Here is a 111596-nt window from a genome sequence, read left to right as displayed (position 1 = left end):
CCATGCGGCGCAGGGCCGCCCCGAGGCCGGCGGCGGTGGCGCTGGCCACCAGCCACGGACCCGGGGGCTCCACGGCGGCCGTGGCGGTCGTCGCCGAATCGAGCAGATCCCGGATGGCTTCCACGTCGAAGCCGAAGCCGGTGCCGGCCGCCTGGGCGGCGTCGCTGCAGAAGCGGCCCACCAGACCGTCGTAGCGGCCGCCGCTGGCGATCGCCACCGGGGCATCGCTGCCCTGGCAGACGAGCTTGAACACCAGCCCGTCGTAGAGATCGAAGTGGGGCTGGAAGGTGGGATCCAGCTGCACCCGCACCCCCAGGGCGCCGGCCGGCTCCTGGACGCTGGCCAGGGTGGCGGCGAGGGACTCCAGCAGCGGTACCGGACCGAGCCACTGCTCCAGCTGGTAGAGCACCCGCACCGGCTCACCCCGCAGGCCGATCAGGGCCATCAGCCGCTGGCGCTGGCTGTCGGGCAGGGAGAGGGCGGCGAGGGCAAGGGGATCGAAGTCGGTGAGGGCATGGCGGGCCGCGGAGCGCTGCTCCGCCGGCACCTGGCTCAGCAGGGCGCTCAGCAGGCCGTGGTGGCCCACCAGCAGGGTGGGGCGGTGCTCGGAGGCGAGCCCCAGGGTCGCCACGGCGGCCAGCAGCAGATGCAGCAGTTCCGTGTCGGCGGCAGGGGAGGGCTCGCCGAGCAGTTCCACCCCGCTCTGCAGCTGTTCGCTGATCCGCTGACCGCCGCCGTCGCCGATGAAGCTGCGGAAGGTGGTGCCGCTGGCCCAGAGCCGCAGGGGGCGGGGGCGGCCGAGCATGCGGGTGCTGGCGGCCCGGGCGATCGGAGCGGTGAGCTCCGGCCGCAGGCCGAGGGGCTCATCGGCCGCCAGCCGCACGAGCTCCCGTTCGGCGATGGCGCCGCCGGCCTCGAGGGTGTCGAGCCGCTCGATGGTGGGCGGTGCCACCTCCTGGTACCCCCAGAGGCGGTACACCGTGGCCAGCAGGTCGCAGAGTCGCCGGTTGCTGTCCACCTGACCCGGGTTGAGGTCCCGGGCGCCGGCGGCAGGTTGGAGGGCCATGGAGGGGAAGGCTCGGGCGGTGGGGTGGGGAGGGGCGGATCCTATGGAGCGTCGGCCGCGCCGCCGGCCGGGTCTCCGGCGGTGGCATCCAGCTCCGGGGCGCCGAAGCTGGCCCCGGTGAGGGGACGGCACTGGGCCAGTCCCTCGATCAGGGGCTGGCGCAGGGAGGGCGTGCAGGCGATCACTCGCCCGTCGGCCAGGTCGAGGGGACCGCCGTCATAGGCGCAGACCTGCCCGCCGGCCTCCTCCACCAGCACCACGCCGGCCACCAGGTCCCAGGGGGAGAGGCCCCGCTCCCAGTAGCCATCGACCCGGCCGGCGGCGACGAAGGCCAGATCGACCGCCGCCGCCCCCGCCCGGCGCACCCCGTGGCTGCGGTGGGTGAACCAGGCGAACTCGGCGTAGTTGTTGTCGAGGCGCCGCACCCGGTCGTACGAGAACCCGGTGGCGAGCAGGGAGTCGGCCAGGGCGCCGCAGTCACTGACGCTCAGCCGTCGGCCGTTGCACCAGGCCCCCCGACCCGGGGCGGCCCAGTAGTGCTCCTCCAGCACCGGCACCTCCAGGGCACCGAGCAGGGGCAGGCCCCGCCAGCTGAGCCCCACGGAGGTGCCGAAGAACGGGAAGCCGTGGGCGTAGTTGGTGGTGCCGTCGAGGGGGTCGACGCACCAGAGCAGATCCCCCTGGCCGGCGAGCTGGCCACTTTCCTCCGCCAGCACGGCCACGGTGGGGCTTCCGGCCGCCAGGACCGCCAGCACGGCCGCCTCGGCCGCCAGATCCGCCTCCGTGACCAGGTTGCCCGCCGTGCCCTTCTCCTTCACCTGCTCCAGCCGGCCGAAGTGGCGCCGGAGTTCACGGCCGCCTGCTTCTGCGGCCTCGCGGGCCACCTGCAGGAGCCGCTCCAGCTCGGGGGCATCAAGGCCGGACCCCTCCAGGGCCCGTTGGCAGAGGGAGCTCATTCGTCGTCCAGGGGCAGGCCGGGACGCACCAGACCACGGCCGAAGAAACGGCCGAACTGGCGGTCGTAGACCTCGTCCTCATCCTGGGTCTCCACCTCCAGGGGGCCGGTGGCCCGGGCCACGCATAGCAGGCCGTAGCCCTCCTCACGCAGCTGCTTGGAGAGGCCGAGGGCCTCCCGCTGGTCGATGCTTCCATCCAGGACCCGCACGGCGCAGGCGGTGCAGCAGCCGTTGCGGCAGCTGAAGGGCAGCGGCTCTCCCTGGGCCTCGAAGCTGCGCAGGATGTACTCCCCTTCCGGAACGTCGAGACGGATGACACGGTTGGCCTGTCGCCAGTGGACCGTGATCGGGTGGGTGCGGGTCATGGGGCGCTGGGGGGCGTGGTGCAGCCCCTGCTACATTGCCATCTGCCCCATTTCGCCGCTGGAGAGGTGGCCGAGTGGTCGAAGGCGCAGCACTGGAAATGCTGTATAGGGGCAACTCTATCGAGGGTTCGAATCCCTCCCTCTCCGTTTGCTGAAGCCGGTCCCCAGGACCGGCTTTTTTTTGCCCTTCGCTACAGGAGTCGACACAGGAAAATCCCGCCAGCCCTGGCAGCGAGCGGGATGTCTGGGTTGGTTTGCTGATGCCGCCTCCCCGCATCGGGGGTTCAGCCGAAGCGTCCGCTGACGTAGTCGAGGGTCGACTGCTGGCTGGGGGAGTTGAAGATGTTCTCGGTCTCGTTGAATTCCACCAGATAGCCCACCTTGCCGGTGCCACCTTCAACGGCCTCGGCATTGAAAAAGGCCGTCATGTCGGCGACACGCACCGCCTGCTGCATGTTGTGGGTGACGATCATGATCGTGTAGCTGCGCTTCAGTTCGTGCATCGTCTCCTCGATCTTGAGGGTCGAGATCGGATCGAGGGCCGAGCAGGGTTCGTCCATCAGGATCACCTCCGGTTCGGTGGCGATGGCCCGGGCGATGCAGAGGCGCTGCTGCTGGCCGCCGGAGAGGGAGAAACCGCTTTCCTTGAGCTTGTCCTTGCACTCGTCCCAGACGGCCGCCTTGCGCAGGGAACGCTCAACCAGTTCGTCCATGTCGCCCTTGTAGCCGTTGATCCGGGCACCAAAGGCGATGTTTTCGTAGATCGACTTGGGGAAGGGATTGGGTTTCTGGAAGACCATGCCGATGCGCCGTCTCACCTCCACCGGATCCACCCGCCTGTCGTAGAGATCGTGCTGATCGAAGATCACCCGGCCCTTGAGGCTGCAGCCTGGAATCAGGTCATTCATGCGGTTGAGGGCCCGCAGCACCGTGCTCTTGCCGCAGCCCGAGGGTCCGATGAAGGCGGTCACCTTGCCCTTGGGCAGATCCATGTAGACGTTCTTGACCGCCTCGAAGCTGCCGTAGGAGATGGTGACGTCCTGCAGGGACATGCAGACGTCGCTGGCCACGGTGGAGGAAGGGGAAGCAGTCATGTCAGGGATGGGGTGAGACGGAGCCGGAGGGGATGGGGAAGGAGAGGACGTCAGGTGCGCGACACCCGGCTGATCCAGCGGGCCAGCAGGTTGGCGCCGAGAATCATGATCACCAGCACGAAGGAGGCGGCCCAGGCCAGCTCGTTCTGGGCCTCATAGGGCATGATCGCGAAGTTGAAGATCAACACCGACATGGTGGCGATCGGATTGAACAGCCCCTCGGGCCAGAAGGGGGAGAACAGGGCGGTGAAGATCAGCGGAGCCGTTTCGCCGGCGGCCCTGGCGATCCCCAGCACCACCCCGGTGGCGATGGGGGTGAAGGCGGCCGGCAGGGTGATCCTGGTGATGGTCACGAAGCGGGAGGCGCCGACGCCGTAAGCCCCCCAGCGCAGTTCCTGAGGCACCAGCAGCAGGCCCTCGTAGGTGGTCTTGATCACGGTGGGAAGCATCAGCACCGAGAGGGCGATGCCGCCGGCCATGGCGCTGAAGCTCTGGTCGAAGAAGATCCGGGTGGCGACGATCAGGGAATAGATGAACACGCCGCAGATGATCGAGGGCACCCCGGCCAGCACGTCGTTGCCGAAGCGCACGAAGCGGGAGAACCAGCCATTCTGGGCGTACTCGGAGAGGTAGACACCGCCCCCCACCCCCACCGGAATGGCGATCAGGGAGGCGACCAGGGTCACCACGATGGTGCCCAGGATGGCGTTGCCGATGCCGCCGCCTTCAAGGCCGGGGGCCGGGGGCAGTTCCGTCAGCAGTTGAAGGCTGAGCAGCCGCCCCCCCTGGAACAACACGTAGATGATCACCAGGAACAGGGGAATCACCGCGACCACCGCGAAGAATCCGGCGATGGCGGTGGCGATCTGGTTGAAGCGGTTGCGCTTCAGGGACGGGTCGTAATGGAGGGTGAGCCGTTCCGTGAAGTGACGGGTCGTCGGCGGAGTCGAGACGGACATGGCCAGGGAACGTCGTGAACGCGGGTGGGTGGGATCGGAAGGGTTGCGGCTCAGTAGCGCAGGCTGAGGCGCCGCACGATCCACTGGGCCATCACGTTGACGACGAAAGTGAGGATCATCAGCACGACGGCCGCGTACATCAGGGCAGAGACCTGGATGCCATCCGCTTCGCCGAACTGGTTGGCCAGCATCGAGGAAATGGTGTTGCCCGGGGCCAGGAGCGAGACGCTGAAATTAAGGGAGTTGCCGATGATCATCGTCACCGCCATCGTCTCGCCCATGGCCCGGCCGAGGGAGAGCATCACACCGCCCATGATCGAGGAGACGGCGGCCGGCAGGATGACGTTGAAGATGGCGCCCCAGCGGGTGGTGCCCACCCCATAGGCCCCCTGGCGCAGCTCGATCGGCACCTGGTTGAGGGCATCACGGGAGATGGCGGTGATGATCGGCAGCACCATCACCACCAGGATCAGGATCGCCGGCGCCGTGCCGGGACCCTGGGGTGCGGTGGCGAAGAACGGTGTCCAGCCCAGGCTGGAGTGGAGAAAGCCAAGGAAGGGGCGGATCGCCGGCTCCATCACGAAGATGGCCCACAGACCGAGCACCACCGAGGGAATGGCGGCAAGCAGTTCCACCATCAGGCCGATCAGATCCCTGACGCCACGGGGGAGCAGGTCCTCGGTGATGAAAATCGCCGTTCCCAGACCGATGGGCACGGCGATGAGCAGGGAGAGGATCGAAGTGACGAGGGTGCCGTAGATGGCGATCAGGGCCCCGTAGTCCTCGTTGACGGGGTCCCAGGCGGAGGTGGTCAGGAACCTGAGGCCGAAGGTGGCCATGGCCTCCTTGGCGCCGCTGAACACCGTCACGAAGATCGCCACAAGGACGATCCCCACCGAGGCGGCCAGCACGAGGGTGAGCTGGCGGAAGCCGATGTCGACCAGCTTCTCCTGGGGTGGCCGCCGTCTGAGGGTGAACGCGTCGGTGGAGGGGGTGCTCCTCATGCAGCAATGATGCCGGTCGGCATGGACGTTGCACCTGATCTCAGCACGAGTTTCAGTCGGCCCGTTTAAGCTCGGTTTAACGGTCGACGGGCTCCGGTAGCGTTGGGCCGCCATCAGGACTTCCATGGGGCGCATCGTCGGCATCGATCTGGGCACCACCAATTCGGTGGTGGCCGTGCTCGAAGGCGGCAGGCCCCAAGTCATCGCCAATGCGGAAGGGGGGCGCACCACCCCTTCGGTGGTGGGGTTCAGCCGTGACCAGGAGCTGCTGGTGGGCCAGCTGGCCCGGCGCCAGTTGGTGCTCAATCCCCGCAACACCTTCGCCAACCTCAAGCGCTTCGTCGGCCGCAGCTGGGACGAACTCGACGAGGGCAGCCTGGGCGTGCCCTACAGCGTGCGCGCCAACGACCAAGGCAACGTCCGCGTGATCTGCCCGGCCACGGAGCGGGAGTACGCCCCCGAGGAGCTGGTGGCCTCGATCCTGCGCAAGCTGGTCGACGACGCCACCACCTACCTGGGCGAAGCGGTGGAGGCGGCCGTGATCACGGTGCCGGCCTACTTCAACGATGCCCAGCGCCAGGCCACCCGCGACGCCGGTCGCCTGGCGGGCATCACGGTGGAGCGGATCCTCAACGAACCCACCGCGGCGGCCCTGGCCTACGGCTTCGATCGCAGCACGGTCAAGCGGGTGCTGGTGTTCGACCTGGGCGGCGGCACCTTCGACGTCTCCGTGCTGCGCATCGCCAACGGCGTCTTCGACGTGATGGCCACCAGCGGCGACACCCAGCTGGGTGGCAATGACTGGGACCGCCGCATCGTCGACTGGGTGGCCGAGGCCTTCCTCGCCGAGCACGGCATCGACCTGCGCCGCGACCGCCAGGCCCTGCAGCGCCTCATCGAGGCCGCCGAGAAGGCCAAGCAGGAGCTCTCGGGCGTGCAGAGCACGCCGCTGTCGCTGCCCTTCATCGCCACCGGACCCGACGGCCCCCTCCACATCGAGACCACCCTGGAGCGGGGCACGTTCGAAGGCCTCTGTCCCGACCTGCTCGACCGGTTGCTGCGCCCGGTCCAGCGGGCCCTGCGGGATTCGGGCCTGAGTGCCGACGCCATCGACGATGTCGTGCTGGTGGGCGGCTCCACCCGCATGCCGATGGTGCAGGAGATGGTGCGCACCCTGATTCCGCGGGAGCCCTGCCAGTCGGTCAACCCCGACGAGGTGGTGGCGATCGGCGCGGCGGTGCAGGCCGGCATCCTCACCGGCGAGCTGCGCGACCTGATGCTCAACGACGTCACCCCCCTCTCCCTCGGGCTGGAGACGATCGGTGGGGTCATGAAGGTGCTGATTCCCCGCAACACCCCGATTCCGGTGCGCAAGTCGGATCTGTTCAGCACCTCGGAGGCCAATCAGTCGTCGGTGGAGATCCATGTGCTGCAGGGGGAGCGGCAGATGGCCGCCGACAACAAGTCCCTCGGCCGCTTCCGCCTCTCCGGCATCCCGCCGGCCCCCCGCGGCGTGCCCCAGGTGCAGGTGTCCTTCGACATCGATGCCAACGGCCTGCTGCAGGTGTCCGCCACCGACCGCACCACCGGGCGCCAGCAGAGCGTCTCGATCCAGGGGGGCTCGAACCTCAGCGAGGAGGAGATCAACAAGCTGCTGGAGGAGGCGGAGCGCAAGTCGGTGGAGGATCGCCGCAAGCGGGCCGTCATCGACCGCCGCAACCGCGCCCAGACCCTGGTGGCCCAGGCCGAGCGGCGGCTGCGGGATGCCGCCCTGGAGCTGGGCCCCGCCGGTGCCGACCGCCAGCAGCGCGCCGTGGAGCTGTCCCTGCGTGATGTGCAGGATGTGCTGGCCCAGGAGGACCCCGCCGACCTCGAGCTGGCCGTGAGCCAGCTGCAGGAGGCCCTCTTCGGCCTCAATCGCCGCCTGCTGGGGGAACGGCGGGCGGAGAGCGGCCCGCTCCAGGGTCTCAAGAACACCCTGGGGTCCCTCAAGGACGAACTCTTCTCCGACGACGACTGGGACGACTGGGGCGGATCGGGCCGCTCCGACCCCTGGTCGAGCCCGCCCCGGCCGCTGCAGCGGGATCCCTACCCCCTTGGCCGCTTCGCCGAGCGGGAGGCCGGCTACGACGACGACTCCCGCCGCTGGGACAACGGACGCTCCTGGGATCGTCAGGAGTCCTACGACCGTGAGGTCTCCGGCGAACGGCACCGCCCACGCCGCGGCGGCCGCTACGACCAGGACGATCCCTGGGCCGACGGCTGAGGGTCGTGAGCCAGTCCCCCACCTCGGACCCGGTGGCCAGCGCCGCCCGTGATCACTGGCAGGTGCTCGGCCTGGCTCCGGGCGCCGACGCCGCCGGCATCAAGCGGGCCTTCCGCCAGCAGGCCCGCCGCTGGCACCCGGACCTCAACGGCAACGACCCGGTGGCGGAGGCCCGCTTCAAGGAGGTCAACGAGGCCTACGCGGTGCTCTCCGATCCGGTCCGCCGCCGCGCCTGGGAGGCCGGTGAGGGTCAGGACAGCGCCGGGCTCGACAGCGACCCCTTCGCCTCGGGCTTTCCCCGCTTCGAGGACTACCTGGCGGAGCTGTTCGGCCAGGAGCGCCGCAGCCCTCGCGACTGGGAGGAGGAGCCCGTCGAGGAGGAGCCCGCCGCGGCCGGCGAGGTGGCAACGGCGCCGGCCTCACCGCCACCGGTGATGGCCGCCACCGACGAGGAAACCCTCGTGACCCTCACCCCGGAGCAGGCCCTCAGCGGACAGCGGCTGGAGCTGGAGCTGCGCGACGGCACGGTGGTGGAGGTCTGGACGCCGCCTCTGGCGGGCGATGGCTGGCGGCTGCGGCTGGCCGGGGTGGCGGCCGGCGGGGCCGACCACTTCCTGCAGCTGCGGGTGCGCACCGAGGAGGGCCTGCGCATCGACGGCCTGCGGGTGAACTATCAGCTCGATCTCCATCCCGCCGATGCCGCCCTCGGCTGCCAGGCGGTGGTGCCCACCCTGGAGGGTCCCGTGCGGCTGCGGGTGCCGCCCGGATCCTCCAGCGGCCGGCTGCTGCGGCTGCGGCAGCGGGGGCAGCGCCAGGGGGACCAGCGGGGCGACCAGCTGGTGGAGGTGAGGATCCTCGTTCCGGAGCGGCCGACGGAGGCGGAGGAGGCCCTGTTCCGGCGCCTGCGGGAGCTGGACCGGGAGCAGAACGGCCCCAGGGACGGGGACTGAACCGCCCATCGACCGCCAACGGATGAGACACTGGCCTGCGCCCCACCCCTGACGATGTGACAGACGGCGGTCTCCCACCCAACCCGGTGCATGTCCTGCTGTTCGATCCGGGCAGTGACCAGGAAGGCATCCACTCGCTCGAGCTCGGCGGCCGCACGGTGGTTCTGTTGTTCGAGAACCCCGACGACGCTGAGCGCTACGCCGGGCTGCTCGAGGCCCAGGACTTTCCGGTGCCCTGCGTTGAGGCCCTCAATCGCCAGGATCTGGAGGATTTCTGCGCCGAGGCGGGCTACGAGGCCCGCTTCGTCCCCGCCGGCTTCATGCCCGAGAGCGAGGAGGAGCGGCTGCTGCTCGCCCCGCCCGAACGCAACATGGAGGTGACGGGCTGGAAGGAGGAGCCGACGGCCGCCGAGGTGGAGGACCCCCATGGCCCCGCCGGCGATGCGGAGCTGGAGGCCTTCCGCCGTCGCCTCGAAGGTCTGCTTTGAGCGGCACCGGCGACGACAGGGGCCACCTGCTCACCGAGCGGCCTAACCCCGCCAGCGAGACCCTCGACCAACTGCCGACGGCGAGCCTGGTGGAGCTGTTCTGTGCCAACGACCTGCTGCCCCAGCAGGCGGTGGCCGCCGCCGCGCCGGCCCTGACGGCCGCCATCGACGCCATCGCGGCACGCCTGGCGCGGGGCGGGCGCCTCTTCTACCTGGGGGCGGGGACCTCGGGACGGCTGGGGGTGCTGGATGCGGCGGAGTGTCCGCCCACCTTCTGCAGTCCCCCGGAGCTGGTGCAGGGCGTGCTCGCGGGTGGCGCCGCGGCCCTGCTGCGCAGCTCCGAAGGGCTCGAGGACCTGCGGGAGGCGGGCCGCGACGACCTCATCCAGCGGGGCTTCGGCCCGGATGATGCCCTGGTGGGCATCGCCGCCGGCGGCACCACCCCCTACGTCCTGGGGGGACTGGCCCACGCCCAGGCGATCGGGGCCCTCACCGTGGCCATGGCCTGCGTGCCCGCCCAGCAGGTGCCGATGCCCTGCGACATCGACATCCGCCTGCTGACCGGGCCGGAACTGCTGACCGGCTCCACCCGGCTCAAGGCTGGCACCGCCACCAAGATGGCGCTCAACATCCTCTCCACCGGCGTGATGGTGCGCCTGGGCAAGGTCTTCGGTAACCGGATGGTGGATGTGGCCGTCACCAACAGCAAGCTGGAGGACCGGGCCCTGCGCATCCTTCGGGATCTGGCCGGCGTTCCCCGCGAGCAGGGACTGGGCCTGCTGGAGCAGGCCGGGGGGTCGGTGCGGCTGGCGCTGCTGATGGCCGCCTCCGGCCTCGAAGCCGGGGCGGCCCGTGCGGCCCTGGAGAGCCACGGCCCCGGCCTGCGCCAGTGCCTCGAAGCCCTCGAGGTCAGTCTGCCGCCGTCGTCGCCCCCTCTTCGCTGAACGGTCCCCAGTAGGGGGCGGTGAACAGCTCGGTGCGGCGCCGGGTGGCCGGCGGCACCTGGGCGGCCGGGGTCATCAGGGCATCGCGCAGGGCCTGGTGGGCCGGGCTGGGGGGCCGCAGGGCCTGCACCCGCTCGGCGGCGAGCCGCACGATCTGCTGGGCCAGGGCCGCATTGGCCCGGAGGTTGTCGATCACCAGCTCGACGGTGACGGCGTCATGCATCGCATGCCAGCAGTCGTAGTCGGTGACCATCGCCAGGGTGGCATAGGCCATCTCCGCCTCCCGGGCCAGCCGTGCCTCGGTGTGGTTGGTCATGCCGATCACCGTGCAGCCCCAGGAGCGGTAGAGCTCGGATTCCGCCCGGGTGGAGAAGGCCGGCCCCTCCATGCAGAGGTAGGTGCCGCCGCGGTGGAGCTGGCGCCCCTCCGGCATCAGGCTGTCGCTGACGTCGCCGAGGACCCGGGAGAGCACGGCGCAGTAGGGGTCCGCATTGCCGACGTGGGCCACCAGGCCCTCCCCGAAGAAGGTGAGCGGCCGCTGCATGGTGCGATCGATGAACTGATCGGGCACCACCATGTCGAGGGGCCGCACGTTCTCCTGGAGGGAACCCACGGCGGACACCGACAGGATCCAGCGCACGCCGAGGGAGCGCAGGGCCCAGAGGTTGGCCCGGTAGGGGACCTCGCTGGGGGTGAAGGTGTGGTGACGGCCGTGCCGGGCCAGGAACACCACCTCCAGATCGCCGATGCGGCCGATCCGCAGGCTGTCGGAGGGGGCTCCGTAGGGGGTGTCGACCGTCAGTTCGCGCACGTCCTCGAGGCCCTCCATGGCATAGAGGCCGCTGCCACCGAGCACCCCGAGGCGGGCCCGGGAAAGGTCGGACGTCGGCAGACCGCTGGCCTGGGTCGATGGGGAAGGGGGCTCGGTGGTGGCCATGGATGCGGGGTGCCCTGGACGGATACAGTCGAAGTTTGCCTCCTCGACCGTGCCCAAGGCCCTGATGGACACCGACGCCGGACTGATCACCATCGATCTGTTCGACGCCGATGCCCCCGGTACCGTCGCGAACTTCGTGAAGCTCTCGAAGGACGGCTTCTATGACGGCCTGGCCTTCCACCGGGTGATCAACGGCTTCATGGCCCAGGGAGGTTGTCCCAACAGCCGCGAGGGTGCCCGCGGCATGGCCGGCACCGGTGGCCCCGGCTACACGATTCCCTGCGAGATCAACGCCCAGAAGCACAAGGCCGGCAGCCTGTCGATGGCCCATGCGGGCCGCAACACCGGTGGCAGCCAGTTCTTCCTGTGCCATGGTCCCCAGCCCCACCTGGATGGCCAGCACACCGTGTTCGGCCACACCGAGAACATCGATGTGGTGCTGGCCCTGAAGAACGGCAGCCGGATCCGCAAGGTGACGATCGAGGACTGATCGAGGACCAGGCCGCGCCAGGCCTCACCGATGCTGCGCGACTGCGTCGGCTGGCCTGGCGATCACGTTTTCTGATCGATGCGATGGCGCTGCAGGCGTCCAGGCCCCTGAGTCCGCCCTTCCCACCCCAGGGATCGGGCGCGGCAGGGGCTGTGGACGATTCAGGGGCATGGCGCCCCGGTCCACGATGGCGTTCGGGACGGGGAGGATTGTCCGCTCCACGGGAGGGAGCACCGTCGACGCCGCCGGCGGTGGGTGATGAACGGCTGAATCAGTAACAACCAAGACAGATCAACCGATCTGCGGGGCTGCGACGCGGCCGGAGTCCAAGTCCATTGGACGGCTGTGGCATGGCGTTCATGGGCTTCGGACGCTCCCCTCGGCTCTCGTGGAGGATGGAAATGATGGCAGCTCGGGGGATAGATCCTGATTCGGCACATCTCCCTTTCCCTGATCACTACCCCGCTGCTGATAAGAGTCACGGCATGTTGAGCTCATGCAGATCTGCAGCACATAGGCTGACTCGTAACTATTAGGCACATCATCTTCCGGGGTCGAGGAATGACAACGGTGGTAGGAATGAAGAGCGGCCCGGCTGAGCATCTCTGCCTTGCCCTCCTGGGATTACAGGACATAAAGACCCTTCATCCTCACGACTCATGACCGCCACCAACATCACCCGCACTGTCGGGATCGACAAATCCTCCATTGAAGTCGGCACCAGCACAACGGTGACGGCGTCGGCGGATTCCACCACACCCGCCATTGATGACGTCGTTTCCGGCGACGCCAGTGCCACGGCGGCCACCACGGCCCAGGCCGCCATTCTCAACAGCCGCATCAAGATCGGCACCTCCGGCACACTGAATGCCGTCGAGGAGGGAACGGTGGGGGCCGCAGCCACCACCACCAGCGGCAATGCCACGGCCAGCGCCAGCAACAACGGCCCCACCGGCGGGATCATCAACACCTGGCACCATCCCAACCAGATCCAGGTGGGCACCAATGCCGTGGTGTCGTCCACCGCCACCAATGACGCCCTCGCGGTGGCCGAAGCGGTGGACGGAGCCTCCAGTGCCTCGGCCAATGCCGGCAAGGTGTTCGGCCTCAAGAACGTGGGACTCAATGCCGGCCAGGGCACGAGCCTGGCGGCCAGCGCCACCGGGACCAGCACCGCGGCGGCCGAATCGGTGGGACTGCCGCCGGGAACGGGAGCGTCCAACGCAACGGCCGGTGCCTACGACGCCAAGGTGGTGGGCATCTACGCCAGCGGTGCCAAAGGCGGCGAGGTGCCTCCCCCGACCGATGAGGACGCTGCGAGCGCGTCCAATGGCGGCGAGAAGAAGCCCCTGACGATCTCCTTCGGCAGCACCGGAACCGTCTCGGCCTTCGGCACGGGCGCCTTCGACGCCTCCGCCACCAGCGTGACCGGGGCGGCTGACGCCCAGAGCCGGGCCAAGCTCGTGGCCGGCATCGCCGTCGGCCGCGACCGGTTCTCCAACTCCAACGGCGCCAGCGAGAGCCAGAGCGCACCGGAGATGACGTCCCCGGGTGGTCTGGTGATGAGCTTCGGGGAGAACGGGGCGGTGGCCGCCCAGGGCTCCGTGGGCAACGGCGGTGTGGGTGCCAGAGCGACGGCTGAAACGGTGACCGGCCCGGCGGCCGCCACCGTGGGCATCAAGACCATCGGCGGCATCGTCGATGTCAACCGGCTGGGCAATCAGAGCCTCTCCAATGGCCCCGGCTCCAGCTCCATCCTCACCGTCGGCAAGGACGGTGACATCCAGGCCGCCGCCGTGGGCAACAGCGCCGCCTCCGCCAAGGCGGTGACCGCCCCTGCCAACGTCGACGTGTCGGCCACCACCAACCACAACAACGTGGTCGGCATCGCCATCGACAAACTGGCCATCGGCGAGAACGCCACCCGCCTGTTTGCCCAGGGCTTCAGCAAGCAGGCGGCCACGGCCCAGAGCACCACCTCCGGCGGTGATCCGATCGCCAGTGCCGCCAATGGCGACTTCGTCGCCGGCGTGCACGCCACCACGATCACCGTGGGCCGCAACGCCACCGACCCCGTGGCCGATGCCTCGCTCAACGCCAGCGCCACGGCCGGTGCCGTCACCACGACCTCCGGCAGCACCGCCCTGGCCGGCAACGGTTCCACGGTGGTGGGCTTCAACCAGAGCAGCCTCGCCATCGGCGAGAACGTGCTTGGAACCGGCGTCTTCAGGGCCACCGCCGCCTCCGATCTGGCTGCCGGCGCCACCGCCACCACCGGTGACACCACCGCCCGGGCCGGCGGCAGCGGCTCGAGTGTGATCGGCCTCAACGCCTCTCCGGTCACGATCGGCAAGGCCGGCAGTGTGGCGGGTTCCGCCAGCGGCACCGTGGGGGCCACCGCCGCCTCGGTGACCGGCGACGCCGTGGCGGAGGCCGCGCAGAAGGCGCGTGGGATCAAGGACAGCAAGATCGCCATCGGCACCGACGGCAACGCGACTGGCACCGCCGGCCTGACCGGTACGGCGTCGGCGACCACCACCACCGGTGACGCCGACGCCGCCACCGATCTGTCCGCCAAGGGGATCGACAACGACGTCACGATCGCCATCGGCAAGGCGGGCAACGTGACCGGCACCGCCACCGTCACCGACAGCCGCACCCTGGCCTCCGCGGTGACCGGCGCCACTGATGCCAGTTCCGACCTCAAGGCGATCGGCATCCACCTCGGCAACACCAAGGTCACGATCGGCACCATCGGCAACGCCACCGGCACCGCCACGGCGGCCGCCCCCAGCGTCCTGTCCACCACCACCACCGGTGATGCCAGCGTCGGGGTCGAGCAGACCGCCATCGGCATCAAGGGCAGCGGCTACGACGGCATGGGAGCCCTCAGCAGCTCGGGCGGCAGCGCGATCAGCGCAGGCCTGGCCGGCAACGTCATCGGCCGGGGCACCGGCAGCGCCCTCGGCACCGCCAACACCATCACGGGCGACGCCCTGGCCGGTACCGAGGCCTTCATCGCCGGCATCAAGAAGGTCGACCTCTCCGCCGACAACGTGACCGCGGAAGCGCAGGGGACCTACGGGACCAATGCGATGGCCGTCACCGGTGATGCCACCGCCAGTTCCGACGTGAAGGTGGCAGGTCTGCTGGGGAACTGGAACAACGCCAGCCTCAACGGCGATCTCAGGGCCACGGCGCGTCTGGTGAACGAGGTGATGGCCTCGACCACCACCGGGATGGCCACCGCCACCGCCAACAGCGATGTGGTGGGCATGAGCGGCTACCAGATCAACATCCTCCAGAGCGGCAACATCACCGCCTCGGCGGTGAGCGAGACCCTGGCCCAGGCCTCCACCGTGACCGTCTGACGTCGCTGCGGAGCGATCTCTCCTCCGGGGCCGGATCCACCGATCCGGCCCCTTCCCCTGACTCTCTTCCGGTCCCTGCGCCCCGTTGCCCCATGGCGATTCCACCCATCACCACTGCCCTGTCGCGGGCCCTGGCCCTGCGGCTCGACCAGGGCAGCACCTATCTCGGCGGCAGCCTCCAGCTCACCATCGCACCCAGTGCCCAGGCCAGCAACCGGGTGGTCCTGCCGGCGCCGGAGCCGGTCGGCTCCATCGCCACAGCCCTTGGCCTGGGCCTCGGCTCCAGCCGGTTCCTGGCCAGTCCCGCCGACGCCGCCTTCTTCGACAGCCCCGGTCTGTCGATCGTCACCGGGGGTGGCGCGATTGCGGGAACGGCGGCCGCCACGGCCACCACGGTCGGCCGCAACACCAATCTCGCCGATGCCACGGCCACCAACATCGGCCTGGCCAACCTCGACGTGGTCACCCGCGGCGGCGGCGCCCTGCGGATCGGCACCCCCGCCGACCCCCTGCGGGCGGCGGCCTCGGCCGCGACCCGGTCCCTTCTGCCCGCCGGGGGCCTTCCGTCACTCACGGCCCAGCTGTCTGCCCTCGCCACGGTGCGGGGGCTGGAGGGTGCCCCGTCCGCCGATTCCCCCGCAACGGGCGCCCTCCCCACCTTCTTCGGCCAGCCCAACGCCGCGGTGCTGGCCTCCGCCACCCTTGACGCCGATCCGGGGCCGACGACCAGCGCCGCCCGCGCCGTGGCCGATGCCAGGGGCATCGAGGGCTACCGGGTGATGGCCCTGCCGGCGGCGGCGCCGGGGTCCGCGGCCCAGATCAGCGGCATCGCGGCCGCCAGCCTCTCCCTGGCGGGCGCCCCACCCAGCGGGGCCCAGCCGGCCGAGCTCTCGGCGACGGCCATCGGCATCGATCACGCCGTCCTGCGGGGGCCTGTGACTGGAGCGGTGAGCGTTCAGGGATCGGGCCTGGCCCAGCTCGACACCGCCAGCACTCCGCCACCCGGATCCCTGCGGCTGAACAGCCTGCAGGGCATCGGTCTGCTGGCCGTCGATCTCCAGAGCAACGGCGGTGCGCCCATCACCAACGAGGGGGCCACCGTGGTGGGCATGGGGGGCTTCGCGTCGCCCGGAGGCAGCGGATGGCTGCCGGCCATGGACGCGGCGGGCATTGATCGCTCCACGATCCTCACCGGCTCCGGGAACGACGTGGTGATGGGCCGCATCCACACCGAGCAGAGCTCGGGGCTGGACGCCGACGGTGACGGCGTTCAAGAAGCCGATGTGTTTCTGGATGCCTCCGCCCTGATCGGCGGGCCCGGTGGCTTCGACGGGATCCGCGACAGCCGGATCAACACCGGACTGGGGGACGATGTGGTGGTCGGCGCCGCCAGCCGCAGCGGGATCGAGGCCGGCGGCGGCGACGACGCGATCCTCCTCGACCGTGCCCGCAGCTCCTCCCTCGATGGCGGCTTCGGTGACGACGCCATCGCGGTGATGGGCCTGGCGCTCGCCAACAGCCTCCAGGGCGGTTTCGGCAACGACAGCCTGACGGTCGCCGCCGGCGACGGCAACCGCCTGGACGGCGGCTTCGGCCAGGACCTCACGGTCGGCGGGACTGGCTCGAACACCTTCCTGCAGTCGAATGCGGGTTCGGCGCTCGATGCCTCCAGCAGCGACGCCTTCGCCCAGCGACTGGCGGATCCGGCGTTCTGGGGATCGCTGGGGAACCAGCAGAAGCAGGAGCTCTGGGAGCAGGGCGCCCTGGTGCAGGGCGGCCAGACGCTGGGACTCCTGGACACCATCAGCAACTTCGACGCTGCCCGGGGCGACGTCCTCGAACTCAGCAGCACCCTGGGCTCCCTCACCCAGTCCCTCTGGCAGAGCCAGGGGGCGATCTTCGGGATCCAGGGCGGCCAACTGGTGGTGCGTGACGGCCCCCAGAACAGCCAGATCGGCGTGGTGGTGGGAAGCCTGGCGGACATCCGCTCCCTCGGCATCGGCTCGCCCTCGCTGGCCTACGCCACCGACACCCGCCAGCTGCTGTTCGATGCCGACGGCGACTGGTCGAAGGGCAGCCGCAGCCTCGGCACCGTGACCATGGCCGATCCGGGCGCCCTCACCAAATCCAGCATCCAGTTCGGCGGCGGCGGCTGAACCGGGGCGATCGCGCCCGTTCCCATCCATCCCCGAGGGAGTGACCCATGCCTTCCGTTCCCCAGCTTCACCATGAGCTCGGCCGCGCCCTGGAGGCCATGGCCCGCCTCCCCCTCCACGATGTGCTTGAGCAGCGGGGGGTCCTGCGGGCCCTGGCCCGGGAGCTGGCGCTCGAAGGCCTCCGGCAGGAGGCCCGTTTCTCGTCGGATGAGGTGGGCGAGATGGGGGCGCAGCTGTGGGCGGGACTGCCCGGCGACGCCCCCAACGTCCCGGAGACCGACCTGGCGGGGGACTGGATCGGCAGCCTGCCCGAGGACGTGCGGGGGAGGGTCCGCCAGCGCTGGGACCATCTGCGCATCCAGAAGGTTCTGGAGGATCGCTACGGAGAGCGGGTGGAGGCCCACTACCTCGAGCGGCGGGCGGATCTCGAGCAGGTGGTGCTGCGCCTGATGCGCCTGCCCCAGCAGGGGCTCGCCGAGGAGCTCTACCTGCGCCTGATCGACGACGGGGCCAGCTTCGGCGCACTCGCCAGTCGCCATTCCCTCGGCGACGAGAGCGTCACCCGGGGGATCGTCGGTCCGATCGAGCTCTCCCAGCTGCACCCCACCCTGCGCGGTGTGCTGGCTTCCCTGGCCCCCGGTGACATGCACCCTCCCTTTGTGCTCGAGGCGTCGATCCTGCTGGTCCGGCTGGAGCACCGCCGGCCCGCCAGCCTGAGCGAGGCCCTGCGACACCGGCTGCTGGAGGAACTCCTGCAGCCGGATCTGGAGAGCTGGCTGGACAGCGCCCTGGCGGAGCTGCGCCGCACCCACGCGGCGGCCCCGCTCCCGCCGGCTCCCGTACCAGCCCTGGCGGGAGCCTGAGCCATGACCACCGCCCCAACCCTCGACGACCTGCTGCGCTGCTTTCCCTTCCTGGCCGACCAGCCGCCGGAGCTGCTCGGGCGCCTCTCCGCCGAGGCCGAGCTGCAGCGCTTCCAGCAGGGCCAGCCCATCTGCCGCGTCGACCACCCGCCGGCCCGGATCTTTCTCCTTCTGGAGGGCACGGCCCGCTCGGTGGTGTTTTCCCGTCGTCTGGCCCGGGGCGTCAGCACCCTGCAGCGGCTCCAGCCGGGAGCGGTGCTGGGTTGGACCCTGATCAGCTGCGGCCGCTGCTGGGAGACCCTGATCGCCTCCACCGATCTGGTGGTGGTCGCCCTGCCCCACGAATCACTGCAACGGGAACTGGAGCACCATCCGCTCCTGGCGGAACGGGTGCGGGGCGGCGTCAGCCCGTCCGAGCTGTTCGCTGTCCTCGATGCCCACCTGCTGGACTACCCGCGGGCCCTCTCCCAGGAGGTTGTGGCGGCCGCGAACCAGCTGGCCGATGGCACGGAGGTGCGCACCTGGAATCCGGCGCAGCCGGCCGCCTTCGTGGCTGAGACCGAACGGCTGTGGCTGGTGGCGGCGGGGCCGCTGCCCCTGGGCACGGCTGTGGTGGACACGGAGCCCTCCGAGGCGCAGGAGCCCCTCCGTCTCCTCGGCATCGACCGCCAGGCCCTGGCGGCGATCCTGGAACCGACGCCGCCGGAGCAGGCCGAAGTCACCGGTGATGGCTGGCGAGCCAGGCTCCTCGCCCGCTGGGAGCGGCAGCGCCCGGGCCTGGAGCCCGCCGCGATCACGGCCGCCGAGCCGATCGACCTGACGGCGCCGGCCCCCGGGCGCGTGTCGGATCCCCAGGGCCCCGAGGCCTTTCCCTGGGTGCGGGGCACCGGTCCCCTGGAGTCGCCGATCGCGGCCTTCCAGATGCTCAGCCAGCATCTCGACCTGCCCTTCCGGCGCGAGATGCTGCGCCGGGTGTTCGGCGACCAGGTGCAGCGGCACGGCGAGGCGTCCCTGCCGCTGGCGGGTGCGGTGGCCGAATCGATGGGGCTGCAGACCCAGCTGCTGGAGATTCAGGTGGGTGCTCTGCCGCGGCTGACACCACCGTTGATGATCCGCTGGGGCAACGGTCTGGCGGTGATCTGGCGCTGCACCGGCCGGTCGGTGCTGCTGGGCATTCCGGCCGTCGGCAACCAGGACCTCTCCCTGGCGGACTTCCGGGACCAGTGGGGCGAGGCCGGGGATGTGCTGACGCTGAGGGTCAACGATCTGACGCCGCGGCGCCGGTTCGGTTTCCGCTGGTTCCTGCCGGCCCTGCGGGAGCACCGCACCGTGCTCCTTGAGGTGCTGCTGGCCAGCTTCTTCGTGCAGCTCTTCGGCCTGGTGAACCCGCTGCTGATCCAGCAGGTGATCGACAAGGTGATCATCAACAACAGCCCCGGCGCCCTCGGCGTGCTCGGGGTGCTGCTGGTGGTCTTCGCCCTGTTCGAGGGGCTGCTGCTCTGCCTGCGCACTTTCCTGTTCGTGGACACCACGAACCGCATCGATCTGAGCCTGGGGACCCAGATCATCGATCACCTGCTGCGGCTGCCCCTCAGCTATTTCGATCGCCGACCGGTGGGGGAGGTGAGCAGCCGCATCAGCGAGCTAGAGAAGGTGCGCGGCTTCCTCACCGGCACCGCCCTGACCACCATCCTCGATGCCGTCTTCTCGGTGCTCTACATCGGGGTGATGCTGATCTACAGCTGGCAGCTCACCCTGCTGACCCTCGCCGTGGTGCCATTCCTGGTGCTGCTGGTGCTGGTGGTCTCACCGATCGTGCAGGTCCAGCTGCAGAGAAGGGCCGTCGCCCATGCCCGCACCCAGAGCCACCTGGTGGAGGTGCTCAGCAGCATGATGACGGTGAAGGCCCAGAACATCGAACTGCGCAGCCGCTGGAAGTGGCAGGATCTCTACACCGACTACGTGGCCGATGGGTTCGATAACACCCTGGTGGGCACCACGGCCAGTTCGATCAGTGGATTCCTCAACAAACTCTCCGGTCTGATCGTCATCTGGGCCGGCGCCGGCATGGTGCTGTCGGGTGCCCTCAGCCTGGGGGAACTGATCGCCTTCCGCATCATCGCCGGCTACGTCACCGGGCCCTTGCTGCGCATGACGTCGATCTGGCAGTCCGTGCAGGAAACCGCCCTCTCCCTGGAGCGGCTCAGCGACGTCATCGATCACCCCCAGGAGGCCCCCGAGGACAACGCCAGGCGCCTGGTCATGCCACCCATCCAGGGGGAGATCCGCTTCCGCAACATCTCCTTCCGCTACCAGCCCTCCTCCCCCCTGCTGCTGAAGGGCCTGAACCTGACCATTCCCCACGGCACCTTCGTGGCGATCGTCGGCGCCAGCGGATCGGGCAAGAGCACCCTCACCAAGCTGCTGGCACGGCTGTACACCCCCGAAGAGGGCGTGGTGCTCGTTGATGGGATCGACGTGGCCAAGGTGGAGCTCCATTCGCTGCGCCGCCAGCTCGGCATCGTCCCCCAGGACACGGTCCTGTTCGATGGCTCCGTGGAGGAGAACATCACCCTCACCAACCCCGACGCCAGCACCGAGGAGGTGATCGAGGCCGCCCGGATCGCCGCCGCCCACGACTTCATCATGGACCTGCCGGCCGGTTACTCCACGGAAGTGGGGGAGCGGGGCAGCAGCCTCTCGGGTGGCCAGCGCCAGCGGATCGCCATCGCCCGCACGATCCTGCAGAAGCCGCGGCTGCTGATCATGGACGAAGCCACCTCCGCCCTCGACTACCAGACCGAGCGCGTGGTGAGCGAAAACCTGATGCAGGCCCTGGCGGGCTGCACCGTGCTGTTCATCACCCATCGCCTCTCCTCGATCGTGAAGGCGGACATGATCGTCTGCATGGGGCAGGGGGCTGTCCTGGAGGTGGGCCGCCACGACGAACTGATGCAGGCCCGGGGTCCGTACTACGCCCTCTTCCGCCAGCAGGGGCGTTCCTCCCCGACCCAGTCCCCCGAAGCCGTTGCCCCTCCCGTCGTGGCCATGCCGCCACAGGCCACGGAGCCGGTCATCGCCGCAGGAGGAATGGCACCATGACCCCCTTCGCCGACGGCACCACCAGCACCAACGGCCACGGCCTGGCCGCCGCCAACGGCCATGGCAACGGGCACGGCCCCACCGCCACGATGGCGCCCGGGCAGGCCCCCCCCGCTGAGCCGGCGCCGCCTCCGGTGCGTCTCTCCCGCCAGCGCCGCCGCACCCATCTGCCCCGCTCCACCAGAGGCTGGAGCCGGGCGATCATCTGGAGCCTGATCGGCCTGACAGGTTTCGGCGTCGTCTACGGCGCCGTGGCCCGAATTGATTCCTCGATCAGCACCACCGGCAAGCTGCGTCCCGTCGGTGGCAGCCTCGACGTGCTGCCGCCGTTCACGGCACCGATCCGCCAGGTTCCGGTCCGGGAAGGCCAGTCGGTCAGGGCCGGCCAGCTCCTGGTGGCGTTCGACGCCCGGGAAGCCTGGCGCGAACGGCGCGACCTGCTGCTGCAGGCGGATCTCTGGCGCCGGCAGGTGAACCAGGCGGCGCAGCCGCTGGGCCTGCCGTCCCTGCCGGGCGGAAGCCGGGAGGAGCGGCAGGTGCTGGCCCTCGATCGCCGGGACATCGAGCTGCGCCGGCGGGTGGCCCTGCAGCGACTGCGCCGCAGCCAGGCTGGCGAACGGGAGCAGACCGATGTGCTGGCGGCGCTGCGGGCCCGCTTCGCCCTCAACGCCAACATCCGCGAGCGGATGGCCCAGCTCGCCCGCGAGGGGGCGATCTCCCACCTCGAACTCGAGCGCCAGGACGAACGCCAGCTGGATCTGCTCAGCACCATCCGCCGCACGGAACAGCAGCGCGCCGCCGCCGGCAGCGGCGTGGTCGAGAGCCTGACGAACCAGGAGCAGGTGGGCACGGACAACGCCCGCCGCCTCTGGGATCGCTACGACGAGGCCCGCCATCGGCTGCTGGAGACGTCGACCCGCCTGGGCCAGGTGGAGGAACGGCTGCGACTCGGCCGGGTGGTCGCGCCGCGCGCCGGCAGGGTCTTCGATCTTCAGGCCAGGTCGGGGGAGATCTCCAGCCCGGGCCGTCCCCTGCTCCGGCTGGTGCCCCAGGGCCCCCTGGAGGCGGAACTGGCGATCTCCAACCGGGACATCGCCTTCCTGCGGCCGGGGATGGCGGTTGATGTGCGGGTGACCTCCCTCCCCTTCACCGACTACGGCTCCCTCAAGGGGACCGTGGTGCGGGTGGGGGCGGATGCCCTTCCCCCCGACCCCCGCAGCGGCGAGGAAACCTTCCCCGTGCTGGTGCGCCTGGAGCAGAGGCCACTGGGACGGAACGGCCGCAGCTACCCCCTGCAGGCGGGCATGGCCGTCACGGGGCTGGTGCAGCTGGGCACCCGGCCGGTGCTGGCCCTGCTCAACGACCGGTTCGGCGGCGTCCTCGACGCCACCCGCACCATGCGCTGAGCCCCCTGCAGTGGCTCAGGCCGCCGCGGCGGCCCCCGGCACGGTGCCTGCGGTGGAACCGGCATCGGGTGAACGCAGGGCGGGGAGTTCGGCGATGGCGGTGACGCTTCTGTCGGACCCCAGCAGCACCAGCCGGCTGCCCAGGTCCCCGGTGGCGATCGCCAGCTGGTCCACTCCGGTGGGCCGGGTTCCCATGCCGCTGACCAGTTGCTCCAGGGGGGCGATCGGCAGCAGCCTGGGCTCGCCGATCCCCTCCAGACCCGCCGGCGTCAGGTCGACCGGAACCGGCTCCACCGCCCGATCGGCGAGTAGGCCGCCCAGACGCCAGGCGATGGCATCGGTCAGGCCGATGCCGCCACCAGGGCTCCACTCCAGATCCGCCAGCACCGGCAGGGCACGGTCGTTGCCCTGGGCCCGCATCCGGATGGCCTCCATCCCGGCCAGTACGAAGCGATCGCGTCCTGCGCCGCCGCTGACGACCAGCGGTGGCGCGCCCGCTCCGGCGCGATCCTCCAGGGCCCCCAGATCCAGCTCGAACCGGTCGTCGCCGGCCCCGGTCCGCAGCGTCTCGAAGCCGCTGATCCCCCCGAGGATGCCGCTGGCCTCGCCACGGCCAAGATCGACCACCACCCCCTCCAGCCAGGCGCCGTAGTCGAGCCCGTCGCGGCCATCGCCACCCTGCAGGATCCCGTCGAGCCTGCCGGTGGCCCCCACCGTCACCAGCGCATCCCCATCGCCGAGGAACAGGTTCTCCCAGCCGCTGAAGTCGAGCGAGCCGATCGTTCCGCTCCCGGGGGCCTCGAGGTGGACGGCCATCACCCCTTCCCCCCTGGCCACCCCCTCGTCCCCAGGGGCGTTCACCAGGCTGTCGAAGCCGCCGCCGCCGTCGAGGGAGCCGGCCAGCCGCGCCAGGGGAGCATCGATCCGGTCGTCCCCGCCCGCCGCCGCCAGCCTCAGCTGCGCCAGGGCCTCCCCCGCCAGATGGAGCGACAGGGTGTCGTCCCCCTCTCCGAGGCCGACGGCATTGCTGGAGTCCGCCGCAACCGTCAGTGTTGAGCCGGTCACGGGTCCGTCGAAGTCGAGCCGGTTGGTGCCAGGGCCCGCGGCGATGCGGGAGCCGGTCACGGCGCCCTCCACGCTCAGCCGGTCGTCCCCTTCCCCCAGGTCGACATCGGAATCCAGCAGGGCGACCCTCTCGGTGACGGCCTGCCAGGTCAGGTCGCGCCAGGGCTGATCGAGCCAGGTCCGGATGCTGACCACATCGTCGCCTCCGCCCACCTGCAGCCGGCTGTTCACCAACCCGAGGGCCCGGGCCCGCAGCTGCAGGGAAGCATCGGTTTCCGCCGGATCGGCGGCGGCCGGCAGGGTGATGCTCAGGCCCGGGCCACCACCCTGGGGATCCCGGAAGCCACTGGCGATCAGCACCCGGTCGTCCCCATCCCCCAGGAGGATGGCGCTGTCCTGCATGGCCTGGGCGAGCAGGTCGATGCCGATCTGACGCTTCACCGCGCTCACCGGGGAGTGGAGCTGGAACCGGGCCAGGCTGCTGAGTTCCAGCGTGCCCCCTCCGCCCGCGTCCTCGAGGCGGCTGTCCAGCATGCCGATCAGGGACTGGAGAACCTGCCCCCGGGCCAGGCCGCCGGCCACCAGAGCCAGATCGATGGCGTCCGAGACCCGCAGAAGGATGTCGTTGGCCTCTGGCCCCAGCTGAAGACTGGCCCGGTTCATGCCGGTGGTGTGGGTCGCCAGGCTCAGGTCGGCATCGTCGAGCACGGAAAGGGCCAGGAGTGTCAGCTCGCGATCGGACCCCACCTGCACCCGGGGGGTGCGGATGTCGCGCAGATCGATCACCGTGTCGCGGAGGGCCTCGAGGGTCTGGTGGTAGCGGCTCTCGGCCCCCCCTTCCACCGATCGGCTGACGATGCTGCCGTCGCTGCGGACGACGACCCGGAACGTCGGGATCTCCGGCGGCGCCACAGACCTCGCCATCACCGGCTGTTCCGGGCCGTCCCCGGTCACGTCACTGGTCGCGTCGCTGGACTCCAGGGCAACGCTCCGCTGCTGGCGCCGGGCGGCAGCGGGGGAGCCGGTCCAGGGCAGCCCGGAGCCTGCGGCGACCGGTGAGCGGAATCCCGACAGCGGCGCCTCCTGGGCCCAGGTGTTGGCCATGGCCGCCGCAGCCGCCTGGCCGGGCGGCGAGAGGCCACGTTCCCCTGCGCTCACCGGGCCAGAAGGATCGGCAGGGGCGAGCCCTCGATGGGCGCCACCGGATGCGGCCGAGCCGGGCTCCCACCCGGCCGGGGCTCCTGCGTCAGCACCAACGCCACCGGCCGTGCCCGCCGCTCGAGCGCTGCCCTGGCCGGCAGCGCCTGCCCCCGGCCCGTTCTCCGGCGACGGCCCTCCGCCAGCGGGCGCCGCCATCGCCCCGTCCTGCATCAGATAGAGGAACGTCAGCCACAGGGCCGTTCCGGTCAGTCCGGTCTCCAGGGAGAGCCGGCCGGGATCGCTGCGCAGACTCATCGCCCTGCGGAACTGCTGGATGGCCTGACCCATCGACTCCCCTTCTCGCCGAGCGCTGCCTCACCACTAGCCCGCTTTCGATCGGCGCCGGACGCGGTGGTGCAATGACGCTGTGAACCTGCGACCCGGCGTCACCGTCCTTAAGGACGCCCCCCCGCCGGCGCCTCAGGACCAGACGATGAAGGCCCCGGGGGTGAGGTTGAGCAGGGGGCAGGTGAGGGTCAGCCCTGCCTCCCCGCTGGCGCCCCCGTCCACCGGCCCGCCGCCATCCGTCGCCGACGGAACCAGGTCGGCCAGCTGGCGGCGCTCCGGCTCCAGGTCGATGCTCGGATGGCCCTTGCGGCGGGCATCGGGCGCCAGCAGCAGGTTGACGCCGGTGGTGCCCTGCCAGCGGGCCATCTCCATCAGCGGCCCGGCCAGGTCGGCGGCGGTGAGCTGGCGCGACTGGTGGGCCGCCAGCAGCAGGGCCAGTCCGGGACCGTCGAGCAGGGCGAGCAGGCGGGGATCCTCTTCGCGCTCCAGCAGCAGCCCCTTGCGCCGGGCCCAGTCCCGCAGCACCTCCAGACGGTTCGCCACCAGCAGGGGATCCTGGGGGCCTTGCCAGCCCAGCACCGCCGTCAGGCCATGGGATTCGGTCTCCATCAGGTGGCCCAGCTTGGTGCGTTTCACCCGCAGGTAGGCAGCGTTGTGGAGGCCGGGGTCCATCACCAGGGGCACCCGGTCGACCACCTCGAGCCCGTAGCCGCCCAGACCGGCGATCTTGCGGGGGTTGTTGGTGATCAGGCGCAGCCGGCGCACGCCCAGGTCGCTGAGGATCTGGGCCCCGACGCCGTAGTTGCGCAGGTCGGCGGCGAAGCCCAGGCGTTCGTTGGCCTCCACCGTGTCGAGGCCGCCGTCCTGGAGGCTGTAGGCCTTGAGCTTGTTGATCAGGCCGATGCCGCGCCCCTCCTGGCGCAGGTAGACCACCACCCCTTCCCCGGCCGACTCGATCATGCGCAGGGCCGCCTCCAGCTGCGGGCGGCAGTCGCAGCGGAGCGAGCCGAAGGCATCGCCGGTGAGGCATTCGGAGTGCACCCGCACCAGCACCGGGCCGGTGCCCCGTTCCGGGTACCCCTTGACGATGGCCACGTGCTCGCTGCCGTCGAGTTCGTTGCGGTAGCCGATCGCCCGGAACTGGCCGAAGCTGCTGGGCAGGGTGGCCTCCGCCTGGCGGGCCACGAACCGCTCGGTGTCGAGGCGGTAGCGGATCAGGTCGGCGATGCTGATCAGCCGCAGGCCGTGGTGGCGGGCGTAGTCGGCCAGCTGGGCCAGCCGCGCCATGGAGCCATCGGCGTTCTGGATCTCGCAGATCACACCGGCCGGATACAGACCTGCCAGGCGGGCCAGGTCGACGGCCGCCTCCGTGTGGCCCGCCCGCTGCAGCACCCCGCCCTGGCGGGCCCGCAGCGGAAAGATGTGGCCGGGCCGGCGCAGGTCTCCGGGCCGGGTGTCGGGATGGATCGCCACCTGGATCGTCCGGGCCCGGTCCTCCGCCGAGATGCCCGTGCTCACCCCCCGCTCCGGGCCCGCATCCACGCTCACGGTGAAGGCGGTCTGGTTGCTGTCGGTGTTGCGATCCACCATCAGCGGCAGATCCAGGGCATCGAGCCGCTCTCCCTCCATCGCCAGGCAGATCAGGCCCCGGGCATCGGTGGCCATGAAGTTGATCTGCTGGGGGGTGGCGAACTGGGCCGCGCAGATCAGGTCGCCCTCGTTCTCCCGGTTTTCGTCATCGACCACCACGATCGACTCGCCGTTGCGAATGGCCGCCAGGGCATCGGCGATGGCATCGAAGTGAATGCCCGTGGACTGGCGTGGGCCGGACAGGACGGTCAAGGGAGCGAGATGGATCGTGGAAAGGATCGAACCTCATTTATAGGGTGCCGGTACGATCCAGCGTTCTTCTGCGTTCCGCATGGCTGGCAAGCGCGTTGCGGTGATCGGTGCCAGTGGCTACGGGGGACTGCAGACCCTCAGGCTGCTGCAGGGCCACCCGGAGCTCACGGTGACCTTTCTGGGCGGGGAGCGCAGCACGGGCAGGCGCTGGAGCGAGCTGGTGCCGTTCCTGCCGCTGGAGGACGACCTGGTGGTGCGCTCACCGGATCCGGAGGCCATCGCCGCCGCCGCCGATCTGGCCGTCCTGAGCCTGCCGAACGGCCTGGCGGCCGGTCTGGTCCCCGAACTGCTGCAGCGCGGCGTGAAGGTGGTGGACCTCTCGGCCGACTACCGCTACCGCTCCCTGGCCCAGTGGGAGGAGGTCTATGCCGCTGAGGCCCGCCAGGCCGCCCGCCAGGATGACGATCTCTGCCGGGAGGCGGTGTACGGGCTGGTGGAGGTGGCGGAGGCGCGGATCCGTGAGGCCCGCCTGGTGGCGGCGCCCGGCTGTTTCCCCACCGCCAGCCTGCTGGCCCTGCTGCCCTTCCTCGAGCAGGGACTGATCGAGACCAGCGGCATCGTCATCGACGCCAAGACGGGCACCTCCGGCGGCGGCCGGGCCGCCAAGGAGAACCTGCTGCTGGCCGAGGCCGCCGAAGCCGTGGCGCCCTACGGCGTTGTTGGCCACCGCCACACCAGCGAGATCGAGCAGCTGGCGGGCCAGGCGGCGGGCCAGGCGATCCAGCTGCAGTTCACGCCCCACCTGATGCCGATGGTGCGGGGCCTGCTGGCGACGGTGTACGGGCGGCTGCGGGACCCCGGCCTGACGGCGGAGGACTGCACGACCCTGCTCAAGGCCTCCTACCGCCACAGCCCCACGGTGCAGGTCCTGCCGGTGGGGGTCTACCCCTCGACCAAGTGGGTGCGCAACACCAACCGCTGCCTGCTGTCGGTCCAGGTGGACCCGCGCACCGGCCAGCTGATCGTCATGAGCGCCATCGACAACCTGGTCAAGGGCCAGGCCGGCCAGGGGGTGCAGTGCCTCAACCTGCTCAGCGGCCTGGAGGCCGGAACCGGACTGCCGCTGCTGCCCTTCTACCCCTGAGCCAGGCGCCGGGCGGCGAGGCTGACGGCCAGGGGCAGGATCCGGTGCTCCTGGCGCTGGATGCGGGCGTGGAGCCGTTCGCGGTCGTCGTCCGCCAGCACCGGCACCGCCGCCTGCACCAGGATCGGCCCCGCATCCACCTGCTCGGTCACCAGGTGGGCGGTGCAGCCGGCCAGGGTGACCCCGGCCGCCAGGGCCTCCCCCACCCCGTCGGCGCCGCGGAAGCTGGGCAGAAGGGAGGGGTGGATGTTCACCAGCCGCTCCGGGAAGGCTCCGATCAGCACCGGGGTGACGATGCGCATCCAGCCCGCCATCACCACCAGATCGACCCGGTGCGCCTCGAACAGGCTGATCAGGGCCTGATCCAGGGCTTCTCGCGAGGGCTGCTGGCGGTGGTCGATCACCTCACAGGGGATGCCGAGCCGTTCAGCCCGCTCCCGCGCCCCGCAGTCCGCCCGGTTCACCGCCAGGACGACCACCTGGCCATGCAGCCGGCCGTCGCTGCAGGCCAGCGCCAGGGCCTCGAAGTTGCTGCCCGTGCCGGAGGCCATCACCGCCAGTCGCAAAGGGGCCTGGGTGGCCGGAGTCGGCTGTGGCAACGGCCACTGGAGAGACCCGCCGGGATCGCTATGGTCAGCGGAATCGGGCATTGCGTCCATGTCCCATCTCTCCATCCTGCCCACCGTTCTGCGGGATGCCGAGGTCCTGGCGGCCACCCTCGCCAGCCTTGAGCTCCCCTGGCGGTGGGGGGGAGAACTGGTCGGATTCGCCGGCGAGCGCCAGGCGGTGACCCTGCAGCTCCAGCTCAGGGATGGCCAGGGCCTGGGATGGGCCCACCAGGACGACGGCTCCCTTGCCCTGGTGGGCGATCTCCAGCGCATCAGCCGCAATACCGTCCTGCAGCGGCTGCTGGGCCGGATCACGCGGGCCTATGCCGCCCGGGCGGCCCTCCAGGAGGCCAGCCTGGCCCTCCCCACGGCGTCGATCGAGCTCCGTGTCTGACGACCCACCCCAACCCGACACGGCCGCCGGGCCGGTCGTCCAGCTCGACCTGCGTGAGCCCCACCGCCATCGGGTCCAGGTCACCCTCCATCTCACCCCCCGGTCTCTGCGGACGGAGCTTCAGCTGCCCGCCTGGACGCCGGGCTCCTACCTGATCCGGGACCACGTCCGCCACCTCGAGGCCCTGGAGGTGGATCAGGGGGAGGGCCACGTCATCCCCACACGGATGGCGGAGGCCCGCTGGTGTCTTTCCCTCACCAGCCTCGCCCCCCTCGTCGTCCGCTACCGCCTCCAGGCCACCGAGCTGAGCGTGCGCACCTGCCACCTCAACGCCGACCACGGCTTCCTGGCCCTGGCGGGTGTGGTACTGGAAGCCACGGGCGAACGCTGGAACCCCCACCGTCTGGAGCTGCGGCTGCCCGAGGGCTGGCAGGCCTTCGTTCCCCTGCCAACCGCCGGCGACGGGTCCTGGATCGCCGGCGACTACGACCGGCTGATCGACGCGCCCCTGGAGGCCGGCCCCCATCCCAGCCACCGGTTCAGCGTCGCCGGGGTGCCGCACCGCTGGGTCACCTGGGGGGGCGATCTGCCCGTCGAGGATCCCGCCTGGCTGGCCGATGTGGAACGGATCGCCCTGGCCTGCTGCCGCCTGATGGGGGAGGCCGCCCCCGCCAGCGACGATTACCTGTTCGTGCTGCACCTGCTCGAGGCGGGCTTCGGCGGGCTGGAGCACGACCACGCCAGCGTGCTCCAGTACGGCCGCCGGGCCCTGGCGGCTCCCGGTGGTCGCCGCAAGCTGCTGCAGCTGGTGGCCCACGAGTACCTGCACCAGTGGAACGTGCGGCGTCTGAAACCCGCCGAACTCACACCGCTCGACTACGGCCGGGCAACGATCGTGTCCGGTCTCTGGTTCGCCGAGGGGGTGACCTCCTACCTCGACCTGCTGCTGCCCCTGGCGGCCGGCGTGGGCACGGAGGCCGACCTGCTCGAGGACCTGGGGGCGGACCTGAGCCGCTACCTGCTCACCCCAGGCCGCCGGGTCCAGGGGCTGCGGCAGAGCGCCGAGGAGGCCTGGGTGAAGCTCTACCGCCAGGATGCCTCCTCGGCCGACAGCCAGATCAGCTACTACCTCAAGGGGGCCGTGGTGGCCCTTGTGCTCGACCTGCACCTGCGGCGCCATGGCTCCAGCCTGGGGGTGGTGCTGCGGGGGCTGTGGCGCAGCCATGGGGCCGCCGGGCGCGGCTACACCAACGGCGATCTGATCGACGCCTTCGCCGGCCAGGCCCCCGACCTGGCGGAGCTGCTGCCCCACTGGCTGGAGAGCACCGATGACCCCGACCTCGACGCCTACCTGGCCGATGTCGGGCTGGCCCTGCGGCCGAAGCAGGCCAACGAGAACTTCCTCGGCTGGCAGCTGGACGAGGCCGCGGGGGGCACCATGCGCCTGAAGCGGGTGCACCGTGACGGTCCGGCGGAGCGGGCCTGCCTGCAGGCGGGCGATGAGCTGCTGGCCCTCGATGACCTGCGCCTGCGCAGCCCGGAGGACCTGGCCCTGGCCCTCGCCATCCCCACGGCATCAGCAGCGTCGGAACGGCAGCTGCTCTTCTGCCGAGAGGGCCGGGTGCGCAGCACCGGCCTGCAGCCCGATCCCCCGGCCATCGCCAGCTGGCAGCTGGTGATCGATCCCGAACGCGACAGCGCGCACACCCGCGACAACCGGCAGCGCTGGCTGTCGCTGCAGCCATGACGTCGTCCCTGCGCCCCCTGGTGCTGGCGGTGGCCGGTGCGGGTGTGATCAGCCTGGGGGGACTGACCTGGCTGGGCCGTGACCTGTTCGGCGCCCCGGGCAACGCCGGTGGCCGTGCCTCCCTTCTCGATCTGCTGGAGGAAGTGCGCCAGTCCCCCCCCGATGGGGGGACGTCGCCGCCACCGCCGGAGCAGGTCCTGCCACCGCCCCAGGCCGCCTGGCGTGCTCCCCTGGGGGGGGCCTGCCAGGCCGACCCGGCCCTGCGCGCCCGTCTGGCGGGCCTGGCGGAGCGACTTCGCTACGACACCGTCCGGCTGCGTATCGACCCAAGCAACTACGGCGAGCGTTTCCGCCGGGATGCCTTCGGCCAGACGCTCGACACCACCCCCCAGGTCGTCGTGCTGCACGAGACCGTCTTCGGCATCAACTCCGCGATCAACACGTTCATGACGCCCCACCCGCGGGACGAGGACCAGGTGAGTTACCACACCCTGATCGGCCTCGACGGCCAGGTGGTGGAGGCGCTGGACCCGGCCAAACGGGCCTTCGGTGCCGGCAATTCCGCCTTCAACGGCCGCTGGGTGGTGACCAACCCGGAGCTGGCCGGTTCGATCAACAATTTCGCCCTGCACCTCAGCCTGGAGACGCCCCTCGACGGGGAGAACCAGGGGGGCAGCCACAGCGGTTACACGGCCGCCCAGTACGACGCCCTCGCGGTCGTCCTGGCCCGCTGGATGCGCCGCTACGGCATTCCCCCCAGCAACATCACCACCCACCAGCACGTGGATCTGGGCGGGGAGCGCATGGATCCGCGCAGCTTCGACTGGGGGGAACTTCAGGTGCGGCTGGCCGCCCTCGGGGTGCTCTGCTGATCGGGACGCGCTGGGCGCAGGCTCAGATCAGGGGGCCGGCTCAGATCAGCGGACTGGTGATCGGTTTGCGGGTGCCGTAGAGCAGGGCGTGCAGCTCCGGGTCCTGCATGTAGCGGAGCACCCGTCCGGGGTAGTCCAGCTTGCCGTTGTGGAGGTAGGCCAGGGTGGCGATGGCCTTGGCATCGGCGGGGGAGGTGCTGGCCATCAGCAGGGCGTTGTCGGAGAGCCCCAGGGCTTGCTTCAGGCGAACGAACTTGCCCACCAGCAGCCGCACGTTGCGGTCGGGATCGAGGAGCTCCATGCGCGCCTCGTCGATCTGCTCCGGGGAGGCATCGGCGGGCAGGAGCCCCTGTTTGACGAGCTCGCCGACGCTGAGCTGGGCGGGGCCGTGGGTGCTGAACAGGCCGCTGCGGGCCGCCAGGGGCAGGTCTTCACCGGGCTTGGCGTGCTGCAGTTCGTCGAAGAGCACGGCGGTGACCAGCATCGGATTGATGTGGTGGCGGCGGCTCTCGTTGAGGATCACGGGCCTGAGTTCCTCAAGCCGGCCGAGGGTGTGGCTGCGCAGGGGCTGGAGCTGGTCGATGCCCTCGGTGAACAGCTGGGCCAGCCTGGGCTGGGGGCCGTGGACGCCGAAGCGGCGGTTGAGCTCCCGCAGTTCCTCGGGACTGAAATCGACCGGATCGGGCCGCAGCCCTTCGCTGGTGGATGGACTGATCAGGGGGAAGGCCTTGTCGTCGCGCTCGCCATCGGTGAGCAGGAACGGGCTGCGGGATCGCACCTGGGGTTCCCGGCTCAGCGGGATCAGGGCCAGGCCGCCGGCCACCAGAAGCAGTCCCAGCTTCATAGCGTGGCCGTACAAGCCGCGTCGCAGTGCGTGGCTCCGCTGGCGAGCCTGGGGCGCGACCGCCGGCTGGTGGCCGGAGCGTCGTGGCTTAGTTCCGGCGAGGCGGGACAGCAAGCGGAATGGCGTTCTTTAGATCAATTGTAACGAACACGGCCGGATTCTTCCCGCTCCGGGGGCGCTCCGGTGGCCGGCCCCGTGGTGGAAAGCGCGCATCCGCCGATCCGCTTGCCGAACGTGGAGGCTGATGGATACGGTTCGGGGGCCCGTCACGGCGTCCCAGGAGCCATGTCCCCGCTGCCGCCGTTGAACGGCCAAGACTCCGCTGCCCTCTGGGAGCGATTCCGCCAGCTGCTCTGGCACGACCCTGATCTTGCCCTCTGGCTCGACGTCAGCCGGATGGCCCTGGAGGAGAAGGACCTGGAGGGCTTCGAAGCCCCCTTCGCCCGCGCCTTCGCCGCCATGGAGGCCCTCGAGGGCGGTGCCATCGCCAACGCCGACGAGGGACGGCAGGTGGGCCACTACTGGTTGCGGGCCCCGGAACTGGCCCCCGATCCGGCGGTGGCCGCCGCCATCGCCGCGGAGGTGGATCGGCTCGAAGCCTTCGGACACGAGGTGCTGGCTGGAACGGTCACGGCCCCCGGCGGACGGCCCTTCACCGACGTGCTCTGGATCGGCATCGGCGGTTCCGGCCTCGGCCCGCTGCTGATGCTCAGGGCCCTGGAGCGCCAGGGGGTGGGACTGCCGTTCCACTTCTTCGACAACGTCGACCCCGACGGCATGGCGCGCACCTTGGCCGCCCTGGCCGACCGTCTCACCACCACCCTGGTGATCGTGGTCAGCAAGTCGGGGGGCACCCCCGAACCCCACCTGGGCATGGTGCAGGCCCGGGCGCGGGTGCTGGCCGCCGGCGGCGACTGGAGCGCCCAGGCGGTGGCCATCACAATGGCGGGGAGCCACCTGGATCAGGAGGCCAAGGTGGCCGGCTGGCTGCGCCGTTTCGACATGTTCGACTGGGTGGGCGGACGCACCAGCATCACCAGTGCCGTCGGTCTGCTGCCCGCTGCCCTGATCGGCGCCGACCTGCGCGGCTTCCTGGACGGGGCCGCCGCCATGGACCGGCTGACCCGGGTGCCGGACCTGCGCACCAACCCCGCCGCCCTGCTGGCCGCCTCCTGGCACGTGGCCGGCGGCGGGCAGGGGCGTCGCGACATGGTGGTGCTCCCCTACCGGGACCGGCTGGAGGTGTTCAGCCGCTACCTGCAGCAGCTGGTGATGGAGTCGCTGGGCAAACGGCTCGACCGCGACGGCGTCGTGGTGCACCAGGGCCTGGCCGTCTACGGCAACAAGGGCTCCACCGACCAGCACGCCTACGTGCAACAGCTGCGGGACGGTCTCGACAACTTCTTCGTGACCTTCATCGAGGTGCTGGAGGACCCGGCGGAGATCCCCACGATCGACGGCGAGTGCCCCGCCGATTTCCTCGAGGGGTTCCTGCAGGGCACCCGGGCGGCACTGGCCGAACAGGCCCGCCAGAGCATCACCATCACCCTGCGGCGCTTCGATGCCAGAGCCCTCGGGGCCCTGATCGGCCTGTTTGAGCGGGCGGTGGGGCTCTACGGCGAACTGGTGAACGTCAACGCCTACCACCAGCCCGGGGTGGAAGCTGGCAAGAAGGCGGCCGCCGGCATCCTGGGTCTGCAGAGTCGGGTGGAGGCCCTGCTCGCCGATGGCCAGGCCCGCTCCCTGGCGGCCATCGGGGCGGAGCTGGAGCTGGAGGCGGTGGAGCCGGTGTTCTGGCTGCTGCGGCACCTCTGTGCCAACGACCGCGGCTATGGGGCGAAAGGCGACTGGGGGCAGCCCGACGGCCTGGTCTTCCAGCACACTTGAGGGGCCTTCCCCCTTAGCCATGGTCCGATCCCGCGCCGCGGTCGCCTGGGCCGCCGGTCAGCCCCTGGATGTCACCGAAATCGACGTGGAGGGCCCCCGGGCCGGTGAGGTGCTCCTGCGTGTCGTGGCCACCGGCGTGTGCCACACCGATGCCTTCACCCTCTCCGGCGCCGACCCCGAAGGGATCTTCCCGGCGGTGCTCGGCCACGAGGGCGGGGCGGTGGTGGTGGAGGTGGGCCCGGGCGTCACCTCGGTGACCGTTGGGGACCACGTGATTCCCCTCTACACGCCCGAGTGCCGCTCCTGCCGCTTCTGCCTCTCCGGCAAAACGAACCTCTGCCAGGCGATCCGCGGCACCCAGGGCAAGGGCCTGATGCCCGACGGCAGCAGCCGCTTCTCCCGGAACGGCGAACGGATCTTCCACTACATGGGCACCTCCACCTTCTCCGAGTACACGGTGGTGCCTGAGATCGCCGTGGCGAAGATCGCCCCTGAGGCGCCGCTCGAGAAGGTCTGTCTGCTGGGCTGCGGCGTCACCACCGGCATCGGCGCCGTGCTCAACACCGCCAAGGTGGAACCGGGCAGCAGCGTGGCCGTCTTCGGCCTCGGCGGCATCGGCCTGGCGGTGATCATCGGCGCGGTCATGGCCGGGGCGGAGCGGATCATCGGCATCGACACCAACCCCGACAAGTTCGCCATCGCCGGCCAGCTGGGAGCCACCGAGTGCCTGAACCCCAAGGCCTTCGACGCCCCGATTCAGGAGGTGGTGGTCGACCGCACCGACGGCGGCGTGGATTACTCGTTCGAATGCATCGGCAACGTCCAGGTGATGCGCGCCGCCCTGGAGTGCTGCCACAAGGGCTGGGGCGAATCCACGATCATCGGCGTGGCCGGGGCGGGCCAGGAGATCGCCACCCGGCCGTTCCAGCTCGTGACCGGACGGGTGTGGCGGGGCTCCGCCTTCGGCGGGGTGCGGGGACGCACCGAACTGCCCAGGTATGTGGAGCGATTCCAGCAGGGGGAGATCCCCCTCGACACCTTCATCACCCACACCATGGGGCTGGAGGACATCAACAGTGCCTTCGACCTGATGCACGCCGGCCAGAGCATCCGCTCGGTGATCCACTTCTGACCCCCCTGCGACCCCGGAGGTCGGCGTCCCCATGCTCGAGCTGCTCAGCGAGAACCGCAGTTTCGGCGGCCTGCACCGCCGCTACAGGCACCCGTCCTCCGAGCTGAACGGGCCGGCGAATCTGGCGGTGTACCTGCCGCCCCAGGCCCTCGCCGGTGAGCGGGTGCCGGCTCTCTACTGGCTCTCAGGGCTCACCTGCACCGACGAGAACGTGATGCAGAAGGGCGGGGCCCACCGGCTCGCCGCCGAGCTCGGCCTGGCCCTGGTGGCCCCGGACACCAGCCCCAGGGGAGCGGAGGTGCCCACCGACCCCGATGGCGGCTGGGATCTGGGGCAGGGGGCCGGCTTCTACGTCGATGCCACCGAGGCCCCCTGGGACCGCCATTACCGGATGCACGCCTATGTGGCCGAGGAGCTGCCCGATCTGCTGGAAGCGGAGCTGCCCCTGAGCCAGGCGCGCGGCATCAGCGGCCACTCCATGGGGGGCCACGGCGCCCTGGTGACGGCCCTGCGCCACCCGGGCCGCTACCGCTCCGTGTCCGCCTTCGCCCCGATCTGCCACCCTTGCGCCTGCCCCTGGGGCCAGAAGGCCTTCGGGGCCTATCTGGGGGCGGATCCAGCGGCCTGGGCCGCCTGGGATGCCACGCTCCTGCTCGCCTCAGCGGTGGAGCGGCTGCCCCTGCTGGTGGACCAGGGCACGGCCGACCCCTTCCTCGAGACCCAGCTGCGGCCCGCCGACCTGGCGGCGGCGGCGGAGGCGGCGGGCCACCCCCTGCGGCTCCGTTACCAGGAGGGCTACGACCACAGCTACTTCTTCATCGCCAGCTTCATCGACGACCACCTGCGCCACCACGCCGCGGCCCTCAGGGCACCAGGTTGACCAGCTTGCCGGGCACCACGATCACACGCCGGGGCGGCTGACCCTCAAGCCAGCGCTGGGCCACGTCGCTTTCCAGCGCCAGCTTCTCGAGGGTGGCCGCATCGGCGTCGGCGGGCACCTCCAGGCTGCCGCGCATCTTGCCCTTCACCTGGATCACCAGGGGGATGGTGTCGCGCACCAGTGCCGCCGGATCGACGGCGGGCCAGCGCTGGGCATGGACGCTCGCCCCGGCGCTGATGGGCTGCTCCTCCCCGTGGCCGCAGAGTTTCTGCCAGAGCTCCTCGGCCAGGTGGGGGGCGAACGGCGCCAGCAGGATCAGCAGGGTGGCCAGGGCCTCGGTGGCCACCGCCGGGCCGGCCGCCTCCAGATGGGCAGCCAGGGCGTTGCTGAGCTTCATCAGTTCGGAGACGGCGGTGTTGAGCTGGAGCTCTCCCTCGAGGTCTTCGCTGATGGCGGCGATGGCGGTGTGCACGGACCGGCGCAGCTCCCGTTCGCCGTCGCTGAGGGAAGCGGGATCCGGCGCCGGCTGGGGGGCGTCAGGGCCGCTCAGGCGCAGGCCCCGGCCGTGGGCCCCATCCACCAGGCGCCAGAGGCGCTGCAGGAAGCGGTACTGGCCTTCCACATCGGCGTCGTCCCACTCCAGATCCTTCTCCGGAGGCGCCTTGAACAGGATGAACATGCGGGCCGTGTCGGCCCCGTAGCGGTCGATCACCACCGCCGGATCCACGCCGTTGTGCTTCGACTTGGACATCTTTTCGTAGAACACCTCCAGCACCTCGCCGCTGATCGGATCGCGGGGGTCGCTGGGGTCGGCCACCTGGGCCGGGGCCACGTACTGCCCGCTCTGGGGGTTGCGGTAGGTGATGCCCTGCACCATGCCCTGGGTGAGCAGGCGGGCGAAGGGTTCCGAGAAGCCCAGCAGGCCCCGGTCCCGCAGCACCTTGGTGAAGAAGCGGGAATAGAGCAGGTGCAGGATGGCGTGCTCGATGCCGCCCACGTACTGGTCGACGGGCAACCAGCGGTCGACGGCATCGCGGCCAAACGGGCGCTGGTCGTTGTGGGGATCGCTGTAGCGCAGGTAGTACCAGGACGAACACATGAAGGTGTCCATGGTGTCGGTCTCCCGCTTGGCGGGCGCACCGCAGCTCGGGCAGGGCACGTTCACCCACGACGCCAACTTGGCCAGGGGGGTGCCCCCCTTGCCGCTCAGGGGGATGTCGCGGGGCAGTTCCACCGGCAGCTGGTCGTCGGGGACCGGCACCACACCGCAACTGTCGCAGTGGATCACGGGAATGGGGCAGCCCCAGTAGCGCTGGCGGGAGATCAGCCAGTCGCGCAGTCGGTACTGCACCCGTCCCTGGCCCCAACCCTGCTCCTCGGCCCAGGCGACGATGGCCGACTTGGCCTCGGTGGTGGTCAGGCCGTCGAAGGAACCGGAGCCGATCAGCACGCCGCCTTCGGTCCAGGCCTGGCCTTCGTAGGCGTGGGGGTCGGACCCTTCCGGGATCACCACCCGCCTGACGGGAAGTTCGTACTGCCGGGCGAAGGCGAAGTCGCGCTGGTCGTGGGCCGGAACCCCCATCACGGCACCGGTGCCGTAGTCGGCCAGGACGTAGTCGGCGATCCAGACGGGAATGCGTTCACCGCTGGCGGGGTTGCGGGCCCAGGCGCCGATCGGCACGCCCCGCTTGGGCCGGTCCTCTGCCGTCCGCTCCTGCTCGCTCTGGCGGCTGACCAGATCGCAGAAGGCGGTCACCGAGAGGCGGCAGTCGTCCGTGGTCAGCTCGGCCACCAGGGGGTGGTCCGGGGCCAGCACCACGTAGGTGGCCCCGTGGATGGTGTCGGGTCGGGTGGTGAAGACGGTGATGGCGGCACCGCTCTCCGTGGTGAAGGTCAGCTCGGCACCGAGGGAGCGGCCGATCCAGTTGGCCTGCATCGTGCGCACCCGCTCTGGCCAGCCCTCCAGGGATGGCAGATCGTCGAGCAGGGCATCGGCGTAGGCGGTGATCTTCAGAAACCACTGGCGCAGCCGGCGCTTCTCCACCTGGGCACCGGAGCGCCAGGAGCGACCTTCCGCATCCACCTGCTCATTGGCGAGCACCGTCTGGTCGATCGGGTCCCAGTTGACCGTCGCCTCCTTGCGGTAGGCAAGGCCGGCATCGAGGAACTGCAGGAACAGCCACTGGGTCCAGCGGTAGTAATCGGCGTGGCAGGTGGCCACTTCCCGGTCCCAGTCGATCGAGAGGCCGAGCCGTTTGAGCTGGTCCCGCATCTGGGCGATGTTGCGGTCGGTCCAGTCCCCCGGGTCGACGCCCCGCTCGATGGCGGCGTTCTCCGCCGGCAGTCCGAAGGCGTCCCAGCCCATGGGATGGAGCACCTGCCGTCCCCGCAGACGGGCCGCCCGGGCGATCACGTCGGTGATGACGTAATTGCGGACGTGGCCCATGTGGAGGCTCCCCGACGGGTAGGGGAACATCGAGAGGGCGTAGTAGGGCTCGCCGGCGCCGTCCTGCGGCTCGGGGGTGACGTGCAGTCCCAGCTGCTCCCACTGCAGTTGCCAGCGTTGCTCGATCGCTTCGGGCCGGTAGCGGGAAGAGTCAGTCACGGGCCACAGGGAATGGGGGTGATCGTGTCACAGCCCACGGAGAGGCTCAGCTGAGGGCCCGCAGCGAAGCCACGGCGGCCAGGCTGATCAGAAGCAGCGGCGTGCCGGGTTCGGTGCTCATCGCCAGGAAATGGCTGTCCTGCCAGCGGATGATGCCATCGAACTCCTTACCGGACAGCAGGACGACGTTCACAGGGGTGCGGATGCGGATCAGCTCCTGGACGTGCCGCACACTGGGCAGGGTCGTGTCGAGCCTGGGTCCCCGTTTTTCAAAGAAACTCTGCATAGGATCGACCCCAATCTCCAGGTCTCACGGAACGGTGCTTCAGGTGCTCCAATTCAGTAAATACCAGGGTCTTGGAAATGACTTCTTGCTGCTGGACGGCCGCAGCTTAGAGGATCCTGAGGGCCTCTTCGGCCTGACTCCCGACCGGGTGCAGCGGCTCTGCGACCGCCGCTTCGGGGTGGGTGGCGATGGCGTGATCCTCTCCCTGCCGCCGAGGGAGGGCGGTGAGCTGCGGATGCGGATCTTCAACGCCGATGGCACCGAGCCGGAGATGTGCGGCAACGGCATCCGCTGTCTGGCGCGCTTCCTGGCGGACAGCGACGGCGACGAGGCTCCCCGCAGCTGGGAGATCGAGACCCTCGCCGGTCGCATCGTGCCGGCCCTTGCTGAGGACGGTCGCATCCGCGTCGACATGGGCCCGCCGTTCCTGACCCCCGAGACCGTGCCCACCACCCTGGCGGTGGGGGAGCAGGGGCTGCCGGTGGGCGAGCTGGAGGTGCTGGGCCAGCGCCTGGCCGTGGCGGCCGCCGGCATGGGCAATCCCCATGCCGTCGTGCCCGTCGCCGACGTGGCGGCGATCGATCTGGAGGGCCTCGGTGCCGCCCTGGAGGTGCACGGGGCCTTCCCGGCCCGTACCAACGTGCACTTCGTCCAGGTGCTCGCCCCCGACCATCTGGTGATGCGGGTCTGGGAGAGGGGGGCGGGCCCCACCCTGGCCTGCGGCACCGGCGCCTGCGCCACCCTGGTGGCCTGCCATCGGCTCGGCCTGGCCGCCCGCCACGCCCGGCTCGACCTGCCCGGGGGCCCCCTGGAGATCCAATGGGACGAAGCCAGCGGCCACGTGTTCATGACCGGTCCGGCCGAGGCGGTGTTTGACGGGGTCGTGGCCCCGTCGCTGTTCGACGAGGACGAGGCGCTGCCTGCCGCCATGGCGGTGGCAGCGCCGTCCAGCGCCCCGGTGGAGAGCGGGAGCGCCCCCCTCGGTGACGCAGGCGGTGCCGCCATCGACTGCGCCACCGCCTGCGTCAACGGCTGCCTGCGTCCGGAGGCCTGCTCCAGCGCCGAAGCCCGGGCCCGCGTCACGGCCCTGCTGGAGGGGCGCTCCCTCGACGATCTGGTGGCCCTGGCCGGCGAATCCCTGGAATCCCGCACCCGGGGCCGCCTCTCCCGCGATGCCCCCGCCCCCTGAGACCTACCTCGACGCCTGCGCCACCGCCCCTCCGGCGGCGGCGGTCCTGGAGGCCATGGCCCGTGCCCACCGTGAGGCCTGGGCCAACCCCTCCAGCCTCCATGGCCACGGCCTGGCGGCGGCGGAGCGCCTGGAGCGTGACCGCCAGGCCTTCGGCGCCCGGCTCGGCTGCGGCGGCGATGAACTGGTGTTCGTTTCCGGGGGGAGCGAGGCGATCCACACCGCCCTGGTCGGCTCCGACGGGCCGCTGGAACCGGGTCGGGTGCTGCTCTCGGCGGTGGAGCACCCCGCCAGCTATGTCGCCGCCGCCGCCCTGGCGCGCCGTGGGTGGGAGGTGCAGCTCCTGCCGGTGGACCGGCGCGGCGTGGTCGATCTGGAGGACCTGCAGCGCCTGCTGACGCCCCCGACCCGGCTGGTGTCGGTCCTCTGGGGCCAGAGCGAGGTGGGAACGCTCCAGCCGATCGAGGCGATCGGTGCCCTCTGCCGCCAGGCCGGGGTGCGGTTCCACGTCGATGCGGTGCAGGTGGTGGGCCACCGCCCGGTCGATTTCAGCCGGCTGCCGGTGGACCTGCTGAGCTGCGCGGCCCACAAGCTGCAGGGCCCCCGCGGCGTGGGGGCCCTGCTGGTGCGGCGCGGGGTCCGGCTTGAGCCCCTGATCGGTGGGGCCCAGGAGGGGGGCCGTCGCGGCGGCACCGAGCCGGTGGCCCTGGTGGCCGGCTTCGCGGCGGCCCTCGAGTTGGCCGACCGGCGCCTGTCGGCCCACGGCGGCGCCGATCCCATGGCCTCGCTGCGCGATCCCCTCCTGGCCGACCTGCGTCGCCTGGAGGGCGTGCGCCTGAGCGGCCCAGAGCCGGACGACCCCGCCGGGCGCCTGCCGCACCACATCAGCCTGCTGGTGGACGGGCCCGAGGGCCGGCCCCTGGGCGGTCGGCGTCTGGTGCGGGAGCTGGCCCGCCAGGGTTATGCCGTCAGCAGCGGTTCGGCCTGTGCCAGTGCCGGTGCCGCTGCGGGCACGGCCGGCACCAGTGCCGTGCTGCTCGCCATGGGCTATGGCCCCGCCGAGGCGGCCAGCGGCCTGCGGATCAGCCTGGGCCCCTGGCTCACCGCCGCCGATCTGGCCGGCCTGCCGGCGGCCCTGGAGTTGGCCCGGCGCAGGGTGGCGGAAGCGCCTGGGTAGGGTCCGATCAGCCCTGCCGCCAGCCGATGCTGCCCGCCGACCTTCGCACCGCCGAAGCCGAAGCCCTCCAGGCCCTCCAGGCGGCCCTGGCGGCCGGATCGGGGGGACGCTGGACCGTGGAGTTCCGCTTCGAAGGACTGCGCCTGATGCCGGTGGTGCTGCGTCTGCTGGAGGGGCTGATCGCGGAGCGACCAGGGGTGCGGCTGCTGTTTCCGGATGCCGGTGCCACCGCTCTGGCCCGACGGGATGCTCCGGCCCTGGCCGAGCACATCGGCAGCTTTTCCGACCAGCGGCGGCGCCAGCAGGAGGAACCCTCCAGCGGCGTGCTGGTGCTGGTGGGGGCGAGCCAGGCCGAATACGAGCTGGTGGAGGCGGTGTGCGGCCGCCACAGCGACGCCGTGGTGCTCGTCAATCCCGCCCTGGAGGATGCCGCCGTGGGCATCGGCAGCGTGGCGCGCCAGCGTCGCCGGGGCTTCCTGGCCGGCTGGCGGGCCGCCTATGCCCTGCTGCCCAAGGCCGACCGCGCCCTGCGCTGCGCCTACCCCGGCGAATGGGAGCTCTACCGGCTCGACCCCGACGGCTTCCGGCTGGCGGGCAGTTTCGAGCAGAAGCCTGATACGGAGCAACAGGACCTGGCCCTCAGCGGCCGCGAGGAGGCCGGTCTGGGCAGCAACCTGCGGGCCCTGGGCCAGATGATCGAGGACCTGCAGAACTGAGACGCCGGTCCGGGAGGACCCCGACCGGGGCGGCTGGTGCATCCCGGAAAGGCTGCGTACACTTCGCGGGCTTTCCCATGCCCATGCCCAGCGAATCGCCCCGGTCCCGTTCCTTCAGCCTCGTCGACGTCGGCGCCGCCGTCGCCGCCCTGCTGGCGATCGGGGGCGTGATCTGGAGCCCCCGGCTCAGCGGGGCCGTGGCCCAGGCCACCGGCGCCCTCGAGCCCGTCACCGTGATGGTGGACGTGCGCGGTGCCCCTGCCGCTTCCCCCGTGCAACTGCTGCAGCAGGCCCGCGCCGAGGGCAAGGTGGCCATCGTGATCCGCAACCAGCCCCACGGCAGCGTGGCGGTCAAGGAGATCGTCCCCTTCGACCGGATCATCTCCACCCTCACCCCCGACGGGAAGGTGGTGAGCGCCCCCGATCCCAACCAGAAGACCTTCAGCACCTTCGATGGACGTTTCGTCCTGGAGGGCCAGGGGCGGCGCACCGCCGGTGGTGTCGTCTTCGGCAACCAGACCATCAAGATCGGCGCCCCGGTCGAGTTGGAAGGCACCAACTACCGCTTCAACGGCACCGTCACGGACCTGAAACTCGGAACCTCCTGACATGACTGCGTCCGCCCGCCCCGGCCACCGCCTCCCCTGCCCCGTCCAGCACCGCCTCCGCCGCCCCCTGAGGCTGGCGACCCTGCTGCTGGTCGTCGGCGGCACCTCCCCGGCGGGCCTGGCGGCCTGGGCCCAGACCAAGCCGGCCCTCCCCTCGGCACGCAGCCAGCGACCTTTACCAATGGCGGCCCTGCCGGTGGCTCCCCCCCCGGTGGGCATGCCGCGGCTGGCCACCGAAATCACCTGCCCCAGCCTGCAGCGCCAGGTCGCCCTGGTGCTGGGCGACGAGCGTTCCCGCTGGAGCGTCAGCGTCGCCGACGGCAGCGGCCGGCTTCTGGCCGACGTCAACGGGCGCCAGCCCCGGGTGCCGGCCTCCAACCAGAAGCTGGTCAGCAGCGCCTTCGCCCTCGATCGCCTCGGACCCGACTACCGGCTCACCACCCAGCTGTGGCGGCTTCAGGACGGCACCCTGCGGCTCACGGGGCAGGGGGATCCCGACCTGGCCCTGCCCCAGCTGCATCGTTTCGCCCAGCTGGCCATGGCCGCCGGGGCCAGCTCCCCGGTGGGAGGCGGTCTGGTCCGCCTGGAACTGGCGGAGGAAGCCTCCCAGAACTGGTGGCCCAGCGGCTGGCATGTGGCCGACCGGGCCTACGCCTACGGCGCCCCGATCACCCGCCTGGCGATCACCAGCAATGCCATCGACGATGCGGTCAGCAATCCCCCCTCCCGGCTCCAGACGCTGCTGCGTCGAGCCATGAACCAGGGCGGCGGCTCGCCCCTGCAGCTGACCCTGGTGTCCGCCCGCCAGCCCCTGCCCGGCGACGCCGTGCTGATCCACGAGGAGCCCTCCACCTCGATGCACGGCCTGATGAGCCTGGCCAACACCGAAAGCCACAACTTCACCGCCGAAGTGCTGCTGCGCCAGGCGGCCGGCACCTGGGACGTGGCCGAGGCCAGCCGCCTGAACACCCTCTGGCTGGTCGAACAGGGCCTGCCCATGGAGGGGGTCCGGGTGGCGGACGGCAGTGGCCTCGACCGCGCCAACCGGGTCACCAGCCGTTTCTTGGTGGCCCTGCTGCTGCGCATGGACCACCACCCCTACTCCCGGGACTACATCAGTTCCATGGCTATCGCCGGGCGCCGCGGCACCCTGCGCAACCTTTACAAGGGGACCAGCCTCGATGGCCGGTTCTTCGCCAAGACCGGCACCCTCACGGGGGTGCGCTCGATCAGCGGCGTTCTGCAGACGGCGGACGGGCCCCGTTACGTCAGTGCCGTGTCTGCCGGGGCGGGGGCTCCGAACACCACCATCGGCCGTGTCCTGCGGGAGGTGCAGGCCGTGGGGGCCTGCCCTTCGGCGATCTGAGGCGGCTGGCTTCGAGGCGAACGCCTCAGCTGGCCAGCCCCCGGCTGGCGGCACGGCGCAGACGGCCGGCGGCGCGGCGGGCCCGGTCGACGGCGGCGTTCTCCAAAGGAATGGGGGCTTCGGGGGGACGGCTGGCGGCCTGGGTCTCCTGGGACTGCAGCCGCACCAGCTCCCGCCGGCCGCCGAGCACCACCTGGCTGAGCTCCTTGAGACGCACCTCCAGTTCCCCGAGCACCTGCTCGGCGTAACGGTTGGCGCCCTCCTGGATGGCGGCCGATTCCTGACGGGTGCGGGCGATCAGGGCATCGCACTGCTGCTGGGTCTGCTGGCGGAACTGCAGGGCATCGGCGTGGAGACGCTCCGCCTCCGCCTGGCTTTCCCGCTGGACCCGCAGACCCTCCTGGCGGATGCCCTCCAGTTCCTGCAGGGCCTGGGCCCGGCTGCGTTCGTGCTGCTCGACCAGCTGGCGGTTGCGCTCCGCCGCCTCCTGCTCGAGCTGCTGGCGCCGCTGTTGGGCCTCCTGCTCGAGCTGCTGCCGGCGGCCGGCGAACTGCTGCTCGAACTGGGCCATGCGGGCCTGGTGCTCCTGTTCCGTCTGGGCCACCTGCTGGCGGGCCTGGAGCACCATCTGTTCGCACTGCTGGCGGGCCAGCTCCCGCTGTTCCGTCACCTGGCGCTCCGCCTCCTGGCGGATGGCGGCGGCGTTGATCAGCTGCTCCCGCTCGCGCCGCGCCTGGGTGACGATCTCCTCGGCCTGCACCCGGGCCTTCTCGATGAAGCCCTCCCGCTGCCGGATCAGGTCCTCCGCCTGGGAGATCTGCCCGGGCAGGGCCTCCCGCAGCGCGTCCATCATCTCGATGGCGTCCTGCTCGTTCACCAGACGGCCGCCGCTGAAGGGGATCCGGCTGCCGTCGAGAACGATGTCCTCCAGCTGATCCAGCTGATCGAGAACGGTGAAACGGACCTCAGCCATATCGGGTTCCGGGAGCTGCCTGTCGATTAAAGAGCCTCTCCAGGTCGATCGCCACTCCCGGCGGGACCATGTGACCCACGTCCCCGCCGAAGCGGGCCACCTCCTTCACCACCGAGCTGCTGAGAAAGCTGTGGTGGGCTGCGGTGGCCATGAACAGGGTCTCGACCCGGGGGGCCAGGGTCCGGTTGGTGTGTGCGATCTGCAACTCGAACTCGAAGTCGCTCATCGCCCGCAGGCCCCGCAGGATCACCTGGGCGCCGCAGGCCTGGGCGTAGGTCACGGTGAGGCCGTCGAAATGGCCCACCTCGATGCCGGCGATCCCCTCGGTGGCCAGGCGGATCTGCTCCAGCCGCCGCTCCAGGGGGAAGGCGGGCTGCTTGGAGGGGTTCATCAGCACCGCCACCACAACCCCGTCGAAGAGGCCGGCCGCCCGCTCGATCAGGTCGAGATGGCCCAGGGTGAGGGGATCGAAACTGCCGGGATAAAGGGCTCGCATCCGACCAGCCTATGGAGACGGGCCCCGGCGGGTTCCTTGGCCCGGGCGGGTTCCTAGAGTCCAGCGATCCCTGCCGCCCACCCCATGACCGACGTTGCCCTGGACGCGGCCGCCAAGAAGACCCTGCTGCGCAAGATCCCCCACGGTGTGTTCATCTGCGGGGTGGCCGAGGGTGACGAGGTCAACGGCTTCACCGCCAGCTGGGTCACCCAGGGCTCCTTTGAGCCTCCCCTGGTGGTGATGGCGGTGCGCGCCGACTCCACCAGCAACGGCATGATCCAGCGCAGCGGGCGCTTCTGCCTGAACGTGCTGGCGGCCGATCAGAAGGACCTGGCGGCGGTGTTCTTCAAGCCCCAGAAAGGCGTGGGGGGACGGTTCGATGCCGCCCCGTTCCACCTGGGGCCCCTCGGCCTGCCGGTGCTCGACGACGCCCTTGGAGCGGTGGAGTGCACGCTGGTGGGGCAGGTGGCCCACGGCGACCACACCGTCTTCGTGGGAGAGGTGAAGTCGGCCACCCTGCACCGCGACGCCGCCGCCCTGGAGCTGTCCGCCACGGGCTGGCAGTACGGCGGTTGAGGCCGGGCCATGGCTGAGCCGGTTGCGCCTCCGGGCGGCACTCCGGGCGGTGATGTCGTCGGGCCGCTGCTGCTCCAGCGCGAGCGGCTGTCGGCCCGGCTGCGGGAGCTGCCGGCGGAGCCGGGCTGTTACCTGATGCGGGATGCGAGCGACCGCATCCTCTACATCGGCAAGTCGAAGAGCCTGCGGGCCCGGGTGCGCAGCTACTTCCGCGACTCCCACGACATCAGCCCCCGCATCGCCCTGATGGTGCGCCAGGTCTGCGAGATCGAGTTCATCGTCACCGACAGCGAGGCGGAGGCGCTGGCGCTCGAGTCGAACCTGATCAAGAACCACCAGCCCCACTTCAACGTCCTGCTCAAGGACGACAAGAAGTACCCCTACCTCTGCATCACCTGGAGCGAGGCCTACCCGCGCATCTTCATCACCCGCCGCCGCCGGCTGCGCAGCCCCCTCGACCGCTTCTACGGGCCCTACGTGGACGTGGGCCTGCTGCGCCGCACCCTGGCCGTGGTCAAGCGGGTGTTTCCCCTGCGCCAGCGTCCCCAGCCCCTGTACCGCGACCGCACCTGCCTCAACTTCGACATTGGCCGCTGCCCGGGGGTCTGCCAGGAGAAGATCGGCTCCGACGACTACCACCGCATCCTGCGCAAGGTGGCGATGGTGTTCCAGGGCCGCAACGACGAGCTCCTGGATCTGCTGCGGCAGCAGATGGAGCGCTACGCCGAGCGGCTCGATTTCGAGGCCGCCGCCCGGGTCCGCGACCAGCTGCAGGGCCTCGACCTGCTCACCGCCGACCAGAAGATGAGCCTGGGGGACAGCTCCGTCAGCCGGGATGTGATCGCCCTGGCGGCCGATGATCGCGTGGCGGCCGTGCAGATCTTCCAGATGCGCGCCGGCAAGCTGGTGGGGCGGCTGGGCTACACCGCCGATGCGGCCATCGCCACCCCGGCCGAAGTGCTGCAGCGGGTGATCGAGGAGCACTACAGCCAGGTGGAGCCGGTGGAGATTCCGCCGGAGCTGCTGCTGCAGCACCCCCTGCCCGCCCAGGATCTGATCGGCGACTGGCTGGCGGAGCGTCGGGGACGCAAGGTGCGACTGGCCGTGCCCCAGCGGCGCCAGAAGGCGGATCTGATCGAGCTGGTCGAGCGCAACGCCGGTTTCGAGCTGGCCAGGGCCCAGCGGGGGGCGGAGCAGCAGCTGCTGGCCACCGAGGACCTGGCCCAGCTGCTGGAGCTGCCGGTGCCCCCCCGGCGGATCGAGGGCTACGACATCAGCCACATCCAGGGCAGCGATGCGGTGGCCTCCCAGGTGGTGTTCATCGACGGCCTGCCGGCCAAGCAGCACTACCGCAAATACCGGATCCAGAGCAGCAGCATCCGGGCCGGCCATTCCGACGACTTCATGGCCATGGCGGAGATCATGCGGCGGCGTTTCCGCCGCTGGTCCCAGGCGAAGGCGGAGGGGGCCGACCTGGCCGCCCTGCGCCGCGCCGGCGCCTCGGCCCTGCACACCGATGGCCTCAGCGACTGGCCGGACGTGGTGATGATCGACGGCGGCAAGGGCCAGCTGTCGGCGGTGATGGAGGCCTTGCGGGAGCTGGACCTGCACGAGGAACTGACGGTGTGTTCCCTGGCCAAGCAGCGGGAGGAGGTGTTCCTGCCCGGCGCCCGCGAGCCCCTCGACACCGAGGCCGACCAGCTGGGGGTGGTGCTGCTGCGGCGGCTGCGGGATGAGGCCCACCGCTTCGCCGTCAGCTTCCACCGCCAGCAGCGGGGTGAGCGGATGAAGCGCTCCCGCCTCAGCGACATCGCCGGTCTGGGTCCGAAGCGGGTCAAGGACCTGCTGGCCCACTTCCGCTCCATCGACGCGATCCAGCTGGCCAGCCCGGAGCAGATCGCCGCTGTCCCCGGCATGGGGCCGGCCCTGGCCCGCCAGGTGTGGGACCACTTCCACCCCCCCATGGACACGGCCGATGCTGGCGAGACCCACCACGGGGAACCCCTGGAGCTGGCGGGATGAGGCCAGCCGTGCGGGCCTGGGGTCTGGGGGGTTGGGCTGGCCTGCTGCTGGCCCTGCTGCTGCTGGCGTTTGTCCCGGCGCCGGTGGCGGCGGCTCCGGGGCTCTGCGTCGGTCCGGTCTGCGGCGACGAGATCAGCCGCAGCGCCAAGCACCACTGGCAGCTGAGGCTCCGGGTCAGCGACCAGGAGAGCCGGCGGGAGCGGATCGTGGTGGATTGCCGCGATGGCGGCATCAGCCCGCGGCAGGGCCCCGTGGACCGGGCCTACAGCGCCGCCGTGGCCCGCCGCTGCTGCCGCCTGGTGGGGGAAGGCTGAGCCCGGCCCACCCGATGGCGATGAATCGCAGCACGGCGACTAACTTGGCGGTCCGTCGCCCATCGCCCTCCCCCGGGCCCTGACATGACGCTGCCGCTGTCCCTGCCCCTGACCCTGGCTGTGACCTTGCCCCCCGAGGCCTACCTCTGGTTCAAGACCCTCCACATCGTCGGGGTGGTGGTGTGGTTCGCCGGCCTGTTCTACCTGGTGCGCCTGTTCATCTACCACCGGGAGGCCGCCGAGCTGGAGCCGCCCCTGCGCCAGGCTTTCGAGGAGCAGTACGGCCTGATGGAGCGGCGCCTGGCCAACATCATCACCACCCCCGGCATGGTGGTGGCCGTGGCGATGGCGGTGGGCCTGCTGCTGGTGGAGCCCCTCTGGCTGAAGCAGGCCTGGATGCACGCCAAGCTGGCCGTTGTGGTGGGCCTGCTCGTCTACCACCACCTCTGCTACCGGCTGATGGGCCAGCTGCAGCGCGGCGAATGCAACTGGAGCGGCCGCCAGCTGCGGGCTCTCAACGAACTGCCCACCCTGATGCTGGTGCTGGTGGTGATGCTGGTGGTCTTCAAGAACCAGTTCCCCACCGGTGCCGCCACCTGGTTCCTGGTGGCCCTGGTGGTGTTCATGGCCGGCTCGATCCAGTTCTATGCCCGCTGGCGGCGGCTGCGCGCCGAACGGCTGGCCCAGCAGGAGAGTGGCGGTGCTGCGGCCTGAGGCTCTCGCCCATCCCCTCACCCCGGTGTTGCGCCAGGTGCGGGCCGACAGCTGCCCGGAGCGGTTCAACTTCCACTGCCACACGATCTGCAGCGACGGCAGCCTCCACCCCGACGATCTGGCGGCCGAAGCGGTGGCCATCGGCCTGGAACACCTGGCCGTGACCGACCACCACGGCCTCGCCGCCCATGGCGCCATCAGCGCCGCCCTGGACGACCACCGCCGGCGGGGGGCAGCCACCCCGACCCTCTGGCGCGGGGTGGAGATCAGCTGTCTGCTGGAGGGCTGCCTGGTCCATGTGCTGGGGCTGGGCTTCGCCGCGGAGCACCCCTCCCTCCACCCCTACCTGCAGGGCACCTCGGTGGTGGGGCCGGCCCTGCGGGCCGAGGCGGTGGTGGCGGCGATCCGCGCGGCCGGGGGCCTGGTACTGCTGGCCCACCCCGCCCGCTACCGGCTGCCCCACCAGCGCCTGATCGCGGCAGCGGCGGATCTGGGCTTCGATGGCGCCGAGGTCTGGTACGACTACGCCATGCAGAGCCGCTGGCAGCCCACGCCGCTGGTGTGCGAGGCGATGGCCGCCGATCTGGAGCGCCGGGGCCTTCTGATGAGTTGTGGTACGGATACCCATGGGCTGGTGCTCCGCGGCCGCTAGGGTTTGCTGACACGTTTCTCCTTGCGTCGATGGGCCTGCTCGATCGTCTGTTCGGTTCCCGTGCCGCCTCGGTGACCAAGCCTGAGGCTGCCGCCAAGGCCAAACCCAAGGCCGAGACCTTCTTCCTCGATCCCGAGGCCTCCACCAGCCTGGGCGATGTCAAGTTCATGAAGCGGTCCAACACGATCCGCCACACCTTCCCCGGCAACGCCGACAGCCCGGGTGAGAAGGAGATGGTGGCGGAGGTCGCCTCGATGGAGGCCCGGGTCGAGAAGATGACCCCCGGTCTGGCCGGCATCCAGCCCACCGAGAAGGGCGCGGTCAACCTCACCGGCGGCATCCCCAAGCCCGTCAAGAAAACCTTTGCTCAGCAGATGAGCGCCGCCGAACTGGGGCAACGCATCAAGGGAGCGGCCGTGACCCCCACCAACCTGCCGGGAGGTCCGGCGGCCGCCAAGCAGCAGAAGGAGGCCGAAGCCCAGGCCCAGCCGGCCAGCTCCCAGCAGGCGGCCAAGCCCGGCACCACCGATCCCTTCCGCTCCATGGTGAGGGATCTGGAGCTCTGATCCCCGCGGCGCCGGGAGCCTGGTTCAGCGCTGCTCCACCAGGCTCTCGCTCTCCAGCACCAGCTGCCGCAGCCGCTCCAGCCGCTCCGGATCGGCCCCGTCCCAGAGGCCGCGGTGGTGCGCCTCCAGGAGCCGTTCGGCCATGTCCCGCAGGGCCCAGGGGTTGGCGCGCCCCAGAAACTCCCGCACGGCCCCGTCCTCCAGCCAGGCGGCGCTGATGGCGCCGTAGCCCCAGTCGGGGACCCGCCCGGTGCTGGCGTCGTAGGCGAACAGGTAATCGAGGCTGGCGGCCATCTCGAAGCCGCCCTTGTAGCCGTGTTCCTGCATGGCGGCGATCCAGCGGGGATTGAGCAGCCGGGAGCGCAGCACCTTGTCGAATTCCCGCTCGAGCCGGTGCAGCCGGGGCCGCTGGCTGCGGGAGTGGTCGCCGAACCAGAGGGCCGGGGCCCGTCCCTGGAGCTTTTCAGCGGCGGCGCTCAGGCCCCCCTGGAACTGGTAGTAGTCGTCGGAATCGAGCAGGTCGTGCTCCCGGTTGTCCTGGTTGTGCAGCACCACCTGCACCTGGGCCAGGCGCCGTTCCAGGCCGGCCCGATCCGCCGTGGCCTCGATGGCGCCACCACTGGCGGCATCGCCAGGATCACCGTCGTAGCGCCAGGCGCTCCAGTTGAGGAAGGCGTCGCCGAGGTCGCCGCGCTCCTCCCAGTGGCCACTGTCGATCAGGCCCTGCAGCCCGGCCCCGTAGGCGCCGGGCGCTGAGCCGTAGATGCGACCCCCATGGCCCTCCTGCCGGGCCGAGGCCGCCAGGGGGTTGTCTTCGGGGGCCTCTTCGAGGCCGGCCACCAGGCGGGTGGCCCGGTTGAACCAGCCCACCAGCTGGGGGAAGGCATCGCGGAACAGGCCGGAGATGCGCAGGGTGACGTCCACCCGCGGCCGGCCGAGCAGGCGCAGGGGGATCACCTCCACGTCCACCAGCCGGCGGGTGGGGCCATCCCAGACGGGCCGCACCCCCATCAGGGCCAGGGCCTGGCCGATGTCCTCGCCGCCGTTGCGCATGGTGGCGGTGCCCCACACCGAGAGGGCCAGGGTGCGCAGGTCGTCGCCCTCCTCCTGGAGATGGAGCTGCAGCAGCAGCTCGGCGCTGCGCCGCCCCAGGTCCCAGGCGGCCTCCGTCGGCAGGCCGCGCAGATCGACGCTGTAGAAGTTGCGCCCCGTCGGCAGCAGATCCGGCCGACCGCGGGTGGGCGCCCCCGAGGGCCCGGCGGCGATGCGGCCGCCGGCCAGGCCGGTGAGCAGGGCCTGGCGCTCGGCCTCGCCGCAGGCCAGCAGGGGCGGCAGCAGGGCACGGCGCAGGTGGCCAAGGGCGCGTTGGGTAGCCGCCCCCGCCCCCGGTCCCTCGGGCGTCTCCGGTGAAGCCGTCGGTGTTCCGGGGGCTCCACCCAGCACCTCCTCCACCAGGTCCAGGGCGAGGGCCTCCAGAAAGGCCACCCCGTCGCCGATGTGACGCAGCACGGGACCACTCGCCCTGAGGAGGCTGAGCCGCCCGTGGTCGCCGGCGGATAGGGGGGCCTCCTCGGGATCGGACCAGGGGTCCAGATCCAGCCCCAGATCGAGGGCGAGGGCCTGGGTGAGCCCGGGCACCCCCGCCTGGGGAGGGCGGGCCAGGCACAGCAGCAGCTCGGCCAGCTTGGCCGGCGCCGGCAGGGTGCCGAAGGTGTGCAGCCCAAGGCGGATCTGGGCCTCCTTCAGCTCACAGAGGTAGCCGTCAGCGGCTTCCAGCTGGCCGTCCAGATCCGGCAGGGCCGTGGCGGGCAGCTGGAGCTCCTCCAGCCGCTGGCCGAGGCGCTCCCGCAGCAGCGGGGCCCGGGCGCTGCCCAGCTGGCGCGCCTCCCAGTACTCATCCAGCAGGGCCTCAAGGCCCTGCAGATCCCCATGCAGCCCGGCCCGTCCCAGGGGCGGGGTCAGGTGGTCGAGGATCACGGCCTGGGCGCGGCGCTTGGCCTGGCTGCCCTCGCCCGGGTCGTTGACGATGAAGGGATAGAGATGGGGCAGGGGCCCCAGGGCCCATTCGGGGAAGCAGTCCTGCGACAGCCCCAGCCCCTTGCCCGGCAGCCATTCCAGGTTGCCGTGCTTGCCCACATGCACCACCACCTGGGCGCCGAAGCTCTGGCGCAGCCAGAGGTACTGGGCCAGGTAGGCGTGGGTGGGGGGCAGATCGGGACTGTGGTAACTGAGGCTGGGATCACGGTCGTAGCCGCGCTCCGGCTGGATGAGCACGAGCACCCGGCCGAAGCGCAGCCCGCGCACCGGGAACGCCCGGCCGGTGCTCCCATCCGCCAGAGCCACCGGTTCCAGTCCCGCGTCAGTGTCGGGCGGCCCCCAGACCGCCTCCAGCCGCTGGCGCCCCTCCAACGGCAGGGTGGCGTACCAGGCCCGGTAGGTGTCCAGGGGCAGGTGGTCGAGGGGCGGGCGATGGCCGCTTTCCGGGTCGTTGCTGCGGCCCTCCAGCAGCCGGTGGATGAGGGCATCGCCATCGGCCGGCAGAGCAGCCGACGCCCCCAGGTCGTAGCCGGCCTCCGCCAGCCAGCCGAGCATCAGGGCGGCACTGGCCGGGGTGTCGAGGCCGACGCCGTTGGCCAGGCGGCTGTTGCGGTTGGGGTAGTTGGCCAGCACCAGGGCCACCCGACGCCCGGCGGCCGGCGTGCGGCGCAGGTCGATCCAGGCGCCGGTGAGGCGGGCGACCCAGTCGAGGCGCTCCCGGTCGGGCACATAGCGGTGCAGGGCCGTGGCCAGGCTGTCGCTGGTGGCGCTCCATTCCTTGAAGGCCCCCACCCGGGTGGTGAGGCGTCCGTCCAGCTCCGGCAGGGCCACCTGGAGGCTGAGGTCCATCGGTGCTAGGCCGATGCTGCTGGCGCGCCAGGCTTCGCGGCTGCGGCCGCTGCAGAGCACCTGCAGCACCGGCACCCCCAACCGTTCCCACAGGGGCGCCCCCAGCCCCGCCTCCTCGAACGACACCGAGGCGAAGCCCGTGCCGCAGAGCACGGCCTCCGCCCCCTCCCGGGCCAGCAGATCGGCCACCCCCCGCTGCACGGCCCCATCGCGCAGGCTGCTCACCCACAGGGCCCGCGGCGCCAGCCCCCGGCCGCGCAGGGCCGCCAGCAGCGCCTCCATCAGGGCCAGATCCCCCGCCTGCCAGAGGGCCCGGTAGAGGATCACCCCCGCCCGGGAGCCGGGCTCGTCGCGCCAGTCATGGGGGAGGGGATCGGCGGCCGGTACGGGCCACGGCGGCTCGGGACGCTCCCCGGCCAGGAGGGCGGCCAGGGTCCGCAGCAGCAGGCGCAGGTTGGCCGGCCCCCCCTCCCGCAGGCAGGCCGCGCAGGCCGACGCCAGGGGCCCGTCGAGGTTGCCGAGGCAGGCCAGGGCCTGCTCCTCCTCGGCGGTGCCGGCCAGCACCAGCAGCTGGCGGCCTGCCGCGGCGCCGGCCCACTGGCGCAGGCACTCCAGCCCATAGCTCCAGTGGCCGCGTCCCCCCAGCAGCCGCACCACCACCAGCCTGGTGCTGGCGAGGCTGCTGGCCACGTAGTGGTCGATCACCGCCGGGTGCTGCAGGGCCGAGAGGTTGAGGGCCCGCAGCTCCCCGGGCAGCAGGTCCGGCTCGGCCTCGAGCAGCTGGGCCACCGCCAGCAGGTCCGTGTCGGCACTGCTGAGCAGCACCACCGGGGCCGGTGGCTGCTCCACGAAGAGGCCGCCGTCGTCCTCCGTCCTGTCCCCGGCGATGGACGCGAGTCGATGCATCACCCCATCCTGCCGAACGCGATGAGAAGATCGCATCGTCGCCACCGCCTTCCATGCACCAGTTCCTGCCCTATGCCTGGTTCGGCGGACAATGCGTCCCCTTTGCCGAGGCCACCCTCTCGGTGGCCACCCATGCGCTGCATTACGGCACGGGCGCCTTCGGCGGCATGCGAGCCCTCCCCAACCCCGCCGACAACAACGAGATCCTGCTGTTCCGTGCCGATCGCCATGCCCGTCGCCTCAGCCAGAGCGCCCGGCTGCTGCTGACGGAACTGCCGGAGGAGACGATCCATAACGCCATCCATGCCTTTCTGCAGGCCAACCGGCCCACCTGCCCGATCTACCTGCGGCCGTTCGTCTACACCAGCGATCTCGGCATCGCACCGCGGCTCCACAACATCCAGACCGATTTCCTCATCTACGGGATCGAGATGGGCGACTATCTCTCCCCCGAGGGTGTCAGCTGCCGGATCAGCAGCTGGTGCCGCCAGGAGGACCGCTCCCTGCCCCTGAGGGGCAAGATCAGCGGCGCCTACATCACCAGTTCGCTGGCCAAGACGGAAGCCGTCAAGAGCGGCTTCGATGAGGCCCTGCTGCTCAACAGCCGCGGCAAGGTGAGCGAGGCCAGCGGCATGAACCTGTTCATCGTCCGGGACGGCGTGCTGATCACCCCGGGGGTCGATCAGGACATCCTCGAAGGCATCACCCGGGCCAGCATCATGGAGCTGGCACGCTCGATGGACATCCCCGTGCTCGAGCGGGCCGTCGACAAGACCGAACTGATGATCGCCGACGAGGTGTTCCTCAGCGGCACCGCCGCCCGCGTCACCCCGGTGCGCCGGATCGAATCCACCGACCTCTCCAGCCACCGGCCCGTGATGGAGCGTCTGCGCGACCGCCTCACGGCGATCACGGAGGGCCGCGATCCCTCCTATGACCACTGGGTCACCCGCATCCGCATCGACGCCTGATGGTCGTCACCGCCGCCATCCACCACCCCACCGACCGCATCGGCTTCCTCGACTGGCTGCACGGTCCGACCCGGCCGGTGCTCGTCTTCGACGGCGCCACGGGCACCTCCCTGCAGGAGATGAACCTGACGGCGGAGGATTTCGGTGGTACGGCCCTGGAGGGCTGCAACGAGAACCTGGTCTTCACCCGGCCCGATGCGGTCCAGGCGGTGCACCGCCAGTTCCTGGAGGTGGGTTGCGACGTGATCGAGACGGACACCTTCGGGGCCGCCTCGATCGTGCTGGCCGAATACGGACTGGAGGACCAGGCCTTCGCCATCAACCGCCGGGCCGCCGAACTGGCCCGCGAGATGGCCGCCGCCTACAGCACCCCCGACAAGCCCCGGTTCGTGGCCGGCTCGATGGGGCCCACCACCAAGCTGCCCACCCTCGGCCACATCGACTTCGACACGATGAAGGCCTCGTTCCGGGAGCAGGCCGCCGGCCTGATCGCCGGGGACGTCGACCTGTTCATCGTCGAGACCTGCCAGGACGTGCTGCAGATCAAGGCGGCCCTGCAGGGCATCGAGGAGGCCTTCAGCGCCGCAGGAGAGCGGCGGCCCCTGATGGTCTCGGTGACCATGGAAACCACCGGCACCATGCTGGTCGGCTCCGACATCGCCGCCGTGGTGGCGATTCTGGAGCCCTTCCCGATCGACGTGCTCGGCCTCAACTGCGCCACCGGCCCGGAGCAGATGAAGGAGCACATCCGCTATCTGAGCCAGCACAGCCCCTTCGTTGTGAGCTGCATCCCCAACGCGGGGCTGCCGGAGAACATCGGCGGGGTGGCCCACTACCGGCTCACCCCCACCGAGATGCGGATGCAGCTGATGCACTTCGTCGAGGATCTGGGGGTCCAGGTGATCGGTGGCTGCTGCGGCACCACCCCCGCCCATATCGGCGCCCTGGCGGACCTCGCCGCCGGCCTGAAGCCCGCCCCCCGCGAGGTGCGGCAGCCCCGGCAGCGGCTGGAGCGGCCGCCGCTCCACTACGAGCCGGCGGTGGCGTCGATCTATGGCGTCACCCCCTACTTCCAGGACAACTCCTTCCTGATCATCGGCGAGCGGCTCAATGCCAGCGGCTCGAAGAAGGTGCGCGAGCTGCTCAACGCCGAGGACTGGGATGGCCTGGTGGCAGTGGCCCGGGGCCAGGTGAAGGAGAACGCCCACGTGCTCGATGTGAACGTCGACTACGTGGGGCGTGATGGGGTGAAGGACATGCACGATCTGGTGAGCCGCCTGGTCACCAACGTGAACCTGCCGCTGATGCTCGATTCCACCGAGTGGCAGAAGATGGAGGCCGGCCTCAAGGTGGCCGGAGGCAAGTGCATCCTCAATTCCACCAACTACGAGGACGGCGACGAGCGCTTCTTCAAGGTGCTCGAACTGGCCCGTGACTACGGCGCCGGCGTGGTGGTGGGCACGATCGACGAGGAGGGCATGGCTCGCACCGCCGAGCGCAAGTTCGCCATCGCCCAGCGGGCCTACCGGGATGCGCTCGAGTTCGGCCTGCCGGCCCACGAGATCTTCTACGACCCGCTCGCCCTGCCCATCTCCACCGGCATCGAGGAGGACCGGGCCAACGCGGCGGCCACGATCGAGGCCATCCGCCGCATCCGCCAGGATCTTCCGGGTGTCCATGTGGTGCTGGGGGTCAGCAACGTCAGCTTCGGGCTGTCCCCGGCCGCCCGCATCGTGCTCAACTCGGTGTTCCTGCACGACTGCTGCGCCGCCGGCATGGATGCGGCGATCGTCAGCCCGGCGAAGATTCTCCCCCTGGCGAAGATCAGCGAGGAGCATCAGCTGATCTGCCGCGATCTGATCCACGACCGGCGGCGGTTCGAGGACGGCATCTGTGTCCACGATCCCCTCACCCTGCTGACCACCGAGTTTGAGGGCGTCAGCGCCAAGGAGGCCCGGGCCTCAGGGCCTTCGCTGGCCGATCTGCCCCTGGAGGAGCGGCTCAAGCAGCACATCATCGACGGGGAGCGCATCGGCCTGGAGGCTGCCCTGCAGGAGGCCCTGGCGGAGCATCCACCGCTGAAGATCATCAACACCTTCCTGCTGGATGGCATGAAGGTGGTGGGCGAACTGTTCGGCTCGGGCCAGATGCAGCTGCCCTTCGTGCTGCAGAGCGCCGAAACCATGAAGGCGGCCGTCGCCTTTCTCGAGCCTCACATGGAGCGCAAGGAAGGTGAATCCAGCAGCAAGGGCAAGTTCCTGATCGCCACCGTCAAGGGCGACGTTCACGATATCGGCAAGAACCTGGTGGACATCATCCTCACCAACAATGGCTATGAGGTGGTGAATCTGGGGATCAAGCAGAGCGTCGACGCGATTGTCGAGGCCCAGCGCCAGCACGGCGCCGACTGCATCGCCATGAGCGGCCTGCTGGTGAAATCCACCGCCTTCATGAAGGACAACCTCGAAACGTTCAATGAGGTCGGCATCTCCGTTCCCGTCATCCTCGGCGGGGCGGCGCTGACGCCGCGGTTCGTCAACGGCGACTGCCGAGCGGCCTACCGGGGCCAGGTGATCTACGGCCGGGACGCCTTCGCCGACCTGCGCTTCATGGACGCCCTGATGGACGCCAAGGCGGCCGGCCGCTGGGACGACCTCCAGGGTTTCCTCGACGGCGCTCCCGAGGGCCTGGGGCTGGGCGAGAACGCAGCTTCCGCGACGCCCGCCGATTCGGGCGAGGCGCCCGCCGAGCCTGGGGAGACTCCGGCACCGGTCGAGCCTGTGGTGGCGGGCAGCGACGAGCGCTCCGCGGCGGTGCCGGCCGAGCCGGCCATCGCGCCCCCGTTCTGGGGCACCCGGGTGCTCACCGAGGCGGAGATCGACCTCGACGAGGTGTTCGCCTACCTGGATCGCAACGCCCTCTTCGCCGGCCAGTGGCAGCTGCGCAAGACCCAGCAGCAGAGCCGGGAGGACTACGAGGCCATGCTCGCCGAGACGGCGGAGCCGGTGCTGCAGGAATGGCTCGGACGCTGCCGCCAGGAGGGTCTGCTCACCCCCCGGGTGGCCTATGGCTACTTCCCCTGCGGCCGCGCCGGCAACTCCCTGGTGGTGTTCGATCCCGGAGCGATGGCCGATGGGGCAGCGCCCGCCAGCGGCGGCGGCGAGCTGGGGCGCTTCGCCCTGCCGCGCCAGCGCAGCGGCAACCGCTACTGCATCGCCGACTTCTACCGCGACCTGGAAGCGGGCCCGGACGGCGCCCTGCGGCCGAGCGACGTGCTGCCCATGCAGGCGGTCACCATGGGCGAGGGGGCCACCAGGTTCGCCCAGGAGCTCTTCCGGGCCGACCGCTACAGCGACTACCTCTATTTCCATGGCCTGGCGGTCCAGATGGCCGAGGCCCTGGCCGAATGGACCCACGCCCGCATCCGCCGGGAGATGGGGTTCGCCGCCGGCGAGCCGGCCGCCCTGCGGGACGTGCTGGCCCAGCGCTACCGGGGCAGCCGCTACTCCTTCGGCTACCCCGCCTGCCCCAATGTGGCTGACTCCCGCCAGCAGCTCGCCTGGCTGGGCACCGACCGCATCGGCCTGACGATGGACGAGAGCGACCAGCTGGAGCCGGAGCAGAGCACCACCGCCCTGGTGGCCCTGCACAGCCAGGCCAGGTATTTCAGCGCCTGAGGCCGGCCCCTGGCCATGGCAGGCTTTGCTCACCCTTCGCATCCCTGGCCATGGCCATCGCAGGACCCGGCGGCGTTGATGACGCCATCGCCGCGGGCGTGGATCTGGACGGCTCCCCGATCCCGGCCGCCATGCTTGCCCTCTACGGCGAAGTGATGGAACTGGAGAGCCGCCGGGCCCGCAGCGGGGTGAAGAAGTCGATGCGCAACCGCATCGTCCGCACCGGAGCCAAGCATCTCGATCGGCTCACCCTCGACCAGCGCCTGCGGGAAGCCGGCTGGGAGGGCCTCAAGGACAAGGAGATCGCCTTCTTCTACGGCTGAGCCCTCCCGACGGACCCAGCGCCGGAGGGGCTCAGCTGCAGAGCTCCTCCAGGCTGTCGATCACGTCCTGCTGGAAGGCATCGAGAGCGTCGGAGTCGCTCAGGTCGATCCCCTCACCGGCGGCGTTCTGGGTGAGCTCCTGGAAGTGGAAGGCACCCTCGCCATGGGCCAGAAACTCCATGGCGGAGGGCTCACCGCTTTCCTTGTAGGCGTCGCAGAGGGCCAGGAAGGCCGCATCCTCGGTGAAATCCCAGCTCATGAAGGGGGTCGTGCTGAAAGACCTTTAACCCCTCTCCCCCGGAATTCGTCAACCTCCTGGGGGCAAATTGTGCCAGTCCTCCGTCAGACTCTCCCCGTTCCTGCACCGCCCCGGCCTTGGTCGCCTCCCCCCTGCAGCCCCCTGCCGAAAGCCGCAATGTGCTGGGAGAACCACTGCAGGAGTGCGGGTGTGCGCCGCTCACCGGTTGGTTCAGGGATGGCTACTGCCATGCCGATCCCGGTGATTTCGGCCGTCACACGGTCTGCTGCGTGGTGAACGAGTCGTTTCTGAGCTACAGCCGCGCCCAGGGCAACGACCTGTCGACACCGATGCCCGCCTACAACTTCCCCGGCCTGCGCCCCGGCGACCACTGGTGCGTCTGCGCCGCCCGCTGGCTGGAGGCCTATGAGGACGGCATGGCCCCGCCGGTGCGGCTGGAGAGCTCCGCCTTCTCCACCCTCGAGGTGATCCCCCTGGAGGTCCTGCGCAGCCACGCCGCCTGAGCGGCGCCCTGCATCCCTCGCCTCACCAGGGCACCGGCGAGCCGTCCCAGGCGAGGAAGGCACCGCTGCCGCCGGCCGTCTGGCCCTCCAGCACATCGAGCAGGTGAGAGGCGGCCCGCTCCGGGCTGAACAGGGCCGTGGGAGGCACGGAGCGGCCGAAGGGGGCCGAGAGCGGGGTGGCGGTGGTGCCGGGATGGAGCAGGGTCACGCAGGCCAAAGGGAGCCGGCGCTGCCATTCGATCGCCAGGGTGCGCAACAGCTGGTTCTGGGCCGCCTTGGCCGCCCGATAGGCGTACCAGCCGCCGAGGCGGTTGTCGCCGATGCTGCCCACCCGGGCCGAAAGGCTGGCGAAATGCACCGGGAGGTCCCTTGGCAGGGCGGCTTCGATCGCCTGGGCCAGCAACAGGGGGCCGAAGGCGTTGACGGCGAAGCTGCGCTCCAGGGCCTGGCGGTTCACCTGGGAGAGGCGCTTCTCCGGCTGCATGGGGCCGTCGTGCAGCAGCCCGGCGGTGTTGATGACGACCCGGAGGGGCGCGAGCTCACCGGCGGCACGGGCAGCCAGCGCGGCCAGGCTCGGGTCATCGGCGAGATCGAGCGGGATCTCCGCCCCACGGCGGCCGGCGGTGCGGATCCGCAGCCCGGGCGCCCGCCGGGCCAGCTCGGCCGCCAGCGCCAGGCCGATGCCCCCCGGGCCCACGATCAGGGCCTGACCTTCCCAGTCCTGCCAGTAGGGGTTGGTGGGGGTCGGCATGGCGGACACGGGGATGGCGCATGATGGCGGTTCCTTCCGGGGAACCGCCCCGCGCGTCAGTCCATGAGTCTGCGCATCACCGTGCTGGGTCGGGGTGCCTGGGGCGGCACGTTGCTGCGGCTCTGGGAGCGCCAGGGTCACCATCTGAGCAGCTGGTCGCGCCGGGATGGGTCAGACCCGGCGGCCGTGTTGCAGGACTGCGACCTGGTGGTGGTGGCCGTGTCGATGGTGGGGGTCGCCCCCCTGGGCCTGGGCCTACAGGGGCGCTGGCCGGAGGGCCTGCCGCTGCTGAGCTGCAGCAAGGGCATCGATCTGGACAGCCTCTGCACGGCCAGTCAGCTCTGGCGGCGCCACCTGCCGGCGGTGCCGCTGGCGGTGCTGAGCGGCCCGAATCTGGCGGAGGAACTCGACCGGGGCCTGCCGGCGGCCAGTGTGCTCAGCAGCGACGACCCCGGGCTGGCCCGCCGGCTGCAGGAACAGCTGCGGACCCCACACCTGCGGCTGTACACGAATGCCGACCCCATCGGCACCGAGGCGGCAGGGGCCCTCAAGAATGTCATCGCCCTGGCGGCCGGCATCAGTGACGGCCTGGGCCTGGGGGCGAACGCCAAGGCCTCGCTGCTGTGCCGGGGCCTGGCGGAGATCGCCGTCGTGCTCCAGGCCCTCGGCGGCCAGTCGACCACCCTCTACGGCCTGGCCGGCCTGGGGGACCTGCTGGCCACGGCCAACAGCAGCCTCAGCCGCAACTACCGCTTCGGCAGCCTGCTGGCCGAGGGCTGTGACGAAGCCACCGCCCTCGGCCGGATCGGCGCCACCGTGGAGGGGCCCCGCACCGCCCGCGCCACCCTGGCCCTGGCCGAAAGGGAGGGCTGGCAACTGCCCATCTGCGGCCAGGTGGTGCGCCTGCTGGCGGGCGAGCTGGAGGCCCGCCAGGCCGTCCAGGAGCTGATGCAGCGCGACCTGCGGGCCGAAGCGGCGCCCTGAGCCGAGACGACTGTCCCGGTGTGGCGGCACGGTGCAATGGGGCGACCGTCCTGCGCCGGGCGGCGACGGAGCCGGATTCTCCGGCATGATCCTCTCAATCCTTTGTGAATCCTTGCCGTGAGCCGGCACGTCAAGGCCGCCATCGCCGCCCTCCGGGCCACGGGCCGGCGCCTGCTCCACGGTTGCCGCCGCCATCCGATCCTTCTCACCGCCCCCTTGGCCGTCGTGGCGGTGGGGGCCGGTTTCGCCGCCCAGGAGCTGATCCCGGCGGGGGCCTCCCGCTCGGATCCCGATCTCCTCGAAGCCCTGATCGCCCAGCCCCGGGAGGTCTCCCAGCAGGCCGCGGACCCCAGCGAAGCCCCCGACAAGGATCTGCTGGCGGCGGCCTCCCTGCAGGCCCAGCGCACCAGCCTCAGCCATCCCGACCCGGCGCTGGTGGAACCGGAGGCCGGGGCGGAGGTCCCCCTCGAGATCCGGGTGGCCCTGCTGGGCGCCTCCCCCTCCCCCCGGCTCGGCGCCAGCGGCTACTGGCGACTGGTGGACCGGGACGGACGCCCCGTTCAGGAGGGCGGCCCCGCTGACGCGCCTGACCTGGCGGCGGCCATGGCCGGACGGGCCGAGGTCTGGATGGAGACGGGGTCCGACCATGTCCTGCAGGTGGACGGGCGCCCCTACGAAGGCCGCCTGAGGGTGCTGCGCGGATCCCAGGGCCTCCAGGTCGTGAACCACGTCTCCCTGGAGCGCTACATCAGCTCGGTGGTGGGTGCCGAAATGCCTAGCAGCTGGAACATGGAGGCCCTCAAGGCCCAGGCCGTGGCGGCCCGGTCCTACGCCATGGCCCACATGGCCCGTCCGGCCAGTGCCCACTGGCACCTGGGCGACACCACCCGCTGGCAGGCCTACCGGGGCCTGGGCAGCGTCACCGCCCGCACCCGCCAGGCCACCGCCAGCACCTCCGGGGTGATCCTCAGCTACCAGGGGGGCATCGTTGAAAGCCTCTATGCAGCCACCACCCGCATCACCCAGGAGGCCCACGGTCACCTGGGGGCCAGCATGAGCCAGCACGGCGCCCAGGATCTGGCGGAGCAGGGCCTGCGGTACAACGAGATCCTCGGGCGCTACTACCGGGGCGCCTCCCTGGCCCGACTGCAGGCCGGTGCGAGCTGAGCGCCATTGGCAACGGGCCCGTGAGGTCTCGGAGCTGGCCCGCCGCCAGGGAGCCCTGGTGCCCCTCGACACGCGCATCCTGCCGGACCCCGGCATGGAGCCTTTCGTTCTCCGCGAGCTGCTGTCCTGCACGCCCCGGCACCTGCGCCAGGGAGGGCCCCGGCCCAATCCCTTCCTGCCCTGGGACAGGCCCCTGCAGGTGGACCTGCTCGAGCCAGCCCACGTGCTGCTGCTGAACAAATACCCGGTGCAGGAGGCCCACCTGCTGGTGATCACCCGTGACTGGCGCCCCCAGGGCGGCTGGATCGAGACCTCCGACTGGCAGGCAGTGGCGCAGGTGGGCCAGGACACCGGCGGCCTGTGGTTCTTCAACAGCGGCGCCCGCTCCGGCGCCAGCCAGCCCCATCGCCATCTGCAGCTGCTGCCACGCCGGCCCGGCGAGCCCAGCTGCCCCCTGGCGCCGCTGTTCCTGGAGCAGCTGGAGACGGGGGAGCACGCCTGGAGCTGGGCCTACCGCCTCAGCCGGCGCAGCGATCCGCTGGGTGGGTCCGATCTCGAGGGCCTGTACCACGCCCATGCCCGTGACCTGGAGCTGGGGGAACCGGGCCGCGACGGCGAGCCCCTGCACCCCTACAACCTGCTGTTCGACGACGACTGGTTCCTCACCGTGCGCCGGGTGCGGGAGCACGGGGCCGGATTCAGCGTCAACGCCCTGGGCTTCGCAGGCTTCCTGCTGATCACCAAGGGCTCCGACAGGGGCTGGCTGGAACGCCACGGTCCCTGGGCCCTGCTGAAGCACGTGGCGGCCCCCCGGGCCTGAGGCTTCGCATCCGGGGGCCGGGTCCTGGATCGGGAAACTTCCGTGGTTCCACGGTTGTGCGTTCCGGTCCTCCTGGCCCTCTCTGGAAAAAGAGCGCACCGCCAGCCGTCAATGGCGCCGCGGCACGCCCTGCTTCCACGACATCGCCGACGCCCCAGGCCCCACGACCATGGCCCCTTCCCCCTCCAGCCGCCAGACCCTTCCCTCCAGCGCCGCACGCCGCAACCGGCGCGTGGAGCAGTACCGGGCCGTGGTCCGCCCCCTGGCGCTGCACTACGCCCGCTGCAGCCGTGAATCCTTCGAGGATCTGCTCCAGGTGGGCCTGATGGGCCTGATCCGGGCCGCCGAGCTCTACACGGAGGATCGCCGAACCCCGTTCGAGGCCTTCGCCCGGCCCCACATCCGCGGAGCGATCCTCCATTACCTGCGGGATGCCGCCCCGATCGTGCGGCTGCCGCGCCGACAGGCGGAGCTTCAGGAGCGCTTCAACCGCCTCAGCCGTCACCCCGCCCTCCTGGAGGATCCCGGCCGGGCGATCACCCAGCTGAGCCGGACCCTGGGCGTCACCCCGACGGAATGGCGCCGGCTGGAGGTGCAGCGGCTGCTGGCCAGGCCCGCCAACCTCGACGATCCGGCACTGGTCGAGGCCGTGGCCGCCAGCACCGCCAGTGAGTCGTGCCGCCAGGAGGAGCCGGGTCCTTCGGTGGCCATGCTGCTGGCCCTGCTGGAGCCCCGCCAGCAACTGGTGGTGCGCCAGGTGGTTCTGGCGGGCTGGAGCTACCGGCGCCTCGGGCGCCAGATGGAGGTCAGCCCGATGACGGTGAAACGCCTGCTGCACAAAGGCCTGGAGCAGCTGCGACTGGAGCTGGATGCCCGCGGGCTCAGCCCTGCGGATCGGCCTGATCGCGGTGCATCTGCTGTTCCAGGGTGCTGATGGCGGCGTTCATCGCGGCCAGCTGCCGCTCGATGCCATCGCGCCAGAAGCTGAGCAGGCGCAGCTTGCGTTCCTGATACCGCCGCAGGGCGCTGGCTCCGGACTCCGACCCGGAGCAGTACCCGAAGGGAGGAATCATGACAAAATCTGCAGAGTGGGTCCGTTCTAGCGAGCCCGTCGTTCCATCCGGGGCTGCCCAGGTCCACGCACCCCCTAACGGTTGGGACGGTCGCATCCCGCCTTACCGTCCTCTGGCCACCCACACCACCAGCCTGTCGCAATTTGAGATCAGTCCCCTCCATTGGTCCCATCGGTGTCTGGCTGACGCTGGGTCTGGGCCTGGTGCTGGCACAGCCCGCCCACGCCTACGTGGCCCTGATGGCCGGTCAGAAAGCCCGGCCCCTGAACGGCACCTTCAACAGCGTGCCGGTGCTGCACTCCAACCAGCCGGAGGAGGTGGAGGGGCCGGGGATCCTGATCAACACGGCGCCCGGCTACGCCTATGCCGCCGAGACGGGCCAGGCCCTGCGCAATGCCGAGTACACCTTCAACGGGGAATTCGGCATGCACCTGCACCACAAGTACTTCCCACCCAACCGGCGCTCCATCGCCCCCGGCAGCCGCCGCGCGGAGCTCACCCTGGCGGCGGTCCTGATCAATCCGGGTGTGCGCCCTGTCCACATCCGCTTCTCCAAGGGGGCGGTGCGCAACAGCTTCGAGGCCCCCTACCTGGCCAACAACCTGATGGGGGTCAAGCCGCTCGGTCCCCGGCCCTGGAACACCGGCCCCGGGGACGCCACCGCGGTGCAGATGCTCCGCGGCCGGCTGGACAGCCGCCTGACCGACGAGATCACGATTCCGGCCCGCAGCCGCATCGTGCTCTTCCAGACCCAGCTGCCGGCCCTGGGGATCGCCAACGCCCTGCTGCGCGGCCGCAGTGACGGCCCCTTCCAGATCGCCGTGGTGGCCGCCAAGGCGGAGGACTCCTACAGCCAGGTGCTGGCGGTGCTGGATGAGGGCCGCCTGGCCCCGGGGAGGGTCTATCTGAGTCGCATCAACGACATCCACAACCGGCGGATCTTCTCCCGGGTGGGCGGCGTGGCCCTTGGCGATGCGTACCAGGCCTCGATCACCCACGATCTCGACGCCAAAGGGCCGCTGCACGTGCCCTTCACCAGCACCGACCGGCACCATTTCGGCACCCGGGACGTGCAGGTCAACGCCCTAGCCACCCGCATGGTCGATTCGTCCCTCGACAACGTCGGCACCTACGGGGTGCGCTTCGACATCGACCTGAACCTCAAGGGCAACGGCCCCTACGAGCTGGTGATGAGCCACCCCACCCTGATCGGCGGCCAGCCCTTCACGGCCTTCCGGGGCTCCATCCAGATCCAGACCCCCGCCGGCCTGCGGGAGGTGCATGTGGGGCTGCGCTCGGGGCAGAGCCTGTCCCTGGGCCAGATCGATCTCACCCCAGGGGTCGTGAACCCCGTGCGGGTCAGCCTCGTCTACCCGGCCGATGCCACCCCTGGCCACCTGCTGAGCGTGGTGAGCGCCAGCCAGCTGGCCATGGTCCAGGAGCGGGAACGGCAGCTGGAACTGGCCCGGGCCGGTGCCACCGTCCGGCCGGCCCCGCCGCCCGTCGCCCCTCCGGCGCTCACCGTCCTGCCGCCGGCCGCCACCATCACCCCGACGCCGACGGTGGGCGGCACCGGTCCCCTGGTGCCGCCGTCCCAGATGCTCCGTCCGGCGCCGGCCCCCGGTTGGCTGACGCCGCCACCGCCGCTGCCCTCAACCAACCGGGGCGTCCTGGCCCCGTCCCCCATGATCACGCCGATGCGCAGCCGCTCCGGCACCGCCGCGGGCGGCGGATCGCTGGTCGATCGCTACCGGGAGGCCGTGGAGGCCCAGCAACAGTTCCTGCGGGACCAGCGGGGACCCTGACCAGCCGTCCGATGCCAGCGAACCCAGCACCGACGGAGGGCTGCCGTGGCTGAGAAATCGAACGACGCCCGACAGCGGATCAGCCTCGACCTCACCCGGGAGCTGGTGGCCCACCTGGATCACCTGCGGCGGGAGTGGGGCATCCGCAGCCGGGGCGATGTGCTCGAGCGTCTGCTCGACGATCTGTTCGGCTCCGGTGAGGAGGGGGACGGTGAGGCTGACGGCGATGGCCTTGGTGTTGGCGATGCCGGTGGGGGCCTTGGTCAGGCGCCGGAGGGCCGGTCAACCCAGCGTCACGACGATGACGAGCGGGACCTGGAGGAGCAGGGGGCCCTGGTGCTGGTGGGCCGGGGGGCGATGGACACCCTGCAGGCGGAATTCGAGTGGGAAGCGCCGGCAGAGCATGCCCCGCGGCCCCAGCCTGCTGGCGGGGGCATCGATCTGCCCGGGTTCGTGCGTCGCCGCTCCGATGTCCTCAAGCGCAGCCTGCGGCCCACGGCACGGCAGAGCGCCGGCCCCCTGCCCCTGACCCCCCTGCCGCCCCTCGGCGGGGAGGTGGTGCAGCAGGCGATGGAGGAGGCCGGCAACCACTGGCGCACCCTCTATGGGTCGCCGGCCAACGAAGCGGTGCTGGAGGCGGCCATGCTCTGGCTGGCCCAGGACATCTGGCCCCAGTCGGACCAGAGTGATGGGCGGACGTTCACCTGGTCAGGCGCCTGCCAGGTGATGCAGCAGTTCGTTCCCGGCTGGAGCGATGGCCCGCCGACGTTCGAACGGGTGATGGTCACCGCCGGTGTGCTGGAAGACCCCTTCAGTGGTTCGACCCTGAGCCTGCGGATCCCGACCCTGATCCGGCGCTTCGTGCACCGCTTCCGCCGCCGCCGCCGCGGCACGTCCTTCCAGACGCTGGAGCACACCATGACCCTGCACGGCGCCCTGCGGCTGCTGCAGTTGCCCACCGATCCCGGCCAGCGCCTGACCCTTGCCCAGATCCGCGAGGCCTACCGGGACATGGCCCAGAGCCACCATCCTGACGCCGGCGGGTCGGTTGAGGCGATGCGACGCCTCAACGAGGCCTATCAACTGCTCAAGGAGCTCTATCGGCAGGGCGCTGCGAGCGACCGCTGATCTCACCGCGCGCACCGATCAGGGGCGTCGTGAGTTGCCCAGGCATCTCGGATGAGACAAGGACCTAGTCTAATACTGAGTCCTAGAAAGGAAGCATGGGATGGAGGGCTCCCATCCCCATGACGCTTGCATCTCAGCCAACCCAGATAAGACCAGCTGCGTGTCTCGGCACTGGACTTGTACGCTATCCGCAAGACCGTGATTTTTCGTCGATTTCATTTGTGGCGACCGACCTCCTTCACCTTGTGACCTCTGCCGACAGTCGACGACCGATGGATCGCAGGCGCAGTGGCTGTCCAGGGGTGCCTGCCCAGGCCGATGGCCATGTCCATGGTTTGGACAGCGCCTGAATAGCCTTGGAACTACTGGGATCCGAATCCTGGCGTATCTGTCTTTGACACAGATACGCAAACTGAACCGATGGCCCGAAGCGACCGATCCCGCGGAAACCGCTCGAAGACCCCCAGATGGAGAGCCATCTTCAAAGGCTGGTCCATCCACACCCACAGACCCTGCAGCATGCTCATCAGAAGTCTCAGCTGAGTGTTGTCATAGGACTGGTCATGGGTCCCATGTGCGACAACTGAGGAGCTTCCGCTGGATCCGCCTCCCACGCGCCATGGCGGTCCCATCTCTGGCCAGGCCATCGCCTTGCCGACCAGGCATGCCGTGCAGCACCTGGACCACGAACCGCCAAACCATGAACCAGCCAGCACCGCCGTCCTGGCGTCGCAACTGGCTGGCTCGGGTCTCAGTCCAGGACAAGGGGCGAGTCCCGCATGAGAACTATGATTCACCCCTGCCGCTGCCCAGGTGATCGTCCGCGCCACCGGCGGGCATCGCTCCCATCGCAGAAGGCCATACAAAAAACCCCGTCACGTTCGTGACGGGGAGGAAGGCTCGAGTGCTTACGGAAATTGATTGATCGTCTCACCTCAGACCCACTGTCAGACCAGTGATTGGACCAGAGTGAGACGATCGGGCCGCTCAGGTGGAGGTCTGGAGTCCCTGGATCAGGTAATCGAAGTAGGGGCCGGCCAGAGTGGCTTCATCAGCACCCAGCAGCACCAGGGCCGCCTCCTTGAGGGTGCGCATCGCCTCCACCATGCCGGGGAGGGGAACGCCCAGGCTGTTGTACATCTCGCGGGCACCCACCACGCCGATCTGCTGAATCAGCTCGGTGCTGCCGGCCAGGATTCCGTAGGTGACCAGCCGCAGGTACCAGCTGTAATCACGCAGGCACTGGGCCCGTTGCTTCTGGCCGAAAGCATTGCCTCCGGGGGCCACGTAGTCCGGCTTGCGCAGGAAGAGCTGTTTGGACGCTTCGGCGATGATCTTTTTCTCGTTGTCCGTCAGCACCCTGACGACACTCAGCCGGCGGGCTCCACCGCTGAGGAACTCCACCATCGTGCGCAGCTCGCCGCCGGTGGGGTAGCGGAGCTGATCATCGGCCTGGAGGATCAGATCGCGAACGACGCTCATAGCAGCGACCACAGTCCGGCGAATCCTATCGAGCCCGAAGCCTCCTCCAGGGCTCCTGGCGCAAGGTGTAACGCCCCTTTGCACGACCCCCGATAGGGTCGCTGCAGTGCTGCGGAATCCAGATGGCCTCGGTGGGCGACAGGCTCGAGCTGGAGATCACCGACCTGGGCCATGACGGGCAGGGGGTGGGGCGCCACGACGGGCTGGTGGTGTTCGTCAGCGGCGCCCTGCCCGGCGACACCGTGCAGGTGCGCCTGCAGGCGGTGGCGCGGCGCCATCTGGTGGGTCAGCTGCTGCGGGTGCTGACGCCCTCTGGCGACCGCCGCCGGCCCCCCTGCATCCTCGCTGACAACTGCGGTGGCTGCAGCCTCCAGCCCCTGGCGGACGGGGCCCAGGCCGCCTGGAAGCAGCGCAGCCTCGAGCAGACCCTGCAGCGCATCGGCGGCCTGAGCGCCCCTGTGCGGCCGCTGCTGGTGGCCGATCCGACCCTCGGCTACCGCAACCGCGCCCTGATTCCGCTGGAGCGCCGGGCCGATGGCCGCCTGCGCGCCGGCTACTACCGCCGGGGCTCGCACCAGATCGTCAACATGGCCCGCTGCCCGGTGCTCGACCCGCGCATCGACGCCCTGATCGCCCCCCTCAAGGCCGACATCGAAGCCAGCGACTGGCCGATCGATCGCCACGGCAACGACCCCGAGGCCTTGGAGGGTCCCGGTCTGCGCCACCTGGGCCTGCGGGTGGGGGCGGCCACCGGGGAGCTGCTCATCACCCTGATCAGCAGCCATGACGACCTGCCCGGCCTTGAGGCCCTGGCCGACGCCTGGTGCGAACGCTGGCCCGAACTGGTGGGTGTCTGCCTCAACCTGCAGCCCCTGCCCACCAATCGCCTGATGGGCGACGAGACCCGGGTGATCCGCGGCCGGGAGTGGATCCATGAAAGCTTCGCCGGCCTGCGCTTCCGCATCGCCGCCGACACCTTCTTCCAGGTCAATACCGGCCAGGCCGAACGGCTGGTTCCCTATCTGATCGAAGCTCTCGGCCCGGCTCCCGCCGGCGGCTGCCTGCTCGATGCCTACTGCGGCATCGGCACCTACAGCCTGCCCCTGGCCGCCGCCGGCTGGCAGGTCACCGGCCTGGAGCTGCACCCCGGTGCCGTGACCATGGCCCGGCTGAATACCTCCGCCAACGGCCTGGAGGATCGGGCGAGCTTCGAGCAGGCCGACGTGCCCCAGGTGCTGGAGGAGCGCCTCCAGGGCCAGCAGGCCCTGGTGCTGGATCCGCCCCGCAAGGGGCTGAACCCGTTCGCCACCGCCGCGATCCTGGCGGCACGACCGGAGCGCATCGCCTACGTGAGCTGTGATCCGGCGGCCCTGGCCCGCGACCTGGCCCAGCTGTGCGGCTCAGGGGTCTACCGGCTGAACTGGGTGCAGCCGGTGGACTTCTTCCCCAACACCAGCCACGTCGAGGCCCTGGCGGCCCTGGAAAGGGTCTAGCGGCGCTGTTCGGCGCCGAAGCGGCGCTCGAGGGCCTCGCGCACCCGCCCATGGGCCGCCTCCACCTCCTCGTCGGTGAGGGTGCGGGCGCTGTCGCGGTAGCGCAGGCGGAAGGCCTGGCTGCAGCGGCCGGCCTCCACCTGGGCACCTTCGTAGCGGTCGATCAGCTCGGCCTGCTCCAGCAGCGGCTTGCCCGCCTTGCGGATCGCCGCCAGCAGGTCGGCGGCCGTGGTGTCAGCGGGAACGACAAGGGCCAGATCGCGCTCCGAGGCCGGCACGGTGGGGTAGGCGCGGAAGCTGGGCTGCCAGCGGTTGCGGCGGGTGCCGGCGCTGAGCAGGGGCTCCAGTTCGAGCTGGAACACATAGGTGGCGGCCGGCAGGTCGAGGGCGTCGGCCTCGGCCGGGTGGAGCTGGCCGAACCAGCCGGCGGGCTTGCCTTCCACCAGCAGCTGGGCGGCGCGGCCGGGGTGCAGCAGCGGGGCGTCGGTCAGGGGACGGTCCTCCAGGGGCAGGCGCAGGGGCTCCAGACCGGCCTGCAGCACGCCGCGGGCCTGGAAGTAGTCCGGGGGGGCGGGCTTGCCGGAGCTGCGCCAGCGTTCGGCGCGCCGCTCGCCGGCGATCACCCCCACCAGCAGGGTGCGTTCCCCATGGCGCGCCTCACCGCTGGCCCCACCACCCGGGAACACCCGGCCGATCTCGAAGCCCCAGAAGCCCCCCAGGGAGGCCTGCAGGTTGCGGCGGGCGGCCTGGAGCAGCTCCTGGTGCAGGTTGTCGCGCAGGTGGCCGTAGTCGGCCAGGAGCGGATTGGCCAGGGGCACCCGGTCCGGGGCCGCCGCCACCAGCGACAGGGAGACGATCTCCTGGAGGCCGGCGGCGCAGAGGCTGCGGCGCAGGCGGCGTTCCAGCTGCTGGGCCGGCTCCAGGCCGCCGGGGATCAGGGGATCGGGCAGATGGGCGGCGAAGTGGTCGTAGCCCACCAGCCGGGCCACCTCCTCGATCAGGTCGACTTCACGCTTGAGGTCCATGGCGCGCTCGGGCGGCACCCGCACCTGCCAGCCCTCCTCGTCCTCCTCGAGGACGCAGCCGAGGGCCTCCAGGGTGGCGGTGATGCGTTCATCGTCCAGGTCCTGGGCCTCGCCCTCCACCAGCACCGGACCCAGCAGGTTGTGGAGGGCGTCGCGGCGCAGGGGCAGGGGCGGCTGGGGAGACGGGGTCCGCTGGTGCAGCCAGCGGCCCTCCACGCTGGCTCCGGCCAGTTCCTGCAGCAGGGCCACGGCCCGGTCGGCGGCGGCCAGGGTGATCTCCCGCGGCACCCCCTTCTCGAAGCGGCTGCTGGCCTCGGTGCGCAGCCCGACGCTGCGGGCGGAGCGGCGCACCGCCTGGGGGGCGAAGACGGCCGCCTCGAGCCAGATGGCGGTGGTGGCTTCGGTGACGGCCTCGGCGAGACCCCCCATCACCCCGGCCAGGGCAATGGGGTGGTCGGCGCAGGTGACCACCAGGGCCTCCTCGCTCAAGGTGCGCTCCTGGCCGTCGAGGGCCACGAAGGCTTCCCCGGGGCGGCCCTGCCGCAGGCCGATGCTGGCCGGCTCGGGGGTGCCGCCCGTGAGCACCCCCAGACGATCCCGGTCGAAGGCATGCAGGGGCTGGCCCGTCTCCAGCATCACCAGGTTGGTGATGTCCACCACGTTGTTGATGGGGCGCACACCGGCCCGCTCCAGGCGCTGGCGCAGCCAGTCCGGGGAGGGACCGACTTTCAGGCCGTCGAGGGCGGTGAGGCTGAACAGCCCCCCCGCCTCGATGGCCTCGCGGTCGGCCGCCGCGGCGGCCAGGGTCTGGGCGGCCACCACGGGCGCCGCCGCGGGGAAGGTGGTGCTGCCGCCGCTGAGGGCCGCCACCTCGCGGGCGATGCCGCGCATCGACAGGCCATCGGGGCGGTTGGCGGTGATCGCCAGTTCCAGCACCTGATCATCCAGGCCCAGCAGCGGACCCACGGCCGTCCCCAGGGGGGGCACGCTCTCCAGCAGACGGTCGAGTTCGGCGATGCCGTCACTGCCGTCGTCGAGGCCGAGTTCCCGCAGGGAGCAGATCATGCCGCTGCTGGCCACCCCACGCAGTTCGGCCGGCTTGATCGTCACCCCCACCGCCGGCAGGGTGCTGCCCACCAGGGCCACGGGCACGTGCAGGCCCTGGCGCACATTCGGGGCGCCGCAGACGATCTGGAGGGGCTCGCCAGCCCCCACATCCACCTTGCAGACACTGAGCTTGTCGGCATTGGGATGGGGATCGCGCTGCACCACATGGCCCACCACCACCCCGGCCGCCCGGGCCGCCAGATCCTCGATGGCCTCCACCTCGAAACCGGCGATCGACAGGCGCTCCGCCAGGTACTCAGGCACGAGAGCGGCCGGTTCCACGCTGACCAGCTCCCGGAGCCATTGGAGCGAAACCAGCATCGGAGGGTTGCACAGCAGCCGCCCACATTAGGAAGCGATCAGGGCCCTCCCCATCGGGAGGTAAGGTGCAGGATCGTCTCTCTGCAACGCATCCGCGGCGCAACGTCCTTCCATGGCCAAGAACAAGGGCGTCCGGCTGGTGATCACCCTCGAGTGCACCGAATGCCGGTCCAACCCCGCCAAGCGGTCCCCTGGCGTGTCCCGTTACACGACCCAGAAGAACCGCCGCAACACCACCGAACGGATCGAACTCAAGAAGTTCTGCCCCCACTGCAACGCCTCCACCGTCCACAAGGAGATCAAGTGAGGCTGGATTCCCTGCGGAATCCCATCCCCTGATCGTCCCGCGGCCCCTGCAGCGGCAGTTTTCTCCTTTCGTTCCCCCACTCCGTTCCCATGTCCAGTTCCTTCTTCAAGAAGCGCCTGTCGCCGATCAAGCCCGGTGATCCGATCGACTACAAGGACGTCGATCTGCTCAAGAAGTTCATCACCGAGCGCGGCAAGATCCTGCCCCGCCGCCTCACCGGCCTGACGGCCAAGCAGCAGCGCGATCTCACCAATGCCGTCAAGCGGGCCCGGATCGTGGCCCTGCTGCCCTTCGTGAATCCCGAAGGCTGAGTTGCCTTCCGCCTCGCGTCGGTTCACGGCGGGTGACCTGGTCGGCCTCCACGACGACAGCCGCAGCCTGCTGGCGGTGGTCGTGGCCGAGAAAGGCACCCGCCTCGATCTCAGGGTGGGCTTTGAGGCCAAGGCCGTCCAGAGGGGGGTCCGGCAGCTCGATCTGCTGGCCGCCCTCCCCGGCGATCAATCCCCACCCTCACGCCTGTCCCAGCCCCCCTGGGGTCTGAGTCCGGAGGCGTTGCAGCAGGCCGCCCCCAGCCCCAGGGAGCTGGGTGCCGCTTGGCTGTTGCTGCTGGATGACCCGGCGTCCCTCGAGCTGGGGGACTTCGTTGACCTGATCGGCGACGGCGGCAATCCCATCCAGCGGGCCGCCTGCTGGCTGTGGCTGCAGGGCCCCCAGACCCTGTTCCGCTGGCGCCAGCAGCAGGTGGAGCCCCGGCCGCTGGTGGATGTGCGCCGGCTGCGGCGGGACGCCCGCCGCCAGCAGCTGGCCGAGCAGCGCCGGCGCCAGTGGCAGGACGCCCTGCGCCAGCGCCGCCCGATCGATCCCCAGCAGCTCGATCCCGAACAGCGCCAGCACCTGGTCCTGCTGCGGGAGTGGGCCAGCGGCGACACCAGCCGTCCCCTGCCCGACGACCTGCACCGCGCCCTGCAGGGAGCCCACTGCGCCATGGAGTCGGCGCCGATCCGGCACCTGCTGGTGGACCTGGGCCAGTGGGAGAGGCACCACCTGCCCTCGCTGGAGAACACCACCTGGCAGGCGGGCTTCAGCGAGGAGCTCGAGGCTGAGGCCCGCCAACTGGTGGAGCTGGCCGCCACGGAGCTTCCCGGTGACGAACAGCGCCGCGACCTCAGCGGGCTGCACACCGTCACGATCGACGATGCGGACACCCGCGACATCGACGACGGCCTCTCCCTGGAGCAGGGGCCCGATGGGAAACCGCGGCTGTGGATCCACATCGCCGACCCTGGCCGGCTGGTGGCAGCGGGCAGCCCCCTCGACACCGAGGCCCGGCGCCGGGCCAGCAGCCTCTACCTGGCCCGGGGGCCACTGCCGATGTTCCCCGAGGTGCTCAGCACCGGCCCGATGAGCCTGCGCATGGGTCAGCGCTGCCCGGCCCTGAGCCTGTGGGTGGAGCTGGCCGATGACGGCGCCGTGGCCGCCCATGGGCTGGAGTCCAGCTGGGTGCGGCCCGCCTACCGCCTGAGTTATGCCGATGCCGATGAGCTGATCGAGCTGGCCCCGCCCCAGGAGCGCTATCTCGAAGAGATTCATGCCTTGATGGAGCGGCGGCGGCGCTGGCGGCTGGCCCGGGGGGCCCTCGATCTGGACCAGCCCGAGGGTCGGATCCGCTGCGACGAGCTGGGGGCCCAGCTGGAGATCACTGAGCCGTCCCCGTCGCGCACCCTGGTGGCCGAGGCCATGATCCTGGCCGGAGCCGTGATCGCCCAACACGGCCAGGAGCAGGGTCTGGCCCTGCCCTATCGCAGCCAGCTGACGGCGGAGTTGCCGCCTGAGGCGGAACTGGCGAGCCTGCCGGCGGGTCCGGTGCGCCATGCCGCCATCAAGCGCTGCCTCAGCCGGGGCCATCTCGGCACCACTCCGGCCCCCCACTTTTCCCTGGGCCTGCCCTGCTACGTGCAGGCCACCTCACCGATCCGCCGTTACAACGACCTGCTGGTGCAACGCCAGCTGCTGGCCCATCAGCAGGGGCAGCCGGTGCTGGAGGAGGCGGAGCTGGGGGCGCTGCTGGCGGAGCTGGAGGGGGCCATCCGCCAGGGACTGCAGATCGCCCGGGAGGACCAACGCCACTGGCAGCAGGTGTGGTTCGAGGCCCAGGAGCAGCACCAGTGGCCGGGGCTGTTTCTGCGCTGGCTGCGGCCCCAGGACCGGCTCGGCCTGGTGCACCTGCCCGATCTGGCCATGGATCTGGCCGCCGAGTGCCATGGCGACCCCGGTCCCGGCGACGCCCTGCTGGTGCGGCTGCAGCAGGTGGATTCCCTGCGGGACCTGCTGCGCTTCACGGCCGCGGGCTGACCCCGGCGGCCTCAGGGGCTGAGGTTGTACTTGCCCATCGCCTGCTGCTTGCAGATGGTTTCGGCCTGGGCAATGGAGGCTCGGGCGTTGACCTGCTGGGCGACGCAGGTGCACGTGTCCTTCGCCAGGCCGGCCGGCACCGGCTTGCCCGCCTTGGTGAAATCGGCATTCACCGCCAGGGTGCAGTAATGGATGATCAGCTGGTCGCGCATGTTGTTGAGGCCCTGGGCCCGGGCCGGCAGGGCGGCCAGCAGCAGCGCCGAACCCGCCACCGAGAGCAGCACGGGCAGGGGCCGGAGGGCGGATCCTGGGTTGGTGGAAACCATGGGGCAACGGCGCTGATCAGCCCATCCTGACCGAACTCAGGCCGGCTGGCCCAGGCGCTGCAGGCGGCGTCGCCGCCAGAGCAGGAGCACCACCACCCCCACGCAGGCCAGGCCCACCGCCGCCGGGAACAGGGCCGTGGTCAGCGTCAGCCGCTCTAGGGAGAGCAGCACCAGCAGGTTGCGCAGCACGAACAGGCTGAAAAAGCCGATCCGTTCCTGCTCCGGGTGGCTCCAGGCGCGCCGCAGGGTGGGGCCGAAGCCCAGCAGATCCACCAAAGTGAGCACCACCACGGCCCCGAGCGGGTCGGCGGTGAGGAACCAGAAGGGCAGGGCCGAGGCGGCGCCGGCCAGAAACAGCCAATCGCTTGTCGTGATCGCCCGATCGGCGCCATGGGTGAAGGCCAGCCAGGCGATGGAGAAGGTGATCAGGGCCGACACGCCGGTGGGCCAGGCCCCGACCCCGCCGCCGGCGGCCCAGGTGGCCAGGAACACCAGCAGCGTGGTGACCCCCCAGATCAGCCAGGAGAACACATGGGGGCGGGTGCGGCCGGCCCGTATTGAGACGATGTAAGGGAGGAAGGCCGCGAAGGTGAGGGCGATGGCGGCGCCACTGAACAGCAGCTTCACGTCACGAGCCTTGACACCCGCAGCCAGGGGCCCCAGGGGTTGGCACAGCCGATCAGGGCCACAGGGGTGGGGCGATCGAGGCTAAGGAGCCAGTGGTGCAGGGCCGGCTCCAGGGTGATCACCGGCCAGGCCCCCGCCTCGCCGTGGAGCACGTAGCCGCCCTGGCCGTCGGGCACCAGCTCCCCGCGCCAGAGGCGCTCTCCCGGCTCCGGCGGCGGCGCCCAGCCCGACAGTGCCGCCAGCTCCGCCGCCTCCAGTTGGCCGTGGCGATCCAGACGCTCCGGGGCCTCCAGCACCTCCCGCTGCCGCTCGCGCCAGCGGGAGTGGTGCCAGGGGGTATCCCACAGCGGCACCACACCGGCCGGAGCCAGCGGATCGCCGATCAGGGCCTCCTGCAGACGCCGCACCGGCAGGGCGGCCGGCTCCACTCCATCGAGCACACACAGGGCCGCCGCCAGCCCGGCGGCCTGGCCGATGTTGAGCACCAGGGGCTGGAGCCGGGTGGCTCCGTTGGCCATGTGGCTGACGCCGAAACCCTTGTCGGCCGCCAGCAAGTTGGTCACCCCCTCACTCACCAGGGCGCCGTAGGGGATGGTGAACGGGGTGCCGCTCCAGCGGCCGCCCCAGCGGCAGCTCTTGGGGGCCAGGGGCCAGTCGCCGCCGGGGTAGTGGTGGTCGTTGGCGTAGTTGCCCACGGCGATGCAGGTCAAGGCCCCATCGGCGGCGCGGCTGAGGGGGGCGATGCAGGCACCCTCCCCCTGGGGCAGCAGGTGTTGCTCCAGCACCAGCTCCCGGGCCACCAGCCGGCGGCCCTCCCGCCAGTAGGGCATCAGGGCCAGGGATCCGGCGCCGCTGAGCCGCCCGGCCCTGGCCTCCTCGGGTGTAGGAAACACCGCTGCGGGGCCCAGCCAGCCGCCGCTGGCCTGGCACAGGGCTGCGGCGAAGGCCTCGCTGTGGTCGCGCATCGCTGCGAGCAGCTCCCCTTCGACCGCAGCGACGTCGGCGGCGGCACCTCCGGCGAAGCATTCCGGAAAAGCCCGCTCCAGACCTTGGTGCCAGTCGTTGCCATGCAGGGGCCAGTTCAGCATCACCAGGCCCCCGGGCAGGCGGCCGTAGGTGAGGGTGCGCTCCAGGCCGAAGGACTCGGTGGCCGCCGCGAAGGGCTCCGGCAGGGGAGGGGGGCTGCGGCGCCAGGCCTCCCTATCGGGGGCCACCGGTCCCCCCCTCTCGTCCAGCTGGCCCAGGCACACCCAGGTGGGCGACTGCACCGGCTGCCGCTGGAAGAAGGGGTCGTTCCCGAGGCGCTCGGCCGTGGGGGCGCTGGGTTCCTGCCAGAGCTCCCTGGCCTCCCAGCCGAAGCGGAAGGGGGCGCCGGCCAGGGGATAGAGCTCGCCCCGGTCGCTGCCATCGATCACCACCGTGGGCCGCAGGCGCCGCTGGATGCCCCTGTGCTGCACCGTCACGGCGCCGATGCGGTCGCCGTCGCGCTCCACCGCCTCCAGCCGCACGCCGGACCACCACTCCAGCCGTTCCTCGGCCGCCACCCAGCGGCGCAGGATCCGCTCGGCACTGGCGGGGCGGTAGCCGAAGCAGCTCACCCAGTTCTGATCCAGACCCTCCGGCTCGATCCATTGCAGGGCCCGCAGCAGGGCCCCCCACAGGCCGCTCTGCCAGGGGCTCAGCTCGTTGCCGTCGGGGGCGCACACCCCGGCCGCGCTCACCATGCCGCCCAGCCACGGCCCGGGCGTGAGCAGCAGGGTGTCGGCGCCGGAGCGGGCGGCCTGCAGCGCCGCGGCGACACCACCGCTGCCGCCGCCCCACACGAGCACGTCCGCCCTGCGATCGAATCCCGTGCGCATCGGGGAGAAGGGGCCGGGGTCAGGGGGCCAGCATCCCATCCCAAGGCCATGGGTAGGATCCGGGCCCCGGGCCTGGGCCCTAGGGCGTCACGGGGGCCGTCACGGGACACCCACCTGCCGCCGGCGGACCCGGCCGACGTCGCCTGCCGATGACCTATACCCTCACCACCCCCCTCTATTACGTCAACGACCGCGCCCACCTGGGCAGCACCTACACCACCCTCGCCTGCGACAGCATTGCCCGCTTCCGACGGCTGCAGGGGGAGCGGGTCACCTTCATCACCGGCTGCGACGAGCACGGCCTGAAGATCCAGCGCTCGGCCGAAGCGGCCGGCCTCACCCCCCAGGCCCACTGCGACGCCATCAGCGGCGAGTACCGCGACCTGTGGCGCCGCTGGGGCATCAGCAACGACCGCTTCATCCGCACCACCGACCCGCGCCACCGGGCGGTCGTGGAGCAGTTCTTCGCCCGGGTCGAGGCCAGCGGCGATGTGGTGGAAGGTCGCCAGCAGGGTTGGTACTGCGTCGCCTGCGAGGAGTTCAAGGAGGAATCGCCGGCAGCCACCGAGCCCCACTGCCCGATCCACCTGCGCCCCCTGGAGTGGCGCGACGAGCTCAACCTCTTCTTCCGCCTCTCCCGCTACCAGGAGCAGATCGAGCAGCTGGTGGCCAGTGACGGCTTCATCGCGCCGCGCTCCCGGCGCCGGGAGGTGGAGAACTTCGTCGCCGGTGGCCTGCGGGACTTCTCCATCTCCCGGCTCGATCTGCCCTGGGGCATTCCGGTTCCCGGCTACGAGGGCCATACCTTCTATGTGTGGTTCGACGCCCTGCTGGGCTACCTCTCGGCCCTGCTGGAGCCTGACGATCCCGCCGACCTGACCCTGCTTGCCGAGCGCGGCTGGCCGGCCCAGCTGCACGTGATCGGCAAGGACATCCTGCGTTTTCACGCCGTCTACTGGCCGGCGATGCTTCTGTCGGCGGGGCTGCCCCTGCCGGAGAAGGTCTTCGGCCACGGCTTCCTCACCCGGGAGGGCCAGAAGATGGGCAAGTCCCTGGGCAACGTGCTCGATCCCGACGTCCTGCTGGAGCGCTGCGGCACCGATGCGGTCCGCTGGTACCTGCTGCGGGACATCCCCTTCGGCGATGACGGCGATTTCCAGCAGCAGCGCTTCAGCGATCTGGTCAACAACGACCTGGCCAACACGATCGGCAACCTGCTCAACCGCACCTCCTCGATGGCGCGCCGCTGGTTCGACGGTGGCGTGCCACCGGCCGGAGCCGCCGCCAGCGCCGACCATCCCCTGGCCGTGCGCTGCCTCGCCTGCGCCCAGACCGTCGACGGGGCCCTCGAGGCACTGGATTTCCGCACGGCGGCCGCCGCGATCCTGGAGCTGGCCGAGGCGGCCAACGGCTTCCTGAACGATCGCGCCCCCTGGAAGGCGATCAAGGCCGAGGAGGGCTTCGACGGTGTGGCCGAAGACCTTTATGCCGTGCTGGAGACGAGCCGCTGGGTGGCCGTGCTGCTGGCCCCGCTGCTGCCGGATCTCTCCGGGCGCATGCTCGGGCAGCTGGCCCAGCCGGTGCTGCTGGCCGACAACGGCTGGACGGCGGCCCGACACTGGGGGAAGCTGGCCAGTGGTCTGGCCCTGCCCGAACCGACGCCGGTGATGCACCGACTGGAACTGGATTCCCCCCTTTGACGCTTTCCCTCCCCGCGCGACCCTGGCGCCTGTCGGCCCTGCTGGTGCTGCTGCTCGCCGGCTGCGGCCGCGGCGACGTCGCCCGCGAGACGGCGCCCACCCCCTTCGTGTTCCGTTCCCTGGATCTGCGCCAGCAGGACGTGTTCGGACGCCCCAACTGGGAACTCACCAGCCCCGAGGCCCGCTACGACCTGCGTCGCCGGGTGGCCCGGGCCCTCCAGCCCCGCGGCGTGATCTACAGCGACGGCAAGCCGGCCTACCGGGTGGAGGCCTCCACCGGCACCGTGATCAACGACGGGGCCGTGATCCTGCTGGAGGGGCGGATCCGGCTGCAGCGCCTCGGGAAGGAGCCGGTGATGATCCAGGGCTCCCGGGTGCGCTGGCTTCCCTCCCGCAACCTGATGGAGATCGACCGCCATCCGGAAGGGTTCGACCCCCATACCCGGCTCTCCGCCGAGCGGGCCACCTTCCGCCTGGATAAGGACACCCTGGAGCTGCAGGGCAAGCCCCAGCTGCAGCGCTGGGCCCAGGCGTTCGATCCCTTCCGGGCCAACCCCGTCGGCGACCCCCAGATCCTGGTGACGGTGACCTCGGTGCTCTGGCAACCGGGCAGCGGTGCCCTCACCGCCCGCGGGCCGGTGCTGGGGGAACGGCGGCCGCCGGGCTCGGCCTCCACCCGCCCGCTCCAGACCCTCACCGCCACCTCCCTGGTCGGCAACACCCAGACCCAGCTGTTCAACCTTGGGCCGCCGGTGCTGTTCAGCGACCCGGCGGTGGCCGGCGGCGCCAGCGCCCGGGGCAAGGCCCTGCAGGTGGACGCCGGCCAGCATCTGGTGCGGATCCCCTCGGGCTGCTTCCTCCAGCAGGACGGTGCCAGCCTCGAAGCTCAGAGCTGCTCCTGGAACTGGCAGACCCAGGCGGTCACCGCCGATGGCTCGGTGCTGCTGCAGCGGCCGGCCAGCCGCCAGCTCACCCGCGGCAGCGTGCTGCGGGGCCAGCTGGGAAACAAGGGGACCGTGGTGGTGACCAACCCGGGAGGCCGGGTGTTCAGCCAGTTCCAGGTGCCGCCGTCGACGACACCTCCCCGGCCGGTGGCGCCGCGCCCGAAACCCGAGCCAATTCGCCTGTGAGCCTGCGGGCCCAGCCCTCGACCCACACCAGATCGCTGCGGCTGAAGCAGCGGGGCGACCAGCCGCCCAGCACCAGCACCCCCTCGGTGCCGAGGGGCTGGACCACCACCGCCGGCAGGCCCGAGGGCAGGCTGCTGAACTCATCCCGGCCCGGGTAGAGCTTCAGGTCCACCAGGGAAATGGCCTTGCCGCTGGCCATGCTGCGGGCGCAGATCGCCCCGGGCAGGAAGTCGCCGCTGCCCAGCACGCCCCGCTCCAGCAGGGTGTGCCCGCGCCAGTGGAGCAGCACCACCGCCGCCGGCGTCGCCGTCAGCAGCATCGTGCTGCCCCAGCCCAGCTCCTCGGCCAGAGCAGCCTCCAGATCCGGCGCCAAGCGCAGCCCCTGGCGGCCCTCCAGCGCCACCCGCTCCGGTGCCACGGGCTCCACCCGCTGCCAGAGCAGGGCCACCAGCAGCAGCAGCACCGCCAGGATGCTGGCCAGCACCGAGGCCCGCTCCAGGGGCGGCTCCAGGCTCGGGGCCGTCATCTGATTGAGCACGGCCAGGGCCAGGCCCGTGGCGCCGCAGGCCAGGACGACGCGGGCGGGGGCGGACATCGTCATCGTGGCGTCCGGCTCCGAAGCTGCCTTCAGGATGCCGGAACGGAGCCGCAACGGCAGACTGGTGGCGTCTTGCACGATGGCCTTGGCTTCAGTGACGCCTTTGGTGGCGGCAGTCCACCCCGGCCCCACCCGCCGCTCCGGGCTGCTCCGCTCCCTGCTCTCCCTGGTGCTGGCCATCGGCCTGGTGCTGGCGGCTCCGGTCGCGGCCGCCCGGGCCCTGTCGGCGTCGGATCTGCCCGCCCGTCCACCGGCCGAGCACGTGCTCGACGGCGCCGACGTGCTCAGCCGGGCGGGCAAGGCCGAGATCGAGCGCCAGTTGCAGGCCTTCAGCGCCGAACGGGTCGATGCCCGCCTGATCACCCTGACCCGGCTCGACTACGGCCTTGACCTCAACACCCTCGCCGGACAGCTGCTGGAGCGCTGGACGGCCGATCCCCCGGCCGGCAGCAGTCCCGATCCCTTGCTGCTGCTGCTGATCGATACCCAGACCCGGGCCACGGCGATTGCGGCCCAGCCCCCCCTCGACCGCCAGCTGCCCAGCGAGCTGCTGAAGAGCACCGCGGCCACCACGATGGCCCAGCCGCTCCGCAGCGGCGACCGCTACCGACAGTCGGCCGTCGACGCCCTGCAACGCCTTGCCACCGTTCTCCAGGGCGGGGAAGATTCCGGCGAACCTGTCATCGAGGAGACGGCCGCCGTCGTCAGCAACATCCCCACCCGGGAGGAGACCTCCAGCAGCAATGCCTTCACCTGGGTGATCGTCCTGCTGGTGGTGGGCACCGTGGTGCCGATGCTCACCTGGTGGGTCTTCTCCCGCTGATCCCCCCGCTACCCGCCTCCCCATGGGACTGACGAACTGGATGGGTACCTTCGGGCGGGCCCGCTCCCTCGACCTGAGTTCCGATCTTGAACGCGGCTATGAAGCCGCCCTGCTCATCCAGAGCATCGAGATGGAGCACTACAACGACCGGCCGGTGCGTCCCGAACTGGAGCTGAGCATCCCGCGGGCGATGCAGTCCCAGGTGCTGCGCCGCTTCCGGGCGGCCCTGCAGGTCTGCCGCCAGTCCAGGGGCGTGCTGGCCCCGTACCGGCAGGAGCTCTCCGGCCAGGAACTGCGCCAGTACCAGCTGATCGACACGGTCACCGCCCGATATGCCGTGGCCCGGGAGGAGCTGCCGGCCCTGAGCCGCACCCCGGAGATGCTGCCCCGCAGCCTGGTGAGCGTGGTCGACCAGGTGCGCCGCCAGCTCGACCCGGAGGCAGAGGCCAGCGTGGTGGCGGGCTTCCGCCGCCGCCGCGATTCCACCCTGGTGTCGCTGCGGATCCTGCTGCTGCTGGTGCTGGTGCCGGTGCTGGTGCAGCAGGTGAGCCGCACCTACGTGGTGTCGCCCCTGGTGGATCGCTTCGCCCCCGACAACGCCTTCCTCGCCTACCCGAAACCCCACCTGGAGGAGCGGGCCGTCGAGAAGCTGCGGGTGTACCAGGCGGAGATCGAATTCGACGCTCTGCTGGCGGGCAAGGCCCTGCCCAGCCGCGAGGACCTCCAGACGGAGCTGGCCAAGCGGGCCCAGGAGCTGAAGGAGGAGGCCGACCAGGAGAGCACCCATGCCATCAAGAACGTCCTGGCCGATGTCTGCGGTTTCATCGGCTTCGTGGCGGTGGCCATCGCCGGACGGCGCGACATCCAGGTGCTGCGGGGCTTCATCGACGAAATGGTGTATGGCCTGAGCGACAGCGCCAAGGCCTTCGCCATCATCCTGTTCACGGACATCTTCGTGGGATTCCACAGTCCGGAGGGCTGGACGGTGCTGCTCGATGGTGTCGCCCACCATCTGGGATTACCGGCCCAGGAGAATTTCGTGATGCTCTTCATCGCCACCTTCCCGGTGGTCCTGGCCACGATCTTCAAGTACTGGATCTTCCGTTACCTCAACCGCGTCTCGCCGTCCTCGGTGGCCACCCTGCGCAACATGAATGGTGGCGGCTGAGCCCCCGACCGGGGTCCAGCGCCATCCGCGCCTCACGCTGGTCAGTGGACCTTCGCGGGGCGGCAAGAGCCGCTGGGCCGAGCATCTGGCCGGCGCCAGCGGCCTGGCGGTGATCTACCTGGCCACCGGGCCCTCCCTGCCCGACGACGACGCCTGGCAGGAGCGGCTGCGGCGCCACCGCCTCCGGCGTCCCCCTGAATGGGGCTGCCGCGAGGTGGGCGGTGAGCTGGCCGCCGAGCTGGAACGTCTGCAGGTCGGGCAGCTGGGGCTGGTGGATTCGCTCGGAACCTGGGTGGCCGCCCACCTGGAGCTGGAGGCGCCGGACTGGCGGCTCCGCTGCGACGAGCTGCTCGGGGCCATCGGCGCCTGCCCGGCGCCCCTGGTACTGGTCTGCGAGGAGACCGGCTGGGGGGTGGTGCCGGCCACGGCGGCCGGATCCCGCTTCCGCGACCGGCTCGGGGGGATGCAGCAGACCCTCCAGGCCCACAGCGAGGCGGCCTGGCTCGTCCTGCAGGGGCGTGCCATCGACCTGCTGGCCCTGAGCCAGCCCGTGCCTCCCGGCTCCTGAGGACCGCCCCGGATGCCCCGCGTCGTTCTCTACCAGCCCCAGATCCCGCCGAACACCGGCAACGTGGCCCGCACCTGCGCCGCCACCGGCTGCGAACTGCATCTGATCGAACCCCTGGGCTTCACGATCAGCGACCGCCATCTGCGCAGGGCCGGCCTGGATTACTGGCCCTGGGTGTCGCTGCACCGCCACGGCGACCTGGAGCGCTTCCAGGCGGAGCGACGGCGGCGGGGTGGCCGTCTGGTGGCCCTCAGCAGCCAGTCGGAGGCGTCCTACACCGATTTCCGCTTCCATCCCGACGACTGGCTGCTGTTCGGACGGGAGACGGACGGATTACCGAACGACCTGCAGGCGTCGGCCGAAGCGCGGCTCACCATCCCGATGGCCTGCCGGGCCCGGGACGGCCAGGGGGGCGTCCGCAGCCTGAATCTCTCGGTGTCCGTTGGCATCGTGCTGTTCGAGGCCCTGCGCCAGATCGGGCCGGCCGCAGGCAGCGACTCCTGAGACCCAAGGGGGACCGTCCCGATGTCCCGACCGAGTTGTGCCTGAGGAACCTTGCCGCCTGTGGTTCATAGCGCTACTCTCTGCCGGACCCGCAGATGTTGGATTCTCTGCTGGGTTTTGTCCGCTGGATGTGAAATGCATGAAGCCTTTCCGCTTGATTCTTCCCTTTCTGCTCTCCACACCGGCCGTCGTGCCGCTCGTGGCCGTTCTCGCTGATGATTCCACCAGCACGGTGTCCACCGAGACCCTGCTGGCCTCCCTGCCTTCCGCCACCGACCGGCTCTGGGTCAAGGTGCGCCGTCCGGTGTCCATCGAGGAGCTCTCCACCGCCCTCGACCTCGATGAGAGCCGCCTGGCCCGCCTCAATGACGTCGATGAAGACCACCGCTTCGGCAACGGCGACTGGCTGGTGGTGCCGTCCCGGGGCAAGGAGCGCATCGGCCGCATCGCCTCCCTTGACGCCTCTGCCCAGCGCCAGAGCCCCCCTGTCTCCACCCCTCCGCCCGTCGAACGGGATGGCGTCGTCCGCTTCGGCGACACGGTGCTCAAGCTGGCCCAGCGCTACGGCCTGAGCGTGGCCGAACTGGTGCGCCTCAATCCGGGCCTGGAAACCGCCCGCCTGGTGGTGGGCAGCCAGGTGCGACTGGCCCAGTCGGCACCGGGCCGTTCCCGCATGCTGCTGGGCCTGAAGCCCTCCGTGAGCGGCGGCATCAGCTGGCCCGAGCTCCCCGAGTTCGGCGACCCCCAGCCCCCCTTCGAGGGTGGCACCACAGCCCCTTCCACCAGCTGGATCTGGCCCACCCGCGGGGTGTTCACCTCCGGGTTCGGCTGGCGCTGGGGCCGGATGCACAAGGGCATCGATGTGGCCAACAACGTCGGCACCCCGATCATGGCCGCCAGGGAGGGCCAGGTCGTCTTCGCCGGCTGGCATGACGGCGGCTACGGCTTCCTGGTGGAGATCGCCCACCCCGACGGCAGCCGCAGCCTCTACGCCCACAACAGCCGCCTGCTGGTGGCCAGGGGCGAGACGGTGACCCAGGGTCAGGTGATCAGCCAGATGGGCAGTACCGGCCGCAGCACCGGTCCCCACCTGCACTTCGAGATCCACCCCCCCGGCCGCGGCGCGGTCAACCCCCTGCAGATGCTCCCCCCCCGGGCTTGACCCGGCAGGGGGCCGAGCAGGCCATCGTCTAAAGTCAGATGGATTGGCTCGGTAGCTCAGCTGGTTAGAGCGTGGGATTCATAACCCCAAGGTCGGGAGTTCAAGTCTCCCCCGAGCCACTTTTCCCTGGGTCATTTGTCCCTGAATCCTTGTAACCGGGGTGGAGACATTCCCCCCTGGTTACAACAATCTTGACGCCCTCTCGAAGCTGCGGGTTCAGCGCATCTCGATGGCGTTGAGCCGTTCACGGAAGCTGCGGGCATTGGCCGCCTCCTGGCTTTCCACACTCTCGACCCGGGCCGGCAGCGGAGCGATCACGGGCAGGGCAGGCGCGGCGGTGACGACGACGGGCTGGGAGCTCTGGACCGAGCGGCGGCTGCGGCCGTAACCCCCGGACTGGGAACGGTTCTGCAGGGCACGGGTGAGGCTCTTGCTGCGGTTGGCGGCGCCCACGGTTTCCCCATCCTTGGGGCGGATCAGGGGATTGCCCTTGAGTTCGGAACGCAGCTGATTGATGAGCCGGAAGTGGCCGGTGGTGTTGTATTTCCGCAGAACGGTTGGATCCCAACCCATGGCAGAGGCATCGCTACTTTGGACATCATCGTAGGGCCAGGCCCACCATGACCAGCAGCGACAGGCTCGTGGGCCTCGAAGCCCCTGACTTTCGCGCCACCGCCGTGGTGGATCAGGAGTTCAGAGAGGTGTCGCTGCGCGACTATCGCGGCAGGGATGTGGTGCTGTTCTTCTATCCCCTCAATTTCACCTTCGTCTGTCCCACGGAGATCACGGCCTTCAGTGATCGCCACGGGGAATTCGCCCGCCTCGGCGCCGCCATCCTGGCCGTGTCTATCGACAGTCCCTATAGCCATCTGGCCTGGGTACAGACCGAACGAAAGAGCGGGGGGCTCGGGGATGTGGCCTACCCCCTGGTGTCGGATCTCAACAAGGAGATCGCCAGGGCCTACCACGTGCTGGACGAGGAGGCCGGCACGGCCCTGCGGGGACTGTTCCTGATCGACCCCGATGGGGTGATCCGCCACAGCACCGTCAACGATGTGGCCGTCGGCCGCAGTGTGGACGAAACCCTGCGGGTGCTGCAGGCGTTCCAGCACGTGCGGAACCAGCCGGGCCAGGTCTGTCCCGCTGACTGGACGCCCGGGGCCCGCACCCTGACCCCCGATCCCCGTGGCAGTCGCGACTACTTCGCAGCCCTGGACTGAGACCTCAGCCCAGCAGCGATTGCAGCAGGCGCCGGCCGTCGAGGCCGCCGGTGACCGGATCACAGGCCCGCTCCGGATGGGGCATCAGGCCGAGCACATTGCCGGCGGGATTGGTCAGGCCGGCCACGTCGCCCCGTGATCCGTTCGGATTGGCGACGTAGCGCAGCACCACACAGCCCTGATCCTCGAGGCGCTCCAGCTCCTGGGGCTCCACCTGATAGCGCCCTTCCCCGTGGGCGATCGGCAGGCTGATGCGCTCGCCGGCGCCGTAGGCGCCCAGCCACCGGCAGGCCCCGGGCTGCACCTCCAGGGGGCTGCTCTGGCAGAGGAAGTGCAGATCCCGGTTGCGGGTGAGGGCTCCGGGTAGCAGGCCCATCTCCGTGAGCACCTGGAAGCCGTTGCAGATGCCGAGCACGGGCCCGCCGCGCTCGGCGAAGCTGCGCACCTCCTCCAGCACGGGGGCAAAGCGGGAGATGGCGCCGCAGCGCAGGTAGTCGCCGTAGCTGAAGCCCCCCGGCAGCACGACGGCCTCGAGGCCGGACAGGTCGCGCTCCTCATGCCAGAGGAAGCGCACGGGAATGCCCAGGCAGCCCTCCAGGGCCCAGGCCACGTCCCGGTCGCAGTTGGAGCCGGGAAACACAACGATGCCGACGGTCATCGGTCCGCCCCTCAACCCGCTTCGGCCAGATCCAGCGACCAGTCCTCGATCACCGGATTGGCGAGCAGGCGGTCGCTGAGCAGCTCAAGCCGGGCCTGGGCGGTGGCCCGGTCCGGCGCCTCCAGGTCCAGCTCGATCGCCTTGCCGATCCGCAGGCGCTTCACGCCCTCCACCCCGAGCCGGGCGGCGGCGGCCCGGGTGGCCTCCCCGGCGGGGTCCAGCACGGAGGGGCGCAGGGAAACCTGAACGCGGGCGTTGAAGAGCGGCACCGGGGGCACGGACGTTTGTTAAATCTTGGCAGCACGCCCCACCACCCCCCCGGCGCAGCACCAGCCTGGAGTTGATGCTCCGCACCGCTGGTCGTGGTGCCCTCCCTGCGACGGTTTCTGCTGGATCCGCTGGGGCCCGGATTGCTGGCCTGGCTGGCGGGCCTGGCCCTGGCCTGCACGGCCCTGCAGGCCCACTCCCTGCCGGGGCTGGTGTCGCTGCAGTGCCGCGTTGCCGATGGTCCCTGGCAGGAGTGCCAGATGCAGGTCGAGGAGCTCGGCCTCCACTGGTTCCTGCTGGTGGGGGGCCAGAGGATCGAGTTCCGCCATGACGGTCGTGGCCGGGTGACGATGCTTAAACCCTCCGGCAGCTGGCAGCCGGTGAACAGCCGCTGGGTGGAGAACACCGATCTCTGCTGGGACGGGATCTGCGCCCGGGGTGACATCCCCCTCGACTGACGCTGGCCTGGTGCCTCAGAGGCGATCGAGGGCGTCGCGCAGGGGGCCTGCGGCGCCGGCGGTGGCCAGCACCACCAGCTCCAGGCCGTCGGGGCCATCGCCCTCGGCGGGGGCGGCGGCTGGGGCCATCCCCGCCCGCTCCTCGTACCAGCAGTCGAGGCGTCGTCCGACCCCCTGGATCTGCAGCGGCAGGCGCTTGCCGTCCTGACGCAGCCGCCCCTTGAGCCGCACGACGGGATGGTCGATCAGCAGTTGCTGCAGCTGGGCCTCCAGGGCGGCTCGCCCCCATTGGCCGGCCCGTCGCAGGACAATCGACTCCATCGCCACGTGGGCATGGTCGTGGTGGTCGTGATCGTGATCGTGGTGATCGTGGTCGTCATGGTCATGGTCATGGTCATGGTCGTGGTCGTGATCACGGCCGGGACCATCCAGCACCAGGGAGGGATCGAGACGGCCCCGGGCCATGGGCAGCACCACGGTGCCGGGGCGCAGGTCGGCGCGCAGCGCCTCGCTCACCCGGGCCAGGGCCTCCGGCTCCAGCCGGTCGGCCCGGCTCACCAGCACCAGGTCGGCCGCACCGAGCTGGTCGGCGAACAGGTCCTCGATGGCGCTGATGTGGTCGAGGCTGGGGTCGGCCCGGCGCTGGGCCTCCACCGCCTCGGCGTCCCCCACCACGTGGCCGGCGGCCATCGCCTCGCCATCCACCACCGTGACCACCCCGTGCACCCTGGTGCGGCTGCGGATCTCCGGCCAGCCGAAGGCGGCCACCAGGGGCTCGGGCAGGGCCAGGCCGCTGGTTTCCACCACGATGCCGTCGAGCCGGTCGGCCCGCTCCAGCAGCCGCTGCATCGTGGGCAGGAACTCATCCTGGACGGTGCAGCAGAGACAGCCATTGGCCAGCTCCACCAGCCGGTCGTCCAGCTCCTCCTCGGGGCAGAAGCCGCAGGATGCGATCAGATCGCCGTCGATGCCCACCTCACCGAACTCGTTGACCAGGACGGCCAGCCGCAGTCCGCTCTCCAGGAGCAGGTGGCGCAGCAGGGTGGTCTTGCCGGCCCCCAGAAATCCGGTCACCACCGTGACCGGCAGCCGTCGGGTGCTGGTGGCGGTCATCGGGGAGAGGGCAGGGGGAACCGAAACCTAGGGGAGGCCCAGCCGGCGGGGGTCAGCGGCAGCCCAGGCTCTCCCTGGTGTCGACACCGGTGAGGGGATGGCTGCCGGCGGCACGGGCGCAGAGGGCCTTCTGCTCCGGCAGGTCGAGCACCGCGTCGCTGAAGTCGGCCCCGTCGATGCGGGCATCCCGGAAGCGGCTCTGCATCAGCATGGCGTTGCGGAACTGGGCACCGCGCAGGTCGGCCCCGTCGAAGCGGGTGGCGAAGGCCACCACGTCCTCCAGGTCGGCGCCGCGCAGGTCGGCCTGGCGCAGGTCGGTGGAGTTGAACACGGCCCCGCGCAGGTCGGCGTCGCGCAGATCGAAGCCCTCCATCGAGGCCTTGAGGAACTCCTGCTGCTGCAGGTTGCGGCCCCGCAGGTCGGGGTCGAGGTCCTGGAAGGAGCGCTGGGCGCGCAGCTCGGGGGCGGTGATCGCCTGGGCCGGGGCCACCGGCAGCACGGTCCAGACGAGCAGCAGGCCCAGCACCGTCCCCAGCACGCCCCCCAGGACGGACCCCAGCAGGTCGGCCAGCGGGGCCCTGGACCGCCGGACGATCACGGGGGAGGGAAGGGAGCTGGGGACCATGCCACACCGGTACGCTGCCGGATCAAGCTAGGCAGACGCAGCCCGTCATGAGCATGTCCCTGCGGGTGGTGGTCCCCCCCCATCCCCTGATCGGCCACTGGCTCACCCTGCTGCGCGACGGGGCCACCCCCTCGCCCCTGTTCGCCACCGCCATGGCGGAGCTGGGCCGCTGGCTCACCTATGAGGCCCTGCGCGACTGGCTGCCCCATCGGCCGGTGTCGATCACCACGCCCCTGGGCCACTGCGACGGCCAGGTGGTCGATCCGGAGGTGCCCCTGCTGGTGATCCCGGTGCTGCGGGGGGGCCTGGGGCTCTGGCAGGGGGCCCAGTCCGTGCTGCCGTCGGCCCAGCTGGCCCATGTTGGCATCGAGCCCTGCGGGCCCGATCACAAGCCCCACTGGTTCCTCGACGACCTGCCGGCCACCATCGATCCCCGCAGCGGCGTGCTGGTGTTCCTGCCCGTCCTCGCCAGCGGCTCGATCCTGCTGGCCCTGCTCGACCGTCTGGCGGGCCTGGGCGTGGAGGGCCAGCGGCTGCGGGTGATCACCACCCTGGCCGCGAGCCCCGGGCTGAAGGTTGTCGGCGACCACCACAGCCAGCTCACCATCTACTGCGCCGGCATCGACCCCGAGGTGGACAGCCGCCACCGCGTCGTCCCGGGTTTCGGCGAGGTGAGCGAGCGGCTGTATGGAATCGCCGCCGCCACTGCCTAGGCTGGGCCCCTCAGGTCCCGATACCCCTTCCTTTGCAGGTTCATGGCTGATTCCCGGCAGCAATCGTCCGCCAGCGGCAGTCTGGTTCTGCTGGCCGGGGCCGCCGGGGCGGTGATGGGCGCCGCCGGATTGGCGGTCTGGCTGCTGCGCCGGGCCGATCGTCACCGGCTCTCCCAGCGCCAGCTGCGGATGCTGCGCGTCTCCCGCCTCAGCGAAGCCTTCGAGGAGCCGCCGGTGAGCAGCGACCAGCTGCACGACCGCGTCCAGAAACTCAACCAGGCGATCGACGAGGTGCGCCGCCAGCTCGAGCAGCTGCAGCCCCAGGCCTGAGGGCGCAGGCCCCTCGGTAAGTTCCTCCAGACCCGTTCCTCCCCGGCCATGCTGCGCTCCGACGCCATCACCAAGGGCCTCCAACGCTCCCCCAACCGGGCCATGCTGCGGGCCGTCGGTTTCGGCGACGGAGACTTCGGCAAGCCGATCATCGGCATCGCCAACGGCTACAGCACGATCACCCCCTGCAACATCGGCCTCAACGATCTGGCCCGGCGGGCCGAGCAGGCCGCCCATGGGGCCGGAGCCATGCCCCAGATGTTCGGCACCATCACCGTCAGCGACGGCATCTCGATGGGGACCGAGGGGATGAAGTACTCCCTGGTGTCCCGGGAGGTGATCGCCGATTCGATCGAAACCGCCTGCAACGCCCAGAGCATGGATGGCCTGCTGGCCATCGGCGGCTGCGACAAGAACATGCCCGGCGCCATGCTCGCCATGGCCCGCATGAACATCCCGGCGATCTTCGTCTACGGGGGCACGATCAAGCCGGGCAAACTCGGTCCCTGTGATCTCACCGTGGTGAGTGCCTTCGAGGCGGTGGGGCAGCTCTCCGGTGGCCGGATCGACGAGGCGGAGCTGCTGGCGATCGAGAAGAACGCCTGCCCCGGCGCCGGCAGCTGCGGCGGCATGTTCACCGCCAACACGATGAGTTCGGCCTTCGAGGCCTTCGGGCTGAGCCTGCCCTACAGCTCCACCATGGCGGCGGAGGACCCGGAGAAGGCCGAGAGTGCCGCCCGCTCGGCCGAGGTGCTGGTGCAGGCGATCGCGGCCGGCATCCGCCCCCGGGACCTGCTGACCCGGGAAGCCTTCGAGAACGCCATCGCCGTGATCATGGCGGTGGGCGGCTCCACCAACTCGGTGCTGCACCTGCTGGCGATCGCCCGCACTGCGGGCGTGCCGCTGACGATCGACGACTTCGAGACGATCCGCCAGAAGGTGCCCGTGATCTGCGACCTCAAGCCCAGCGGCCGCTACGTGACCGTGGACCTGCACCGGGCCGGCGGCATCCCCCAGGTGATGAAGCTGCTGCTCGACGGCGGCCTGCTGCACGGCGACTGCCGCACGATCGAGGGGCGCACCCTTAAGGAGGTGCTCGCCGACGTGCCCTCCGAACCTCCGGCCGGTCAGGACGTGATCCGGCCCCTTTCGAAGCCCCTCTACGCCCAGGGCCACCTGGCGATCCTGCGGGGCAACCTGGCCGAGGATGGCAGCGTGGCCAAGATCAGTGGCGTCAAGAACCCGGTGATGACCGGCCCGGCCCGGGTGTTCGAGAGTGAGGAGGACGCCCTGGCCGCCATCCTCGCCAAGCGCATCAGCGCCGGCGATGTGGTGGTGATCCGGTACGAGGGTCCGGTGGGCGGCCCCGGCATGCGCGAGATGCTCGCCCCCACCGCCGCGATCATCGGTGAGGGTCTGGGGGATTCGGTGGCCCTGATCACCGACGGCCGCTTCTCCGGCGGCACCTACGGCATGGTGGTGGGCCACGTGGCCCCGGAAGCCGCCGTGGGCGGCACCATCGCCCTGGTGCAGGAGGGCGACAGCATCACGGTGGATGCGAAGCAGCGGCTGATCCAGCTCAACGTGGCCGAGGAGGAGCTGGCCCGGCGCCGCAGCGCCTGGACGAAGCCCGCCCCCCGCTACCGCACCGGGGTGCTCGGCAAGTACGCCCGGCTGGTGAGCAGCAGCAGCCTGGGGGCCGTCACCGACCTGTACCCGGACTGAAGCGCGGGCCTTCAGCCCGATTTCAGAAACGTGCAGTTTGCGCAGGGCGATGCAGGCCTGCACTGACGGCGCAGGCCCCCTGCTGCTGACCGCAGCAGGGTGAATCGCCGGCCAGCACTGGCATCTGGTCCACGGAGGGGCTCCGGCTCTTCATGAAGCATCTGGCCACCGATCACAAAATCGGGCCTAGAGCATAGGAAGTCACCCCCTGGACCCATGCGAAGCCACTCCGAACCCGGTCCCTTCCTGCGGCCGGTGCGCGTCACGATCACCGTCCCCTACAACGCCTACCAGGCCCTGGTGGAGCGCAGCAACGTCCAGGGGCGCTCCCTCTCCAACCTGGCCGCCTACCTGCTGGAGTCGGCCCTGCAGGGCGGGCAGGCAGGCGAGCACAACCCGGGCCGCATGGAGTCGGCGGATGGGTTCCGACGCCGGGCGTGAACGCGGCGGGAGTCCCGGCTACTCCGGCCGGGACTCCCGCAGCAGCTGGGACGGCTTGACGTGGAACCGCTGCTGGAAATCCACGCTGAACAGTCCCAGGGAGCGATAGCCGCACTCGCGGGCGATGCTCCCCACCGAGTCGTTCAGATTCGGCCGCTCCAGCCGTTGCCGGGCACGGTCAAGACGCTGCATCTTGATCCACTTGGTGGCGGTGCAGCCCATGCGCTCGGCGAAGGCATACTGCAGGGCCCTGCGGGAGTAATGGCTCCTTGATTCCAGGTCGGTGAGGGTGGGCGGCTCCCCCAGATTCTGCTTGATGTAATCGATCAGTTCGTCAAAGGAATCGCGGCCCTGCCGCTGCCGGTGCAGGAGCCGATCCAGGGTCTTGTCCTGGCGGATCTCCGGCAGCAGCATCGCCACGATCAGCCGATAGATCTGGTCGTCAAACTGCAGCCGATCGAGCAGACCCCGGCCATACCCTGAGAGCTGCCCCGCCATGGCGATGGTCTGCTGTAGGGCCATAAGCAGGGAAGGGGCGACAGGATTCCGGGGCGGGCTCCAGCCGTGGGCCTGGCAGACATTCTCCTCCCAGCCTTTCGGTTTCTGCTGATAGCCCCCCATTGCCATCGCCGTCTCCAGAAGTCGATCCCGCGTCAGGGAAAAAGCCACCGCGGATGACAGGGTGCTCTCCATCGTGCAGGCCGCATTGGCCATCAGCACACACCCTCCCCTGGCACAGGGCCAGGTGGTGGAGCCCTGTCGCAGCCGCTGTTCTCCGCCGTAGCCCAGCACGACAATGTGCTCCTGGCGTTCGGAAAAGGCCATGCGCATCGGCCTCGCCGTCCAGGCCGTCGCCACGAGGCTGCCGAGGTGGAGATTGGCGCCGTAACACCACCAGGAGGCCTCCGTTTCCAGCGGAATGATGTCCACCAGCGGCAGGGCCTCCTGCAACATCGCGGTGCAGGAATGGGAGGTGCAGGAATGGAGAGCCTCACCCAGCTGATGCTGAAGCAGCAGGGGGTTGGAGAAATGGGCAACTTCAGGGTGCCATTGGCTGGGGAAGCAAGGCTCGCTGCACATACGAACTCCCACCTCCTCACTTTCACCATTCGTTCAGGGTATCACACAATGAGCATGAATTCCTTAGAGCCAGTCACCTGTGCGCTGATCGAGACGTCGTGCTTACAAGCCTCAACATCTGCCACGACAGAAGTGTGCTGTTGATTGCAGTTCATGATGATTCCCTGCAGTGATCAGAACGGATGCAATCCCATGCGAGTACCGCATGCGGCTGGACCCCATCACGGTCATCGAAGCGGGCATGCGATGTGGTCCGGCATCACCGTCAGGCCTCACAGTTATGGATCGCCTCAGCGGCGGATCGTTCCTTCACACCATGAAGGTCAGGACGGCTGTGGCGGTTTACATTGAGTGCACACGTTCATGGTGCCGATGTCAAAGGAAGAATCCAGTGACGCGGAGTCTTCCCCGGCGCCATCCACGTCCCCCGGTTCACAGGCCGGCATGCATCTGGTGGCCATCGGGGCCTCGGCCGGCGGCCTGGAGGCCCTGCAGACCCTTCTGGGCAACCTTGCCCCCGGCGGCAGCGTGGCCTATGTGGTGGCCCAGCACCTCTCGCCCGACCACGGCAGCCTGATGGTCGAGCTGCTGGCGCGGGTCACGGCGCTGCAGGTGGTCGAGGCGGTCGACGGGGCCGCGTTGCTGCCGGACACGGTCAGCGTCTGCCCCCCCAACCACGACATCAGTGTGGAAGGGAAACGGTTAAGGCTGGTGGCGCCCGAACCCCGCTTCGGCCCCAGCCCCAGCGTCGACCGGCTGTTCGATTCGGTCGCCGAGCACTGGAACGGCCATGGGGCCGCCGTGGTGCTCTCGGGCACCGGCTCCGACGGGGCCCGCGGCCTGCGGGCCGTGCGGGCCGCCGGTGGGCTCACGATCGCCCAGACGCCCGAGAGCGCCCGGTTCGCCGCCATGCCCACCGCCGCCGTTGCCCTGGGTGGGGCCGACCTCGTCCTCGAGCCGGCCGCCATCGCCCATCACCTCACCGGGCTGATGGGCTCGGCCGGCGACTGGGTGGAGCTGAACACTCCCGACCTCAGGGGCCTCAACGTCTCCAGTGCCCTGGAGCTGCTGCTGCACAACAGCGGCATCGACTTCAGCCAGTACAAGGCGTCCACCCTGCAGCGTCAGCTGGCGCGACGCATGGCGATCCGCCAGATGGAGAGCATGGAGGAGTACCTGCGGCTGCTGGCGGCGGACAGCAGGGAGGTCTCGGCCCTGGTCCACAACCTGCTGGTCACCGTGACCTCCTTCTTCCGCGACCCGGAGTCGTTCGCGGTCCTCGGCGAGCTCCTGAAGGACTATGTGGCCCAGCGCACCCGCAAGGACCGCCTGCGGGTGTGGGTGCCGGGCTGCGCCACCGGCGAGGAGGTCTATTCCATCGGCATGCTGTTCAGCGAGGCGCTCGGCCACCCCCAGGACCTGACCCATCACCTCAAGATCTTCGGCACCGATCTCGACGAGGACAGCCTGGCCGTGGCGCGCCGGGCCACCTATCCCGCCGCCTCCAGCCTGGCCATCCCGGAGTCGCTGCGGGAACGCTTCGTGGTGCCGTTCAACGGCGAGGTCCAGATCTGTGAGGCCCTGCGCAACTGCGTGGTCTTCGCCCGTCACAACGTGGCCGTCGACCCGCCCTTCCCGCGTCTGGACCTGATCTCCAGCCGCAACACCCTCATCTACTTCACCCAGCCCCTGCAGGACCGGGTACTGACGCAGTTCCGCTTCGGCCTGCTGCCCTCGGGTCTGCTGTTCCTCGGCCGCACGGAGTCGCTGGGCCACAGGACCGAGGGCTTCGATGTGGCCAACGCCGAGCACCGCATCTTCCATCGCACCTCGGAACACCAGTTCAGCCGCTACACCCCGGCCATCCAGCCCTCCCAGCGCCAACCGACCCTGTTCAGCCCGGTCGGGAGGATCTCGATCCTGCGGGAGACCGTGGTCGAGGAGCATGTCGCCACCCTCGAAGCGCTGGTCCGCTCCACCTGCGCCCCCTGCGTGATCCTCGATGAGAACCACGGACTGGTGGAGGTGATCGGCGATGTCAGTCCCTTCTGCCGGCTCACCGAGGGCCGGATCTCCACCGCCGCCACCACCTTCCTGCTGCCGGAACTGCAGGCCGAGGCCCGCGCCCTGCTGCTGATCGTGCGGACCGACCGCCAGCCGGTCCGCAGCCGGCTGCTGCACCTGCCGGACTTCGCCATCAACCTGCGGCTGGAGGTCCGGCCCCTCCAGGTCAACGAGCGGGTGCTGACCCTGCTCAGCTTCCTGCGGGAACCCCCCGACGGCGCCGATCAGGCCTCCACAGATATTCCGCTGATCCGCGACCAGGACTTCGACCAGCAGATCGCCCGGCTGGAGAAGGAGCTGCTCACCAGCCACGACACCCTGCGTCGTTCCCTCTCGGATCTGGAGGAGGCCAACGAGGAGCTGGAGGCTTCGGCCGAGGAACTGCAGGCTTCCTCGGAGGAGCTGCAATCCTCCAACGAAGAACTGGAATCCTCCAACGAGGAGCTGCAGGCCACCAACGAGGAACTGGCGACCCTCAACCAGGAGCTGCGGGCCAGAAGCTCCGACCTGCAGCTGCTCAGCACCGACCTGGAGAACATCCAGAACTCCCTCAACCAGGGCATGGTCATCGTCGACCGGGAGCTGTGCATCACCCGGTTCACCCCCCTGGCGGTGCGCGTCTTCGCCCTGGTGGAGGATGACATCGGACGGCCCCTGCTGGGCATTCCCACCACGGTGCCCCTGCCGGGACTGCGGTCGGCCCTGGCGGAGGTGGTCGGCGGTGCTCCCCGGCGCAACATCGAAGCGGTCAACGAGGACATCGCCTACCTGGCCCAGGTGCTGCCCTACCAGGAACGGGAGGGGCAGCGGCTCGGAGCGATCGTCACCCTCACCGACGTGTCGGAACTGCTGGCCCTGCGACGGGCCGCTGAGGACTCGCTCGATTCCTTCTCCAGCCTCACCGATGCCCTGGAAGAGGCGGTGTGGAAGCGGGACGCCGACCTCCACCGGCTGCTCTATGCCAGCCAGCGCATCCTGCCCCTGACGGGTTGGAGCCCGGCCGAGCTGTTCGCCCGTCCGGAGCTGCTCGACGACGCCATCCTTCCGGAGGACCGGGATCGGGTCTGGGCCAGCCGTGACCCGGCCCAGGGGGGCTGGTCGGTGCAGTACCGGATCATCCGCCGCGATGGCGAGCAGCGCTGGGTGACGGAGAACGCCAAGGTGCTCACCGAGGAGATGGATCGCTATGTGGTCGGCACCCTCTCCGACATCACCCAGCAGCGCCAGGCCCAGGAACATAGCCGCGACCTCTCGGTCCTGTTCGAGACCCTGATCCGCAGTCCCAGCTTCTCGGTGGCGGTGTTCGACGGCAACCAGCGGGTGGTGATGGTCAACGCCAGCCTGTGCCGCCGGATCGGCTTCGAGCGCGACACCCTGGTGGGGTCGCCCGCCTCCCTGTTCTGCCAGCTGCCGGAGGAGGCGACGACCCCCGTGGTCAGCGATGCGCCCGCCGATGGGCCGCTGTTCGTGAGTGACTCCTTTTCCCTCCGCCATCGGGATGGCCGCACCCTGGAGGCCAGGGTCGAGCTCTGGCCGCTGCCCTCGACGATGGGGACCGGCTCGCTGCTGATGGTGCTGCCCTCGCCTCAGCCCTGATCCGGTCGCAGCAGGGCCCGCAGGCGGCGGGCCAGGGCCTCCAGCGGCCCCCCCTGGGGCGGACAGCTGCAGCGCACCCCTGTGGCCCCATCCATCCAGACCGGATGGCTGCCCTGCCACAGCAGGGGGTGGTCCTCCCCCTGGCGCCAGGCCAGGGTGAGGTTGAGATCCTCACCGCTGCGGTAGATCTCCAGCTCCAGATCCTCCGCCGGCACCCGCTCGCCCTCGGGTGTGCGGGCCTCCAGCCGCAGGCAGAGATCCAGGCTGTCCCCGTGCCCGGCCCCCACCACCGCATGGCGCAGGGGCTTGCGGCAGAGATCGGCCGCCGCCGCCACCAGCTGGCAGAGGTCGGTGTTGGCGCTGCCGATGGAGGACTCAGGCGACGGCATCGATCGCCATCACCTCCAGGCTGAGCGGACCGGCCCGGAAGCCCGGGTTGGCGGAGCCATCGTCGCCGAACTTCGAATGCAGGATCTGCAGCCGGGTGATCCGCTCGGCGTCGAAGCGCAGGGGCAGGCCGAGGGGCAGGGCCTCGATCGGCTTGGCCCGGATCGAGGCCCGCAGCTGGGCGAAGGGGATCCGCACCCGGCAGGGGCCATCGGGATCGGTGGCGAAGTTCGCCACCCAGCGCACGCCGCCGGGGATCATCTCGGTGAGACCCGCCACCCCATCGGCGCAGGCCACCGCCAGCTTGTAGTGACGGCCGTCGCCGTGGAGCTCCAGCTCGAAGGCGGCCTGCTCCGAGAGATCCAGGGGAGGGGAAAAGATGGGCGAGCGGCAGCTGACGAAACCACCGCCCTGTTCCACCACCTCCGCCTCCAGCCGCAGCCCGCGGCTGCTGACCGTGCACAGCCCCGAACTGCGCCCCCCCATGACGGTGTCGTTGAGGGCATGCCAACCACTGAAGCCATCGCCGCGGATCACCTGCATGGGAGCCCTCAGGCGCCGGGGAGGTCGGCGGCGGCGGCGGCATCGGCCAGGATCACCACCACGCCGGCCGGCCGCACCAGCCGGGCGGGGGTGCGCTCGGCGGGCTCACTCGGGTCGAGCAGCCGGGCGAGCGCCTGGCGTTTGCCGGCGCCGCTGACCAGGAAGATCACCCGGCGGGCGGCCGAGAGAGCCGGCGCCGTGAGGGTGATGCGGGGCAGGCCCTTGCCCTCGCCGATGGTGACCGGGCGATCGCTGACGCCGGGGGCCGCCGTGCCGGGGAACAGGGAGGCGGTGTGGCCGTCGTCGCCCAGGCCCAGCAGCAGCACATCGAAGCGGGGCAGGGCGCCGGGGCAGAGCACAGCCAGCTCCGTCGCGTAGGCCTCGGCGCTCGCCTGCGGGGTGGGGCGGTCGGTGGGCACCGGGTGGAAGCGGGCGTGGCTGGCCGGCGGGTGGGCCAGCAGGGTTTCCCTCAGCATGCGGGCATTGCTGGAGGGGTCGTCGGCCGGCACCCAGCGCTCATCCCCCAGCAGCACATCGACCCGCTCCCAGGGCAGGTGTTCCTCGGCCAGCCGGGCGTAGGCCGCCCGGGGGGTCTCCCCCCCGGCCAGGGCGATCTGGGCCCGGTCCCGCTCCGCCAGGGCCAGATCGATGCCGGTGGCGATCTGCTCCGCCGCCTGGCGGGCCAGATCTTCCGGGCTGGTGGCGACGATCAGCTGGTAGCGCGTGCTGGGTTCGGTCAATCGAGCCACTCGGTGTGGAACGCGCCGGGGCGGTCCGTGCGCTCATAAGTATGGGAGCCGAAGCAGTCGCGCATGGCCTGCACCAGGTTCTGGGGCAGACGGCCGGTGCGGTAGCTGTCGATGTAGTCGAGGGTGCTGCTGAGGCAGGGCACGGGGATGCCCGCCAGGGCCGCCCCAGCCACCACCTGGCGCAGGCCGGCCAGGCGCTGGTTGACCTGGGCGGCGAACCAGGGGTCGAGCATCAGGTTGGGCAGGGAGGGATCGGCGCCGTAGGCGTCCTGGATGCGTTGCAGCAGCCGGGCCCGGATGATGCAGCCCCCCTTCCAGATCTGGCCGATGGCCGAGAAGTCGAGGTTGTAGTCGTGGAGTTTGGAGGCCTCCTGCAGCAGGGCCATGCCCTGGCCGTAGCTGGCGATGCAGGCCAGGATGCAGGCATCCCGCAGCGGCGCCATGCCGGTGGCCGGCTCCCCGAGGGGAAAGCTGTGGGGGGCGGGGGCGTGCAGCACCGCTTCGGCCGCCATCCGCTCGCTGCGCAGGGAGCTGAGCACGCGGGCGTTGAGGGCGGCGTAGATGGTGGGCACGGGCACCCCCATCTCCAGGGCGCTGACCACGGTCCACAGGCCGGTGCCCTTCTGGCCGGCGGCATCGACGATCAGCTCCACCAGGTCACCGCCACTTTCGGGATCCTTGGTGCGCAGGCACACCTCGGTGATCTCCACCAGGAAGGAGGCCAGCTCTTCGGTCTGGTTCCAGCCCCCCAGAACGTCGGCCATGGCGTCGCCATCGAGGCCGCCGATGCGCTTCATCAGGTCGTAGGCCTCGGCCAGGATCTGCTCGATGCCGTACTCGATGCCGTTGTGGACGGTCTTGACGAAGTGGCCGGCGCCGCCGGGGCCGATGTAGGTGACGCAGGGGCCGTCCTCCACCTGGGCGGCCATCTTGGTGACGAGGCTCTCGATGGCGTCGTAGGCCGCCTTGGTGCCGCCGGGCATCATGCTCGGCCCCTCCAGGGCCCCCTTGGCGCCACCGGAGACGCCCATGCCGATGTAGCCGAAGCTCTTGCTCTCCAGCTCCTTCACGCGTCGCTCGGTGTCGGTGTAGAGGGAGTTGCCGCCGTCGATCAGCAGATCGCCTTCCTCGAGCAGCGGCGAGATGCTGGCGATGGTGGCATCCACCGGATCGCCCGCCTTCACCATCATCAGGATGCGGCGGGGCCGCTCCAGCGCCGCCACGAACTCCTCGAGGCTGGCCGCTCCCACGATGTCCTTGCCGGCGCCGCGTCCGGCCAGGAACTCCTCGGTCTTGGCGTAGGTCCGGTTGTAGACGACGCTCGAGAAGCCGTTTCTCTCGGCGTTGAGGACCAGATTCTCACCCATCACGCCGAGGCCGATGAGTCCGAAATGCGCCTTGCCCATAGGAGCGTGGATGTCTTGCTTCCTCGCCACTGTGGCCAGCGGTCGGCGGAGCGTCGGTGTCCCGGGGGGGGATGTCAGCAACTGCTGGCCCAGCCCTCCCCCGGGGCGGGCCTCAGATGACGGTGCCGTCGGCGATCGTGCCGTTCTTCACCACCACGACGATGCCGTTGCGGATATAGAAGTTGAGCTCCGGCCGGTCGGCCTCCTCCACCCGGTCCTTGTTGACGATGGTGACGTCGCGGCCGATGCGCACGTTCTTGTCGAGGATCGCCCCCTTCACCGTGGTGCCCCGGCCCACGCCGATCGGGGTGCCGCCCCGCTCGCGCAGCACCAGCCGTTCCTCGGAGGATTCGAAGAAGTCGGCCCCCATCAGCAGGGTGTCCTGGAGCACCACCTCGTCTTCGACCCGGGAGCGCACGCCAAGCACGCAGTGGTGGATGCTGCAGGCCTTGAGCAGGGATCCTTCGCCGATGATCGACTGGGTCACCTGGGCGTCCTGCAGCTTGCTGGGGGGCAGGTAGCGGGGCCGGGTGTAGATGGGGAACTTCTCGTCGTAGAAGGAGAAGGCCGGGTTGGGCTGGTCGGTGAGGGCCAGGTTGGCCTCGTAGAACGCCCCGATCGTGCCGATGTCCTCCCAGTAGTCGTCGAAGAGGAAGGTCTGCAGGTGGTCCCCCCGGCCGAGGGAGGCGGGGATGATCTCCTTGCCGAAATCGGTGGCCTCCGGATGGCTGGCCAGCAGGTCGAACAGGGTGTTGCGGTTGAAGACATAGATCCCCATCGACGCGAGATAGGGCCGCTTGGCGGCCTCCTCGGCGGAGAGGCCGAGGCTCTCGGTGTTGACTCGCATGGCCTCCAGGGCGTCACCCTTGGGCTTCTCGCTGAACTCCAGGATCCGGCCGTCGGAGGAGGTGCGCATCAGGCCGAAGCCCTCCGCCTGGGCCGCATCCACCGGCAGGGCACCCACGGTCAGTTGGGCGCCGCAGTCGATGTGGTGCTGGACGAACTTGCTGTAGTCCATCCGGTACAGCTGGTCACCGGAGAGGATCAGGACGTGGTCCACGTCCCACTCCTGGAACAGCCACTGGTACTTGCGCACCGCATCGGCGGTGCCTTCGAACCAGCTGGGGCTGTCGGGGGTCTGCTGGGCGGCCAGCACCTCCACGAAGCCCTGGCCGAAGCCGGAGGAGAGGTTGTAGCTCATCGTCAGGTGACGGTTGAGCGAGGCGCTGTTGAACTGCGTCAGCACGTAGATCTTGTTGATCTCCGAGTTGATGCAGTTGCTGATGGGAATATCGATCAGTCGGTATTTCCCGGCGAGGGGAACGGCGGGCTTCGCCCGCATCTTGGTGAGGGGGTAGAGACGCGTTCCCGCACCGCCTCCCAGGATGATGGCCAGAACGCGTTTCATGAGCCCAGTCCTCGGTCCTTGGCTGGCCAGACCGTACTGGAGCGTGGTGACGCGGAGCTCCGCGCTGCTGCTTCTCGGTTCATGTTCCGTTGCAGTGAAATGGGGTGCTGGAGCCGGTGAAGCGGGGACCCTCCCGGGGGGCGGGGCTCAGGCCTCCGGCGGGTCGTCGTGAAGCTCGAAAAGGTCCTGCAGCACCCCCATGGCCGCCCGCCGCTGCTGGCGGGGCTGGGGGGCGCGCAGCCGGGTGACGGGCGTGTGCAGGATCTTGTTGATGATCCCCTTGCTGAGGGCTTCGACCACCTTCCGCTCCCGGGCGGAAAGGTCCGGGCCCATGCGGCTGAGGGCCTTCTGCAGCTCCTGCTCGCGGATGTCCTCCAGCTGGAGACGCAGCCGGTTGACCAGGGGCACCGCCTCGAGGCCGTCCCACCACTCCAGGAACAGGCGTGATTCTTCGGCCAGGAGCCCCTCGGCCTCGGCGGCCATCTCCCGCCGGGCCTCCTGGTTACGGGCCACCACCTCCTGGAGATCGTCGACGTCGAAACTGTCGACACCCTGGAGTTCGGCCGCATCGGCGCTGATGTTGCGGGGCACACCGATATCGATGAGCATCAGGCTGGAGCGGCGGTTGAGCCCCTCCAGCCGCCGGGCCGTGATGATCGGCTCCTCGGCGCCGGTGCTGGTGAAGACCAGCGAGCAGGTGCTCAGGCAGTGGTCGAGGTCGTCCAGGGGACGGCACTGCACGGGCAGGGCGGGGAAATCGGCCGCCAGGGCCTCGGCCCGGGCGACGGTGCGGTTGAGCACCACCACCCCCCGGCAGCCCTTGGCCTGCAGGTGCTGCAGCAGCAGCCGGGCCATGCGGCCCGCCCCCACCACCGCCACCTGCTCCTGATCGAGCGGCACCAGCTCATCGGTGCCCCGGGCCTGGCCCACCTTCAGCTGGGCCAGCTCGACGGCCGCCGAACTGATCGAGACCGCCCCGGTGCCCAGGTTGGTCTCGGTGCGCACCCGCTTGCCGGTGCTCACCGCCTGGTTGAGCAGGCGGTTGAGGATCGGGCCCACGGAGCGGTGCTCCTGACCCAGCCGCACCATCTTCTTCACCTGGGAGAGGATCTGACCCTCCCCCAGCACCAGGCTGTCGAGCCCGGCGGCCACCCGCAGCAGGTGGCCCACGGCCTCCTCGTGGTGGTAGGTGAACAGATGGGGGCGCAGCTCCTCCACCGCCAGGCCGGACTGGCGGCTGAGGAAGTCGCCGACAGCGGTGATGCCCTGTTCGGGATGGCGCAGGAGCGTGTAGATCTCCAGCCGGTTGCAGGTGCTCAGGATCGAGGCCTCGATCACCTGCTCATCCGCCCGCAGCCGCTGGAGGGAATCCTCCATGGTCTGCTCGGGGATGCTCAGGCGCTCGCGGATTTCCACCGGAGCCGTGCGATGGCTCAGACCGACGACGGCGATGTGCATGGAGGCGGGCTCCGAGGTCCGGACTCTGGTGGGATCAGCGCAGGGCGATGCTCTTGGCGCCCTCCTTGATATGCACCGTATCGGTGAAGCGGGCGCTGCGGTCGAGGGTGCTGATGATCAGGCTGCTGGTGCGGGTGCAGTCGTCCTCGAAGACGACGCCCTTGAACAGCAGGCCGGGGGTGATGCCGCTGCCGGCGAAGACCACGTTTTCGCCGGAGGCGAGCTCCTCGGCCTCATAGACCTTGTCGACGTCGGTGATGCCCATCTCGTTGAGGCGGGCGATGTTTCCTTCCTTGGTGTAGTCGGCCCACTCGCTGGTCTGGGCGATGGCGGGGTCGTACACCAGCTGGCCCTGGAAGTGGCCGCCGAGGGCCCGCAGGGCGGCGGCGGAGATCACACCCTCGGGGGCGGCGCCGATGCCCATCAGGCAGTGGGTGCCGGTGCCGGCGAAGCCGCAGGCGATGGCGGCCTGCACGTCACCGTCGCTGATCGGCTTGACGCGGGCGCCGGTGGCGCGGATCTCGGCGATCAGGGCCTTGTGGCGGGCGCGGTCCATCACCACGATGGTGAGGTCGCTGGCGGGCACACCCAGGCACTCGCTCAGGATGGCGATGTTCTCGGTGGCGCTCTTGCGGATGTCCACCTTGCCCTTGGCGGCCGGGGGCGCCGCCAGCTTCTTCATGTAGAAGTCGGGGGCATAGAACAGGCCGCCGCGGTCGCTGGCGGCGAGCACGGCCATCGAGCCGTCCTGGGCGTTGGCACAGAGGTTGGTGCCTTCGCAGGGGTCGACGGCGAAGTCGACACCGGGGCCGGTGCCGCTGCCGACTTCCTCGCCGATGTAAAGCATGGGGGCTTCATCGCGCTCCCCTTCCCCGATGACGATCCGGCCCTGCATGGCAATGCTGCCCATGCGGGTGCGCATCGCCTCGACGGCGGCCGCATCGGCTTCGTCCTTCTTGCCGAGCCCGGTCAGGCGGGCAGAGGCGATGGCGGCCTGCTCGACGACTTCGAGCAGTTCCTGGATAAGAGTGCGATCCACAACGGTCCGGCAGGGGGAGGGGCCTCAACGAGGGGCCGGCACGCCGGAGGCGGACCGCAGGCAAAGCGGGGAAAGATCCAGCCGCTGCAAGGCCTCTCGGAGTCGAAGCGGGGCCATCGTATCAGCGCGCCCGGGAGCACCCCGGGAGACCCATGGTGGGCCGCTCCTTACAATCCCTTCATTCTTCCGCTGCGGTGGCCGTCCATGAGCACCAAGCCCCTGGTGATCTCCCCGTCGATCCTTTCGGCCGACTTCTCCCGCCTCGGCGACGACGTGCGGGCCGTCGACGCCGCCGGTGCCGACTGGATCCACGTGGACGTGATGGACGGCCGCTTCGTGCCCAACATCACCATCGGCCCGCTGATCGTCGAGGCCCTGCGCCCGGTGACGACCAAGCCCCTGGACGTGCACCTGATGATCGTCGAGCCCGAGAAGTACGTGGCCGATTTCGCCAAGGCCGGCGCCGACATCATCAGCGTCCAGGTGGAGGCCTGCCCCCACCTGCACCGCAACCTCAGCCAGATCAAGGACCTGGGCAAGATGGCCGGTGCCGTGCTCAACCCCAGCACCCCCCTCGACACCCTCGAGTACTGCCTGGAGCTCTGTGATCTGGTGCTGATCATGAGCGTCAACCCCGGCTTCGGCGGCCAGAGCTTCATCCCCTCCCAGGTGGAGAAGATCCGCCAGCTGCGCCGCCTCTGTGATGAGCGGGGTCTGGATCCCTGGATCGAGGTCGACGGCGGCATCAAGGCCGGCAACGCCTGGCAGGTCATCGAGGCCGGTGCCAATGCGATCGTCAGCGGCTCCGGTGTCTTCGGCCACGCCGACTACGCCGAGGCCATCACCGGCATCCGCAACAGCCGCCGCCCCGAACCGGCACTGGTCTGATGCTCAAAAGGCCGCCCACAGCGGGCGGCCTTTTGATGCACAGGACCTTGAGAGTGGGGCCCGTGAGGAACGGGCCCTTTCTTGTTGCGCCGCTGCTCAGCTGCCCAGGAACCAGCCGTAGCTGTGCAGGCCGATGCCGAGCAGATTCACGCCGATGTAGCAGACGGCGATCACCACCAGGCCGGCCGACGCAACGATCGCCGGTCGGCGCCCCTGCCAGCCCCGGATCAGACGGGTGTGCAGGTAGGCGGCGTAAACCAGCCAGCAGATCAGGGCCCAGGTTTCCTTGGGGTCCCAGCTCCACCAGCTGCCCCAGGCCTCATTGGCCCACACGGCGCCGCTCACCAGACCGACGGACAGGAGCAGGAAGCCCACCGTGATCGTGCGGTAGCTGAGGCTGTCGAGCTGCTCGCTGATGCGGAAGCTGCTGCTGCTGAGCGCCATGGCACCGGGGCCGTCGCTGGCAAGCTGGGCCTGGCGGAAGCCGCCGCTGCCGATCGAGCTGCTGCGCAGCTCCAGATCCTGGTTGCGGTCGACGAACAGCACGGCCACCGACAGCAGGGAGCCCACCAGCAGGGCGGCATAGCTGACCATGATCACGCTGACATGCATCACCAGCCAGCTGGAGCGCAGCGCCGGCACCAGGGGCGAGGCCTCCTGGAGGCGATCCGGCAGGGCGAAGCTGGCGAAGGCCACGCAGCCCAGGCCCATGGGCGTGGCCGCCGCCGCCACCAGCGGGTTGGGCCAGCTGCGCTCCACCAGCAGCTGGGTGAGGGTGCAGGCCCAGGCCAGGAAGCAGAGCGACTCGTAGAGGTTGCTGATCGGGAAGTGGCCCGACTCCCACCAGCGCAGCACCAGCTGGGCGGTGAGGCAGAGATTGGCCGAGGCCACCAGGATCCTGACCACCGGGTTGCTGTGACCGCCGCTGACGGACCAGAAGGCGATGGGCAGCACCAGCAGGAGCAGGGCGAAGGCCGCGAGGCCGAGGCCGATGACCGGATCGTTCACCAAAGGAGCGGATCGAAACCGATCCACTTTGCCGTGCCGTCCCCCCGATGGGGCCTCAGCGGCTGGCCTGACGCAACAGCCAGAGTCCTCCGGCCAGGCCGATGACCACCGGCAGCCAGGCCGCCATGAAGGGCATCAGGGTGCCCGTGATCCCCAGGGAGCTGAAGATGAAGGACATCAGGTAGTAACCGAAGATCAGCAGCACGCTGATTCCGAACCCCTGGCTGCGGCTGGTGCGCGAATTAGGGCGCACCCCCAGGCTGCTGCCGATCAGGCCGAACACCAGGCAGATGGCCGGGAAGGCGAACTTCTCCTGGATGCGCACCCGCAGCCGCCGCGCCTCCTTGGTGTTGTTGGCCTCCAGCAGCAGCCGCTCCGCCGTCAGGGCCTGGCCCACGGTCATGGTGCTGGCGTCGGTGGGCAGCTGGGCCACCTCGATCGGGTCGCGGGTGAAGGGGTAGAGGTAGCGGTCGAAACTGGCGGAAGTGGTGGTGCCGGTGGCCACATCGATGTTGGTGATGCGGCCCTTGTTGAACTCCCACATCCCCTCCGCCTCGTTCCACTTGCCGGTGAGGGCGGTGAGCATCTGCCGGTAGCCGTGGCGCGAGAAGTCGAGCAGGGTGACATCGAGCATGACCCCCTTGCGGAACTGGCGGGCATGGAAGATGTGGGTCAGCCACTTCACCGATTCGCCGTTGGGCAGCTTGACGTCGGTGAAGCGGGAATAGAGGGCGTTGTCGCTCTGCTCGGTGGCGATGGCCTTGCCCAGGGCCCGCTCGAGGCTGTTGGTGGCTTCCAGATTCGCCCGCGGCACGATCGCGTCGTTGAAGACGAAGGTGAGCAGGGTCATCACCAGGGCCAGGGCCATGGCCGGCAGCACCATGCGCCGGGTGCTCACGCCCACGCTGCGCAGGGCGGTCAGCTCGCTGCTTCCCGACAGGCGGCTGTAGGCCAGCAGGGTGGCCATCAGGGTGGCCATCGGGAAGGACAGCACCAGGAAGGAGGGCAGCCTCAGCAGCAGCACCTTCATCGCCGCCAGCACCGGCAGGCCGGACTCGGCCACCCGGCGCACCAGCTCGAAGACCGCCCCCACCGAAAGGGACACGGCCGTGAAGGCGGCGATGCCGAACAGCAGCGGGCCCAGCAGTTCCTGCAGCAGCCAGCGGTCGAGCAGGGGCAGATCCCGCCAGCGCGGCACCCGCTTCCAGTCACGCAGCCGTTGGCCGCCCGGCAGCTGCAGCCAGGTGGGGCGCTTCTCGAGCAGGGCCCCCTTCAAAGCTGGAAGCCCTCGCCAAGGTAGTGACGCCGCACCAGGGGATCGTTGGCCACGGAATGGGAGGCACCGGAGGCAAGGATCCTGCCATCGGCCAGGATGTACGCCCGGTCGGTGATCGCCAGGGTCTCCCGCACGTTGTGATCGGTGATCAGCACGCCCATGCCCCGGCCCCGCAGGCTGTCGATCAGGGCCTGGAGATCGGCGACGGCCATCGGATCCACCCCCGCGAAGGGTTCGTCGAGCAGCAGGTAGCGGGGGCCCTGGTCGCCCACGGCGAGGGCCCGGGCCACCTCGCAGCGGCGCCGCTCACCGCCGGAGAGCTGGTAGCCGCGGCGGTGCTGGAAGCCGCCCAGATGGAAATCCTCGATCAGCACCTCCAGGCGGCGGCGGCGCCCGGCCGGATCCGAACCGCTCTCCTGCAGGGCGAGCATCAGGTTGTCGCGGACGCTGAGCTGGCGGAACACGCTCGCCTCCTGGGGGAGGTAGCCGATGCCGAGACGGGCGCGGCGGGGCATGGGAAGGTGGGCCACCGACTCACCATCCAGCAGCACCTCACCGCAGTCGGGCCGCAGCAGGCCGGTGACCAGGTTGAAGGTGGTGGTCTTGCCGGCCCCGTTCGGACCCAGCAGCCCGACCACCTCCCCGGGGTGGAGATCCAGGCTCACGTCGGTCACCAGGGGGCGGCCGGCGAGGGTGATCGCCACCCTCTCCAGAACCAGGCTCACGGCTTGGGGGTGGCAGGCTTGGCTGCGTCAGGCTTGGACGTGCCCTGCTGCTGCAGGCGGAACTTGCTGAAGACCTGCTTGCCGGCCGGCGGCTCCGCCAGCATGCGCTCGCTGTCGAGCTGATACACCAGCCGCTCCGCCCGCAGCCGCTGGCCATCGGTGTCGATCACGTCGACATCGCCGGTGAGCACCAGGCGCCCCTCATTGCTGAAATACTGGGCCTGCCGCGAGGTGGCCGTCATGCCGCGATCGGCATAGACGATGCGCACGTTGCCCGTGGCGGTGACGATGCCGTTCTGATTGTCGGCCTGCTGCACGTCGGACTCGATCGTGACCATGCCGGTGGCGGGCGTCTTCGGCCGCTGGGTCTGGGCCGTGGCGGCCGGCGCCTGGGCCGCGACGGGGCGGGACGGGAGCACCAGCAGGGCGGCGCCCACGAACCCCGCGGCGAGCACGAACAGCAGTGGGCGGGGGGGCAGGGTCAAGGTGGAAATCGTGGAGGCCTTGAGTGTGCTCAATGTACCGGCGCCGTGCCCGTTCCCCGCGCCAGTTCCAGGCGCGGCAGGGGCAGGCCGCTGAGGTCGGCCTGCTGCTGGAGGGCCTCCAGCCGCTGGGCGGCCAGGAGCCGGACCGGCCCCAGGGCCAGGCCCAGGGCCTCGTCGCCGCAGCCCCGCAGCCGGCCCAGCCCCTCGCCCATCAGCACCGTGGCGCCGCGGCGGTTGTCGCGCTCGAGGTGCAGTTCGGCCACGGCGATCTGGAGCAGACCCTGGAGCACGGGCCGCATCGGGCCCTGGGTCTCTTGCCAGAGCTCCTCGAAGCCGTCGTGGCAGGCATACCACTCGGCCGCGTTGAAGTGTTCGATCGCCTGCTGCAGGCGAGGGTCCGCCTGCAGCAGGGTTTCCTCATCGGCGGATGGGGCGCCGGGACTCAACGCTTGGCGGGCTTCTTCACCGGCATCTTGCGCAGCCGGATCGACTCGGGGGTGACCTCCAGCATCTCGTCGGGGCCGATGTACTCCAGGGCCCGCTCCAGGGTCATCTGGATCGGCGACTGGAGGGTGTCGAGCACCTCAGCGCCGGCCGAGCGGATGTTGGTGACCTGCTTGGCCTTGCAGACGTTGAGTTCGAGATCGGGCGGACGGTTGTGCTCGCCGACGATCATCCCCTTGTAGACCTTGGTGCCGGGGGTGATGAAGAACTGGCCGCGGTCCTCGGCGCCCTTGAGGGCGTAGAAGGTGGCGGTGCCCTCCTCGAAGGCGATCAGGACGCCGTTGCGGCGGGCGTCGAAGTCGCCCTGCATGGGCCGGTAGTCGAGGAAGGAGTGGCTCATGATCCCTTCGCCGCGGCTGGCGCGGATGAACTCGCCCCGGAAGCCGATCAGACCCCGGGAGGGCACCACGAACTCGAGCTGGGTGCGGCCGTCGCTGGTGGCCTCCATGTTCTGCATTTCGCCCTTGCGGATGCCCAGCTTCTCGATGCAGCTGCCCACCGCCTCCTCGGGCACGTCCATCACCAGGGTCTCGAACGGCTCGTGGGGCGTGCCGTCGATGGTGCGGAAGATCACCTGGGGCTGGGACACCTGGAACTCGAAGCCCTCGCGACGCATCGTCTCGATCAGGATGCCGAGGTGCAGCTCACCACGGCCGCAGACGGAGAAGCGGTCGGGGGAGTCGGTGTCCTCGACCCGCAGGGCCACGTTGGTGAGCAGCTCCCGCTGCAGGCGATCACGCAGCTGGCGGCTGGTGACGAACTTGCCTTCCTTGCCGGCGAAGGGGGAGTCGTTGACGACGAAGGTCATCTGCAGGGTGGGTTCGTCCACCTTGATCAGCGGCAGGGCCTCGGGATGGTCGGGGCAGGCGATGGTCTCGCCGATGTTGACCTCATCGAAACCGGCGACGGCCACCAGATCGCCAGCCCGGGCTTCGGGGATCTCCACCCGCTGCAGCCCCTGGAAGCCGAGCAGCTTGCTGATGCGACCGCGCTTGATGCTGCCGTCGTCGCGGATCAGGGCGACGTTCTGTCCGCCGGCGATCGT

101 protein-coding genes and 2 tRNA genes (2 of these 103 only partly in view) are annotated in these 111596 nt (G+C 70.4%); 59 read left to right on the top strand and 44 right to left on the bottom strand.

The genetic code is table 11. The features are described from left to right. The 3 genes in view from H6G99_RS01605 to H6G99_RS01595 are tightly spaced (at most 41 nt apart) and all read right to left on the bottom strand, a layout consistent with a single transcriptional unit that may run on beyond the window. Positions 1-1066: the 5' portion of an ATP phosphoribosyltransferase regulatory subunit gene (locus H6G99_RS01605; RefSeq protein WP_190609476.1), read on the bottom strand. It extends 122 nt beyond the left edge of the window; 1066 of the gene's 1188 nt are visible here — the first part of the coding sequence; the start codon lies at positions 1064-1066; its stop codon lies beyond the left edge, outside the window. A 41-nt stretch (positions 1067-1107) separates the two neighbouring features. Next, a complete protein-coding gene (locus tag H6G99_RS01600; RefSeq protein WP_190609474.1) occupies positions 1108-2022 on the bottom strand; it encodes an inositol monophosphatase family protein in 915 nt (304 codons plus the stop codon). Further along, entirely contained in the window at positions 2019-2387 is a 369-nt protein-coding gene (locus H6G99_RS01595) for a 2Fe-2S iron-sulfur cluster-binding protein (protein WP_190609472.1), read from the bottom strand. The genes H6G99_RS01600 and H6G99_RS01595 overlap by 4 nt, the downstream gene beginning before the upstream one ends. 60 nt (positions 2388-2447) lie before the next feature. Here H6G99_RS01595 and H6G99_RS01590 point away from each other — a divergent pair. Beyond that, a tRNA-Ser gene (locus H6G99_RS01590) sits at positions 2448-2534 on the top strand. A 137-nt stretch (positions 2535-2671) separates the two neighbouring features. Here H6G99_RS01590 and pstB read toward each other — a convergent pair. From pstB to pstC, 3 genes are read right to left on the bottom strand one after another with little or no spacing between them, the layout of a single operon-like run. Then, positions 2672-3481, bottom strand: coding sequence for a phosphate ABC transporter ATP-binding protein PstB (gene pstB, locus H6G99_RS01585; RefSeq protein ID WP_094584610.1), 810 nt, complete (start codon positions 3479-3481; stop codon positions 2672-2674). Positions 3482-3531: 50 nt separating this feature from the next. Continuing rightward, entirely contained in the window at positions 3532-4440 is a 909-nt protein-coding gene (gene pstA, locus H6G99_RS01580) for a phosphate ABC transporter permease PstA (RefSeq protein ID WP_094584609.1), read from the bottom strand. 50 nt (positions 4441-4490) lie between these two features. Next, a complete protein-coding gene (pstC, locus tag H6G99_RS01575) occupies positions 4491-5444 on the bottom strand; it encodes a phosphate ABC transporter permease subunit PstC (RefSeq protein ID WP_190609470.1) in 954 nt (317 codons plus the stop codon). A gap of 124 nt (positions 5445-5568) precedes the next feature. Between pstC and dnaK the strand changes: the two genes are divergently transcribed. From dnaK to murQ, 4 genes are all read left to right on the top strand, one after another. After that, positions 5569-7710, top strand: a complete 2142-nt coding sequence (gene dnaK, locus H6G99_RS01570) for a molecular chaperone DnaK (RefSeq protein ID WP_190609468.1) — start codon at positions 5569-5571, stop codon at positions 7708-7710. Between the two features lie 5 nt (positions 7711-7715). Continuing rightward, a complete protein-coding gene (locus H6G99_RS01565) occupies positions 7716-8660 on the top strand; it encodes a DnaJ domain-containing protein (RefSeq protein ID WP_190609466.1) in 945 nt (314 codons plus the stop codon). A gap of 86 nt (positions 8661-8746) precedes the next feature. Beyond that, positions 8747-9148, top strand: a complete 402-nt coding sequence (locus tag H6G99_RS01560) for a DUF3110 domain-containing protein (protein ID WP_094584604.1) — start codon at positions 8747-8749, stop codon at positions 9146-9148. Further along, positions 9145-10092 (top strand): N-acetylmuramic acid 6-phosphate etherase, encoded by a 948-nt coding sequence (murQ, locus tag H6G99_RS01555; RefSeq protein WP_190609464.1) that lies wholly within the window; start codon positions 9145-9147, stop codon positions 10090-10092. The genes H6G99_RS01560 and murQ overlap by 4 nt, the downstream gene beginning before the upstream one ends. Here the strand turns inward: murQ and mtnP are convergent. Beyond that, the gene (gene mtnP, locus H6G99_RS01550) at positions 10058-11029 is read right to left on the bottom strand and encodes an S-methyl-5'-thioadenosine phosphorylase (protein WP_190609462.1); all 972 of its coding nucleotides are present in this window, start codon (positions 11027-11029) and stop codon (positions 10058-10060) included. The two genes, murQ and mtnP, sit on opposite strands and share 35 nt — an antisense overlap. Before the next feature lie 49 nt (positions 11030-11078). Here mtnP and H6G99_RS01545 point away from each other — a divergent pair, with 49 nt between their 5' ends. The 6 genes from H6G99_RS01545 to H6G99_RS01520 all read left to right on the top strand — a co-directional run bounded on the left by H6G99_RS01545 (position 11079) and on the right by H6G99_RS01520 (position 22417). Further along, the gene (locus H6G99_RS01545; protein WP_094584601.1) at positions 11079-11519 is read left to right on the top strand and encodes a peptidylprolyl isomerase; all 441 of its coding nucleotides are present in this window, start codon (positions 11079-11081) and stop codon (positions 11517-11519) included. 659 nt (positions 11520-12178) lie between these two features. Then, positions 12179-14890, top strand: a complete 2712-nt coding sequence (locus tag H6G99_RS01540) for a beta strand repeat-containing protein (protein WP_190609459.1) — start codon at positions 12179-12181, stop codon at positions 14888-14890. 92 nt (positions 14891-14982) lie between these two features. Further along, entirely contained in the window at positions 14983-17046 is a 2064-nt protein-coding gene (locus H6G99_RS01535) for a calcium-binding protein (RefSeq protein ID WP_190609458.1), read from the top strand. A 47-nt stretch (positions 17047-17093) separates the two neighbouring features. Next, the gene (locus H6G99_RS01530; protein WP_190609456.1) at positions 17094-17909 is read left to right on the top strand and encodes a peptidylprolyl isomerase; all 816 of its coding nucleotides are present in this window, start codon (positions 17094-17096) and stop codon (positions 17907-17909) included. 3 nt (positions 17910-17912) lie between these two features. Continuing rightward, the gene (locus H6G99_RS01525) at positions 17913-21011 is read left to right on the top strand and encodes a peptidase domain-containing ABC transporter (protein ID WP_190609454.1); all 3099 of its coding nucleotides are present in this window, start codon (positions 17913-17915) and stop codon (positions 21009-21011) included. Then, on the top strand, positions 21008-22417 hold the full coding sequence (locus tag H6G99_RS01520) for a beta-barrel domain-containing protein (RefSeq protein WP_094584596.1): 1410 nt from the start codon (positions 21008-21010) through the stop codon (positions 22415-22417). The genes H6G99_RS01525 and H6G99_RS01520 overlap by 4 nt, the downstream gene beginning before the upstream one ends. A gap of 15 nt (positions 22418-22432) precedes the next feature. Here the strand turns inward: H6G99_RS01520 and H6G99_RS01515 are convergent, their stop codons facing one another. Further along, positions 22433-24970, bottom strand: coding sequence for a hypothetical protein (locus tag H6G99_RS01515; protein ID WP_190609452.1), 2538 nt, complete (start codon positions 24968-24970; stop codon positions 22433-22435). A gap of 132 nt (positions 24971-25102) precedes the next feature. Next, entirely contained in the window at positions 25103-26812 is a 1710-nt protein-coding gene (ribBA, locus tag H6G99_RS01510) for a bifunctional 3,4-dihydroxy-2-butanone-4-phosphate synthase/GTP cyclohydrolase II (protein ID WP_199296896.1), read from the bottom strand. A gap of 79 nt (positions 26813-26891) precedes the next feature. Between ribBA and argC the strand changes: the two genes are divergently transcribed. After that, positions 26892-27956 carry an N-acetyl-gamma-glutamyl-phosphate reductase gene (argC, locus tag H6G99_RS01505; protein ID WP_190609450.1) on the top strand — a complete coding sequence of 355 codons (1065 nt, stop codon included), beginning with the start codon at positions 26892-26894 and terminating at the stop codon, positions 27954-27956. Here argC and purN read toward each other — a convergent pair. Further along, positions 27947-28606, bottom strand: coding sequence for a phosphoribosylglycinamide formyltransferase (gene purN, locus H6G99_RS01500; protein WP_190609448.1), 660 nt, complete (start codon positions 28604-28606; stop codon positions 27947-27949). The genes argC and purN overlap by 10 nt on opposite strands. 7 nt (positions 28607-28613) lie before the next feature. Between purN and H6G99_RS01495 the strand changes: the two genes are divergently transcribed. The 3 genes from H6G99_RS01495 to H6G99_RS01485 are packed head-to-tail and all read left to right on the top strand — an operon-like array spanning position 28614 to position 31577. Beyond that, on the top strand, positions 28614-28958 hold the full coding sequence (locus H6G99_RS01495; protein WP_190609446.1) for a DUF1257 domain-containing protein: 345 nt from the start codon (positions 28614-28616) through the stop codon (positions 28956-28958). After that, on the top strand, positions 28951-30705 hold the full coding sequence (locus H6G99_RS01490) for a M61 family metallopeptidase (RefSeq protein WP_190609444.1): 1755 nt from the start codon (positions 28951-28953) through the stop codon (positions 30703-30705). Before H6G99_RS01495 ends, H6G99_RS01490 begins: the two co-directional genes overlap by 8 nt. Then, positions 30702-31577: an N-acetylmuramoyl-L-alanine amidase gene (locus tag H6G99_RS01485; RefSeq protein WP_094584590.1), complete on the top strand. Its 876-nt coding sequence runs from the start codon at positions 30702-30704 to the stop codon at positions 31575-31577. Before H6G99_RS01490 ends, H6G99_RS01485 begins: the two co-directional genes overlap by 4 nt. A gap of 40 nt (positions 31578-31617) precedes the next feature. Here the strand turns inward: H6G99_RS01485 and H6G99_RS01480 are convergent, their stop codons facing one another. Beyond that, positions 31618-32421, bottom strand: coding sequence for a helicase DnaB (locus H6G99_RS01480; RefSeq protein ID WP_190609850.1), 804 nt, complete (start codon positions 32419-32421; stop codon positions 31618-31620). A gap of 285 nt (positions 32422-32706) precedes the next feature. On the opposite strand from H6G99_RS01480, the gene H6G99_RS01475 reads away from it, so the two are divergent. Genes H6G99_RS01475 through fghA form a run of 3 tightly spaced genes read left to right on the top strand, consistent with a single transcriptional unit; the run spans position 32707 to position 36320 of the window. Further along, complete coding sequence (locus tag H6G99_RS01475) at positions 32707-34308, top strand: glucose-6-phosphate isomerase (protein ID WP_190609442.1); 1602 nt, start codon at positions 32707-32709, stop codon at positions 34306-34308. 19 nt (positions 34309-34327) lie between these two features. After that, on the top strand, positions 34328-35440 hold the full coding sequence (locus H6G99_RS01470; protein ID WP_190609441.1) for an S-(hydroxymethyl)glutathione dehydrogenase/class III alcohol dehydrogenase: 1113 nt from the start codon (positions 34328-34330) through the stop codon (positions 35438-35440). Positions 35441-35471: 31 nt separating this feature from the next. Next, entirely contained in the window at positions 35472-36320 is an 849-nt protein-coding gene (gene fghA / locus H6G99_RS01465) for an S-formylglutathione hydrolase (RefSeq protein WP_190609439.1), read from the top strand. Here the strand turns inward: fghA and leuS are convergent. Together leuS and H6G99_RS01455 are read right to left on the bottom strand one after the other, a co-directional pair. After that, positions 36304-38925: a leucine--tRNA ligase gene (leuS, locus tag H6G99_RS01460; protein WP_190609437.1), complete on the bottom strand. Its 2622-nt coding sequence runs from the start codon at positions 38923-38925 to the stop codon at positions 36304-36306. The two genes, fghA and leuS, sit on opposite strands and share 17 nt — an antisense overlap. A gap of 46 nt (positions 38926-38971) precedes the next feature. Then, the gene (locus tag H6G99_RS01455) at positions 38972-39211 is read right to left on the bottom strand and encodes an Hfq-related RNA-binding protein (RefSeq protein WP_094584584.1); all 240 of its coding nucleotides are present in this window, start codon (positions 39209-39211) and stop codon (positions 38972-38974) included. Positions 39212-39254: 43 nt separating this feature from the next. On the opposite strand from H6G99_RS01455, the gene dapF reads away from it, so the two are divergent. The 5 genes from dapF (at position 39255) to H6G99_RS01430 (ending at position 44267) form a co-directional block, all read left to right on the top strand. Then, positions 39255-40400 (top strand): diaminopimelate epimerase, encoded by a 1146-nt coding sequence (gene dapF, locus H6G99_RS01450; RefSeq protein ID WP_190609848.1) that lies wholly within the window; start codon positions 39255-39257, stop codon positions 40398-40400. Beyond that, the gene (locus H6G99_RS01445; protein ID WP_190609435.1) at positions 40384-41577 is read left to right on the top strand and encodes a cysteine desulfurase family protein; all 1194 of its coding nucleotides are present in this window, start codon (positions 40384-40386) and stop codon (positions 41575-41577) included. Before dapF ends, H6G99_RS01445 begins: the two co-directional genes overlap by 17 nt. A 26-nt stretch (positions 41578-41603) precedes the next feature. Further along, positions 41604-42293, top strand: coding sequence for a DUF1995 family protein (locus H6G99_RS01440; protein WP_190609433.1), 690 nt, complete (start codon positions 41604-41606; stop codon positions 42291-42293). 77 nt (positions 42294-42370) lie between these two features. Continuing rightward, positions 42371-42901 carry a DUF4330 domain-containing protein gene (locus H6G99_RS01435; protein ID WP_094584580.1) on the top strand — a complete coding sequence of 177 codons (531 nt, stop codon included), beginning with the start codon at positions 42371-42373 and terminating at the stop codon, positions 42899-42901. A 1-nt stretch (position 42902) separates the two neighbouring features. Further along, positions 42903-44267: a D-alanyl-D-alanine carboxypeptidase/D-alanyl-D-alanine-endopeptidase gene (locus H6G99_RS01430; RefSeq protein WP_190609431.1), complete on the top strand. Its 1365-nt coding sequence runs from the start codon at positions 42903-42905 to the stop codon at positions 44265-44267. Positions 44268-44292: 25 nt separating this feature from the next. Here the strand turns inward: H6G99_RS01430 and H6G99_RS01425 are convergent, their stop codons facing one another. Continuing rightward, on the bottom strand, positions 44293-45240 hold the full coding sequence (locus tag H6G99_RS01425) for a coiled-coil domain-containing protein (RefSeq protein WP_094584578.1): 948 nt from the start codon (positions 45238-45240) through the stop codon (positions 44293-44295). Continuing rightward, positions 45233-45736 (bottom strand): pantetheine-phosphate adenylyltransferase, encoded by a 504-nt coding sequence (coaD, locus tag H6G99_RS01420; RefSeq protein ID WP_094584577.1) that lies wholly within the window; start codon positions 45734-45736, stop codon positions 45233-45235. The genes H6G99_RS01425 and coaD overlap by 8 nt, the downstream gene beginning before the upstream one ends. An 84-nt stretch (positions 45737-45820) precedes the next feature. On the opposite strand from coaD, the gene H6G99_RS01415 reads away from it, so the two are divergent. The 6 genes from H6G99_RS01415 (at position 45821) to H6G99_RS01390 (ending at position 50580) form a co-directional block, all read left to right on the top strand. After that, a complete protein-coding gene (locus tag H6G99_RS01415; RefSeq protein WP_190609430.1) occupies positions 45821-46312 on the top strand; it encodes a flavin reductase family protein in 492 nt (163 codons plus the stop codon). 9 nt (positions 46313-46321) lie between these two features. Continuing rightward, positions 46322-48334, top strand: coding sequence for an excinuclease ABC subunit UvrC (gene uvrC / locus H6G99_RS01410; RefSeq protein WP_190609428.1), 2013 nt, complete (start codon positions 46322-46324; stop codon positions 48332-48334). Next, complete coding sequence (locus tag H6G99_RS01405) at positions 48331-48648, top strand: hypothetical protein (RefSeq protein WP_094584574.1); 318 nt, start codon at positions 48331-48333, stop codon at positions 48646-48648. Before uvrC ends, H6G99_RS01405 begins: the two co-directional genes overlap by 4 nt. Positions 48649-48732: 84 nt before the next feature. Further along, positions 48733-49362: a protoporphyrinogen oxidase HemJ gene (gene hemJ, locus H6G99_RS01400; RefSeq protein WP_199296894.1), complete on the top strand. Its 630-nt coding sequence runs from the start codon at positions 48733-48735 to the stop codon at positions 49360-49362. Continuing rightward, the gene (locus tag H6G99_RS01395; protein WP_094584729.1) at positions 49349-50014 is read left to right on the top strand and encodes a PHP domain-containing protein; all 666 of its coding nucleotides are present in this window, start codon (positions 49349-49351) and stop codon (positions 50012-50014) included. The genes hemJ and H6G99_RS01395 overlap by 14 nt, the downstream gene beginning before the upstream one ends. 29 nt (positions 50015-50043) lie before the next feature. Next, positions 50044-50580 (top strand): hypothetical protein, encoded by a 537-nt coding sequence (locus tag H6G99_RS01390; protein WP_190609426.1) that lies wholly within the window; start codon positions 50044-50046, stop codon positions 50578-50580. Between the two features lie 24 nt (positions 50581-50604). On the opposite strand, the gene cobN is transcribed toward H6G99_RS01390, so the two are convergent. Next, positions 50605-54372, bottom strand: coding sequence for a cobaltochelatase subunit CobN (gene cobN, locus H6G99_RS01385; RefSeq protein WP_190609425.1), 3768 nt, complete (start codon positions 54370-54372; stop codon positions 50605-50607). A gap of 53 nt (positions 54373-54425) precedes the next feature. Here cobN and H6G99_RS01380 point away from each other — a divergent pair, with 53 nt between their 5' ends. The 3 genes from H6G99_RS01380 to H6G99_RS01370 are packed head-to-tail and all read left to right on the top strand — an operon-like array spanning position 54426 to position 59343. Then, positions 54426-55343 (top strand): branched-chain amino acid transaminase, encoded by a 918-nt coding sequence (locus tag H6G99_RS01380; RefSeq protein WP_094584571.1) that lies wholly within the window; start codon positions 54426-54428, stop codon positions 55341-55343. After that, positions 55343-59020: a methionine synthase gene (metH, locus tag H6G99_RS01375; RefSeq protein WP_190609423.1), complete on the top strand. Its 3678-nt coding sequence runs from the start codon at positions 55343-55345 to the stop codon at positions 59018-59020. The genes H6G99_RS01380 and metH overlap by 1 nt, the downstream gene beginning before the upstream one ends. 50 nt (positions 59021-59070) lie before the next feature. Next, on the top strand, positions 59071-59343 hold the full coding sequence (locus H6G99_RS01370) for a small RNA NsiR4-regulated ssr1528 family protein (RefSeq protein ID WP_094584569.1): 273 nt from the start codon (positions 59071-59073) through the stop codon (positions 59341-59343). Between the two features lie 31 nt (positions 59344-59374). Here H6G99_RS01370 and H6G99_RS01365 read toward each other — a convergent pair whose 3' ends face one another. Then, positions 59375-59602 carry a DUF8667 family protein gene (locus H6G99_RS01365; protein ID WP_015108208.1) on the bottom strand — a complete coding sequence of 76 codons (228 nt, stop codon included), beginning with the start codon at positions 59600-59602 and terminating at the stop codon, positions 59375-59377. A 116-nt stretch (positions 59603-59718) separates the two neighbouring features. On the opposite strand from H6G99_RS01365, the gene H6G99_RS01360 reads away from it, so the two are divergent. Then, on the top strand, positions 59719-60105 hold the full coding sequence (locus tag H6G99_RS01360) for a DUF2237 family protein (protein ID WP_190609421.1): 387 nt from the start codon (positions 59719-59721) through the stop codon (positions 60103-60105). Positions 60106-60127: 22 nt separating this feature from the next. Here H6G99_RS01360 and H6G99_RS01355 read toward each other — a convergent pair whose 3' ends face one another. Continuing rightward, positions 60128-60856 (bottom strand): SDR family NAD(P)-dependent oxidoreductase, encoded by a 729-nt coding sequence (locus tag H6G99_RS01355; RefSeq protein WP_190609419.1) that lies wholly within the window; start codon positions 60854-60856, stop codon positions 60128-60130. 63 nt (positions 60857-60919) lie between these two features. On the opposite strand from H6G99_RS01355, the gene H6G99_RS01350 reads away from it, so the two are divergent. The 4 genes from H6G99_RS01350 (at position 60920) to H6G99_RS01335 (ending at position 64761) form a co-directional block, all read left to right on the top strand. Next, positions 60920-61840: an NAD(P)H-dependent glycerol-3-phosphate dehydrogenase gene (locus tag H6G99_RS01350; protein WP_190609417.1), complete on the top strand. Its 921-nt coding sequence runs from the start codon at positions 60920-60922 to the stop codon at positions 61838-61840. Positions 61841-61957: 117 nt separating this feature from the next. After that, positions 61958-63007 carry a SpoIID/LytB domain-containing protein gene (locus H6G99_RS16265; protein WP_353617142.1) on the top strand — a complete coding sequence of 350 codons (1050 nt, stop codon included), beginning with the start codon at positions 61958-61960 and terminating at the stop codon, positions 63005-63007. Beyond that, positions 62997-63827: an ATP adenylyltransferase family protein gene (locus H6G99_RS01340; RefSeq protein ID WP_190609415.1), complete on the top strand. Its 831-nt coding sequence runs from the start codon at positions 62997-62999 to the stop codon at positions 63825-63827. Before H6G99_RS16265 ends, H6G99_RS01340 begins: the two co-directional genes overlap by 11 nt. 169 nt (positions 63828-63996) lie before the next feature. Continuing rightward, positions 63997-64761, top strand: coding sequence for a sigma-70 family RNA polymerase sigma factor (locus tag H6G99_RS01335; protein WP_190609413.1), 765 nt, complete (start codon positions 63997-63999; stop codon positions 64759-64761). Here the strand turns inward: H6G99_RS01335 and H6G99_RS01330 are convergent. Next, complete coding sequence (locus H6G99_RS01330) at positions 64709-64900, bottom strand: sigma factor SigF (RefSeq protein ID WP_094584563.1); 192 nt, start codon at positions 64898-64900, stop codon at positions 64709-64711. The two genes, H6G99_RS01335 and H6G99_RS01330, sit on opposite strands and share 53 nt — an antisense overlap. A gap of 143 nt (positions 64901-65043) precedes the next feature. Between H6G99_RS01330 and H6G99_RS01325 the strand changes: the two genes are divergently transcribed. Together H6G99_RS01325 and H6G99_RS01320 are read left to right on the top strand one after the other, a co-directional pair. Then, complete coding sequence (locus H6G99_RS01325) at positions 65044-66705, top strand: DUF3370 family protein (protein WP_190609411.1); 1662 nt, start codon at positions 65044-65046, stop codon at positions 66703-66705. 45 nt (positions 66706-66750) lie between these two features. Continuing rightward, positions 66751-67833 (top strand): J domain-containing protein, encoded by a 1083-nt coding sequence (locus H6G99_RS01320; RefSeq protein ID WP_094584561.1) that lies wholly within the window; start codon positions 66751-66753, stop codon positions 67831-67833. Positions 67834-68820: 987 nt separating this feature from the next. Here H6G99_RS01320 and H6G99_RS01315 read toward each other — a convergent pair. Then, on the bottom strand, positions 68821-69315 hold the full coding sequence (locus tag H6G99_RS01315; RefSeq protein ID WP_094584560.1) for an allophycocyanin subunit alpha-B: 495 nt from the start codon (positions 69313-69315) through the stop codon (positions 68821-68823). Positions 69316-69437: 122 nt separating this feature from the next. On the opposite strand from H6G99_RS01315, the gene rlmD reads away from it, so the two are divergent. Further along, entirely contained in the window at positions 69438-70808 is a 1371-nt protein-coding gene (rlmD, locus tag H6G99_RS01310; RefSeq protein WP_190609410.1) for a 23S rRNA (uracil(1939)-C(5))-methyltransferase RlmD, read from the top strand. Here rlmD and pheT read toward each other — a convergent pair. Then, the gene (pheT, locus tag H6G99_RS01305; protein WP_190609408.1) at positions 70805-73261 is read right to left on the bottom strand and encodes a phenylalanine--tRNA ligase subunit beta; all 2457 of its coding nucleotides are present in this window, start codon (positions 73259-73261) and stop codon (positions 70805-70807) included. The two genes, rlmD and pheT, sit on opposite strands and share 4 nt — an antisense overlap. Before the next feature lie 112 nt (positions 73262-73373). Here pheT and rpmG point away from each other — a divergent pair, with 112 nt between their 5' ends. The 3 genes from rpmG (at position 73374) to H6G99_RS01290 (ending at position 75920) form a co-directional block, all read left to right on the top strand. Next, on the top strand, positions 73374-73568 hold the full coding sequence (gene rpmG, locus H6G99_RS01300) for a 50S ribosomal protein L33 (protein WP_015108195.1): 195 nt from the start codon (positions 73374-73376) through the stop codon (positions 73566-73568). 89 nt (positions 73569-73657) lie between these two features. After that, a complete protein-coding gene (gene rpsR / locus H6G99_RS01295; protein WP_006041316.1) occupies positions 73658-73879 on the top strand; it encodes a 30S ribosomal protein S18 in 222 nt (73 codons plus the stop codon). 1 nt (position 73880) lies between these two features. Continuing rightward, positions 73881-75920 (top strand): ribonuclease catalytic domain-containing protein, encoded by a 2040-nt coding sequence (locus H6G99_RS01290; RefSeq protein ID WP_190609406.1) that lies wholly within the window; start codon positions 73881-73883, stop codon positions 75918-75920. 11 nt (positions 75921-75931) lie between these two features. Here the strand turns inward: H6G99_RS01290 and H6G99_RS01285 are convergent, their stop codons facing one another. Genes H6G99_RS01285 through H6G99_RS01275 form a run of 3 tightly spaced genes read right to left on the bottom strand, consistent with a single transcriptional unit; the run spans position 75932 to position 78732 of the window. Further along, positions 75932-76246 (bottom strand): hypothetical protein, encoded by a 315-nt coding sequence (locus H6G99_RS01285; protein WP_233133818.1) that lies wholly within the window; start codon positions 76244-76246, stop codon positions 75932-75934. 36 nt (positions 76247-76282) lie between these two features. Continuing rightward, complete coding sequence (locus tag H6G99_RS01280; protein ID WP_094584556.1) at positions 76283-76873, bottom strand: hypothetical protein; 591 nt, start codon at positions 76871-76873, stop codon at positions 76283-76285. After that, positions 76870-78732 (bottom strand): FAD-dependent oxidoreductase, encoded by a 1863-nt coding sequence (locus H6G99_RS01275; RefSeq protein WP_094584555.1) that lies wholly within the window; start codon positions 78730-78732, stop codon positions 76870-76872. Before H6G99_RS01275 ends, H6G99_RS01280 begins: the two co-directional genes overlap by 4 nt. Positions 78733-78881: 149 nt before the next feature. Here H6G99_RS01275 and metG point away from each other — a divergent pair, with 149 nt between their 5' ends. Beyond that, positions 78882-80432 (top strand): methionine--tRNA ligase, encoded by a 1551-nt coding sequence (metG, locus tag H6G99_RS01270; RefSeq protein WP_190609404.1) that lies wholly within the window; start codon positions 78882-78884, stop codon positions 80430-80432. After that, positions 80429-81562: an LPS export ABC transporter periplasmic protein LptC gene (gene lptC, locus H6G99_RS01265; RefSeq protein WP_158219496.1), complete on the top strand. Its 1134-nt coding sequence runs from the start codon at positions 80429-80431 to the stop codon at positions 81560-81562. The genes metG and lptC overlap by 4 nt, the downstream gene beginning before the upstream one ends. On the opposite strand, the gene H6G99_RS01260 is transcribed toward lptC, so the two are convergent. Further along, positions 81480-82157: a cofactor assembly of complex C subunit B gene (locus H6G99_RS01260; RefSeq protein WP_190609402.1), complete on the bottom strand. Its 678-nt coding sequence runs from the start codon at positions 82155-82157 to the stop codon at positions 81480-81482. The two genes, lptC and H6G99_RS01260, sit on opposite strands and share 83 nt — an antisense overlap. Positions 82158-82194: 37 nt before the next feature. Between H6G99_RS01260 and psb32 the strand changes: the two genes are divergently transcribed. From psb32 to H6G99_RS01230, 6 genes are all read left to right on the top strand, one after another. After that, positions 82195-82983: a photosystem II repair protein Psb32 gene (gene psb32, locus H6G99_RS01255; protein WP_190609400.1), complete on the top strand. Its 789-nt coding sequence runs from the start codon at positions 82195-82197 to the stop codon at positions 82981-82983. Between the two features lie 22 nt (positions 82984-83005). Further along, positions 83006-84151: a proton extrusion protein PcxA gene (pxcA, locus tag H6G99_RS01250; RefSeq protein ID WP_094584551.1), complete on the top strand. Its 1146-nt coding sequence runs from the start codon at positions 83006-83008 to the stop codon at positions 84149-84151. Beyond that, the gene (locus H6G99_RS01245) at positions 84138-84719 is read left to right on the top strand and encodes a bifunctional adenosylcobinamide kinase/adenosylcobinamide-phosphate guanylyltransferase (protein ID WP_190609398.1); all 582 of its coding nucleotides are present in this window, start codon (positions 84138-84140) and stop codon (positions 84717-84719) included. Before pxcA ends, H6G99_RS01245 begins: the two co-directional genes overlap by 14 nt. A 12-nt stretch (positions 84720-84731) precedes the next feature. After that, positions 84732-85223 carry a tRNA (cytidine(34)-2'-O)-methyltransferase gene (locus tag H6G99_RS01240; protein WP_190609396.1) on the top strand — a complete coding sequence of 164 codons (492 nt, stop codon included), beginning with the start codon at positions 84732-84734 and terminating at the stop codon, positions 85221-85223. 154 nt (positions 85224-85377) lie between these two features. Beyond that, the gene (locus H6G99_RS01235) at positions 85378-86385 is read left to right on the top strand and encodes a LysM peptidoglycan-binding domain-containing M23 family metallopeptidase (RefSeq protein ID WP_286190923.1); all 1008 of its coding nucleotides are present in this window, start codon (positions 85378-85380) and stop codon (positions 86383-86385) included. 45 nt (positions 86386-86430) lie between these two features. Further along, a tRNA-Met gene (locus tag H6G99_RS01230) sits at positions 86431-86504 on the top strand. A 97-nt stretch (positions 86505-86601) separates the two neighbouring features. On the opposite strand, the gene H6G99_RS01225 is transcribed toward H6G99_RS01230, so the two are convergent. Then, entirely contained in the window at positions 86602-86958 is a 357-nt protein-coding gene (locus H6G99_RS01225) for a hypothetical protein (protein ID WP_190609392.1), read from the bottom strand. A gap of 47 nt (positions 86959-87005) precedes the next feature. On the opposite strand from H6G99_RS01225, the gene H6G99_RS01220 reads away from it, so the two are divergent. Next, positions 87006-87605: a peroxiredoxin gene (locus H6G99_RS01220; protein WP_190609390.1), complete on the top strand. Its 600-nt coding sequence runs from the start codon at positions 87006-87008 to the stop codon at positions 87603-87605. 4 nt (positions 87606-87609) lie between these two features. Here H6G99_RS01220 and purQ read toward each other — a convergent pair whose 3' ends face one another. Beyond that, the gene (purQ, locus tag H6G99_RS01215) at positions 87610-88263 is read right to left on the bottom strand and encodes a phosphoribosylformylglycinamidine synthase subunit PurQ (protein WP_190609389.1); all 654 of its coding nucleotides are present in this window, start codon (positions 88261-88263) and stop codon (positions 87610-87612) included. Positions 88264-88274: 11 nt separating this feature from the next. Then, positions 88275-88532: a phosphoribosylformylglycinamidine synthase subunit PurS gene (gene purS, locus H6G99_RS01210; protein WP_094584545.1), complete on the bottom strand. Its 258-nt coding sequence runs from the start codon at positions 88530-88532 to the stop codon at positions 88275-88277. Between the two features lie 93 nt (positions 88533-88625). Here purS and H6G99_RS01205 point away from each other — a divergent pair, with 93 nt between their 5' ends. Beyond that, entirely contained in the window at positions 88626-88988 is a 363-nt protein-coding gene (locus tag H6G99_RS01205) for a hypothetical protein (RefSeq protein WP_233133816.1), read from the top strand. Between the two features lie 15 nt (positions 88989-89003). Here H6G99_RS01205 and cobW read toward each other — a convergent pair whose 3' ends face one another. Together cobW and H6G99_RS01195 are read right to left on the bottom strand one after the other, a co-directional pair. Next, positions 89004-90101 carry a cobalamin biosynthesis protein CobW gene (cobW, locus tag H6G99_RS01200; RefSeq protein ID WP_190609387.1) on the bottom strand — a complete coding sequence of 366 codons (1098 nt, stop codon included), beginning with the start codon at positions 90099-90101 and terminating at the stop codon, positions 89004-89006. Between the two features lie 52 nt (positions 90102-90153). Beyond that, positions 90154-90726 carry a pentapeptide repeat-containing protein gene (locus H6G99_RS01195; RefSeq protein WP_286190922.1) on the bottom strand — a complete coding sequence of 191 codons (573 nt, stop codon included), beginning with the start codon at positions 90724-90726 and terminating at the stop codon, positions 90154-90156. 47 nt (positions 90727-90773) lie between these two features. Here H6G99_RS01195 and upp point away from each other — a divergent pair, with 47 nt between their 5' ends. The 4 genes from upp (at position 90774) to H6G99_RS01175 (ending at position 93935) form a co-directional block, all read left to right on the top strand. Next, a complete protein-coding gene (gene upp / locus H6G99_RS01190) occupies positions 90774-91439 on the top strand; it encodes a uracil phosphoribosyltransferase (protein WP_190609384.1) in 666 nt (221 codons plus the stop codon). A 42-nt stretch (positions 91440-91481) separates the two neighbouring features. Further along, positions 91482-91769: a hypothetical protein gene (locus tag H6G99_RS01185; RefSeq protein WP_190609382.1), complete on the top strand. Its 288-nt coding sequence runs from the start codon at positions 91482-91484 to the stop codon at positions 91767-91769. A 48-nt stretch (positions 91770-91817) separates the two neighbouring features. After that, positions 91818-93494: a dihydroxy-acid dehydratase gene (gene ilvD, locus H6G99_RS01180; protein ID WP_190609380.1), complete on the top strand. Its 1677-nt coding sequence runs from the start codon at positions 91818-91820 to the stop codon at positions 93492-93494. 216 nt (positions 93495-93710) lie between these two features. Further along, complete coding sequence (locus tag H6G99_RS01175) at positions 93711-93935, top strand: ribbon-helix-helix domain-containing protein (protein WP_094584540.1); 225 nt, start codon at positions 93711-93713, stop codon at positions 93933-93935. Positions 93936-93953: 18 nt separating this feature from the next. Here the strand turns inward: H6G99_RS01175 and H6G99_RS01170 are convergent, their stop codons facing one another. Further along, a complete protein-coding gene (locus H6G99_RS01170) occupies positions 93954-95015 on the bottom strand; it encodes a helix-turn-helix transcriptional regulator (protein WP_190609378.1) in 1062 nt (353 codons plus the stop codon). A gap of 444 nt (positions 95016-95459) precedes the next feature. On the opposite strand from H6G99_RS01170, the gene H6G99_RS01165 reads away from it, so the two are divergent. Beyond that, positions 95460-98675 (top strand): chemotaxis protein CheB, encoded by a 3216-nt coding sequence (locus H6G99_RS01165; RefSeq protein ID WP_190609376.1) that lies wholly within the window; start codon positions 95460-95462, stop codon positions 98673-98675. Here H6G99_RS01165 and H6G99_RS01160 read toward each other — a convergent pair. The 7 genes from H6G99_RS01160 to glpX form a co-directional block, all read right to left on the bottom strand. Next, positions 98666-99064 carry a DUF8659 family protein gene (locus tag H6G99_RS01160; RefSeq protein WP_190609374.1) on the bottom strand — a complete coding sequence of 133 codons (399 nt, stop codon included), beginning with the start codon at positions 99062-99064 and terminating at the stop codon, positions 98666-98668. The two genes, H6G99_RS01165 and H6G99_RS01160, sit on opposite strands and share 10 nt — an antisense overlap. Continuing rightward, entirely contained in the window at positions 99051-99605 is a 555-nt protein-coding gene (locus H6G99_RS01155; protein ID WP_094584536.1) for a CIA30 family protein, read from the bottom strand. The genes H6G99_RS01160 and H6G99_RS01155 overlap by 14 nt, the downstream gene beginning before the upstream one ends. Before the next feature lie 8 nt (positions 99606-99613). After that, positions 99614-100345: a 6-phosphogluconolactonase gene (gene pgl / locus H6G99_RS01150; RefSeq protein ID WP_190609372.1), complete on the bottom strand. Its 732-nt coding sequence runs from the start codon at positions 100343-100345 to the stop codon at positions 99614-99616. After that, entirely contained in the window at positions 100342-101760 is a 1419-nt protein-coding gene (gene gnd, locus H6G99_RS01145) for an NADP-dependent phosphogluconate dehydrogenase (RefSeq protein ID WP_190609370.1), read from the bottom strand. Before gnd ends, pgl begins: the two co-directional genes overlap by 4 nt. Positions 101761-101872: 112 nt before the next feature. Next, positions 101873-103168 carry a glucose-1-phosphate adenylyltransferase gene (locus H6G99_RS01140; protein ID WP_094584533.1) on the bottom strand — a complete coding sequence of 432 codons (1296 nt, stop codon included), beginning with the start codon at positions 103166-103168 and terminating at the stop codon, positions 101873-101875. Positions 103169-103315: 147 nt separating this feature from the next. Continuing rightward, a complete protein-coding gene (locus H6G99_RS01135) occupies positions 103316-104626 on the bottom strand; it encodes a glutamyl-tRNA reductase (RefSeq protein ID WP_190609368.1) in 1311 nt (436 codons plus the stop codon). A gap of 34 nt (positions 104627-104660) precedes the next feature. Then, on the bottom strand, positions 104661-105665 hold the full coding sequence (gene glpX / locus H6G99_RS01130; RefSeq protein WP_190609367.1) for a class II fructose-bisphosphatase: 1005 nt from the start codon (positions 105663-105665) through the stop codon (positions 104661-104663). A gap of 204 nt (positions 105666-105869) precedes the next feature. Here glpX and rpe point away from each other — a divergent pair, with 204 nt between their 5' ends. Continuing rightward, the gene (gene rpe, locus H6G99_RS01125) at positions 105870-106553 is read left to right on the top strand and encodes a ribulose-phosphate 3-epimerase (protein WP_015108162.1); all 684 of its coding nucleotides are present in this window, start codon (positions 105870-105872) and stop codon (positions 106551-106553) included. 96 nt (positions 106554-106649) lie between these two features. Here the strand turns inward: rpe and ccsB are convergent, their stop codons facing one another. The 6 genes in view from ccsB to typA are tightly spaced (at most 56 nt apart) and all read right to left on the bottom strand, a layout consistent with a single transcriptional unit that may run on beyond the window. Beyond that, positions 106650-107561, bottom strand: coding sequence for a c-type cytochrome biogenesis protein CcsB (gene ccsB, locus H6G99_RS01120; RefSeq protein WP_094584721.1), 912 nt, complete (start codon positions 107559-107561; stop codon positions 106650-106652). 55 nt (positions 107562-107616) lie between these two features. Beyond that, positions 107617-108777, bottom strand: a complete 1161-nt coding sequence (locus H6G99_RS01115; RefSeq protein ID WP_190609841.1) for an LptF/LptG family permease — start codon at positions 108775-108777, stop codon at positions 107617-107619. Positions 108778-108833: 56 nt separating this feature from the next. Then, positions 108834-109562: an LPS export ABC transporter ATP-binding protein gene (lptB, locus tag H6G99_RS01110; protein WP_094584529.1), complete on the bottom strand. Its 729-nt coding sequence runs from the start codon at positions 109560-109562 to the stop codon at positions 108834-108836. Beyond that, positions 109559-110047 (bottom strand): LptA/OstA family protein, encoded by a 489-nt coding sequence (locus H6G99_RS01105; protein WP_233133815.1) that lies wholly within the window; start codon positions 110045-110047, stop codon positions 109559-109561. Before H6G99_RS01105 ends, lptB begins: the two co-directional genes overlap by 4 nt. A gap of 29 nt (positions 110048-110076) precedes the next feature. Then, positions 110077-110493 (bottom strand): DUF309 domain-containing protein, encoded by a 417-nt coding sequence (locus tag H6G99_RS01100; RefSeq protein ID WP_190609365.1) that lies wholly within the window; start codon positions 110491-110493, stop codon positions 110077-110079. After that, positions 110490-111596, bottom strand: the 3' portion of a protein-coding gene (gene typA / locus H6G99_RS01095; RefSeq protein WP_015108155.1) for a translational GTPase TypA. 702 nt of this gene lie beyond the right edge of the window; the window shows 1107 of its 1809 coding nt (coding positions 703-1809); the start codon falls outside the window, past its right edge — the gene reads right to left on this strand; the stop codon is at positions 110490-110492. Before typA ends, H6G99_RS01100 begins: the two co-directional genes overlap by 4 nt.

Source organism: Synechococcus sp. FACHB-909 (genome assembly GCF_014698945.1).
In the GTDB taxonomy this organism is placed as follows: Bacteria; Cyanobacteriota; Cyanobacteriia; order PCC-6307; family Cyanobiaceae; genus Cyanobium.
This window is presented reverse-complemented; position numbering and strand designations above follow the sequence as displayed.

What these genes read in the sequence shown, in the direction of transcription:
- H6G99_RS01600 (WP_190609474.1), bottom strand. Translation starts at nt 2,022, where the DNA reads ATGAGCTCCCTCTGCCAACGGGCCCTGGAGGGGTCCGGCCTTGATGCC.
- H6G99_RS01595 (WP_190609472.1), bottom strand. Translation starts at nt 2,387, where the DNA reads ATGACCCGCACCCACCCGATCACGGTCCACTGGCGACAGGCCAACCGT.
- pstB (WP_094584610.1), bottom strand. Translation starts at nt 3,481, where the DNA reads ATGACTGCTTCCCCTTCCTCCACCGTGGCCAGCGACGTCTGCATGTCC.
- pstA (WP_094584609.1), bottom strand. Translation starts at nt 4,440, where the DNA reads ATGTCCGTCTCGACTCCGCCGACGACCCGTCACTTCACGGAACGGCTC.
- pstC (WP_190609470.1), bottom strand. Translation starts at nt 5,444, where the DNA reads ATGAGGAGCACCCCCTCCACCGACGCGTTCACCCTCAGACGGCGGCCA.
- dnaK (WP_190609468.1), top strand. Translation starts at nt 5,569, where the DNA reads ATGGGGCGCATCGTCGGCATCGATCTGGGCACCACCAATTCGGTGGTG.
- mtnP (WP_190609462.1), bottom strand. Translation starts at nt 11,029, where the DNA reads ATGGCCACCACCGAGCCCCCTTCCCCATCGACCCAGGCCAGCGGTCTG.
- H6G99_RS01540 (WP_190609459.1), top strand. Translation starts at nt 12,179, where the DNA reads ATGACCGCCACCAACATCACCCGCACTGTCGGGATCGACAAATCCTCC.
- H6G99_RS01535 (WP_190609458.1), top strand. Translation starts at nt 14,983, where the DNA reads ATGGCGATTCCACCCATCACCACTGCCCTGTCGCGGGCCCTGGCCCTG.
- H6G99_RS01530 (WP_190609456.1), top strand. Translation starts at nt 17,094, where the DNA reads ATGCCTTCCGTTCCCCAGCTTCACCATGAGCTCGGCCGCGCCCTGGAG.
- H6G99_RS01525 (WP_190609454.1), top strand. Translation starts at nt 17,913, where the DNA reads ATGACCACCGCCCCAACCCTCGACGACCTGCTGCGCTGCTTTCCCTTC.
- H6G99_RS01520 (WP_094584596.1), top strand. Translation starts at nt 21,008, where the DNA reads ATGACCCCCTTCGCCGACGGCACCACCAGCACCAACGGCCACGGCCTG.
- H6G99_RS01515 (WP_190609452.1), bottom strand. Translation starts at nt 24,970, where the DNA reads ATGGGTCAGGCCATCCAGCAGTTCCGCAGGGCGATGAGTCTGCGCAGC.
- argC (WP_190609450.1), top strand. Translation starts at nt 26,892, where the DNA reads ATGGCTGGCAAGCGCGTTGCGGTGATCGGTGCCAGTGGCTACGGGGGA.
- purN (WP_190609448.1), bottom strand. Translation starts at nt 28,606, where the DNA reads ATGCCCGATTCCGCTGACCATAGCGATCCCGGCGGGTCTCTCCAGTGG.
- H6G99_RS01495 (WP_190609446.1), top strand. Translation starts at nt 28,614, where the DNA reads ATGTCCCATCTCTCCATCCTGCCCACCGTTCTGCGGGATGCCGAGGTC.
- H6G99_RS01485 (WP_094584590.1), top strand. Translation starts at nt 30,702, where the DNA reads ATGACGTCGTCCCTGCGCCCCCTGGTGCTGGCGGTGGCCGGTGCGGGT.
- H6G99_RS01480 (WP_190609850.1), bottom strand. Translation starts at nt 32,421, where the DNA reads ATGAAGCTGGGACTGCTTCTGGTGGCCGGCGGCCTGGCCCTGATCCCG.
- H6G99_RS01475 (WP_190609442.1), top strand. Translation starts at nt 32,707, where the DNA reads ATGTCCCCGCTGCCGCCGTTGAACGGCCAAGACTCCGCTGCCCTCTGG.
- H6G99_RS01470 (WP_190609441.1), top strand. Translation starts at nt 34,328, where the DNA reads ATGGTCCGATCCCGCGCCGCGGTCGCCTGGGCCGCCGGTCAGCCCCTG.
- fghA (WP_190609439.1), top strand. Translation starts at nt 35,472, where the DNA reads ATGCTCGAGCTGCTCAGCGAGAACCGCAGTTTCGGCGGCCTGCACCGC.
- H6G99_RS01455 (WP_094584584.1), bottom strand. Translation starts at nt 39,211, where the DNA reads ATGCAGAGTTTCTTTGAAAAACGGGGACCCAGGCTCGACACGACCCTG.
- H6G99_RS01445 (WP_190609435.1), top strand. Translation starts at nt 40,384, where the DNA reads ATGCCCCCGCCCCCTGAGACCTACCTCGACGCCTGCGCCACCGCCCCT.
- H6G99_RS01440 (WP_190609433.1), top strand. Translation starts at nt 41,604, where the DNA reads ATGCTGCCCGCCGACCTTCGCACCGCCGAAGCCGAAGCCCTCCAGGCC.
- H6G99_RS01435 (WP_094584580.1), top strand. Translation starts at nt 42,371, where the DNA reads ATGCCCATGCCCAGCGAATCGCCCCGGTCCCGTTCCTTCAGCCTCGTC.
- H6G99_RS01430 (WP_190609431.1), top strand. Translation starts at nt 42,903, where the DNA reads ATGACTGCGTCCGCCCGCCCCGGCCACCGCCTCCCCTGCCCCGTCCAG.
- H6G99_RS01425 (WP_094584578.1), bottom strand. Translation starts at nt 45,240, where the DNA reads ATGGCTGAGGTCCGTTTCACCGTTCTCGATCAGCTGGATCAGCTGGAG.
- coaD (WP_094584577.1), bottom strand. Translation starts at nt 45,736, where the DNA reads ATGCGAGCCCTTTATCCCGGCAGTTTCGATCCCCTCACCCTGGGCCAT.
- H6G99_RS01415 (WP_190609430.1), top strand. Translation starts at nt 45,821, where the DNA reads ATGACCGACGTTGCCCTGGACGCGGCCGCCAAGAAGACCCTGCTGCGC.
- uvrC (WP_190609428.1), top strand. Translation starts at nt 46,322, where the DNA reads ATGGCTGAGCCGGTTGCGCCTCCGGGCGGCACTCCGGGCGGTGATGTC.
- H6G99_RS01405 (WP_094584574.1), top strand. Translation starts at nt 48,331, where the DNA reads ATGAGGCCAGCCGTGCGGGCCTGGGGTCTGGGGGGTTGGGCTGGCCTG.
- hemJ (WP_199296894.1), top strand. Translation starts at nt 48,733, where the DNA reads ATGACGCTGCCGCTGTCCCTGCCCCTGACCCTGGCTGTGACCTTGCCC.
- H6G99_RS01390 (WP_190609426.1), top strand. Translation starts at nt 50,044, where the DNA reads ATGGGCCTGCTCGATCGTCTGTTCGGTTCCCGTGCCGCCTCGGTGACC.
- cobN (WP_190609425.1), bottom strand. Translation starts at nt 54,372, where the DNA reads ATGCATCGACTCGCGTCCATCGCCGGGGACAGGACGGAGGACGACGGC.
- H6G99_RS01380 (WP_094584571.1), top strand. Translation starts at nt 54,426, where the DNA reads ATGCACCAGTTCCTGCCCTATGCCTGGTTCGGCGGACAATGCGTCCCC.
- metH (WP_190609423.1), top strand. Translation starts at nt 55,343, where the DNA reads ATGGTCGTCACCGCCGCCATCCACCACCCCACCGACCGCATCGGCTTC.
- H6G99_RS01370 (WP_094584569.1), top strand. Translation starts at nt 59,071, where the DNA reads ATGGCCATCGCAGGACCCGGCGGCGTTGATGACGCCATCGCCGCGGGC.
- H6G99_RS01365 (WP_015108208.1), bottom strand. Translation starts at nt 59,602, where the DNA reads ATGAGCTGGGATTTCACCGAGGATGCGGCCTTCCTGGCCCTCTGCGAC.
- H6G99_RS01355 (WP_190609419.1), bottom strand. Translation starts at nt 60,856, where the DNA reads ATGCCGACCCCCACCAACCCCTACTGGCAGGACTGGGAAGGTCAGGCC.
- H6G99_RS01350 (WP_190609417.1), top strand. Translation starts at nt 60,920, where the DNA reads ATGAGTCTGCGCATCACCGTGCTGGGTCGGGGTGCCTGGGGCGGCACG.
- H6G99_RS01335 (WP_190609413.1), top strand. Translation starts at nt 63,997, where the DNA reads ATGGCCCCTTCCCCCTCCAGCCGCCAGACCCTTCCCTCCAGCGCCGCA.
- H6G99_RS01330 (WP_094584563.1), bottom strand. Translation starts at nt 64,900, where the DNA reads ATGATTCCTCCCTTCGGGTACTGCTCCGGGTCGGAGTCCGGAGCCAGC.
- H6G99_RS01315 (WP_094584560.1), bottom strand. Translation starts at nt 69,315, where the DNA reads ATGAGCGTCGTTCGCGATCTGATCCTCCAGGCCGATGATCAGCTCCGC.
- rlmD (WP_190609410.1), top strand. Translation starts at nt 69,438, where the DNA reads ATGGCCTCGGTGGGCGACAGGCTCGAGCTGGAGATCACCGACCTGGGC.
- pheT (WP_190609408.1), bottom strand. Translation starts at nt 73,261, where the DNA reads ATGCTGGTTTCGCTCCAATGGCTCCGGGAGCTGGTCAGCGTGGAACCG.
- rpmG (WP_015108195.1), top strand. Translation starts at nt 73,374, where the DNA reads ATGGCCAAGAACAAGGGCGTCCGGCTGGTGATCACCCTCGAGTGCACC.
- rpsR (WP_006041316.1), top strand. Translation starts at nt 73,658, where the DNA reads ATGTCCAGTTCCTTCTTCAAGAAGCGCCTGTCGCCGATCAAGCCCGGT.
- H6G99_RS01285 (WP_233133818.1), bottom strand. Translation starts at nt 76,246, where the DNA reads ATGGTTTCCACCAACCCAGGATCCGCCCTCCGGCCCCTGCCCGTGCTG.
- H6G99_RS01275 (WP_094584555.1), bottom strand. Translation starts at nt 78,732, where the DNA reads ATGCGCACGGGATTCGATCGCAGGGCGGACGTGCTCGTGTGGGGCGGC.
- metG (WP_190609404.1), top strand. Translation starts at nt 78,882, where the DNA reads ATGACCTATACCCTCACCACCCCCCTCTATTACGTCAACGACCGCGCC.
- H6G99_RS01260 (WP_190609402.1), bottom strand. Translation starts at nt 82,157, where the DNA reads ATGTCCGCCCCCGCCCGCGTCGTCCTGGCCTGCGGCGCCACGGGCCTG.
- psb32 (WP_190609400.1), top strand. Translation starts at nt 82,195, where the DNA reads ATGCCGGAACGGAGCCGCAACGGCAGACTGGTGGCGTCTTGCACGATG.
- pxcA (WP_094584551.1), top strand. Translation starts at nt 83,006, where the DNA reads ATGGGACTGACGAACTGGATGGGTACCTTCGGGCGGGCCCGCTCCCTC.
- H6G99_RS01245 (WP_190609398.1), top strand. Translation starts at nt 84,138, where the DNA reads ATGGTGGCGGCTGAGCCCCCGACCGGGGTCCAGCGCCATCCGCGCCTC.
- H6G99_RS01240 (WP_190609396.1), top strand. Translation starts at nt 84,732, where the DNA reads ATGCCCCGCGTCGTTCTCTACCAGCCCCAGATCCCGCCGAACACCGGC.
- H6G99_RS01225 (WP_190609392.1), bottom strand. Translation starts at nt 86,958, where the DNA reads ATGGGTTGGGATCCAACCGTTCTGCGGAAATACAACACCACCGGCCAC.
- H6G99_RS01220 (WP_190609390.1), top strand. Translation starts at nt 87,006, where the DNA reads ATGACCAGCAGCGACAGGCTCGTGGGCCTCGAAGCCCCTGACTTTCGC.
- purQ (WP_190609389.1), bottom strand. Translation starts at nt 88,263, where the DNA reads ATGACCGTCGGCATCGTTGTGTTTCCCGGCTCCAACTGCGACCGGGAC.
- cobW (WP_190609387.1), bottom strand. Translation starts at nt 90,101, where the DNA reads ATGACCGCCACCAGCACCCGACGGCTGCCGGTCACGGTGGTGACCGGA.
- H6G99_RS01195 (WP_286190922.1), bottom strand. Translation starts at nt 90,726, where the DNA reads ATGGTCCCCAGCTCCCTTCCCTCCCCCGTGATCGTCCGGCGGTCCAGG.
- upp (WP_190609384.1), top strand. Translation starts at nt 90,774, where the DNA reads ATGAGCATGTCCCTGCGGGTGGTGGTCCCCCCCCATCCCCTGATCGGC.
- H6G99_RS01185 (WP_190609382.1), top strand. Translation starts at nt 91,482, where the DNA reads ATGGCTGATTCCCGGCAGCAATCGTCCGCCAGCGGCAGTCTGGTTCTG.
- ilvD (WP_190609380.1), top strand. Translation starts at nt 91,818, where the DNA reads ATGCTGCGCTCCGACGCCATCACCAAGGGCCTCCAACGCTCCCCCAAC.
- H6G99_RS01175 (WP_094584540.1), top strand. Translation starts at nt 93,711, where the DNA reads ATGCGAAGCCACTCCGAACCCGGTCCCTTCCTGCGGCCGGTGCGCGTC.
- H6G99_RS01170 (WP_190609378.1), bottom strand. Translation starts at nt 95,015, where the DNA reads ATGTGCAGCGAGCCTTGCTTCCCCAGCCAATGGCACCCTGAAGTTGCC.
- H6G99_RS01165 (WP_190609376.1), top strand. Translation starts at nt 95,460, where the DNA reads ATGCATCTGGTGGCCATCGGGGCCTCGGCCGGCGGCCTGGAGGCCCTG.
- H6G99_RS01160 (WP_190609374.1), bottom strand. Translation starts at nt 99,064, where the DNA reads ATGCCGTCGCCTGAGTCCTCCATCGGCAGCGCCAACACCGACCTCTGC.
- H6G99_RS01155 (WP_094584536.1), bottom strand. Translation starts at nt 99,605, where the DNA reads ATGCAGGTGATCCGCGGCGATGGCTTCAGTGGTTGGCATGCCCTCAAC.
- gnd (WP_190609370.1), bottom strand. Translation starts at nt 101,760, where the DNA reads ATGGGCAAGGCGCATTTCGGACTCATCGGCCTCGGCGTGATGGGTGAG.
- H6G99_RS01140 (WP_094584533.1), bottom strand. Translation starts at nt 103,168, where the DNA reads ATGAAACGCGTTCTGGCCATCATCCTGGGAGGCGGTGCGGGAACGCGT.
- H6G99_RS01135 (WP_190609368.1), bottom strand. Translation starts at nt 104,626, where the DNA reads ATGCACATCGCCGTCGTCGGTCTGAGCCATCGCACGGCTCCGGTGGAA.
- rpe (WP_015108162.1), top strand. Translation starts at nt 105,870, where the DNA reads ATGAGCACCAAGCCCCTGGTGATCTCCCCGTCGATCCTTTCGGCCGAC.